The 115343-nt window shown below is 49.7% G+C and carries 106 protein-coding genes (2 of these 106 running past the window's edge); 78 read left to right on the forward strand and 28 right to left on the reverse strand.

The window, feature by feature from the left end:
- Positions 1-504, forward strand: the end of a protein-coding gene (locus FJQ58_RS21100) for an ABC transporter substrate-binding protein (RefSeq protein ID WP_139996791.1). Its footprint begins 522 nt before the window's first position; only the last 504 of its 1026 coding nucleotides appear in the window; the start codon falls outside the window, past its left edge; it ends in the stop codon at positions 502-504.
- Entirely contained in the window at positions 501-1316 is an 816-nt protein-coding gene (locus FJQ58_RS21105) for an alpha/beta hydrolase (RefSeq protein ID WP_139996792.1), read from the forward strand. Before FJQ58_RS21100 ends, FJQ58_RS21105 begins: the two co-directional genes overlap by 4 nt.
- A gap of 175 nt (positions 1317-1491) precedes the next feature.
- Here the strand turns inward: FJQ58_RS21105 and FJQ58_RS21110 are convergent, their stop codons facing one another.
- Genes FJQ58_RS21110 through FJQ58_RS21120 form a run of 3 tightly spaced genes read right to left on the reverse strand, consistent with a single transcriptional unit; the run spans position 1492 to position 3145 of the window.
- Positions 1492-2037 (reverse strand): chromate efflux transporter ChrA, encoded by a 546-nt coding sequence (locus tag FJQ58_RS21110; RefSeq protein ID WP_139996793.1) that lies wholly within the window; start codon positions 2035-2037, stop codon positions 1492-1494.
- Positions 2024-2659 (reverse strand): chromate efflux transporter ChrB, encoded by a 636-nt coding sequence (locus FJQ58_RS21115; protein WP_274382337.1) that lies wholly within the window; start codon positions 2657-2659, stop codon positions 2024-2026. Before FJQ58_RS21115 ends, FJQ58_RS21110 begins: the two co-directional genes overlap by 14 nt.
- A 3-nt stretch (positions 2660-2662) precedes the next feature.
- Positions 2663-3145, reverse strand: a complete 483-nt coding sequence (locus FJQ58_RS21120) for a chromate efflux transcriptional regulator ChrS (RefSeq protein WP_139996794.1) — start codon at positions 3143-3145, stop codon at positions 2663-2665.
- Positions 3146-3401: 256 nt separating this feature from the next.
- Here FJQ58_RS21120 and ggt point away from each other — a divergent pair, with 256 nt between their 5' ends.
- From ggt to FJQ58_RS21145, 5 genes are all read left to right on the forward strand, one after another.
- Positions 3402-4982, forward strand: a complete 1581-nt coding sequence (ggt, locus tag FJQ58_RS21125; RefSeq protein ID WP_238404225.1) for a gamma-glutamyltransferase — start codon at positions 3402-3404, stop codon at positions 4980-4982.
- 39 nt (positions 4983-5021) lie between these two features.
- Positions 5022-6221: an amidase gene (locus FJQ58_RS21130; protein ID WP_139996795.1), complete on the forward strand. Its 1200-nt coding sequence runs from the start codon at positions 5022-5024 to the stop codon at positions 6219-6221.
- 13 nt (positions 6222-6234) lie between these two features.
- On the forward strand, positions 6235-7119 hold the full coding sequence (locus FJQ58_RS21135; protein ID WP_139996796.1) for a fumarylacetoacetate hydrolase family protein: 885 nt from the start codon (positions 6235-6237) through the stop codon (positions 7117-7119).
- Positions 7120-7203: 84 nt separating this feature from the next.
- A complete protein-coding gene (locus FJQ58_RS21140; RefSeq protein ID WP_139996797.1) occupies positions 7204-7902 on the forward strand; it encodes a pirin family protein in 699 nt (232 codons plus the stop codon).
- Between the two features lie 87 nt (positions 7903-7989).
- The gene (locus tag FJQ58_RS21145) at positions 7990-8316 is read left to right on the forward strand and encodes a hypothetical protein (protein ID WP_139996798.1); all 327 of its coding nucleotides are present in this window, start codon (positions 7990-7992) and stop codon (positions 8314-8316) included.
- A 96-nt stretch (positions 8317-8412) separates the two neighbouring features.
- On the opposite strand, the gene FJQ58_RS21150 is transcribed toward FJQ58_RS21145, so the two are convergent.
- Positions 8413-9093, reverse strand: a complete 681-nt coding sequence (locus tag FJQ58_RS21150; protein WP_139996799.1) for a hypothetical protein — start codon at positions 9091-9093, stop codon at positions 8413-8415.
- Between the two features lie 189 nt (positions 9094-9282).
- Positions 9283-9414 carry a DUF4023 family protein gene (locus tag FJQ58_RS21155; RefSeq protein WP_139996800.1) on the reverse strand — a complete coding sequence of 44 codons (132 nt, stop codon included), beginning with the start codon at positions 9412-9414 and terminating at the stop codon, positions 9283-9285.
- A gap of 281 nt (positions 9415-9695) precedes the next feature.
- Between FJQ58_RS21155 and FJQ58_RS21160 the strand changes: the two genes are divergently transcribed.
- Both FJQ58_RS21160 and FJQ58_RS21165 read left to right on the forward strand, forming a co-directional pair.
- The gene (locus FJQ58_RS21160; RefSeq protein WP_139996801.1) at positions 9696-10370 is read left to right on the forward strand and encodes a hypothetical protein; all 675 of its coding nucleotides are present in this window, start codon (positions 9696-9698) and stop codon (positions 10368-10370) included.
- A gap of 151 nt (positions 10371-10521) precedes the next feature.
- Positions 10522-10752, forward strand: a complete 231-nt coding sequence (locus FJQ58_RS21165; RefSeq protein WP_139996802.1) for a cold-shock protein — start codon at positions 10522-10524, stop codon at positions 10750-10752.
- Positions 10753-10961: 209 nt separating this feature from the next.
- On the opposite strand, the gene FJQ58_RS21170 is transcribed toward FJQ58_RS21165, so the two are convergent.
- Both FJQ58_RS21170 and FJQ58_RS21175 read right to left on the reverse strand, forming a co-directional pair.
- Positions 10962-12584 (reverse strand): response regulator transcription factor, encoded by a 1623-nt coding sequence (locus FJQ58_RS21170; protein WP_139996803.1) that lies wholly within the window; start codon positions 12582-12584, stop codon positions 10962-10964.
- Positions 12581-14440, reverse strand: coding sequence for a cache domain-containing sensor histidine kinase (locus tag FJQ58_RS21175; RefSeq protein ID WP_139996804.1), 1860 nt, complete (start codon positions 14438-14440; stop codon positions 12581-12583). Before FJQ58_RS21175 ends, FJQ58_RS21170 begins: the two co-directional genes overlap by 4 nt.
- Before the next feature lie 183 nt (positions 14441-14623).
- Here FJQ58_RS21175 and FJQ58_RS21180 point away from each other — a divergent pair, with 183 nt between their 5' ends.
- The 5 genes from FJQ58_RS21180 (at position 14624) to FJQ58_RS21200 (ending at position 19466) form a co-directional block, all read left to right on the forward strand.
- Positions 14624-15511: a carbohydrate ABC transporter permease gene (locus FJQ58_RS21180; protein ID WP_139996805.1), complete on the forward strand. Its 888-nt coding sequence runs from the start codon at positions 14624-14626 to the stop codon at positions 15509-15511.
- A complete protein-coding gene (locus tag FJQ58_RS21185) occupies positions 15511-16344 on the forward strand; it encodes a carbohydrate ABC transporter permease (protein WP_139996806.1) in 834 nt (277 codons plus the stop codon). The genes FJQ58_RS21180 and FJQ58_RS21185 overlap by 1 nt, the downstream gene beginning before the upstream one ends.
- A gap of 246 nt (positions 16345-16590) precedes the next feature.
- Positions 16591-17904, forward strand: coding sequence for an ABC transporter substrate-binding protein (locus tag FJQ58_RS21190; protein ID WP_139996807.1), 1314 nt, complete (start codon positions 16591-16593; stop codon positions 17902-17904).
- Positions 17905-18113: 209 nt separating this feature from the next.
- The gene (locus FJQ58_RS21195; protein WP_139996808.1) at positions 18114-18992 is read left to right on the forward strand and encodes a PP2C family protein-serine/threonine phosphatase; all 879 of its coding nucleotides are present in this window, start codon (positions 18114-18116) and stop codon (positions 18990-18992) included.
- 99 nt (positions 18993-19091) lie between these two features.
- Positions 19092-19466 carry a hypothetical protein gene (locus tag FJQ58_RS21200; RefSeq protein ID WP_139996809.1) on the forward strand — a complete coding sequence of 125 codons (375 nt, stop codon included), beginning with the start codon at positions 19092-19094 and terminating at the stop codon, positions 19464-19466.
- A 57-nt stretch (positions 19467-19523) separates the two neighbouring features.
- Here FJQ58_RS21200 and FJQ58_RS21205 read toward each other — a convergent pair whose 3' ends face one another.
- Positions 19524-19841: a hypothetical protein gene (locus FJQ58_RS21205; protein ID WP_139996810.1), complete on the reverse strand. Its 318-nt coding sequence runs from the start codon at positions 19839-19841 to the stop codon at positions 19524-19526.
- Positions 19842-19944: 103 nt separating this feature from the next.
- On the opposite strand from FJQ58_RS21205, the gene FJQ58_RS21210 reads away from it, so the two are divergent.
- Positions 19945-22260 carry a helicase C-terminal domain-containing protein gene (locus FJQ58_RS21210; protein ID WP_139996811.1) on the forward strand — a complete coding sequence of 772 codons (2316 nt, stop codon included), beginning with the start codon at positions 19945-19947 and terminating at the stop codon, positions 22258-22260.
- A 7-nt stretch (positions 22261-22267) separates the two neighbouring features.
- Here the strand turns inward: FJQ58_RS21210 and FJQ58_RS21215 are convergent, their stop codons facing one another.
- Positions 22268-22726: an HPP family protein gene (locus tag FJQ58_RS21215; protein WP_139996812.1), complete on the reverse strand. Its 459-nt coding sequence runs from the start codon at positions 22724-22726 to the stop codon at positions 22268-22270.
- A gap of 183 nt (positions 22727-22909) precedes the next feature.
- On the opposite strand from FJQ58_RS21215, the gene FJQ58_RS21220 reads away from it, so the two are divergent.
- Positions 22910-23416 (forward strand): Crp/Fnr family transcriptional regulator, encoded by a 507-nt coding sequence (locus FJQ58_RS21220; RefSeq protein ID WP_139996813.1) that lies wholly within the window; start codon positions 22910-22912, stop codon positions 23414-23416.
- Positions 23417-23642: 226 nt separating this feature from the next.
- On the opposite strand, the gene hmpA is transcribed toward FJQ58_RS21220, so the two are convergent.
- Complete coding sequence (gene hmpA, locus FJQ58_RS21225; protein WP_139996814.1) at positions 23643-24884, reverse strand: NO-inducible flavohemoprotein; 1242 nt, start codon at positions 24882-24884, stop codon at positions 23643-23645.
- Positions 24885-25500: 616 nt separating this feature from the next.
- On the opposite strand from hmpA, the gene FJQ58_RS21230 reads away from it, so the two are divergent.
- Both FJQ58_RS21230 and FJQ58_RS21235 read left to right on the forward strand, forming a co-directional pair.
- Positions 25501-27246, forward strand: coding sequence for an ABC transporter ATP-binding protein (locus tag FJQ58_RS21230; protein ID WP_139996815.1), 1746 nt, complete (start codon positions 25501-25503; stop codon positions 27244-27246).
- 21 nt (positions 27247-27267) lie between these two features.
- A complete protein-coding gene (locus FJQ58_RS21235) occupies positions 27268-29289 on the forward strand; it encodes an ABC transporter ATP-binding protein (protein WP_139996816.1) in 2022 nt (673 codons plus the stop codon).
- A gap of 62 nt (positions 29290-29351) precedes the next feature.
- Here FJQ58_RS21235 and FJQ58_RS21240 read toward each other — a convergent pair whose 3' ends face one another.
- A complete protein-coding gene (locus FJQ58_RS21240) occupies positions 29352-31097 on the reverse strand; it encodes a methyl-accepting chemotaxis protein (RefSeq protein ID WP_139996817.1) in 1746 nt (581 codons plus the stop codon).
- A gap of 356 nt (positions 31098-31453) precedes the next feature.
- Here FJQ58_RS21240 and FJQ58_RS21245 point away from each other — a divergent pair, with 356 nt between their 5' ends.
- Complete coding sequence (locus FJQ58_RS21245) at positions 31454-32668, forward strand: hypothetical protein (protein WP_139996818.1); 1215 nt, start codon at positions 31454-31456, stop codon at positions 32666-32668.
- A gap of 94 nt (positions 32669-32762) precedes the next feature.
- On the opposite strand, the gene FJQ58_RS21250 is transcribed toward FJQ58_RS21245, so the two are convergent.
- Positions 32763-35417 (reverse strand): putative bifunctional diguanylate cyclase/phosphodiesterase, encoded by a 2655-nt coding sequence (locus FJQ58_RS21250; RefSeq protein WP_139996819.1) that lies wholly within the window; start codon positions 35415-35417, stop codon positions 32763-32765.
- Positions 35418-35736: 319 nt separating this feature from the next.
- On the opposite strand from FJQ58_RS21250, the gene FJQ58_RS21255 reads away from it, so the two are divergent.
- Positions 35737-36183: a MarR family transcriptional regulator gene (locus FJQ58_RS21255; RefSeq protein ID WP_238404228.1), complete on the forward strand. Its 447-nt coding sequence runs from the start codon at positions 35737-35739 to the stop codon at positions 36181-36183.
- A 28-nt stretch (positions 36184-36211) separates the two neighbouring features.
- Positions 36212-39427, forward strand: coding sequence for an MMPL family transporter (locus tag FJQ58_RS21260; protein WP_139996821.1), 3216 nt, complete (start codon positions 36212-36214; stop codon positions 39425-39427).
- Between the two features lie 86 nt (positions 39428-39513).
- Here the strand turns inward: FJQ58_RS21260 and FJQ58_RS21265 are convergent, their stop codons facing one another.
- Positions 39514-40092: a PadR family transcriptional regulator gene (locus FJQ58_RS21265; RefSeq protein ID WP_139996822.1), complete on the reverse strand. Its 579-nt coding sequence runs from the start codon at positions 40090-40092 to the stop codon at positions 39514-39516.
- Between the two features lie 221 nt (positions 40093-40313).
- Between FJQ58_RS21265 and FJQ58_RS21270 the strand changes: the two genes are divergently transcribed.
- From FJQ58_RS21270 to bcp, 7 genes are all read left to right on the forward strand, one after another.
- Positions 40314-40637: a hypothetical protein gene (locus FJQ58_RS21270; RefSeq protein WP_139996823.1), complete on the forward strand. Its 324-nt coding sequence runs from the start codon at positions 40314-40316 to the stop codon at positions 40635-40637.
- On the forward strand, positions 40638-41630 hold the full coding sequence (locus tag FJQ58_RS21275; protein WP_139996824.1) for an FAD:protein FMN transferase: 993 nt from the start codon (positions 40638-40640) through the stop codon (positions 41628-41630).
- A complete protein-coding gene (locus FJQ58_RS21280) occupies positions 41623-42177 on the forward strand; it encodes a ferric reductase-like transmembrane domain-containing protein (RefSeq protein ID WP_139996825.1) in 555 nt (184 codons plus the stop codon). Before FJQ58_RS21275 ends, FJQ58_RS21280 begins: the two co-directional genes overlap by 8 nt.
- A gap of 156 nt (positions 42178-42333) precedes the next feature.
- Positions 42334-43662, forward strand: a complete 1329-nt coding sequence (locus FJQ58_RS21285) for an ABC transporter substrate-binding protein (protein WP_162341659.1) — start codon at positions 42334-42336, stop codon at positions 43660-43662.
- A gap of 227 nt (positions 43663-43889) precedes the next feature.
- The gene (locus tag FJQ58_RS21290; RefSeq protein WP_162341661.1) at positions 43890-44948 is read left to right on the forward strand and encodes an asparaginase; all 1059 of its coding nucleotides are present in this window, start codon (positions 43890-43892) and stop codon (positions 44946-44948) included.
- Between the two features lies 1 nt (position 44949).
- Complete coding sequence (locus tag FJQ58_RS21295; protein WP_162341663.1) at positions 44950-45630, forward strand: VOC family protein; 681 nt, start codon at positions 44950-44952, stop codon at positions 45628-45630.
- A gap of 14 nt (positions 45631-45644) precedes the next feature.
- Positions 45645-46115, forward strand: coding sequence for a thioredoxin-dependent thiol peroxidase (gene bcp, locus FJQ58_RS21300; protein ID WP_139996829.1), 471 nt, complete (start codon positions 45645-45647; stop codon positions 46113-46115).
- Positions 46116-46237: 122 nt separating this feature from the next.
- Here the strand turns inward: bcp and FJQ58_RS21305 are convergent, their stop codons facing one another.
- The gene (locus tag FJQ58_RS21305; protein ID WP_139996830.1) at positions 46238-48100 is read right to left on the reverse strand and encodes an LTA synthase family protein; all 1863 of its coding nucleotides are present in this window, start codon (positions 48098-48100) and stop codon (positions 46238-46240) included.
- A gap of 341 nt (positions 48101-48441) precedes the next feature.
- Here FJQ58_RS21305 and FJQ58_RS21310 point away from each other — a divergent pair, with 341 nt between their 5' ends.
- A complete protein-coding gene (locus tag FJQ58_RS21310) occupies positions 48442-49338 on the forward strand; it encodes a M15 family metallopeptidase (RefSeq protein WP_238404230.1) in 897 nt (298 codons plus the stop codon).
- Between the two features lie 99 nt (positions 49339-49437).
- Here the strand turns inward: FJQ58_RS21310 and FJQ58_RS21315 are convergent, their stop codons facing one another.
- On the reverse strand, positions 49438-49593 hold the full coding sequence (locus FJQ58_RS21315; RefSeq protein WP_139996831.1) for a DUF1540 domain-containing protein: 156 nt from the start codon (positions 49591-49593) through the stop codon (positions 49438-49440).
- A 72-nt stretch (positions 49594-49665) separates the two neighbouring features.
- Here FJQ58_RS21315 and FJQ58_RS21320 point away from each other — a divergent pair, with 72 nt between their 5' ends.
- The gene (locus FJQ58_RS21320; protein ID WP_139996832.1) at positions 49666-50640 is read left to right on the forward strand and encodes a nucleoside hydrolase; all 975 of its coding nucleotides are present in this window, start codon (positions 49666-49668) and stop codon (positions 50638-50640) included.
- A gap of 92 nt (positions 50641-50732) precedes the next feature.
- Here FJQ58_RS21320 and FJQ58_RS21325 read toward each other — a convergent pair whose 3' ends face one another.
- Positions 50733-52049, reverse strand: coding sequence for a deoxyguanosinetriphosphate triphosphohydrolase family protein (locus FJQ58_RS21325; RefSeq protein WP_139996833.1), 1317 nt, complete (start codon positions 52047-52049; stop codon positions 50733-50735).
- A gap of 237 nt (positions 52050-52286) precedes the next feature.
- On the opposite strand from FJQ58_RS21325, the gene cls reads away from it, so the two are divergent.
- The 18 genes from cls (at position 52287) to FJQ58_RS21425 (ending at position 75305) form a co-directional block, all read left to right on the forward strand.
- Complete coding sequence (gene cls, locus FJQ58_RS21330; RefSeq protein ID WP_420799854.1) at positions 52287-53726, forward strand: cardiolipin synthase; 1440 nt, start codon at positions 52287-52289, stop codon at positions 53724-53726.
- Between the two features lie 727 nt (positions 53727-54453).
- Entirely contained in the window at positions 54454-54846 is a 393-nt protein-coding gene (locus tag FJQ58_RS21335) for a Fur family transcriptional regulator (protein WP_139996835.1), read from the forward strand.
- A complete protein-coding gene (locus FJQ58_RS21340) occupies positions 54825-55658 on the forward strand; it encodes a winged helix-turn-helix transcriptional regulator (protein ID WP_139996836.1) in 834 nt (277 codons plus the stop codon). The genes FJQ58_RS21335 and FJQ58_RS21340 overlap by 22 nt, the downstream gene beginning before the upstream one ends.
- Before the next feature lie 183 nt (positions 55659-55841).
- Complete coding sequence (locus FJQ58_RS21345; RefSeq protein ID WP_139996837.1) at positions 55842-57296, forward strand: catalase; 1455 nt, start codon at positions 55842-55844, stop codon at positions 57294-57296.
- Between the two features lie 856 nt (positions 57297-58152).
- The gene (locus FJQ58_RS21350) at positions 58153-58824 is read left to right on the forward strand and encodes a DUF559 domain-containing protein (protein ID WP_139996838.1); all 672 of its coding nucleotides are present in this window, start codon (positions 58153-58155) and stop codon (positions 58822-58824) included.
- A 1522-nt stretch (positions 58825-60346) separates the two neighbouring features.
- Positions 60347-61180, forward strand: a complete 834-nt coding sequence (locus FJQ58_RS21365) for a DUF427 domain-containing protein (RefSeq protein ID WP_139996839.1) — start codon at positions 60347-60349, stop codon at positions 61178-61180.
- 362 nt (positions 61181-61542) lie between these two features.
- Complete coding sequence (locus FJQ58_RS21370) at positions 61543-62679, forward strand: betaine/proline/choline family ABC transporter ATP-binding protein (RefSeq protein WP_139996840.1); 1137 nt, start codon at positions 61543-61545, stop codon at positions 62677-62679.
- Positions 62676-63326, forward strand: coding sequence for an ABC transporter permease (locus FJQ58_RS21375; RefSeq protein WP_139996841.1), 651 nt, complete (start codon positions 62676-62678; stop codon positions 63324-63326). The genes FJQ58_RS21370 and FJQ58_RS21375 overlap by 4 nt, the downstream gene beginning before the upstream one ends.
- A 26-nt stretch (positions 63327-63352) precedes the next feature.
- Entirely contained in the window at positions 63353-64294 is a 942-nt protein-coding gene (locus FJQ58_RS21380) for an ABC transporter substrate-binding protein (protein ID WP_139996842.1), read from the forward strand.
- A gap of 25 nt (positions 64295-64319) precedes the next feature.
- Complete coding sequence (locus FJQ58_RS21385; RefSeq protein ID WP_139996843.1) at positions 64320-65678, forward strand: LLM class flavin-dependent oxidoreductase; 1359 nt, start codon at positions 64320-64322, stop codon at positions 65676-65678.
- Positions 65679-65696: 18 nt separating this feature from the next.
- Positions 65697-66527 (forward strand): DUF427 domain-containing protein, encoded by an 831-nt coding sequence (locus tag FJQ58_RS21390; RefSeq protein WP_139996844.1) that lies wholly within the window; start codon positions 65697-65699, stop codon positions 66525-66527.
- Between the two features lie 28 nt (positions 66528-66555).
- On the forward strand, positions 66556-67470 hold the full coding sequence (locus FJQ58_RS21395; protein ID WP_139996845.1) for a DMT family transporter: 915 nt from the start codon (positions 66556-66558) through the stop codon (positions 67468-67470).
- A gap of 67 nt (positions 67471-67537) precedes the next feature.
- Entirely contained in the window at positions 67538-68911 is a 1374-nt protein-coding gene (locus FJQ58_RS21400) for a dihydroorotase (protein ID WP_139996846.1), read from the forward strand.
- Entirely contained in the window at positions 68908-70155 is a 1248-nt protein-coding gene (locus FJQ58_RS21405; RefSeq protein WP_139996847.1) for a Zn-dependent hydrolase, read from the forward strand. The genes FJQ58_RS21400 and FJQ58_RS21405 overlap by 4 nt, the downstream gene beginning before the upstream one ends.
- A gap of 28 nt (positions 70156-70183) precedes the next feature.
- Positions 70184-71827 (forward strand): urocanate hydratase, encoded by a 1644-nt coding sequence (locus FJQ58_RS21410; protein WP_238404232.1) that lies wholly within the window; start codon positions 70184-70186, stop codon positions 71825-71827.
- A gap of 26 nt (positions 71828-71853) precedes the next feature.
- Entirely contained in the window at positions 71854-72951 is a 1098-nt protein-coding gene (locus tag FJQ58_RS21415) for a DUF917 domain-containing protein (protein WP_139996848.1), read from the forward strand.
- Between the two features lie 4 nt (positions 72952-72955).
- Positions 72956-74494, forward strand: a complete 1539-nt coding sequence (locus tag FJQ58_RS21420) for an HAL/PAL/TAL family ammonia-lyase (RefSeq protein ID WP_139996849.1) — start codon at positions 72956-72958, stop codon at positions 74492-74494.
- Positions 74495-74567: 73 nt separating this feature from the next.
- On the forward strand, positions 74568-75305 hold the full coding sequence (locus FJQ58_RS21425) for an IclR family transcriptional regulator (protein WP_139996850.1): 738 nt from the start codon (positions 74568-74570) through the stop codon (positions 75303-75305).
- Between the two features lie 91 nt (positions 75306-75396).
- Here the strand turns inward: FJQ58_RS21425 and FJQ58_RS21430 are convergent, their stop codons facing one another.
- Genes FJQ58_RS21430 through FJQ58_RS21440 form a run of 3 tightly spaced genes read right to left on the reverse strand, consistent with a single transcriptional unit; the run spans position 75397 to position 78452 of the window.
- A complete protein-coding gene (locus FJQ58_RS21430; RefSeq protein WP_139996851.1) occupies positions 75397-76677 on the reverse strand; it encodes an ABC transporter substrate-binding protein in 1281 nt (426 codons plus the stop codon).
- A gap of 60 nt (positions 76678-76737) precedes the next feature.
- On the reverse strand, positions 76738-77571 hold the full coding sequence (locus FJQ58_RS21435; protein WP_139996852.1) for a carbohydrate ABC transporter permease: 834 nt from the start codon (positions 77569-77571) through the stop codon (positions 76738-76740).
- Positions 77571-78452, reverse strand: coding sequence for a carbohydrate ABC transporter permease (locus FJQ58_RS21440; protein WP_139996853.1), 882 nt, complete (start codon positions 78450-78452; stop codon positions 77571-77573). Before FJQ58_RS21440 ends, FJQ58_RS21435 begins: the two co-directional genes overlap by 1 nt.
- 133 nt (positions 78453-78585) lie before the next feature.
- Here FJQ58_RS21440 and FJQ58_RS21445 point away from each other — a divergent pair, with 133 nt between their 5' ends.
- Entirely contained in the window at positions 78586-80502 is a 1917-nt protein-coding gene (locus FJQ58_RS21445) for a cache domain-containing sensor histidine kinase (protein ID WP_139996854.1), read from the forward strand.
- The gene (locus FJQ58_RS21450; RefSeq protein ID WP_139996855.1) at positions 80480-82096 is read left to right on the forward strand and encodes a response regulator; all 1617 of its coding nucleotides are present in this window, start codon (positions 80480-80482) and stop codon (positions 82094-82096) included. The genes FJQ58_RS21445 and FJQ58_RS21450 overlap by 23 nt, the downstream gene beginning before the upstream one ends.
- A gap of 39 nt (positions 82097-82135) precedes the next feature.
- Here the strand turns inward: FJQ58_RS21450 and FJQ58_RS21455 are convergent, their stop codons facing one another.
- Entirely contained in the window at positions 82136-82672 is a 537-nt protein-coding gene (locus FJQ58_RS21455) for a hypothetical protein (protein ID WP_139996856.1), read from the reverse strand.
- Between the two features lie 164 nt (positions 82673-82836).
- Between FJQ58_RS21455 and FJQ58_RS21460 the strand changes: the two genes are divergently transcribed.
- The 3 genes from FJQ58_RS21460 to FJQ58_RS21470 all read left to right on the forward strand — a co-directional run bounded on the left by FJQ58_RS21460 (position 82837) and on the right by FJQ58_RS21470 (position 85818).
- Positions 82837-83319, forward strand: coding sequence for a CcdC family protein (locus tag FJQ58_RS21460; RefSeq protein ID WP_420799855.1), 483 nt, complete (start codon positions 82837-82839; stop codon positions 83317-83319).
- A gap of 19 nt (positions 83320-83338) precedes the next feature.
- Positions 83339-84685, forward strand: a complete 1347-nt coding sequence (locus tag FJQ58_RS21465) for a DUF2252 domain-containing protein (protein ID WP_139996858.1) — start codon at positions 83339-83341, stop codon at positions 84683-84685.
- Positions 84686-85272: 587 nt separating this feature from the next.
- Complete coding sequence (locus FJQ58_RS21470) at positions 85273-85818, forward strand: glutathione peroxidase (protein WP_139996859.1); 546 nt, start codon at positions 85273-85275, stop codon at positions 85816-85818.
- A gap of 1029 nt (positions 85819-86847) precedes the next feature.
- Here the strand turns inward: FJQ58_RS21470 and FJQ58_RS21475 are convergent.
- The 4 genes from FJQ58_RS21475 to FJQ58_RS21490 all read right to left on the reverse strand — a co-directional run bounded on the left by FJQ58_RS21475 (position 86848) and on the right by FJQ58_RS21490 (position 90951).
- On the reverse strand, positions 86848-87516 hold the full coding sequence (locus FJQ58_RS21475; RefSeq protein ID WP_139996860.1) for a response regulator transcription factor: 669 nt from the start codon (positions 87514-87516) through the stop codon (positions 86848-86850).
- On the reverse strand, positions 87500-89647 hold the full coding sequence (locus FJQ58_RS21480; protein ID WP_162341665.1) for a sensor histidine kinase: 2148 nt from the start codon (positions 89645-89647) through the stop codon (positions 87500-87502). Before FJQ58_RS21480 ends, FJQ58_RS21475 begins: the two co-directional genes overlap by 17 nt.
- 68 nt (positions 89648-89715) lie before the next feature.
- Positions 89716-89904 carry a hypothetical protein gene (locus FJQ58_RS21485; RefSeq protein ID WP_139996862.1) on the reverse strand — a complete coding sequence of 63 codons (189 nt, stop codon included), beginning with the start codon at positions 89902-89904 and terminating at the stop codon, positions 89716-89718.
- A gap of 96 nt (positions 89905-90000) precedes the next feature.
- Positions 90001-90951: a polyprenyl synthetase family protein gene (locus FJQ58_RS21490; RefSeq protein ID WP_139996863.1), complete on the reverse strand. Its 951-nt coding sequence runs from the start codon at positions 90949-90951 to the stop codon at positions 90001-90003.
- A gap of 194 nt (positions 90952-91145) precedes the next feature.
- Between FJQ58_RS21490 and FJQ58_RS21495 the strand changes: the two genes are divergently transcribed.
- The 11 genes from FJQ58_RS21495 (at position 91146) to FJQ58_RS21545 (ending at position 99279) form a co-directional block, all read left to right on the forward strand.
- The gene (locus FJQ58_RS21495) at positions 91146-92819 is read left to right on the forward strand and encodes a glutamine--tRNA ligase/YqeY domain fusion protein (protein WP_139996864.1); all 1674 of its coding nucleotides are present in this window, start codon (positions 91146-91148) and stop codon (positions 92817-92819) included.
- Between the two features lie 78 nt (positions 92820-92897).
- Positions 92898-93494: a molybdenum cofactor guanylyltransferase gene (mobA, locus tag FJQ58_RS21500; RefSeq protein WP_162341667.1), complete on the forward strand. Its 597-nt coding sequence runs from the start codon at positions 92898-92900 to the stop codon at positions 93492-93494.
- A 165-nt stretch (positions 93495-93659) separates the two neighbouring features.
- Positions 93660-94166, forward strand: coding sequence for a GNAT family N-acetyltransferase (locus FJQ58_RS21505; protein ID WP_139996866.1), 507 nt, complete (start codon positions 93660-93662; stop codon positions 94164-94166).
- The gene (locus tag FJQ58_RS21510; protein WP_139996867.1) at positions 94163-94876 is read left to right on the forward strand and encodes a metallophosphoesterase family protein; all 714 of its coding nucleotides are present in this window, start codon (positions 94163-94165) and stop codon (positions 94874-94876) included. Before FJQ58_RS21505 ends, FJQ58_RS21510 begins: the two co-directional genes overlap by 4 nt.
- A 3-nt stretch (positions 94877-94879) precedes the next feature.
- Positions 94880-95329 carry a VanZ family protein gene (locus FJQ58_RS21515; RefSeq protein ID WP_139996868.1) on the forward strand — a complete coding sequence of 150 codons (450 nt, stop codon included), beginning with the start codon at positions 94880-94882 and terminating at the stop codon, positions 95327-95329.
- A gap of 78 nt (positions 95330-95407) precedes the next feature.
- Positions 95408-96469 carry a histidinol-phosphate transaminase gene (gene hisC, locus FJQ58_RS21520; protein WP_139996869.1) on the forward strand — a complete coding sequence of 354 codons (1062 nt, stop codon included), beginning with the start codon at positions 95408-95410 and terminating at the stop codon, positions 96467-96469.
- Between the two features lies 1 nt (position 96470).
- Entirely contained in the window at positions 96471-96908 is a 438-nt protein-coding gene (locus tag FJQ58_RS21525) for a hypothetical protein (RefSeq protein ID WP_139996870.1), read from the forward strand.
- A gap of 192 nt (positions 96909-97100) precedes the next feature.
- Positions 97101-97706 carry a TetR/AcrR family transcriptional regulator gene (locus FJQ58_RS21530; RefSeq protein WP_139996871.1) on the forward strand — a complete coding sequence of 202 codons (606 nt, stop codon included), beginning with the start codon at positions 97101-97103 and terminating at the stop codon, positions 97704-97706.
- A gap of 6 nt (positions 97707-97712) precedes the next feature.
- Positions 97713-98144 (forward strand): DMT family transporter, encoded by a 432-nt coding sequence (locus FJQ58_RS21535; RefSeq protein ID WP_139996872.1) that lies wholly within the window; start codon positions 97713-97715, stop codon positions 98142-98144.
- Between the two features lies 1 nt (position 98145).
- On the forward strand, positions 98146-98469 hold the full coding sequence (locus FJQ58_RS21540; RefSeq protein WP_139996873.1) for a DMT family transporter: 324 nt from the start codon (positions 98146-98148) through the stop codon (positions 98467-98469).
- Positions 98470-98601: 132 nt separating this feature from the next.
- The gene (locus tag FJQ58_RS21545; protein WP_202915306.1) at positions 98602-99279 is read left to right on the forward strand and encodes a serine/threonine-protein kinase; all 678 of its coding nucleotides are present in this window, start codon (positions 98602-98604) and stop codon (positions 99277-99279) included.
- An 84-nt stretch (positions 99280-99363) separates the two neighbouring features.
- Here the strand turns inward: FJQ58_RS21545 and FJQ58_RS21550 are convergent, their stop codons facing one another.
- Positions 99364-99573 carry a hypothetical protein gene (locus FJQ58_RS21550; RefSeq protein WP_139996874.1) on the reverse strand — a complete coding sequence of 70 codons (210 nt, stop codon included), beginning with the start codon at positions 99571-99573 and terminating at the stop codon, positions 99364-99366.
- Between the two features lie 287 nt (positions 99574-99860).
- Between FJQ58_RS21550 and FJQ58_RS21555 the strand changes: the two genes are divergently transcribed.
- The 7 genes from FJQ58_RS21555 to FJQ58_RS21585 all read left to right on the forward strand — a co-directional run bounded on the left by FJQ58_RS21555 (position 99861) and on the right by FJQ58_RS21585 (position 106323).
- Positions 99861-100280, forward strand: a complete 420-nt coding sequence (locus FJQ58_RS21555; RefSeq protein WP_139996875.1) for an RrF2 family transcriptional regulator — start codon at positions 99861-99863, stop codon at positions 100278-100280.
- A 75-nt stretch (positions 100281-100355) separates the two neighbouring features.
- The gene (gene trxA, locus FJQ58_RS21560) at positions 100356-100667 is read left to right on the forward strand and encodes a thioredoxin (RefSeq protein WP_139996876.1); all 312 of its coding nucleotides are present in this window, start codon (positions 100356-100358) and stop codon (positions 100665-100667) included.
- A gap of 282 nt (positions 100668-100949) precedes the next feature.
- A complete protein-coding gene (locus FJQ58_RS21565; protein WP_139996877.1) occupies positions 100950-101720 on the forward strand; it encodes a glycosyltransferase family 2 protein in 771 nt (256 codons plus the stop codon).
- Positions 101721-101785: 65 nt separating this feature from the next.
- Positions 101786-102130: a DUF2304 domain-containing protein gene (locus tag FJQ58_RS21570; protein WP_139996878.1), complete on the forward strand. Its 345-nt coding sequence runs from the start codon at positions 101786-101788 to the stop codon at positions 102128-102130.
- Positions 102130-102474 carry an EamA family transporter gene (locus FJQ58_RS21575; RefSeq protein WP_139996879.1) on the forward strand — a complete coding sequence of 115 codons (345 nt, stop codon included), beginning with the start codon at positions 102130-102132 and terminating at the stop codon, positions 102472-102474. The genes FJQ58_RS21570 and FJQ58_RS21575 overlap by 1 nt, the downstream gene beginning before the upstream one ends.
- A 35-nt stretch (positions 102475-102509) precedes the next feature.
- Entirely contained in the window at positions 102510-103775 is a 1266-nt protein-coding gene (locus tag FJQ58_RS21580; protein ID WP_238404257.1) for a phospholipid carrier-dependent glycosyltransferase, read from the forward strand.
- Positions 103776-103947: 172 nt separating this feature from the next.
- Positions 103948-106323, forward strand: a complete 2376-nt coding sequence (locus tag FJQ58_RS21585) for an S-layer homology domain-containing protein (RefSeq protein WP_139996881.1) — start codon at positions 103948-103950, stop codon at positions 106321-106323.
- Positions 106324-106417: 94 nt separating this feature from the next.
- Here FJQ58_RS21585 and FJQ58_RS32610 read toward each other — a convergent pair whose 3' ends face one another.
- Positions 106418-106561: a hypothetical protein gene (locus tag FJQ58_RS32610; protein WP_202915307.1), complete on the reverse strand. Its 144-nt coding sequence runs from the start codon at positions 106559-106561 to the stop codon at positions 106418-106420.
- 197 nt (positions 106562-106758) lie between these two features.
- Between FJQ58_RS32610 and ychF the strand changes: the two genes are divergently transcribed.
- The 3 genes from ychF to prmC all read left to right on the forward strand — a co-directional run bounded on the left by ychF (position 106759) and on the right by prmC (position 110235).
- Positions 106759-107859 (forward strand): redox-regulated ATPase YchF, encoded by a 1101-nt coding sequence (ychF, locus tag FJQ58_RS21590; protein ID WP_139996882.1) that lies wholly within the window; start codon positions 106759-106761, stop codon positions 107857-107859.
- Between the two features lie 167 nt (positions 107860-108026).
- Complete coding sequence (gene prfA / locus FJQ58_RS21595; RefSeq protein ID WP_139996883.1) at positions 108027-109097, forward strand: peptide chain release factor 1; 1071 nt, start codon at positions 108027-108029, stop codon at positions 109095-109097.
- A 166-nt stretch (positions 109098-109263) separates the two neighbouring features.
- The gene (gene prmC, locus FJQ58_RS21600; RefSeq protein WP_139996884.1) at positions 109264-110235 is read left to right on the forward strand and encodes a peptide chain release factor N(5)-glutamine methyltransferase; all 972 of its coding nucleotides are present in this window, start codon (positions 109264-109266) and stop codon (positions 110233-110235) included.
- A 653-nt stretch (positions 110236-110888) separates the two neighbouring features.
- On the opposite strand, the gene FJQ58_RS21605 is transcribed toward prmC, so the two are convergent.
- The gene (locus tag FJQ58_RS21605; protein ID WP_139996885.1) at positions 110889-111326 is read right to left on the reverse strand and encodes a carboxymuconolactone decarboxylase family protein; all 438 of its coding nucleotides are present in this window, start codon (positions 111324-111326) and stop codon (positions 110889-110891) included.
- A 133-nt stretch (positions 111327-111459) separates the two neighbouring features.
- Complete coding sequence (locus FJQ58_RS21610; RefSeq protein WP_139996886.1) at positions 111460-112332, reverse strand: RNA polymerase sigma-70 factor; 873 nt, start codon at positions 112330-112332, stop codon at positions 111460-111462.
- 189 nt (positions 112333-112521) lie between these two features.
- Between FJQ58_RS21610 and spoIIR the strand changes: the two genes are divergently transcribed.
- The 4 genes from spoIIR to FJQ58_RS21630 all read left to right on the forward strand — a co-directional run.
- Positions 112522-113286 carry a stage II sporulation protein R gene (gene spoIIR / locus FJQ58_RS21615; protein ID WP_139996887.1) on the forward strand — a complete coding sequence of 255 codons (765 nt, stop codon included), beginning with the start codon at positions 112522-112524 and terminating at the stop codon, positions 113284-113286.
- 123 nt (positions 113287-113409) lie between these two features.
- Entirely contained in the window at positions 113410-114471 is a 1062-nt protein-coding gene (locus FJQ58_RS21620) for an L-threonylcarbamoyladenylate synthase (RefSeq protein WP_139996888.1), read from the forward strand.
- Between the two features lie 131 nt (positions 114472-114602).
- Entirely contained in the window at positions 114603-115163 is a 561-nt protein-coding gene (locus FJQ58_RS21625) for a manganese efflux pump MntP (RefSeq protein ID WP_420799856.1), read from the forward strand.
- A 33-nt stretch (positions 115164-115196) separates the two neighbouring features.
- Positions 115197-115343: the start of a low molecular weight protein arginine phosphatase gene (locus FJQ58_RS21630; RefSeq protein ID WP_338016159.1), read on the forward strand. 441 nt of this gene lie beyond the right edge of the window; the window shows 147 of its 588 coding nt (coding positions 1-147); the start codon lies at positions 115197-115199; its stop codon lies beyond the right edge, outside the window.

Below are 115343 nucleotides of genomic sequence, written 5' to 3' on the forward strand. Positions count from 1 at the left end.
GCTGCGGGCGACTTGCAGAGCTCGATAACCAAGCTCGGAGAGCTGCTAGGCAAAACAGACGAAGCCGAGCAGGCTCTGAGTGCTTATGATCAAAAGAAAGAAGAGGCCAAGGCCAAGCTTGCCCCTGTAATTGAAGGAAAAAAGGCAGCGCTCATTAACTTCAATGGGAAGGGCATGTACCTGATCGGCGGCAATTATTTTGGCGGATACGTACTCTCGCATGAGCTTGGCATCGGCAAGAGCAAGCTGGTTGAAACGGTAAATAGCGTGGATGCGTCACCGGAGATTTTGCCGGAGCTGGATGCTGATTTCATATTCACGATTAATTACAAAGGTACAGGTACCGCGAATATTAAGACGCTGACGGATAATGGCATTTGGAAAAGCATGCCTGCCGCTAAGAATGGTTATGTGTACGAAGTTAGCGACCAATATTGGACGGGTGGCGGTCTGATTGCTTATGGGAAAATCATTGATGATGTAGTCCGACTGCTCGCCCCATGACGAATGACCTCACATCGACCCGCACAGTAGCTGGAAGTCTGGTAAGGGTTCAGTATTCAAAGCATAGGCAGCTCGAATATCGGATTATGCTAGCGATCCCGAAAGAGGCTCCGCCCAAGGACGGTTATCCGATTATTTACGCTTTGGATGGGGATGCAGTATTTGATACCATAGCGGAGGCTGCGCGTTTGCAAACGCGCAAGCCGCATGGCTATGATCCTGTCATCGTGGTAGGCATTGGTTATCCATCGGGTGAACCCTTTGATATGACCCGTCGCTGTTATGATTTCACGATGCCTGCACATGCCGAAAATCTGCCTGCCCGTCCGAATGGGCTAGATTGGCCGGAGAGCGGAGGGGCCGATCGCTTTCTAGCGTTTATAGAATCGGAGCTGAAGCCGGAAATCGAGAAAGCATACCCGGTTGATCAGGGGCGGCAAGCGATTTTTGGGCATTCCTTGGGAGGATTGTTCGTCCTGCACGCCTTGTTCAGCCGTCCGCAGTCCTTTCAGCATTTTGTGGCAGGAAGCCCATCTATTTGGTGGAACAAACATGCGGTGCTGGAGGAGCAACAGGAGTTCGAAGCTTTCGTCCATCAAGGAGGCGAGCTGCCGCGACTGCTGATTACCATAGGGGCGGAGGAGCTGCCGGATATGGTTAAGGACTCCGAGCAGCTCGCGGAAAGCTTGAAGCCGCTTGGCGAAAAGGGGTTTCATTCCGCTATCGCGAAGTTCCCCGAAGAGGGCCACGTAAGCGTGCTTCCGGCAGCGATCAGCCGGTTATTGAAATTCGCATTGTCGAAAGGGTGCTAGCGCATTCGTAATCGCTAATGTTGTACATTTTTTTGAGCTCAGCAGATGAAAAAGGACCGCCTTCTAGCTAAGAAAAATTAGCGGAAGACCGGTCCTTTTATATTCCTCCGTCAAAGCTATTTCAACGTCTAAAGGACGCGGAAGGCTTCTTTCGCAGCTGCACCAAAAGCGCCGCTTAAAGCACATTCAAATGAGGAATGACGAGCCCGCCATAGGCAAAAGCGATGACAATCACAATCGCGGGGTGTATTTTGCGGAATTGCATCGCCCAGAATGCGACGGCCGCAATGATCAGCGACTGGATCATGCCGATCGATTCCATGGAGCTCTCCGCCATTTGCCAGGTGAGCAGCAGCATCATGATGGCAATGACCGGCTGCACCAGTAGGGTCATGCCTTTCACTACCGGCGATTGCCGATGCTTTTGCAGCACTTTGAGCAGCAGGATAAGCGCAACAGCCGAAGGCACGATTGTTGCGGCCAAGGCAGCAATGATGCCAACCCAGCCTCCGACGTCGTAGCCGACAAAAGCGGCGATTTTCGTTGCGATCGGACCAGGCAGCGCATTGCCCAAGGCTAAAATATTGGAGAACTCAACCGGCGTTGTCCATTCATGGTTCGTTACAATTTCCCGGTACATCAGTGGAATCGAGGCGGGGCCGCCGCCATAACCAAGCACATTGGCAATAAAAAAACCGATAATTAAATTAATCCAATCCACGAGTCACGCCCTCCTTCTGCTGTACGTCACGCAGCTTTTTTTTCTCTTTTCTTCGCTGAAGGGCAGCGACCGTCCGTAAATGAAAGGCACCATAACCGAGAAATAAAAGAATGACAATCGCGGGATGAAGCTTGATGCCCTGCAATAAACCGAAAGCAAGCGCGAAAAATCCGATGCCGATATATTTGCCAAGTCCTTTGACGGCTTTTTCGCCAAATTCATAGGCCATCATGCCGAGCATGACGGCAATAACGGGCGTCACGGCACCGATCATTCCTTGGATGAAAGCAGCGCTGCTCAAATATTGGACAAAGCTCAGCAGCAAAATCATCGCAAGGCCGGAAGGGACGATATGGGCAAGGACTGCTACGATGGCCCCGATTGTGCCTTTCTCTTTGTACCCCAGGTAAGCTGCCATCTTTGTGGCAATCGGACCTGGCAGGGCATTCGCTAGCGCTAATATTTCGCCAAACTCTTCGTCATCAATCCACTTGTAATTGGTGACAGCCTCGTAACGGATAAGAGGAATAACCGAAGGCCCGCCGCCATAGCCAATAATCCCCGTCTTGATCATGGCCCATGACAGCTGCATGTAGCGGTTGTTCATTCGTTTGCTCGCCATTTTTTACAGCCTCATTCCCATACGGCTCTTATACCGGTTGATCAGCACCTGGCAGTCGACGCTCATAATGCCAGGCAGCTTATAGAGCTTCTCCTTCAGAAAATGCTCCATCTCCTGATTGTTGCGGAACAATCCATGCATATGCAGCTTGCTTGGCCCGGTCATGTGATAAAGGCTGGTGACGAACGGCTCTGTTGACAGCTGATCGGCTACGTCGTGCAGATGCTTTGGCTCCACCTCTACGTTGAAAAAGGCGGATACGTTAATGCCGATGCGCTCGGGATTAATGACGGCTGTGAAGCGTTCAATGACGCCGCCATCCATCAGAGCATTGATCCGGGATTGAACCGCAACGCGCGATAATCCGATTTCTTTTGCTAAATCCGTGTAAGAAATTCTCCCATTAATATTGAGTTCGGCTATGATTTTACGATCAATATCATCGATTTCAATGGTTGTGGGCTCATCTATTGGTTTCGATTGCACCGTGTATCAGCTCCAATTCTGTTTCGCTTTATTTCAAGGTGTATTGTAATATGACATTTCAATTACCATATGTATAAATATATACACATTAACATACGTTTTCAATACAATAAATTAATTTTGATTACATTTTAGTTGCCTATCAACCGGGAAGATGGTATTTTAAATTCATATAAAATGTCAAGTTATCTAACACAACAAATGAACTTATATCGTATTTTAAGAGTAGTGAACTATTATTTGGGGAGTGGTAGTCGTGAATCAGTCTGTCATTGGTACAAAAGCAATGATTGTAAGTCCTCATTATTTGGCAACTGCGGCGGGAGCCCGGATGCTGGAGCAAGGCGGCAATGCATTCGATGCCGCTGTTGCTGTCAGCGCGTGTCTTGCTGTCGTATATCCGCATATGACGAGCCTTGGCGGAGATTCCTTCTGGCTCACCTATGAGCAGTCGGAGGGCAAGGTGCGTGGTTATAATGCAAGCGGACGGTCAGGTTATAACGCGAGCATAGGCTCCTACGCAGGAATGACGGCGATTCCGAACCGGGGCATCGGCAGCATTGTGACCGTACCTGGCATGGTGGACGGCTGGGACGCGGTTCACCGCGAATATGGCCGGCTGTCTTGGGCGCAGGTACTCGCTCCAGCCATCGATTATGCGGAAAATGGTTTTCCGATGTCGAAGGATCAATACCATAACACGGTACACAACGAAGCGGTGCTGGCGAGAACGCTGGAGACGGCGGACATTTATTTGCCTGGTGGGCAAATTGTGAAGCCTGGCGAGCGATTCAGGCAGCCAGCACTGGCTAAGACGCTGCGCCGCTTGGCTGAGTTTGGGCGCGATGAGTTTTATAAAGGGGGAACAGCTAAGGAAATGACAAGCTTTCTAGGCAAGCATAATGGGCTGTTAACGGAGGATGACCTTGCTGACCATCATGGCGATTGGGTAACGCCCATCGAGGGCACTTACCGTGGCTATACTCTTCATCAAATGCCTCCTAACTCGCAAGGCTTTTCTGCGATTATGGCGCTTCATATCCTCGAACAGTTCAAGCTTGGCGACATTGAGCATGGCTCGCATGATTATTATCAGCTGTGTGTAGAATCGCTTAAGCTTAGCTTCCGTGACCGGAACCGATATTTATCGGATCCCGCTTTTACAAACGTGCCGCTGGAGCGGCTGCTGGACAAAGGCTACGCGGCTAATCTGGCAGCATCGATTGAGCTGCACCGTGCCTCGACGGAACAATCGGAGGTGCTTGGCAGCGATACCGCTTATGCAGCCGTGGTTGATGAGGAGGGGAATTCCGTTTCGTTTATCCAGAGTCTTTATTTTGAATTTGGATCGGGCGTTGTCGCTGGCGGCACAGGCATACTTCTGCAAAACCGCGGCTCGTTCTTTTCACTGGACCCGAATCATGTCAACAGCTTGAAGCCGGCTAAGCGGACCTTTCATACGTTAATGCCGGCGATGGCTACCCGCGGAGGAAAGCCGGCAGTGCTTTACGGTACACAGGGCGGAGAAGGGCAGCCGCAAACGCAAACGGCTATCTTCACCCGCATGATCGACTACGGCTTGGACCCGCAGCAAGCGATTAATGAACCGCGGTGGGTCTGGGGCCGAACTTGGGGAGAGCCTACGCAGGAGCTGAAGGTAGAAGGCCGCGTGCCATCTGCGGTACTGGAATCTTTGGCGCAGGCAGGCCATGTCGTGAAGAGGGTCAAAGATTTTGACGGCATTATGGGGCACGCCCACGCGATCAAACGGGATGAACAAGGCTTTCTTCAGGGCGGATCGGATCCGCGATGCGACGGAGCGGCTATCGGTTGGTAGACAGCTAGGTAGAAAAAGAGATTCGGAGGCAGGATAGGGATGGATAAAAGCTGGAAGGCATATGCCAATGAAAAGGTCGTCTTTGAGCCGCTAGCAGAGGGAAGCCTAAGCGGCAAAACGTTTGCGGTTAAGGATGTTTTTGATATTGCCGGGCATACGCCGGGAGCTGGAAATCCGGATTGGCTGCGGACACACGAGCCGTCGGCCCGCCATGCTGATGTTATAAACAGGCTGCTCAGCAGCGGGGCGAGGCTTGCGGGAACGACGATCACAGATGAGATCATGTACAGCATTAATGGCGAGAATGCCCATTATGGAACGCCGATGAACCCGAAAGCGCCGGGGCGCATACCCGGAGGTTCTTCTAGCGGGTCTGCAGTGGCTGTATCTGCCGGACTCGCGGATTTTGCAATTGGTACCGATACCGGAGGCTCCGTACGCGTGCCATCCGCCTATTGCGGCATTTACGGCATCCGGCCTACACATGGGGCAGTGGCAGCGGGCGGGCTTATACCGCTTGCGCCAAGCTTTGACACGGTAGGCTGGATGGCGCAAGACGCAATAACGCTTTTGGACGTGGGGCGTGTGCTGCTGGAGCAGGATTCCGCCAACAGTGAAAAACCATTTTCGAAGCTGCTGCATGCTCAAGATCTATGGTCCTTGGTTGACGAACACTCGTCTGCTGCTGTGGTACCATATCTCCAAGCTATAAATGAGCTTTTTGAGCAGAAAGAGGATGTTTTGGTTTCTGCTGATGGCCTGCGGGACTGGATGAACGCCTTCCGCACTATCCAAGGCATCGAAATTTGGAATGAGCATCGGGATTGGATTACACGCGTGAAGCCTGCTTTTGGGCAAGGAATCGCCGAGCGATTTGCCTGGGCAAGTACACTGAAGAAGGAAGAGCATTCGGAGGCGTACCTATTACGGGAGTCGGTACGTGTAAAGATGGAAGAATGGCTAGGAGAGGATACGCTCCTTGTTGTGCCGACGGTACCTGCAATTGCTCCGCTTCTGAACATGACGGGCGCGGAGGTGGAGCGGCGGCGCGTGCAAACGCTCGAAATGAGCTGTGTGGCTGGGCTTGCCGGCTTGCCTCAGGTGACGGTTCCTATTAAGGGGGAGCTGGGGTGTCCGATTGGAATCTCTTTCATTGCGGGCCGCAATCAGGATATGCGTTTGCTGGAATGGGTTGCGAGTGGCGCAGTAACAAATATGAAGCAGCTTAACCTAGGATAAGGAGCGTACCGGGATGAGGATATCGACAGTTAAGGTGAATGGACGAGAGCAGGCGGCGCTATATAGCGCGCGAGGGCTTGTGCTCGTAGAGACGATCAACCACATGGAGCAGGCCAGCTGGAGTACGGAGCTGTTTGAGCTTATCTGCCTTGGCGAGCTTGAGCCATTGACCGAGTGGTATAACATAGGCGGTAAGGAAAAGCTGGGAAGGTTCGCAGCTATACCGTTAGAACAAGCGGAATATGCACCGCTGTACCGGCACCCGCGCAAAATATGGGGCATTGGCATGAATTACGTTAAGGAAACGTCGGAGCTGGCAGAAGTAAATCCTGAGGAAGAGCCGGTCAGCTTCATGAAGCCGGACACGGCGCTGATTGGACCGCTTGACGCGATTCGACTTCCGGCGGCTGCGGGGAAAATTATTGCGGAAGCGGAGCTTGGCATCGTTATAGGCAAGAGATGTAAAGACGTAGAGGAAGATGAAGCGACTGAGGCGATTGCGGGTTATACGACAACCATCGACGTGACGGCATCCGATATCCACGCTAGAAATCCCCGTTATTTAACGAGAGCCAAAAGCTTCGATACCTTTTTCAGCTTCGGGCCGCAGCTCGTTACGAAGGATGAAATACCAGATCCTTTGCAACTGGAAGTGAAGACGGTGTTGAATAGCGAGACGGCATTTCATAACCATGTATACAACATGAAGTTTCGGCCCTCGTTTCTGATTGCTTTCCATTCGAAAGTGATGACCCTGCTTCCGGGAGATGTCATTTTGACAGGTACGCCAGGGGCTGTCGTGATTCGCGACGGGGATTGGGTGGAGTGCCATATCGACGGATTCGAGCCGTTGCTTAACCCAGTTCGGGAAAAAGGTCAGCAGGCTCCTTCGGTTTAAAAGAATGATAAGCGGGGCTTGCCGGAAGGTTTGAAAACTGCTATAAATAAGTAAGTAAATAAATAGATGTTTGGAGGAGAGAAGATGATCGACGTATTCCCCGCTGCAACGCGGCATTCGGCGGATCTCGGCTGGCTGCGCAGCCAGCCAAGCTTCTCATTCGGTGCCTACTATGATCCGAATCGGACGGGCTTTAGTGTGATGCGTGTGTGTAATGACGATTATTTGGCTCCGGGCAAAGGGTTTGGCGCTCATCCCCATAGTGATATGGAAATTGTGTCGATTGTATTGAATGGCCTGATTAGGCATGAAGACAATCTTGGCAATTCCGTCGTATCCTCCTTTGGCGAAGTGCAGCGGATGTCTGCAGGCACAGGCGTTATTCATACCGAATTCAATGCTTCGGAGACGGAGGAGCTGCGCTTGCTTCAGTTATGGTTTATGCCGAGGGAGCGGGGCCAAGCGCCATCCTATGAAGCGAGCCGCTTCGATACAGCGAAGCTGCAAAACGCTTTGCTCCCCGTCGTCTCGGATCAAGGTTTAGAGCAGACGGCATCCATTGGTCAGGATATGACCATCTATCTCAGCAAGCTCGAGCAAGGAAAGCAGCTTGAATATGAAGGGAAGCCAGGGCGCAAGCAGTTCATTTATATGATTGAAGGACAGCTGCTCGTGCATGGCGAGACGCTGGCGACAGGCGATACGGCGCAGATTGAAGCGGCAGGCTTGCTAGCTTTTGAAGCGAAGGAAGCAGCCTTTTTTATGCTGGTTGATATGCCTTAACGGATAGAACAAGCTTACGAACGAAGTCTTATAGCCTTATTCATTCCATGTAAGTCTGGCTGCGCAAAGGTAAAAGGAGGGACTCGGATGAAAACGACGTTTCAAGTCAAGCATGCGGTTGGCGGCCGGATGTTTCTTGATACTAATAAAGAGGCAGTGCCGTACACGCTAACGCCGCAAGGAGAGGGCTGGTTGTTTACGGTGCATGTACCATGGAGCGAGAAAATAGCAGAGCTGCTGGCTCATAAACAGGAGCTTAATGTTTTTATTTTCAAGGAGTTTGAGGATCAGCCTACGCTGAAAACATGGTATTACATCAAGGACGGTCCGGTCGAGTACGATACAGACCAAGAGAGCCTGACCATAGCCGCGGATTCGCGGATTGAATATTATCCTCATGAATATTCGGTCTAATCGTTTCGGCATGCATGTATGGAGCTGTAAAATACCAAAAACCAGTCATAAGCCCTTATGGGTGCATGACTGGTTTTTTTGATGTGAGCCGCGACGCTATTGAATGTTAAAGCTAGCTTTAATTTTTTCAAGATCTTCATAATCCGCAGCTTTAAACCTGGTTTTATCGACGAAAAAGTTTAGCGTAATGTAATCTTGCCCGTATTTCACAATAATCAGCTTGCCGACAGTACCGGAGTTCTCATATGTGATTTCTTTTGCGCTTTGTTTGGCTAGTTGAATATCTGTCGTTTTAGTGGCCTTCAGACCAGAAGATTTTAGCACGTCCGTAACGTAAGAATCGAGAGATAGGGCATCCGCATTTTCAAAATAGAAATGAATGCCTTTGTAATAATTACTGTACAAAACCTCGTCGCTTGCCAGGATAGAGGGCTTCCAATTGCCGTTAATAATAAGCTGATAAAAACCTTCGCTCTCTGGCGAGGATACATTAACATATCGTTCGCCTCCGAGGACTAGCTTATTGTTTTTTGCATCGTATTCGATTTTGCTGTTCAGGGCAGCCATGGAGGCGATATTTCGGACAGGCAAATAAGTGGTCCCCTCGTAAACCAAAGCTTTCATGGGCTCCAGCAGTTCGCCATTAAGCTCTACGTTGATAGCGGGATTCAAGGATGCTTTAATTTCTTTGAATTTTGTGTTGGCAAGAGCCCCCGCGGCGCTTCCAAGCAGGAATACTAAGGATACTCCGGTGATAACCAAGCTTTTTTTTAGCATATGTAATGCCCCCTTCTACTATTTTCCACTTATGGTCATTCGACCGCGGGAAGCGTTATCCTTCTTTTAGGAGCCAGCAGATGAACGGCAGCACAAGGAAAAGACCCTTTCGCGCTTTGGACGCTAGAGGGTCTGAGCTTGTTTCAAGGAAATGTGTAAAAATTCGGGTAACAGCCAGCCATGCAGAACTTATTTATTGGTCCCATGCTGCTTGTTGGAAAGTCTTTCAGCCGGATTGCCATTGCCGCTGCGTCTTTTATTCAGCTCGGCGTTATGCTGTGTCGCCTTGACCTTTGCTACAAACTCTTTTGTGCTTTCCATCGTGTTGAACCTCCTTGGGGTGATATGGCTTACGTCATACATTCATTAGAGTATCCAACATTTCGAAAAAACTTTAGTTGAACTTATATAGCAGGTTCTAAATTGAATAAGGCGGGCATAAGTATAAGAAGAATGGCTTTTCGCAAAGCAGCTTTTCCTGTGCGTCTCGGCCGTTTGGGTTAGGTGTGACGACCATGCTGAATGCTTGGATAGACCGCTGGAATGGGGGTGTTGTAAAATAATCCTAATACAGCACCTAAACAAACGAAGCGAGGGACATCATGTTTCGAATGATTGCGCGAGCGCACATAATAGAAGGTATGGAGACGGAAGCGATTGAAGCGGCAAAGAGGGAGCAAGCCGTGCACGAGCTGATGGAGCAAGGGGAAATCATGACGGTGGGCTGCTTCAAGTGGGAAAGAAATGTTTTTGTTTATTGCGAGAGCGTGCTATCGCCGCTGGAGCCGGAGGCTCTGCTGCCGGGAATGGACGCGCACTTAGAGGCTTGGCCGGGACAAGCCGCGGCGCGGAAATGGATTCCGATGATCGATGTATTCCATTTCAACGAGCCGGCCAGCTATGAGCATTGGCTGCGCCAAGAACCCGTCGAGCGACGGGTAGGCCGAGTCGCGCACTTGAAGCCGGAAATGGCAGCCAGCTACATTTATTATCATTACCAGCTTCAGGAAGAGCAAGCGTTCCACGGGCCCAAGTATGAAATCATTGCGATGCATGAGAATCTGCTGTTTGGCTATCAGGAGTTTCCTGCTGTAGTGGAGGCGCCGGTGCTCTCCGGTAGGCTGAAAACGAAAGGAACGCCTGCCAACTGGAGCGATTCCAGAATGGACCTGCATTTCCAGCCATGGGAGGATGGGCATCTCTTCTTTAAGCCCGTAGAGCAGCTGTTTGCCTACTATAATGATGACTCAAAAAAAAGGCTCAAAAACAAGGACTGAAATTTGCCTTTATTGGACGAAATATGGTACAATAAAATCATTGCAAGTTTGAAGCAAATATTCAAAATACACTGCTGTTTATAAATGATAACTGCCCCTAACTCATCAGTTCGAGGCAGTTTTTCCTTTTTTAGCGCGAAGGGGGCTGACCATGTACAATCGTAAAAAACCGCTTGAAGAAATTCCGGAAGAAAACACGAAGGTATGGACATGTGAGACGGAAGGGTGCAACAGTTGGATGCGCGATAACTTTGCGTTTGATCACGTTCCTACATGCTTGATCTGCCATGCACCGATGGTCAGCGGCGAAAGAATGCTGCCCGCGCTCAATAACTCCAATAGTGACATGAAGACGTTGAAGAAGGGCACTCCGATTATGTAGTCGCCACTTTAACAAAAGTAGAAAGCCCAGCCTTGCGAGAGCGGTTCACGCCGATCGCGCAAGATGCTGGGTTTTTTTCAAATATAAGAATTTATAAGTTTGATAGCTTATAAAGGGCTTATATTTCACCGTCATAGCGCCTACAGCGTCCAAAGGGCGCTGTAGGTGTTTTTGCTTGTGCGATGCCCCGCAGCATGGCATAGACTATGCTATTCTTCACCGCCATAATGGTGCTTCCGATAATCATTTGGCGAGCAATTCGTGCGCTTCTTGAATACGCGGCTAAAATATTTCTCGTCCTGGAAGCCGACGAGCTCGGCCACCTGCGAAATTTTCAGCTGCCCGTTCGCAAGCAGCTCCTTCGCCCGTTTAATTCTAACCTCCGCGATAAAGTCGGATAGGTTTCCGCTCGTTTCCTGCTTGAATTTGCGCGAAATGTATTCCCGGCTTAGATAGAACCGCTCAGATATATCCTGAAGCGTAATCTCCTCGTGAGGATGCTGCTCGATATAGCTCGCTATCTCCTCGATCACGCTGCGCTCCTTGTCCTTCCCAGACAACTGCACAGAAATTTCGCATGCCTCTTCATATACCGATCGTTTCCACTGCTCATAATCGAAGCCACCGTTGCTAGTTACAGGCAGAAGGACCTGTTCATCAGCCGAACGGTGCTTGTCTTCTGTATGGTTACGCTCTTGTTTAAACTCCCAAATGGACTTGGCAAGCTCATATTGCTGTCTCCACATGACAAGCTGCTCAAGCGACAGATAGCCATCTTGGTCGAGAATATCGAACCAAGGCAGCAAAGCGCGGCGAATTTGTTCCTTATTGCCGCTTTGAACGGCAAACCGAATTCGTTCCTCATGCTCGCTGAAGAGAAGAGGCGTGTTTTTGTGAGTAGGGACGGCCGCGTCGAACAAATGGCAGTAAGAGTCATTTATGAGCAAGTTTCTACGCAGCAGCGCAAGCTTCGCCTGTTGGTAGGCGCTTGCTGCCGAAGCGGGAAAAAGCGCAGCTTGCCCAAGCCCAAAGTGGAACCTTGTTTTCAACGCCAAAAAAAGCGCATCGTTCATTTCGGCAATCAACGAAGGGGCCAGCTCGCCATCTCCCCAGAACAGCAGCAGCAGCTCATGCCCCTGCCCCCGGTGGCGGAGCGCGAAGCCAAGCTCCTTTTCTTTTAGAAACTCATTGCATATATTCGTAAGCGAGAATAAGAGCAAATCAAGCCCCGATGCAAATTTCTCTCTAATTTCTGGGGAAGTAAGCTCCAATCTGACCAAGCCCATCCGTGCCTGAACAATCGGCTTTGTTATTCCCAGCTCCTGACGCAGCGTTCCGGCAAAGCTTGCGTGCGCAGCGGGATTATGAATGAGCGATGAGAGATATTGCTCCAAATACATCGGCTTCAGTTGGTTAAGCTCCATATTCATTCGGCGCTTGCGCGCACGTTCCTGTTCCTCTGCAAGCCAGCAGTCGACCGCTTTTGTCAGCGCGCTGACAAGCTGCTCAGCATCGATCGGCTTCAGAATATAATCGACGCCGCCGTACTTTACCGCATGCCGCACGAAGCTGAAATCATCATGCCCGCTGATGACGATCATTTTGCTGGCCGGGGCATGCTCCGCGACCCATTGCAGAAGCTCTGTGCCGTCCATGTTCGGCATCATCATATCGGTAAAAATAATTTCCGGCCGCTCGGTACGGATTAATTCCGTAGCAGCTATACCGTCCTGTGCTTCAAGCAATGAATCGATGCCGAACTGATCCCATGGCACCAGCAGGCGAATCGCTTCCCTCACATGCTTCTCGTCGTCAATGATCAATGCCTTCATCGTTCATTCTCCTTTTCCAGCGGAATATGGATCGTAACGGAAAAGCCGTGCGGCTGCACATGGCGCAGCTCCATAGCGGCGCTTCCGTTAACATGCAGGCGCAGCCGTGAAAGCAAATTCAGCAGGCCGATACCGCTTTCATCCTGCTCGCCATGCTGCGCGGGCGCGTGCTGCGGCAGCTGCTCCAGCCGGAGCAGCACCTCCTGCAGCCGCTTCTCCGATACGCCGCTGCCATTGTCCTCGACGGTAATCGTGAGACGATGGTTCGCGACATCCAACTGGCTGATCAGAATCAGATCGGAGGGCTCCTTCGAAGATTGCGCAAAGCCGTGCTTGAAGAAATTTTCGAGCAGCGGCTGCAAAATCATCTTGGGAACGAGCACCTGCCTGGTCTGCTCCTCGATGCGAAGCTGGACATGGAGCGCCGTATCGAAGCGCTGCTTCTGAAGATCGAGGTAAGCCTGCACGTAATCGAGCTCTCGGCTAAGCTCTACCATCGCATCCATCGCATTCATTTGATAACGCATCATTTTACCGAGTGAGGTAATAAGCGAATAAGCTTTTGTATCCCCATGCTGAAGCGAGACGGTGCCGATCGATTGCAGCGCATTATATAGAAAATGAGGATTGACCTGCGCTTGCAGCGCCTTCAGCTCGTTGGTCTTGTTTGCAATTTCAAGCCGATATTCCGTCAAAATTAAATTGTTGATCGTCTGCATCATCGAGCGGAAGCGTCTGGCGAGCAGCCCGATTTCATCGTTGCTGTGAATGTCGATCGACACGTTCAAATTGCCGGTTTCGATCTTATTCACGTAGCCAATCAAGCGCAGCAGCGGCTTCGTAAACCGGATGGAGATGAACAGCGTGGCGAGCACCACGACAGCCAGGAAGGCAACGCCAACGGCCGTATTGATCCGGGCAATCCTGTCGGCAGCGCTAAAGAGATGCTTGTATGGCGTTTGTTTGATTAAATACCAGTCCATATACGGCGTTTTGATCCGGTCGTAAAAAATCATCCCGTCGAAGGCTTCCGCCTCCCAATCGAAATGCCCGTTATCTGAACCGGAGTCCAAAACCATGCTAAGCCAGCTGGGTTGAACGGCCGTCCCGATCTCGTCTGCGTTGGAGGATAAGACGATATTGCCTTCGGCATCCATGATATAGAAGCTTTCCGGGCCGCTGTCATAAAGCTGTCGGTTTAGGTCCTCAAGCACCTGCAGCTTAACGTCAATCGAAAGCTCGGCAAGAAGCTCGTCGCTCGGAGCGCGAAATATCGGTCGATGGAGGGTGAACACCTGTTCCTCGCTCGCGGACGATTTCAAATCGTCGAGACCGTAATTGTGGCTTTTGTGCGTGGGCTCGATATACGCCTTCTTGGCAGCTAATGGTACCGCATTCACATTTTGCCCGACCTTGATGTCGTCATTCCAGAGTAGATAGGTTGCGTTCTGGTTCACGACATACAGCCTTACTTTGTGGAACTCGCTCACGCTTTGATAGATGTTGTACAGGTGATCCTTGAGCAGGTTGCGATTGCGGATGACGTCGGTAATATCGTTTGGAAACACCTCATCCTCCATGCTGTGCTCCAAAATATAATATAAAGAGCGCGGGACGTTCATGGCATTGTAGACGGCCAGCGACTTTTGGTTAATGTTGTTCATGTAGTTCATAATGTTGGTTTTGCCGAGCGAGAGCAGCCGGTTGTTCTTGGCAATCGCTTCCTCTGTTATTGACTTCGTTGTCGCATTATAAGAGATAACCATGGAGGTGGCAATTGGCAAAATCGTGGCTGCGAGGAGCAGCAGCATAAGCTTTTTTCGAATCGTATTAAATGGCTTCACGGTGTTCATCATGGCATTCGCCCGCCTTCTCGTTCATCTCGCTCTTGCCTACACAGTAACCGATGATGCCTCGGATGGTCAATATAGTCCACCTACGTTATCATCATCCTCTGTGTTCCATCGGCTGGACCGGTTTTATACTGTGATTAGCAACAGATCTATTACGGCAGAGGGAAAGAGAAGGGGGACGTAACGATGTCCAAAAAAATGAAATGGTCCGAGTGGATGCAGCAAACGGTATTTGTCGGCCCGGGTCTTATAGCCTTTATACTGATTGTGTTAACGCCGTTCGTGATGGGCTTTTATTACACGTTTACGGAGTGGAATGGGCTTGATTTGGGCAATGCCAAATGGGTAGGAATGAAAAATATTATAAAGATTTTTACGGACGACGAGCGGTTTTGGAAAGCCTTTTGGTTCACAACAAAGTTTACGGCTGCTGCTGTCATCGTAACGAACGTAACGGCGTTTCTGCTGTCGCTGCTGCTGACGCGCAACTTAAAGAGCCGCAACATTTTACGGACGGTGTTTTTCCTGCCTAACGTGATCGGCGGCTTGCTGCTCGGCTACATCTGGTATTTTATTTTTGTGAGAGGCTTCCGGGCGATTGGAGAGGCTACGGGAATCGGATTTTTTAATCTGCAATGGCTGGGTACTCCGGATACAGCATTTTGGGGTATCGTGATTGTGTTCGTCTGGCAGACGGCCGGTTATATGATGATTATTTACATAGCCGCAATGATCAGCGTGCCCAAGGATTTGATCGAGGCTGCCAAAATTGACGGTGCAGGGTCCTGGCAAATGCTTCGCTCCGTTACCGTACCGCTGATCATGCCAGCGATTACGATTTGTTTGTTCCTCACCACGTCCAACTCGTTCCGCATGTTCGACTTGAACCTATCCTTGACGGCTGGTGGGCCGGGCAATGCGACTGAATCGATTGCGCTGAACGTGTACCGCGAAGGGTTGGTCAACAACCGATACGGCCTTGGCACGGCGAAAGCAATGATCTTCTTTATCGGCGTTGCCCTCATTACGGTGACGCAGGTATGGATTACCAAGAAGAAGGAGGTGGAGGCGTAATGGATAACAAACAGCGTTACACGCCGCTTGTCCTGCTGCTGGAGATCGTCGGAATCGCAGTCGCGCTCGTATTTCTGGCTCCGTTTTACTTCTTGATTGTCAACTCGTTCAAGGAGCTCAAATATATTCTGCTCAATGCGGCTTCCCTGCCGGAGAAGCTGGGCTTCGATAATTTTAAGCGTGCGTGGGTGGCGATTGATTTTCCAACCGTGTTTCTCAACTCGTTCATGATTACCTCCATTAGTGTACTGATGCTGGTCGTGGTCAGCTCCATGATGGCTTACCGGCTGGTTCGCCGCCCGACCGTCTTCAACAATTTGCTGCTTACGGTGCTTATTGCTGCTATGATTATTCCGTTCCAATCGGTCATGCTGCCGCTGATGCGCATAACGTCCCTGTTCGAACTGCGCGGGCATCTGTATGGCATCGTCATTTGTTATATGGGGTTTGGCATTTCGTTATCGATGTTTCTGTACCATGGCTTTATTAAATCGGTGCCTCTGGAAGTGGAGGAGGCTGCGGTGGTGGATGGCTGTTCGCCTTACGGAGTATTCTGGCGCATCGTATTTCCGCTCTTGAAGCCAATTACGGTAACGGTTATTATTTTGAACGTGCTGTGGATCTGGAACGATTATTTGCTGCCGGTGCTGGTGGTGAATGATAAGCTAACGACCATTCCGCTGGCGGTTCAGAAATTTTTCGGCCAGTACTTGCGCAAATGGGATCTAGCGATGGCAGCGCTCACCTTAAGTACGATTCCAATTATTTTGTTTTTCCTGTTTTTGCAAAAACACATTATTGAAGGCATTACGGCCGGTTCGGTAAAAGGATAAACATTTTGCTTGAAATATAGGAAAGGATATGATTTCGTCATCCTTTCTCTATATTTCTCGGAATGAAACATGCCGCGCCGGTAAAGGACGGCGACAGCCGCTTCACCTTGAATAAATGGAAGTTATCAACATTTTACACCTAGAAGTACAATATATTCGGTGTTGTGCCACAAGGTTGCACAATTATAATGACGTTGTAAGCGCTACAAAACATTAGGATAGATAAAATTTTCGGGAGGTCATAAGATGAAAAAAATTTCCTTACTGATGCTGGCTGCTATTATGCTCATCGTTCTGGCAAGCGGTTGCGGAAGCAGCAATAACGGCGGAAAGGCTACCAATGCACCGAAGAATACAAATGATACGGGTAAAACGGAAGCTACCGAAGCTCCTAAGAAGGACGTAACGATCAAGGTGTTTCAGTTTAAAGTAGAGATTGCCGATGCGCTGACCAAGATGGCTGCGGAGTATGAGAAAGAAACAGGAGTAAAGGTAGACATTGAGACGCATGGCGGCGGCGAGGATTACAGCGCGCTTCTGAAAGCAGAGCTGGCTGCGGGCGAAGAGCCGGAAATTTTCAACTCCAGCGGCTGGGCGGGCTTTGATCCTTACGTAGACCGTGCGGCCGATCTGACAGGCGAGGCATGGGCCAAGGATTTGGTAGAAGCATCGAAAGCGCAAATTACCCGTGACGGCAAGCTGCTCGGCATGCCGATGAACCTTGAGGCTTACGGCTTCACATACAACAAGGATTTGTTCGCTAAGGCCGGCATTTCAGAGCTTCCGCAAACGCTGGATGAGCTGGAGGCAGCAGCCAAAAAGCTGAAAGACGCAGGCATTATCCCATTCGCGCTGACTTCCGAGTGGTGGTCGATGGGTATCCATACGCTAAATATCGCATTTGCGAACCAAGCAGACCCGGCAGCATTTATCGAGGATGTGAAAGCAGGCACCGTGAAGCTGAAGGACGATCCGATCATGAAGCAGTGGATTCGCCTGGTGGACATTATGTTCGCCAACGGGCAAGACAACGCGCTGACCACGGATTACAATACGCAAGTAGCTGAATTCGCAGCAGGCAAATATGCGATGATTCAGCATGGCAACTGGATTCAAGGCATGATCGACGAAATCGACCCGGCGCTCAATCTGGGAATGATGGCGGTGCCGCTTCTCGACAAGCCAAACGTATTCACTGGCGTACCGAACAACTGGATCGTAAACAGCAAATCTGATCAAGTGGAGGAAGCAAAAGCGTTCCTGAACTGGATGGTTACCTCGGAAACAGGCAAAAAATACATTGCGACCGACTTCAAGTTCGTACCGGCGTTGTCCTCGATTGAGCCTAACCCCGAGGCAGTCGGCAAAATCGGCGGCGATTTCGCAACGTTTGCGAATGCTAACCCTGCTCAGGTGAAGGGCTGGAACTGGGATCGCTTCCCGGATGGCATCACTCAGCAATGGGGAGCTGCGATGCAGGAGTACCTCGGCAAACAAATCACCAGCGATCAACTGCTTGAGAAATTTGACAAAGCGGTACAGGATATCGTGAAAAAATAACAAGACGAAGCGAGGCTATCCCGAAGTAGTTGCAGACTACGGAGAGACAGCCTCGCTTTTCCTTTGGTTATTGCCTTTATAATAAAGGTTCGAGCGGATAGGCAGATCGCATAAGCCAAATTGGCTATTGAAGTATAATCGAAGAAACCCAGCCATAACTATACAGTTGAGAGACAGAAACTCAGCAGCGTAGATAAGGCGGGGATCGTATGGTGATGACGAGATGGTTAAGCAAAGGCGCGGCAAAGCTGAGGCGTCTGCTATTACAAGGCTGGCAGGCCATTTATCGTTTATTTATACAATCGAATCGATACATGGCGACGCATCAAATATTGACGGGCTATGCTCAGCATATCGGAGAGCGGGAGGAGCAGCAGGATGCGTATGGTTTTTCTTCTCTGGTGGATCAAAGATTGAGCAAGGGTCATGGTCTGCTAGCCGTGCTTGCTGATGGTATGGGCGGTTATGAAATGGGCAAGGAAGCCGGGCAGCTTGCGGTTGAGACGATGCTGAGCGTTTATGCTCATAAAGCGGAATGGAGCAGCGTGCCAGAGGCGTTGGAGCTGTCCATGCATTTTGCAGGCCAAGCGGTTTATGAGCTGGCGCTTGAACATAAGCTGGAGTGGCGTGTGGGTACGACGCTTGTGGCGACTGTGATTCGTGAGGGGCGCCTGCACTGGATATCTGTAGGCGACAGCCGCATATATTTGTATCGCAGCGGCGTGCTTGCTCCGTTGACGCGGGATCACATCTATGCCAATCGGCTGTATGAGCGGGTACTCGCTGGAAAGCTTACGCTGGAGGAAGCGGAGTCGCACCCGGACCGATACTTGCTGACCAGCTATTTGGGAATCCCGAGCGTGACTGAAATAGATGCTAGCCAAAGGCCGCTGCAGCTGCACGAAGGCGATTGGGTTCTGCTCTGCAGCGACGGCCTCTACGAGGATTTAACGGAAGAGCTGCTGGAGGAAGCGGTTAAACTCTCCCCGCAAAATGCAGCCGATTATATCCTTCATTATGTTTTAGAGAAGCAGAATCCATACCAGGATAATGCAACGCTATTGATTTTGGCCTATGTCCAAGCATAGCCTGCGGCTTTGTTAAATTTAAGGCATCTGATAAAAATTTGGTTAGAATGATGGGCCAAGTGGGTATTATAGGGTAGAACAACGGAGGAGGCAATCAAAATGATAAACGAGCATGATCAACATAAACAGAAACCAAATAGCTTGGCAACCGAAAAGGATATTGATCCAGCGTTTGGCTTATTTACGGAGGAAGTGCCAGAGGGTGCCGTATCAGAGGCATCGGAGCTTTTGCTAAAGCAATATCCGAAAGAGAATGGGCATGTGCATGAGCCCCATGTTCCTTATCCATTGGATGCCCGAAACGAAGTGGACACCCCCGAAGAGATTTCGGAGGAGCTGGCCGCGGTTCCGGATGCGGATCTCATTTCGAAGGACAGTCCCGTTGACCCTGCATCCCCGGGCGAGGAGTTCCATGGCACGGATTTGCTGAACGGAGTCGGCCGTCATCCCGAGGAAGAGACGGAAGATCTTTAATTGACTGAATAAACGTAAAGGGACGCCGCGGCGTCTCTTTTTTTTGCATCATATCACTTAAGGTGATGGAGAAGGCGGAGCATCATGCCCAATTACGATTTTCCATTTACCGTCATCCGTTAATCTCACTTGGAAATCTGAAGTTGTTGCACCCATAACTTTTGTAACCATTTCGGCAGTAATCCGGTATTCCGCTTTGTTTATTTTTTTTATCTCTATGATCTTTTTCAATTCAACATGATCGGTTTTAAGCAGCTGGACATATTCGGTCTTTCGAATATCATCATCTGTGAATCGAGCATCAAGTGAATACTTAATGATACTGCTTACATCTTGGTTACTGACCGCTGTAATAAGGTTTTTAAATGTATACATAGAGGTTATGCACAGCCAAGAGATTTACGTTTGCTTTGACGCATGTGGTACAATAAAAGGAACAAATGTTCTTTTTGGGAGCGGTAGACGAGACGTTATGCTAATGAATGATACGGTTACGATTTCAGTGAGACACTTGGTCGAATATGTATTTCTTAGCGGCAGCATCGATGTTCGGCTTAATACGATCGATACGATGCATGAGGGCACGAAGGCACATCAGAGAGTGCAGCGCACGTATAATGAGCAGGATCATAAGGAAGTTTATGTAAAAGCGGATATCCAGGTGGAGGATCTGCTATTTGTCGTGGATGGCCGCTGTGACGGGCTGCTGGGAACCGAGCCGCTCTTGACCATTGACGAGATTAAATCAACTGGCGGCGATCTCGACCGGATTACGGAGGATGGATATCCTGTGCACTGGGCGCAGGCGCTATTCTATGCCTATATGTATGCGAAAGAGCATGAGCTGCCGGCTATGCGCATTCAGCTTACCTATGTGCAGACGGAAACGGAGGAGGAACGGCGGTTTGTAAGGGAGGCCAGCTATGAGGAGCTGGAACAGTACGTTCATGAGGTTGCTGCGCGTTATGCGCCTTATGCCCAGCTGCGCCGAAGCCATGAACTTGCCCGCAACGAGAGCATAAGCGGGCTTGATTTCCCTTTCGATACGTATCGGGCAGGGCAGCGTAAGCTGGCTGGAGCGGTATATAAATCTATTGATGAGGGCGTGCGCTTGTTCGCCAAAGCGCCTACGGGCATCGGTAAGACGATCTCGACGACTTATCCGACGATCAAAGCGATCGGTTTGGGCATGCTGCAGCGCTTTTATTATTTGACGGCGCGAACGACGACGAGAGCAGCGGCCGAGGATGCTCTGCTATTCATGCGCGACAAGGGACTCCACCTGCACGCGGTCACCATTACAGCGAAGGATAAGATTTGCTTTCAGGAAGAAGTACGCTGCGAGAGGGAGCATTGCCCTTATGCGGATGGGTATTATGACCGAATCAATGGCGCGGTCCTTGATATATTGGAGCAGGAAACCATCATGACGAGGCCTGTCATAGAGGCTTATGCCCACAAGCACAAAGTATGTCCGTTTGAGTTTTCGCTGGATTTGGCTTATGCCGCGGATGCGGTCATCTGTGATTATAATTATATATTTGATCCTCGCATTTCATTTAAGCGCCAATATGCCGAGATGAAAAAGCGAACGGCTCTGCTCGTGGACGAGGCGCATAATCTGGTCGACCGGGCGCGCGAAATGTTCTCGGCCGAGCTGACCAAGGCTCCTTTTCTGGCGATGCAGCGTGAGTTGAAGGGAGTCCACGGCGAGGGTTACCGCACGGCGAAGGCGATAAATGATTATTTCATTGCGCTGCGCAAAAGCAGCGACGGGGCGCCGCATTTGGTCGAACGGCAGCTGCCGGAGCAGCTGGTTGCGCTCGCAGAGAGCTTTGCATCAGCAGCCGAGCAAGCGCTAGCCGCAGGATTGGGTGCAGGCGGACAGCTGCTTGATCTGTATTTTCATGCGCAAAACTTCATCCGCACGGCCAAGCTGTTCGATGAGCGTTACGTCGTTTACACGGAGCTATCCAAAAACGATGTCCGGCTTAAGCTGTTTTGCCTAGACCCGTCGCTGCTGCTGCAGCAAATGGGCAAGGGCTACCGCTCGCATATTTATTTCTCCGCTACGCTCTCGCCGGTCTCTTATTATATGGATATGCTTGGAGCGGGAGAGGAGGATTACACGCTGACGGTCCCTTCGCCATTCTCCAAGGATCAACTGGATGTAATCATCAAGCCGCTTTCGACCCGATACCATGACCGAGATGTGTCGAAGCAGCCTATTGCACAATTGATTTTGCAGCTTATGAAGGAGCGGCCGGGCAATTACTTTGTCTTCTTTCCATCGTATGCTTATATGAATGCGGTTTATGAGACGTATATGGAGCTGAAGGAATGGTCAATACCGGCTGGCTCTGCGTCCGACGCGGAGGTGCTGCTGCAAAGGCCCGATATGTCGGAAGAGGAACGAGACAGCTTCCTGAAGACGTTCGCGGGGGACAAGGAACAATCGCTGATTGGCTTTGCCGTCATGGGGGGCGTGTTCTCGGAGGGTGTGGACTTAGTGGGCGACCGCTTGATCGGTGTCATTGTGGTCGGCGTCGGGCTGCCTCAGCTTGGGGTGGAGCGGAATATGCTGAAGGATTATTTTAACGGACAGAACAAGAACGGTTATGATTATGCTTACGTCTATCCCGGAATGAACAAGGTGCTGCAGGCTGGCGGGCGATTAATCCGGTCAGAGAACGATCGCGGCACGCTTGTGCTTATTGACGACCGGTATTTGCAAGCCCAGTACCAGCGTTTGCTGCCTGAAGAGTGGAGACCGGATTTACATCGCGGAGTCTGAATCGGCGTTAACCGTTTTTTTTGGAAAGCAGCGATATAGCCCCGAATTTTCTCTCGGCAAAAGCAGCCATGGATAAGGTAAAGAGCAGACCGAGAAGCGATCCGCAAACGGACAGCGGAATGACCCATACCAGCGGAGGCTGCGTGAAAAAAGGAATGAGCGAAACGGCTAAAATCGGCGGCGCGTTCCATTTAAATTGATGGATCAAGAAGATCACGATTAATAAAGTGAACAGCAGCGATACTACGCCAGTGCTCCAGAATACGAACAATGAGCCGATTAGGGAGGACAACACGGCGCCAAAAGCGATTTTGCGTATTTCTTTTTTCTCGAACGGCCGTGATATAAAGAGCAGGCTGAAAGCGCCAAGCGTCGGGAAAAACAGGGATTGCATATACGGGACATGCAGGGAAATCCAATAGATTAAAATGATATACAAACAAATAGCATAAGTTCGGATGCGCATGCGGGCGTTCTCCTTCTCTCTTCATCAAATACCGGTCAATGTTGACTCAGCATGTAATATTCTACGCCTCCTGTTCTTGTACCGTCAATCACCTAGATCTGTCATTTCGTAATCGGCTTTCTGCGCGAAATCAAAAAAAATGCTCATCCCTGAGAGGATGAGCATGGGGAAAGGAACGGTTTGATGCTGCTGCATAAAGGGCAAACGTTGTTTCGACAAGGAGAGAACGGCTCGCTCTATCACTTAAAAAGCGGACTGCTCAAGATCGTTCGCGTCTATGAGGACGGAAGCCCGTTCCTCGTTAATATTATTGTGCCGGACGAGATCATTCCCCATCATTCGCTAATTACCCCTATGCCGTACCATGGAACGGCGGTCGCCCTCCTTGCCTGCGAGGTCGAAGCGGTCCCGCCGCAGCAATGGTACGGAGAGCTTGCGCAAAATCCGGAGAAAAACCGAGAGATCGCGCTGCTGCTCCAGGGCAAGCTGCGGATGATGCAGCAGCGGATTGACCAGCTTACCCAAGTCGCTCCAGCCGATAAGCTTAGCAAGCTGCAGCAATGGTTCGCGGCGTACATCGGACCGGCTGCAATCACAGACGTGCTCACACAGGATGAGATTGCTCAGCTTATCGGATTAAGGCGGGAGACGGTCAATCGGCTGCTTCGGGCATCAATGAAGCAAAAATAAACAATTTCATTTCTGGACTCAAACTCATGCCGCGAGCTTGCCTTACATAAGTTGAACTAAAGTTTTTTGTGGTGGCCGCTGCATGAGTAGATCATTCTTACGATCGCGGTTGTAACCAGATTCTTTGATTGGATTAGACATTTAAAGGTAAGAATCCGGCTACAAAGGCGAACACTTCGTTTCTCCAGAACGATCTTCTCACTTCGCTTAAACTTCGTTTTTTAGTTCAACTTATATAGCCCACTGCGGCTGGCTCTAGGCTAGCGGCTGGGCCAAAAAATTCAAAATGAATGTCTGCTTCGGGTACTCCCAATTGCCGCAGTGACTGGTTGATGGTCGCCATAAAGGGTGTTGGCCCGCAAAAATAAAAAGATCGGTCGGTGTCTGAAAGGACAGATCTTAGCCAAGGCAAGTCGATATAGCCCTTCTTATGGAAGCGCTGCTGTTCCTCATCTAGCTGTGTAGGGTTTGCATAGCAGTAATATACAGACAGCTGCGGATGCTTGCTTGCCAGCGCGTTGACCTCGTTTCTCAAGGCATGAACCTCGCCGTTTTGGGCGGCATGGATAAAGGTGACATGGCGTTCTGGATAGCGCTGCACGAGCGTGTGAAGCATGCTGAGCATTGGCGTCAGTCCAACTCCCCCGCTCAGGAGCACAACCGCTCGTTGGTCTGTCGTATCGAGTACAAAATCGCCGGCGGGTGCGGAAAGAGACAAGCTTGTTCCCGCATGGGCACATTGATGAAGGTAGGTGGAAACCGCACCTTCGGGACGATCACCATCGCCTGCCTCATGTTTAACAGAAATGCGGTAATGGCCTGCATTAGGCGCATCGGATAGGCTATATTGGCGAATCTGGGTATGCTCCGAGCCAGCCTGCTTGATCCTCACGCTTACGTATTGCCCGGGGTCAAAGCTAGCCAGGGGACCGCCATCCTCCGGAACCAAATAAAAGGACGTAATCACCTCGCTTTCCTTCACTGTACGCTCGATGCGAAAGGAGCGAAAGCCTTCCCAACCGCCAAGTTGGGTGCGCGCTTGCTCATACATGTCCTTCTCGATGCCGATAAAGGCATCCGCAATCATCCCATAGGCTTCTGCCCAAGCATTCAAAATGTCATCGGTAGCGGCATCTCCAAGCACCTCTTTGATGGCCATAAGCAAATAGTTGCCGACAATCGGATAATGCTCTGGCACTACGCCAAGGCTGCGATGCTTATGTCCAATTTGCTTCACGACCGGAAGAATTGCGCTCAGGTTGTCGATATGCAGCGCTGCCGCGTATACGGCATTCGCCAAGGCGGTTTGCTGCCGTCCTTGTTTCTGGTTAGCGTGATTGAAAAGATTCAGCAGTTCCGGGTGATTTGTGAACAGCAACTGGTAGAACCTCTTTGTAATCGTCACGCCGTGAACCTCCAAAACAGGCACAGTCGACTTAATAATGGCAATGGTTTTTTCGTTTAGCATGTGAACCCCTCCACCTCTCGTTTGTAACGGATAAGGCTAGTATAGTGGGAGAAGCGTATGGCTCTTGTGATTATAATCACAATAATTTGCAACAATTTGTGACAGGCGGACCGATTCATAGGCACAAAAAAGAATGCGTTTTCGGGTCTTGACAGTATTTTCAACCAATGGTAAAGTGACTAATATATTTTAACGAGAGGAGGATTACGTTCTATGGGTACAATCAATCATGTTAACTTTGTTGTTGCTGCTGTGAACGATCGTTTGAACTTGAATAACGTAATCCATCCGCGCGTCGAATCTCTTTAATGAAGGTATTCCGATCATTAGAGGCGCATGGTTACGTCACCGTAATCATGCGCCTTTTCTATGCTCGCGAGACACGACTGCAGTCTGGTTGATACTCGCACAGGGAAGAAGTGTGTCGTTACGGCGGCGCGCTTCTTTTTTTTGCAACTATAGGCACTTATTAGGCTTCTTATAGTGGGCCAGCCTATATTTCAAAGCGCAGCATTGCCTTGCCTCCAATCGGCAGGTTCGGCTGTTGCGTGGTATTCGGGAATTGATTAAAGGTTAACGAAGCTTGGATGGATAGCGGAAGGTGTGGTAGAAAAGCATGTTTAGCGTACTCAAAAAATTAAGCTGGTTTTTTAAATTGAATTGGAAACGGTATACCGTTGCGATTTCACTTCTTATTTTCACGGGATTTATTGATGTTATACCGCCTTGGCTAATTGGGTATACGATTGATGGCATCCATCAGGATCTGCTGGGGCAGGCTGATTTCAACCGCGTGCTGTACGGCTGGATTGCGCTGACGATTGTTGGTTATATCATTACGTACATATGGCATTATCAGCTGTTTGGCGGGGCCTTCGTGCTGGAGAAGCTATTAAGGTCACGTTTGATGGGCCATTTTCTGAGGATGACGCCGACCTTTTATGAGCGAAATCGCACGGGTGATCTCATGGCGCGCTCGACGAATGATCTTGGAGCCGTAGCGACGACAGCAGGCTTCGGCATCTTGACGCTGATCGACTCCACACTGTTCATGATTACGATATTGATCGTGATGGCTGGATTAATCAGCGTGAAGCTCACGCTGGCAGCGCTGCTTCCTTTGCCGTTGATGGCGCTGGCTATGAAGCATTATGGCAAAAAAATTCATGAGCGGTTCATGGATGCGCAGGATGCGTTCGGCGAGCTGAACGACCAGGTGCTGGAATCGGTATCCGGCGTTCGGGTAATCCGGGCGTTTGTGCAGGAAGAAGCAAGTGAAGCGCGTTTTGGCGCGAAGACAAATGAAGTGCTGAATAAAAATATCGCCGTTGCCCGCATTGACGCCCTATTTGAGCCGACGATGAAAATTTTGGTCGGAACGAGCTATTTGATCGGGCTGTGTTATGGCGGCTACTTAGTTTTCCACAATGAGATAACGCTTGGAGAATTGGTTTCCTTTAACGTATTTCTGGGGATGCTGATCTGGCCGATGTTCGCCATCGGCGAGCTGATCAACATTATGCAGCGCGGTAACGCTTCGCTCGACCGTGTCAGCGAGACGCTTGGCTATAAGCCGGATGTTGCCGATGCTAGCGCTCCGGTTCATGTCAACGAGCCTTCTTCGCTTTCGTTTGACAAGGTGACGTTCCGTTATCCGTCCTCAACGGTCGATAACTTGAGCCAGGTTTCCTTTACGCTGAATCAAGGCCAGACACTCGGCATTGTGGGCAGGACCGGAAGCGGGAAGACGACGCTTCTGAAGCAGCTGCTTCGCGAATACCCGCTTGGAAAGGGAAGCATCAGCATATCGGGAACGCCAGTGGGCAGCCTGAAGGTTGATGATTTGCTTGGTTGGATCGGTTATGTTCCGCAGCAGCCCGTTCTCTTCTCCAAGACGATTCGTGAAAATATTTTCTTCGGACTCAAGGAAGGTACCGAAGAGGATTTGCAGCGTGCGCTGGAGCGAGCATCGTTCGCGAAGGACATTAAATTTTTGCCGGATGGGCTGGCAACGATGGTTGGCGAGAGAGGCGTAGCATTGTCCGGTGGACAAAAGCAGCGCGTAAGCATTGCGCGCGCGCTCATCGCCGACCCGGAGATTCTGTTGATGGATGATGCGTTGTCAGCCGTTGACGGGAAGACGGAAGCCGAAATCATTGAAGGCATCCGCACCGAACGGGCAGGCAAAACGACACTCATCACGACGCATCGCTTATCAGCAGTGCAGCATGCCGACTGGATCATCGTGCTCGATGAGGGTAGGGTTGTCCAAGAAGGCACCCATGAGCAGCTGCTCGAGAGCGGCGGCTGGTATCGCGAGCAATATGATCGCCAGCAGCTGGAATCTATTATTGAAACGTAAGAAATTGGAGCGTGAAGAACAATGGGCAATACAGGAAAACGATTGTTTCAATACGCCATGCTTTATAAAAAACCGATCATGCTCGCGCTTCTGCTGCTTATCTTAGCGGTATGCGCCGAGCTTGCCGGGCCGCTAATCGCCAAACGGATGATTGACCAGAACATTCTCGGCATCGAGAAAAAGTGGCATGAGGTTGAGGGCAAGCAAGATTTTGCAGTCCTTTATAAAGATATATGGTATAAGCGTGAGGATCACTTTGCAGCTTCCGAGGCGAAGGGCAAAGAGGTTCGCGTGCTGCAGGTAGGACGCCAGTTTTATTGGCTGAATGATACGCTTGTATCCGATCAAGGCAAGCGCACGGTCGAGGGGAATACGTTGACCGTTACGGACAAGGACACGGGGGAGCAAAACGCTTATCCGGTAACAAAGCTTACGAATCCGGAGCTCTACTCGTTCTATAAACCGGAATTCCCTTCATTAATGAAGCTAGCCTTCATGTATTTTGGTTTCTTGCTGCTGGTCGCAGTCTTTACTTACGGACAGCGTCTTATGCTGCAAACGTCGGCGAACCGTATCGTTCGCAAGCTGCGTACCGATATTTTTGCGCATACGCAGCGGCTGCCCGTCAATTATTACGACAACTTATCGGCGGGCCAGGTTGTCTCTCGTGTCACTAACGATACCGAGGCGATACGCGAGCTGTATGTTTCGGTTCTGGCCAACTTCTTCACGGGTATTATTTATATGGCGGCAATTTATGGGGCGCTGTTCTTGCTGGATGTCCGGCTTGCGCTTATTGCGCTTCCGCTCATACCGATTCTGATCATCTGGATTATCGTCTACCGCAAATTTGCGGCCAAGTACAATCGGATTATTCGCTCGAAGCTTAGCGAAATAAACGGTATGATCAACGAATCCATTCAAGGGATGACGATCATTCAAGCCTTCCGCCGCCAGAAGGAGACAACGAAGGAATTTGATGAAATGAACGAGCATTATTACAAGTACCAGAATAAACTGCTCAGCCTCAATTCCATCACGTCGCATAATCTTGTTAACGTCGTTCGGAATGTTTTGTTCCTAATCGTACTCTGGATGTTCTGGGGCGATTCCCTCCGGGGCGCGGTATCGGTTGGCGTGCTGTATGCGTTCGTTGATTACATGAACAGGATGTTTGCGCCAATCGTGGGCATCGTTAATCAGCTGTCGAATCTTGAAACGGCCCGCGTTTCCGCTGAGCGCGTATTTAAGCTGATGGACGAGGAAGGCATCGATATCGTGCCTGGCAAGATGGAGCGCTACAAAGGCGAAGTGAAATTCGAGGATGTTTCGTTTGCCTACAAGAAGGATGAATATGTGCTCAAACATATTTCCTTCCATGCCCGCCAAGGCCAGACAGTCGCATTGGTTGGTCATACCGGCTCCGGCAAAAGCTCGATTCTAAACCTGCTGTTTCGCTTCTATGATTCGAATGAGGGGAAGATCATCGTCGATGGCACGGACGTGCGCGATATTCCGAAGCAGCTGCTTCGCCAGCATATGGGCATTGTACTGCAGGACCCGTTCCTCTTTACGGGTACGATCGCTTCCAATATTAGCTTGGATAACCCTGAGATCAGCCGTGAGAAGATTGAACAGTCGCTCCGCGATGTTGGAGCGTATGAAATGTTCAACCAACTGACAGGTGGCATAGATGCTCCGGTTATCGAGAAAGGCAGCACGCTATCGGCCGGTCAGCGGCAGCTCATTTCTTTCGCGAGAGCGCTGGCCTACGATCCGGCGATTCTGATTTTGGATGAAGCGACAGCCAGCATTGATACAGAAACGGAAGCAATCATTCAAAAGGCGCTTGATGTACTCAAAAAAGGACGGACAACGTTTGTTATTGCGCATCGCCTGTCTACGATCCGCAACGCGGATCAAATTCTGGTGCTGGATCGCGGCGTGATCGTAGAGCGCGGCAACCACGACGAGCTGATGGAGCAGCGCGGCAAATATTTCGCGATGTACCAGCTGCAGCTTGGAGCGGCGCTTCCTGCATAAAGGCAACGAAAAAGAAGGCAAACGGGATCATTCCCGTTTGCCTTCTTTTGTGTTTTAAGTGCTTAGGTCTTGAAGCGGCCGATAGCTTCATTAAGGGTAGAAGCCAAGTTGCGCAGTTGCTCGGACGAGCTGGCGACCTCCTGCATGGAAGCAAGCTGCTCCTCCGATGCAGCAGCCACGCGCTGCGAGTTGCCAGCAGCGCTGGCTGTGATCGTCTCCAGTTCATCGAGCGATGCGGCGATCTGCTCGCTGCCGGCCGACATTTGCTCGGACGCTGCGGACACTTCCTGCACCTGGCTGGAAACATCACGAATGGATGTGACGATGGTGCGGAACGACTCGCCGGCTTGGCTGGATACGGCCGAACCAACGCGAGCAGCTTCTACGGATTGCTCCATCGAAGAAACGGCTGTTGAGGTGTAGCTGCCAATGCTGTGCAGAATGGTCCCGATTTGTTCGGACGACTCTTTCGACCGTTCAGCAAGCTTGCGGATTTCATGGGCTACGACAGCAAAGCCCTTGCCGTGCTCTCCGGCACGCGCTGCTTCAATGGAAGCATTCAGCGCAAGCAGGTTCGTCTGATTCGCGACATCGCCGATTAAGCCAAGAATGCTGCCAATTTTATCGCTTTGCTCTTTCAGCTCATGCAACGTTTCTACCGTCGAGACGACATTGCTCTCAATCGTTTGCATTTGCTGGAGCGTCTGCTCAATGACGGTTTCGCCTTCCGAAGCAAGCGCGGTCGTCTCGGCTGCGAGGTCAGATACGGAGGAGGAGGATTCAGCGATGCGCTGAATGCCAATCGTCATTTCCGTCATCGCCCGCTGGCACTCTTGGAAGCTTTGCAGCTGCGTTTCCGAGCCGGAAGCGACTTCTTGAATGGCTTCCGTTACTTCCTCGGTTGCCCGCGATGTTTGCTCCGCGCTTTGCTGCATATTGAAGGCTGATCCTGCCACTTCGTCTGAAGTCGTGCGAATATTGCTGGTTAGCTCGCGCAGGCTGGCGATCATTTCGTTAAATGCCATGGATACCTGGCCGATTTCATTGTTCCCTTTCACGGCAACGGCAAGCGTCAAATCCCCTTTGGCTGCCAGCGATGAAACTTCGGCAAGCCTTTTAAGAGGCTTCAGCACCATACGGATGAGAGCGATAATAATGCCGATGGCGATGGCGGACAAGAGCACGGCAATGCCGATGCTTTGCCAAAGCATTGCGGACATCGCATCGTTTATTTTTTTATAGTCAATGTCGATACCGAATATACCGATGAATCTGCCGTTGGGTGTTTCAACTTTGGAGAGATAGGTTACCCACTCTCCAAAAGCGTCCTCAACAGGAGCGGTCACGACAGACCCGTTTTTCAATGCCTTGTGTACGTCCTCTTCGAAGGCTGGCGTCATTTCATAGTCCTGGCCGGGCCCGAGGCCTGCGGCATTCAGCTCCTCGTTGCTTTGCATCATTTTCAGATAGGATTTTCCGTCTTTCTCAATGATGTCGGGCATGTAGACGTAAGCATTGGATACGATATCATTTTTGATCATCACGTCAAGCTGCAGCTTGAGAAGCTTAAAGTTGTCGTTGTCCGTGGCATTTCCTGCCGTGATTTCTTTATGGCCGAAAGCAAGCAGATCATGGGAAGCTTCCATTTGGTAACTAAGTGTTTCGCCTATTCGCTCGATTTCAGACAGATAGTTTTGCTTCTGTGTGTTATAGGACAAATATTCCGTGACACCAATAACCATAACTAATAGAAGGGCTAATACGATAGAGCTGGTAACGACTAAGCTTTTGTCTTTCAAACGTAACATGGGACCACACCTCTTAATTATTAGTTAGTTATGATAATATATCGTCGAAGAATGTCGAAAAATGTAGATGCAAACTGATTTCCAATTTTCGACAGTGCCTGATGTCAAATCTGTTCTCACAATATCAAATTAATATTAGATAAGTGCAGGGCTTAATGTTAGAAAAGTGTTCAATTATAGAAGAACGAGATAAATAAATCGTGATATTTCGATTAGCGTTGTCGATAATTAGCAAATCGTGCAAAAGAATTTGGTCTATTCAGCCAACTTTCAGCGGGTTTTAAAGAAGACTTAAGTATTGCTGGCTATGCTAGGTCTTGTAACAACAAATCGAAAGTGAGAGGTGGAGTTAAATGATGAATAAAGCGAAAGCAATTACGGCAGGTGCCATTGCACTAACTTTGGCACTTGGAGGCGGAAGCCTATGGGCAGGCCAGCTTGTTCATGCGGCGGCTGCAAGCAACGGCAAACCGGCAGTGCAAAGCACACAGTCAGACAATGGCGCAGCTAAGAAGGATCGTGCAGATAAACGTGGCGGCTTCGGACGCGGCTTTGAACAAATACATGAGCAATTGACCGCTTACTTAGGATTGGATGAAGCAGCGCTCCAGACGAAGCTGGAAACCTTGACCCTCTCGGAGATCGCGGTGGAGCAAGGCAAAACACGCGCTGAGCTGAAGGAGAAGCTGGTAGAATGGCTGGAAGCTGCGGAAGCCGAGGCACCTGCGAAGACGGAAGCCGGTACGACTGCGGATGCAGATCAACAAACGGATGCCGGGAAACAGCTGGCGAAGCCGGATGCTGCTGCTATCGCAGATAAATTGCTTGATTCCAAAGGCTTTGGCTTTGGCAAGCAGGGCGGGGGAGGCGGCAAAGGCGGCTTCGGTCAAAATCTTACAGCAGCGGCTGCTGCGCTCGGCCTAACTGCGGATGAACTGAAGGCAGAACAGGCAGCGGGCAAGACGCTCGCAACTGTTGCAACGGAAAAGGGCATTGAGGTGCAAACGGTCATTGATGCGCTTGTGAGCGACCAGAAAACGAAGCTGGATGCTGAGCTGGCAGCGGGTTCCCTTACGCAGGACCAATACGATTCAAAATTTGAAAAGGCGGTTGAGCATGCAACGCAGCATGTTAATGGCTTGCTGCCGCAGCGTGGTGAAGGCGGAAGGGGCGGCTTTGGAGGCGGCCTGGATGTTTTTGCTACAGCGCTAGGCTTAACGGAGGACGAACTGAAGGCGGAGCTTGAGTCTGGCAAGACGCTTGCGGCTATTGCAGCAGAGAAGGGCATTGCTGTCCAAACGCTGATTGATGTGATCCTAAAGGACAAGCAAGCCAAGCTGGCTGAGCAGCTGGCAGCGGGTACGATTACGCAAGAGCAATATGATACGAAGCTTACAGAAGCAACAGAGCGTGCGACTAAACAAGTCAATGGCGAGCTCCCTGCGCGTGGCGAGAATGGTGGCAAAGGCGGCCATGGCGGCAAAGGGCCGCGCGGAGAACGTCCGGATGAATCTGCTCCGCAGGCGACAACAGGCACGGATGCAGCGGCGGCGGATTCTTCGAGCGCATAGGTTAGCGCTGGAGTTTAACATGGGTTAGCTATCTCAGGCATAGGAAGAAAAGGAGCTGTCTCTTCAGGTCATCGACCGGGAGACGGCTCCTTTTCTAATGCTGTACGGGTATTTCAACATGCGTGCCGAGCAGAAGCGCGAGCTCTTGCGGGGGAAGCGGCCTGCTGAAAAGGTAACCTTGCAGCTCATCGCATTTCAGCTCCTTGCAGAACCTCGATTCGTCGTCGGTCTCTACGCCCTCAGCGACTACTTTCATATTCATGCTATGGATCAATTGGATAATCGCTTTGACAATCGAAGATTTCTTCTCGTCGCTCGTAATGCCTTGAATGAATGAGCGATCCAGCTTTACGTCCGAGATCGGCAGCCGTTGAAGCTGATTCAGGGAGGAATAGCCGGTGCCGAAATCATCAATGGAAATTTGAATTCCCAGTGCGCGAAGATATTGAATGGTCTCAATGACCTGTTCCATATTTTGCATAAAAACGCCTTCTGTAATTTCTAGACTGACATATTGCGGCTCAAGCCCGGTATCCTTCAATGCCTTCTCGATCATTTCGGATAACTGCCCTTGGTAGAAGTGCCTCGCCGAAATGTTCACGGATACGCATATCCGCTGCAAGCCTGCATCCTGCCAAGCTTTATTTTGACGGCATGCCTCGCGGAAGACCCAACTGTCGATTTCCAATATAAATCCTGATTGTTCTGCAAGTGGAATGAACTTATCCGGCGGAATCATGCCAAGCGTCGGATGCCGCCAACGGATGAGCGCTTCAATCCCGCATAGCTCGCCGGTAGCCGCATTCATTTTGGGCTGATAATGCAGAGAGAACTGGTTTTGTTGAAGCGCAGGATACAATTCATTTTCCAGCTGCATCTTCTCGGTCATCGTGGAGACCAGCTGTGGCGTAAACAGGCGGTAGCAGCCATCTCCCATCTCCTTGGCGCTGTACATAGCAATATCGGCATTGCTAATGATCGTATCCATGTTGTCGCCATCCTGCGGATAATGGCTGATGCCTACACTAACCGTTAGAAAGAGCTGTGCGTCCGCCAAGACAAAAGGCTCGTTAAAGGAATCCACGACCGCTTGCCCTTTATCGCGGATAGCGGCTTCATCCTCATAACGCCCCACGAATACAAATTCATCTCCGCCCAATCGGAAAACCTTGCAATCCTGCAGCGCTGCGGCTTCAAAGCGCTCTGCCGCCTTCTTCAGCAATTGATCGCCAACCGCATGGCCAAGTGTATCGTTAATTTGCTTGAATCGGTTGATATCAGCGAACATGACTGCTATCGGTTGTTCGGATACGGCATAGCTATCAATCATTTCTTGTACATATAAGGTGAATTGCAAGCGGTTAGGCAATCCTGTCAGCATATCGTAATAAGCAAGCTGGTGGAGCCTCTCTTCTGATTGCTGCAGCATGATGGCCTGGGCTTCTAGCCTTTCATTGCTATTTCGGGCCTCTTGAAACAAATGAATGAGATTGTTCGACATCTGCTTGAAGTTAATAATTAACGATTGAATTTCTACGAAGCCGCTGGCAGGCCATACAACGGTATCCGATTTTTCGAGAGTGAGCGGAAGATCGGTAGTTACCGCAGCTAAATGCTGCAAGCTTTGGGAAAGCCAGCGGTTAATTAAATAAGCAAGAATAGCCGCAAAGATGGCAAGGCCGATTAAATAGTAGAAATGCGTTAAGTACTTAGAAAATAAATAGTTCTGATAATGTTTGATCGGCAGCTCAATATAGATTTGAAAACCACTGGCTGAAACGTTGTCTTTGTACACAAAATGTCCGTCATGCCAGGTTTGCAGCTCCAGTGTATACCTTTTTTCTGGAGGCATGGTTAGCAGCAATTGCGGGTTGACGGCAGTTGTCCGTTTATCGGCTTCGTAATGAAGGAGATGGCCGATTAGGCTGGTATGGCTCGATGCTATAACGGTATAAGCAGAATTGGTAAAGCTAATAACAAGATCGCTAGGCGAGCTTTGCAGCAGGCTTTGGAGGAAGCGAGCTTGTTCTTGAACGGTTACGCCGCCGTTCATAGGCTGCCACTCATTCCAAATGTCCAGGATGCGATTCGCTTCACTTGAGGAAAGGCGCTGTGCATACATACACGCTTCTTTGAATGAGCTGATGCTGTTTACATAGATATTGAGCAAGAAGGATAGGAATACGATGCCAAGGGAGAAATGAAATAGAACCCTGCTGAATGAGCGGGGACGGCGGTTGTCGAAGGCAAAGCCGCTCCATTTGCGCAGAGGAAAGTATTGTTGAATCATTTCGGCGAACAGGGCATTGAACATGCCGTTCATAGCGATAATACAGGTAATCAAGATCAAATCTTTCGAGGCAAGCGTAGAATTGACAGCATGAAGACTATAGGCGGTTGGCATGCCGATCAGAAGCCAGAATACAGCATCAAGCCGGAACAAACGGTTTTTGAATCTGCCGAGGAAGATGCCGATTACGGCGGCTTCGGCCAATAATAGAAGATGATAAGCAGGCTGGTCAAAAAGGAAGATTCCGATGCACGGAACAAACACTGCCATAAGCATTCCTGGTACGAAACCGAATATGCGTAAGCCAAGCAGCACAAACAGGCTGGTTAAGGAGAATGTGATCCCGTACAAAAATTGGAAGTGCATGGATTCGGATGCTAGTGCAAGCAGCAGTAATAGTGTAAATGCGAAAGCAATCGTACGGGGGTTATGCTGCTGTTGAAGAAAAGGGTTGCTCACCTGCTGCGGCCTCCTGAATGTGTGACAAGATAGGTATGCGTTAAAAAGATATCCTGAGCGCCCATGAACAGGACGAGTGAGAGTGCTTTTGAATATTTTTCCTATTATTCGACATTATTTTTGGAAATCCTGCTTGTTAAAAAGGATAAGCCGTAGGAAATGAACCGTTTGTCAAACGATGCATATTCCATTATTGTTCACGATACGTTCAAAACTATGGCGTTGCGTTCAATATATTCATTTGATATAGTTCTATTGTAGAACTATTCTATAATAGAATTATATTTGTGGTTTGGATTCATCGGCCACTAAGGAGGACATGAGTGTGGATCGAGCGTTACTGAAACAAATGATCGATCGCTACGAGGCGGCCAACTTCCTCGTTAACCGTCGGTTAAACGCGATGATCCGCGAGCTGATGCCGGATGATCTGACGGTTGACCAGTTCTCAACGCTTCGCTACTTACGTTCAAGGGAGAAGTGCACATCATCTGAGCTTGCGGACATTTTCTGCGTAGGCAAAAGTTCCATAACCGCCATTATTACAAGACTGTTTGACAAGAATCTCATTGAGCGAATGCCGGATGAGAAGGACCGCCGCGTGATCTATTTGGCGCTAACCGAGGAAGGCCAGCAGATTTGCGACAGGATGGAGGAAAAGATTCACGTGCTTCTTGCTAAGTATATTAATCGTTTTGAAGAGCAAGAAGCCATATTTTTTATAGAAACCTTCGAAAGGCTTGCGGGGGAATTAATGAAACCTTAGTTAGATTTGACATGGAGGGAGAACAACGATGAGAACTGTACTGAAATTTAGGTGGCTGGTGCTGGGACTGTGGCTGGTAGCTGCTATTGGGCTTATGCTTTCCGCACCAGGCATGGAGGAGCTTGTTCGCACGAAGGGGCAGATTAACGTGCCGGATGGCTATTCCTCAACGATAGCACGGGATTTGGAGAAAGCCGTTGGCACAAGCGAGGGAGCCAGCGCGAGCAGCGGAATGGCGACCGTGCTTGTGTTCCATAAGGACGGCGGTTTGTCAGATACGGATATCGCAGAGGTGAAAAGCGGTGTCGACAAGCTGAAGAGCGATGGGGAATCCATCGGTGTCCTATCCGTTACGACTCACTTTGATACCAAAGAGTTAGAAGAGCAAATGGTATCCCAGGATGGCAGCACCATTCTTGCGCTCGTGAATGTAGAAGCAGGCGACCGTGAGCTGGCGGAGCTGCGAGATGGTCTATACGAGGCCATTTCAGATGTGAAGGTGGAGCATTATTACACGGGTAACTGGCTAATTTCTGAGGACGTTGTCCAAAGCTCGCAGGAAGGTCTTAAGAAAACGGAATTTATTACGTTAGGCTTCATCCTCATTATCTTGTTTGTGGTTTTCCGTTCAGCGGTTGCGCCGCTCGTGCCGCTTGTAGCGGTCGGTTTTACGTACTTGATTTCGCAATCGATCATAGCGTTCCTGGTTGAATATTTCGATTTTCCGCTGTCCAACTTCACACAAATTTTCTTGGTCGCGGTATTGTTCGGGATCGGGACGGATTACTGCATCCTGCTCATCAGCCGCTTTAAGGAAGAGCTTACGCATAGTGGCGGCGATAAGACGGAGGCCATTGTCAATACGTATCGCACAGCAGGCAAGACCGTCTTGTTTTCCGGCTTAGCCGTGCTGGTCGGCTTCTCGGCGATTGGTTTCTCCACCTTTATGCTTTACCGCTCGGCGGTTGCCGTAGCGGTCGGCGTTGCCATTTTGCTAATAGCGTTGTTTACGATCGTGCCGTTCTTTATGGCTGTACTTGGCACAAAGCTGTTTTGGCCGGCGAAGGGATCTCTGGAGCATAAGCCAAGCAAGCTCTGGGGATCGGTCGGCAAATTTTCGCTCAAACGCCCTTTATGGGCGCTCATTATATTGGCCGTTATTATCGTTCCATTTCTGACAGCCTATAAAGGGACAATATCCTTTAACTCGTTAGACGAGATTGGGGATAAATACGATTCCGTTAAAGCATTTAATCTCATCTCAGACAGCTTTGGGCCTGGAGATTCGCTTCCGACCACGGTTATCGTCAAAACGGATAAACCATTGGATACGCCTGAAGGGCTTGCAGTGTTGGAGCAAGTCAGCCGCGAGCTGGCGAATACGGAGGGCGTTAAAGCAGTACGCAGCGCCACTCGTCCAACTGGTGAAGTGATGGAGCAATTCCTTGTTTCGGACCAAGTGGTTACTCTCGAGGATGGCCTTGGCCAAAGCGGCGAAGGTTTAGGGAAGATCGGAGATGGGCTTTCCGATGCTAGCAGCGCGCTGAGCGAGAATGCGCCGAAGCTGAATGAAGCCGTTGATGGTGCCGGACAGCTCGTTGAGGGCACGAATAAGCTCAAGGACGGGGTCATACAGCTGGGGGATGGTTTGAAACGCATCCAACAGGGCTTGCAGGATGGCTCCGCTGGCGCAGGTGAGCTTAGCGAAGGGCTGAAGCAAGCACAGGCTAGCGCGGAACAATTAGCAGGCGCAAGCCGCCAATTACAGGCCAGTTACGAGCAGCTAGGCGGAGGCCTAGGGCAGCTGACGGGTGCTTATAAGGCAATCGCTGCCGAGCAATCGAAGCTTGCAGATGGCTTATCTGGCGTAGAGCAAGGGCTGTCGGGCCTTCAGGAGACCTATCCTGAGCTGCAGAATGATGAGAATTTTAAGCAAGCGTTAAGCACATTAACGCAGCTGCAAGCGGGAGCAAGCGGAATTAGCGGGCAGCTGTCTCAGCTGAACGAACAGCTTTCCGGCATTTCTTCGGGGATGACGCAGGCAAATGCTGGCTTCTTGCAGGCAGCAGAAGGACAATCGGCGCTCGCTGCGGGTCTTGGGAAGTTAGCAAATGGCCTATCGGAGCTGCAAAAAGGGATTGCGCAAGCGGCCGCAGGCCAAGGGCAAATCGTCTCGAAGCTGCCAAGCGTAACGCAAGGCTTTAATGAGCTAACCGATGGTCAAAAAGAGCTTCAGGCCGGATTTGCTTCACTAAACGATCAGCTTGGCGAGCTTACTAACGGGCTTGATCAAAGCGTGGACGGCTTAACTCAAGTAACGGATGGACTGAATTCGGCAGGCGGCTACCTGAATGGGCTCGCGGGTTCGCCGAATAAGCAGATGACAGGCTGGTACATTCCGGAAGAAGCAATTGCGAACGCGGAGTTCCAAACGGCGCTTAATGTGTATATGTCAGAGGATCGCCAAACGGCGAAATTCGAAGTCATTTTCGGCAGCAATCCTTATTCGCAGGAAACGATGGCGCAAATCGATGGGCTTGAAGCAGCTGTAAACCGCGCGATTCAGAGCACGGGCTATAGCGGAGCACAGGTGGCAATCGGTGGCGTAACGAGCATGAACAACGACTTAAGCAATATATCGAAAGCCGATTACTCGCGTACCGTTGTGCTGATGCTGATCGGGATTTCAATTATATTGATCATTTTGTTCCGTTCAATTGTTATGCCGCTTTATATGATTGCATCGCTGCTGCTTACGTATTATTCCTCATTGGCGATTGCGGAGGTCATATTCGTAAGGCTGCTTGGACAGTCAGGCATTAGCTGGGCGGTTCCGTTCTTCGGCTTCGTCATGCTGGTGGCGCTTGGCATCGACTATAGTATTTTCTTGATGGATCGGTTCAAGGAATACCGCCACCTCTCGCCGCAGGCAGCCATTCTTGAAGCGATGAAAAATATGGGGACGGTCATCATGTCGGCTGCCGTCATCCTAGGCGGGACATTTGCTGCGATGCTGCCTTCGGGCGTGATGTCGCTCCTACAAATCGCAACGATTGTACTTTGTGGATTGTTTATGTACGCCTTGCTTATGCTGCCGCTATTCATACCGGTCATGGTCCGTACGTTCGGTCCGGCCAACTGGTGGCCTTTCATGGGTCGCAAACCGGAGGCGGAGCAGGAAAAACGCATGCATGGGGGACAACCGCTGAAAGGGCAGCATGTCTCGCATGATTCAACCCACTAATAAATGAAAATTAGGATTACCCAAGGTCTTGGCATTAGCGACCTTAAGGTAATCCTTTTTTTATTTTCCGTTGTTCCATTCTTGGCTCAATGCTGCATAACATGATGCTCAAGCTCATGTCCTGTTAGAAATTCATTGATTTGCAGCTGCTGCTCGTAAAGCAGAAGCTGAAGCTGCTCTGCTCGTTCCTTGCAAGCAGAGGCTTCCTGCTCAGCTCGGGTAACTAGCCGGAGCAAATCATAGGATTCACTCGATAAACCGAGCTTTAACCGTACTTTTTCGATTCGAAAAGCTTCAGCATTTGGCGCGCTGCTGCAGTCCTCCGCTTTACCGCGTTTTGTATTCTCCGGTAACATCAATAAACCGGAGCGCCCCTGCTCCGTAATGCTATATATTTTTTTCCCCGATTCCTCGAGACGAAAGGTAATGAATCCGCGTGCTTCGAGCATTTGAAGCGTAGGATAAATCGAACCTGCGCTTGGCGAATAAAGCCCGCCTGATTGCTCTTCTAATATTTTCATCATCTGGTAGCCGTGCATAGATTCATTCTCAAGCAGCTTCAGCAGTGCAAATTTGACGCCTCCGCGTCCAAAATAACGTTTGCCGCCGCGGCTATGCCGATGACCATCCGCTGCTTCGGAACGAGCAATTTGTGATTTTATCATAAAGAGTCACCTCAATCTTTTATCAAATGGCATTCGGTTAAGTGAAGAAGTCTTCTTCTACAGCATTGACAATGATTATTATTATTATTTACAAACGAAAAAATATTATTGAATTTTGAAGTTGCCTTCACCCTGCTTTAACCTGATTTTCAGAATGCGGGTTTATACTTTTCCTTAATTCAAGTGTTATGTCAGTTACAAAAGGGACGGTGAAGCTGGAGATGAATTCATCTAAGCTAATGAAATGGCAGTTAGGGGCTTGTGGAGCTTTTGCCGTTTTTCTCGTGTTCGGATCGGTGCAGAACAGTGCGGCTTTTCAACAGGCGCACGTGCTGAAGGCAGGCGATAGCTCCAGCCCGTCATTAAGTCAGCAGCTCGAGGAGGAGGATGCGATCGTGGAGGATTGGGTAAAGCGGCAGCCGGCGGGCAGAAACCAGCACTACAGTGAAAGCGGGGGCAATGGCAGCTGGTCTACGGAACCGGAGGCAGATTCGGGTGAGAGCTCAGGCGGCAGCGGCATGCGGTCTCAGACGGGGCGTTCCTAGATGGATAATCGGACTACTATTCACTTTCGGGCCATGAATACGGACGTTGAAGCCATTCTCATTCATAACTCAGATGCTCGGTCACCGGGCAATGCAGAGGACAATTCCGAGGCAGGCGAGTACGCAGCCTTGGTTAAGCAGTGGTTTCTGGATATGGAGAACAGGCTTAGCCGATTTCGAGCGGATAGCGAGCTGAGCCAGCTCAATCGCTCTGGCGGCAATTGGCAGCTTGTCTCACCTCTCCTATTTCAAATCCTATCTGAAGCCAATAAATATCGAATGCTCACGGGAGGTTTGTTCAACGTTCATATGTTAAAGGCGCTTGAAGCAGCTGGATACAGCCAATCTTTCGAACATATCGGCCATATTCAAGGCTTTCCCATCCACAGCATCGGTCCGGCGACAAGCGACACGCTGCTGGAAATGGACGCAGGGATGAAGGCAGTAAGGCTTCAGCGAGGCGCAGAGGTCGATTTGGGCGGCATCGCAAAGAGCTGGTCTGCCCGAAAGCTAGCTGACTGGCTGCGTCGCAAACGAGGCGTTCAGGCTGGGATGATCAATGCAGGCGGCGATGCGGCAATCTGGGATTTGCGAAGCGCCAGCGCGCCGGCTGAGCTGCGAATCCAAAATCCATGGAAGCCCGATTGCGCCGAAGCGGTCATTTTACTCCGCAATGGGGGCATCGCTACCTCCAGTACGCTGGGACGAAGCTGGAATTTGCAGGACGGAACTTTCTGCCACCATATTCTTGATCCACGCACAATGAAGCCAAGCCGCAGCGATGTTGTACAGTGTACCATTACAGGGCCTGACGTTACGGCGTGCGAGGTGTGGGCGAAGGCGGTATGTATTGCCGGCTTCGAGGAAGGTACAGCGCTGCTGGCGACGTACGCTCCTGAATATGCGGGTTATATGTACACCGCAGACCGTACGCTGCGCAAGCACGAAGCTTCCAGTGATCGTAAAGGGAAGGAAGGGATCGGGGATGACTGATTGGTTGATCGAATTGCCTACCTGGCAGCTTACGCGTATATTTGCGATTGCGGCTTACTTGCTGCTGTTTGGCGGGATGGCTATGGGCATGCTTTACGGCTACCCGTTCATGAAGGGAAAGAGGAAGGCAACCCTCTATAAGGCCCATATGCAATTAACGAATAGCGGCACGCTGTTAGCCTTGCTCCACATGGCAGTTTTGGTTATCGATACCTATACGCCATTCAAATGGACAGAGCTGTTGATTCCGTTTATGGCCCATGAACATCCTCTCCTGTACGGGCTGGGTACGCTGTCGTTATACGGGATGCTGCTGCTGCTGCTCACGTCAGATTTTCGCCAGAAGTTCTCACGCCGTATTTGGCTAACGATTCATTTGCTTTCCTATCCGATCTTCATCATGGCGCTTGCACACGGATTTTTCTCAGGTACGGATACCGAACTTCCCTTAATCAAAGGGATGTATGTGGCAACATTGGTGATAACGCTGCTGCTTGCAAGCGGGAGGATGCTAGTGAAGAAACCAGCCCGCCGCGCTGCTGCTTGAATGAATGGTTGTTACCGTTTTAATAACGGGCGGTTGGCTGAACTTTTTTTGAAAAAAATAGCGTAAAACGGTATTGCTTGAAGAGCAGGAAGCCGATAAATAAAGTAGAGATGGAAGAACCTTTATTGGATCGGAGGAAATGCAATGAGGCTCCGTATGATGAACAAAGCTCTGTATCTGCTCTCGTGGATGATCATGATATCAATTTTAAGCAGCTGCGCGAACAACGGAGATAAACAAAGCATAGGCACGCAGACGCCTGCTCCTGATTCCGAGAAAGTGACTTTAAAGGTCGTCCAAAGCCTGATGACCCCACAGCGGACGGCAGAACTCAAGAAGCTAATCGGGCAGTTCGAACTCCAGAATGCCAATATCCGCATCCAGTTAATTACGCCGACAGAAGATAACGCGGACGATGCCATTTTAACGATGCTGGAGGATAACCAAGACATAGATATCGTAGAGGTACGTGACATAACGGCGCATACCTATGCCTCTCGCGGACTGCTGGTCAGTCTGGAGCGCTACTTGCCGGAGTGGAGCAACTATTCGCTCATTAGCGAGGATGCCAGATTGATGGCTAGGGATATTGGGGACATTACCTATTATATTCCAAATAGTCTTTACCAGGTCCAGCTCTATTACCGAAAGGATTGGTTCGACGCTAAAGCGCTTCAAGCGCCGGAGACATGGGAACAGCTTTACTTTGTCGGTAAGCAGTTGACGAAACCAGAGTTGGGCCGTTACGGCTTTGCTTTTCGCGGTGGGCCGGGTGCCGCCAATACGCTCACCAGCATGATCCAAGATTACAACGGAGATGGCGTTAGCAGCAGCGATTCCATGTTTGAGTTGGACGGGACAACGATCTTTGCCGGAGAACGAGCAGCCGAGGCGCTTGAGCTTTACCGTAAGCTTTACGTTGAGACTTCACATCCCAAATCCATAGATTGGGGATTCAACGACCAAGTGAATGCATTCGCAAATGGCGAAGCTGCCATGCTTATTCAAGATTCGGACATCATCCCACAAATTAGGGAAAAGCTGAAAAATAACGAGTGGGCGACGGCTCCTCTGCCAACGGGGCCCCAGGGCATATCCCACTATAACGTTGGCGCTGCCGGCTGGGGCATTGCCTTGCAGTCTAAGCATAGGGACGAGGCTTGGGCCTTCATTACGTATTTGTCCTCGGCCGAAAGCAATAGAGCTTTTGCTGATGCCGCAGGGCTCAGATCCATCTATAGCGGTGCTATCGACGATGAGAAATATGCAACGAGCCCGTATGCCCCTTATATTTTGATGGCCAATGATCCTATTCATTACAGAGGAGTCAAACGGCCGAGCCATTACACAAATTTCAGTGAGTATTACCGGATGGGAACGGAACTCGGACGGCAATATTTGCAAGGCACTCTTGCTACAGAAGACTTGCTGAAGACATTCGACGAATTCTGGCAAAATCAAAAAAAGCTGGCTAACGGCCAATAGAAAAAAGGAGGCTCCGCGAGTATAGTCGGCGGAGCCTCCTTTTTGCGAAGGATGATGCAGCAGGTTGTTCTGGCCGGGGATGTCTCGTATGAAGCAGGAGACAGTGGGTAACCTGTTAAGAGCAGGTATGCAGCTTGACCAAGACCCTGTGACGCATATACGATAGATATCCATTAACCTTTATGAATGAAAGCGCAGGATTAGCGAGACGGCAAGGAGGACCAAACATGAAACCTATTTTAGTAGTATTTACCGGTGGAACCATCGGAAGCAAAAGGCAAGGGGCGGGTATCGACGTTGATCAGTCAGGCGCTTATACGCTCATTGATGTCTATCGCAATAGTTCTCATCAACGGGAAGATATTGTGCTTCAAGCTGTACAGCCTCTAAATTTATTAAGCGAAAATTTGACAACGGATGATTGGATAGCGCTGGCCACCGCACTCTATGGGCTGGACTCAGCCCTGTACGAGGGAATAATCATAACGCATGGCTCCGATACGCTGGCATATAGTGCGTCGATGATGGCGTATTTGTTTGCTTCTACGAAAATCCCGATCGTTTTGACGGCCAGCAATTATCCGCTGGCGGATGAGAGGAGCAACGGGCTTCGCAATTTCGCTAATGCAATTCATTTTGTGGCTGACAGTGGGCTGCCAGGCGTATTTGCGGTTTATGAGGATGACCAGGGCATCCCGCAGGTGTATCTCGGAACTCGAATGACCCAAGCCATCTCATTTACAGACCAATTCGGCAGCCCTTACGGCCTTACATACGGAACTATGGTGGACAAAGCCTTCCACTGGCGGGACCATCCGCGCAATCCAAAACCGGAAGCACTTCTAACACGGACCAAATCATCGCTGGACTGGGACCCGGAAACCCTGCGCCTCGATTCGGGTATCGTCTACATCCGGCCCTACCCGGGCTTGAATTATTCGTTTTATGATTTTTCGGTGAATCGGCCAAAAGCGGTGCTCCATGATTTGCATCATTCAGGTACGGCATGTGGGATTGAGGAAGGGCCTTACTCGCTCCCTCATTTTATAACACGCTGTACTGCACTTGGCATCGATGTTTACATATGTCCGATTAAGGACCGTTCAGATGCGCTCTATTCCTCCTCTCTCCGCTTAATTGAAGCAGGTGCCATTGTCATCGAGAAGCTGTCTATCGAAGCAGCCTTAACGAAGCTCATGCTGGCGTACGGTCAATATAACGATCATGCGTTGGCAAAAGCATTCGCTACGGATAGTGCTTTGTATTACGAACACAACGAGGTGTAAAATGATTATTGAGAAGCTTGTCATCGCAACAGCTGACGCTGCAAGCCTTCAACCGTTTTATACGGATAGGCTTGGCTTGACGCTTGTTCATTCGGAGAGGGGCAGCTTTACGGTACGGGCAGGCTGGAGCGAGCTTACCTTCCAAGAGCCTGCATCTGGCGATTATCAAGGCGAGTATTACCACTTTGCCTTTACGATCCCCGAGAACAAGCTACCGGAAGCGAAGCAGTGGATCGAATCGATGGTGCCGATCGGTACTGAAGCTGGAACTGATATTTCCTTCAGCGAGTCGTGGAATTCGCATTCGGTTTATTTTGAGGACCCGGCGGGTAATATTTTGGAGCTGATCGCGAGGCACACGATGAGTAATGGAGTAGACCGACCCTTCGATGCGAAGCAAGACATCCTGTGCATCAGCGAGATTGGCGTGCCTACCCTTGGTGTTCCTGCAGCAGTAAACCGGTTTGCCGAACTCGGCATTCTCACCTATAAGACGCGCAGCAGCGATTTCAACCCGATTGGCGACGACAATGGGTTGCTGATGGTCGTGGAGACGGGCCGCAGATGGCATTTTACGAACAAAACGGCTGAAAGCTTCCCGGTCCGCTTGAAGATTCAAGAGCTTGGCGAGTTGTATTTGAAGGAAGAAGAAAGCGGCTTGACGATTGAAATGACAAAGTAGAGGAGAATGGACCAATGGGAGAACAATTAAAGGTTGGCGACCAAGTTCCGAATTTTAAGTTATTGGCATCTAACGGCGAGCAGGTGGAGCTCTCCGATTATGCAGGCAAGAAGCTTGTGATCTATTTCTATCCGCGCGATATGACACCTGGCTGCACAACCGAATCTTGCGACTTCCGTGATTTTAACGGACAATTTGGGCAAAATAATGCGGAGGTCATTGGCATAAGCCCAGACGATCTGGCTTCGCATGAGCAATTCGTTGGCAAGCATGAGCTGCCTTTCCTGCTGCTGTCGGATACCGAGCATACGGTTTCGGAGCTATTCGGCGTATGGAAGCTGCGGAGCTGGAATGGCGAGGAGTTTATGGGCATTGAGCGTTCTACTTTCTTGATTGACGAGCAGGGTAAGCTAGCTAAGGAATGGCGCAGCGTAAGCGTAGACGGACATGTTCAAGAAGTGCTTGAAGCGGTGAAAAACAGCTAGTTCAGATCAGCAGGGCAATAAGCTCTCCTTTTGAATAGGAATAAGGCTCACCTAGAAGCAGCTTGCTGTGCTTCAGAGTGAGCCTTATTTGCATGCTATAAATTGAATTTTAATCTAAAACATTATTTTTTCTTCCAGCTAGGCAGCTGGCTTACATAGCTGTCGGATAGATTCAGCAGCTCCAGCGCGCGCTGGTACTCATCTTCCGTAGCTTCCTGTTCCTTAAGGCCATCACCGGCTAACGAATAATGCTTGCCGTCTTCATAGCCGCTGCCTGACATGAATAGCTCTTTGCTGCTTAAGAACGAGCCAGTCGGGAGATAATAACGCTGAGGAAGCACGTTATACGACTGGTTGAACAAGTCTTGCCCAAAATGGATATGATCGTCCAAGGAAATGCCAAGCATGTTCGCGATCGTTGGCAAAATATCCACCTGGCCGCCAAGCTGATCGAATACTTTGCCTTCCGTTACGCCTGTAGAGGCAACGACGAGCGGAATGTTGATCATATCGGTATAGCTGTATTCATGTCCGTAAATTTCAGCCATGAGCGCTTTATCGTCGCGATCTAGCGAGTAGATAGGAAGCCCGAGATGGTCACCGTACAACAGAATCAAGCTGTTGTCCCAAATGCCGCGTTCCTTCAGGTCTTCAATAAAGCCGCCAAGCGCGTAATCCGCATAGTTTTGAGCACGGATGTAATCACCAACAAAGGTATTTTCATAGCGCTCAGGAAGCGTCATTTTGTATTTGTCCGCTGGAATCGTGAACGGGTGATGCGATGTCATCGAAATGACGTGCGAGTAGAACGGTTTGCCGTTTTGGCTCATGCGATCCATCTCTGCCGCTGTTTTCTTGTAAAGCTGTTCATCGGAAGCGCCGAAGAATACAGTGTCCTCATCGCCAAAAAACTTCTGGTCGTAATAACGGTCGAAACCAAGCGCTTTGTAGAGCTCGCCTCGGTTCCAGAATTCAACGACATTCGTATGGAACGTAGTCGTGTCGTAGCCGTTCGCTTTAAGCAGCTTAGGCAAGCTCGGAAGCTCCTTGTCAGCATAAATCATCGTTGCAGCGCCACGGGGCGGGATATAGAACGATGTGTTGACGACAAATTCAGCGTCTGAGGTATTTCCTTGGCCAACCTGCTGGTAGAAGTGCTTGAAATAATAGTTCTCGTTGACGAGCTTATTTATATTCGGTGTAATTTCTTTGCCATCGATTTTCAGATTGACGAGGAAGTTTTGGAACGACTCCATCTGAATGATAATGACGTTTTTGCCGGAAGCCGTCTTCCACAGCTGTGGAGCAGCGGGCTGCTCGATTTTTTTCACTTCATCGATCTTGGTTTGCGTAATATGGTTTGGATCTACAAAATCAATGTCTTTATTAGAAAAAATCATGTAAGCCTCGTAATTCAGAATGCCCATTTGCTCCGCTTTGACAATTTCGTTCATGCTCGCACGGTTTGGCAAAATGTTGAACAAGCAAAGCGCGATTGAAATGGTAAACAAGGCTACCACGAGACGTTTGCTCTCCTTGCGGGAGCTTTCTTTCTTCCAGTTCAATGCCTTCTTGCGGCGAAAGAGCAAGAAAGCCATAATGATAATATCGGTGAAGATGAGCAAGTAGTAGGGATCCATCAGCGAGAATACGCTGTTCTTGACCGCAGTAACCTGGTTTACCTGCTCAAGCGCCAGATAGGTAACGATGACGCCATAATATTTGTAATACATAATGACTGCGAACAAAATGAGTGTCATGACTAAATTCGCGATTAAATAGTAGACCAGCTTGCGTTTGGATGAGAAGTATTCTATGAAACAATACACAATAAGCACAAACGGTATTTCTTTTAAAATCGTAGTCCAGGAGAATCCATCTTCGAAAATAACCATCCACGCCAAATAGCTTTTCAAAAGCATGATGAACGAGAAAAAAAGGATGGGACGAGTGCTTAGCAGTCGTTTGGGAGTTAAAAATGACATATAACCGCCTACCTTTCACAGCAAAAACAGGCCGTCTCTCCGAGGCAGCCAGCCCGCTAATATTAATATATATGCGCTCTGTAAATTCTTATCCCATTATGCTCCTAATGACAGGTGAATGTCAAAAGGCAAAAGGCTCCTCCATGCCCAAGCATAAAATTGGTTAATCATTAATTAATACACGTATTTGCTCTATTTCTATCACGTTACATGATTTCCAAGTTATTAGATTGAAACATTATAAAGCTTTTAGTAGTCTATAAAATAGGTGCGATGGACAAACCATAAAAACAAGTGTAATAACATGAAAAATATGTAAAAAAATATTACGGAGGCTAATCATGAAAAAAAGAAAAAGCAGGCTGCTTTTGTTCGTTATGGTATGCGCAGCAATGGTGATTGGTTACTCTCTATATAAGACGGGAGATTTTGCAATCTTTCCGGGCAAGCAAGCGTCTGCCAATGGTGGTGCGGCAGGGAACGGCGGCCAGGTGTCGGGCGGCGTGGATGCCAAGCCGGGGACTAAACCAGAAGACAAGCCAACGGGAGAGCCGCCTGCAGCAACCGATAAGCCAACTGCTGGTCAAGGAAACAGCGGTAGCGGCAATGGAACTGCAGAAAATGAACAAACCGAGGATGGAATGGCCGTCATTGCGAAGCCAGCGGATGTAGCGGTGCTTGTAAACAAGCAGAACAAGCTGCCCGAAGAATATAATCCTTCGGATTTAGTCTATCCTGACGTTCGTTTTATTTTTTCGGATAAGGTGGACAAGCGCAAGATGAGACAGGAAGCGGCTGCGGCGCTCGAAAAGCTGTTCACCGGAGCAGAGAATGATGGTGTATTGCTGGCTGGCGTTTCGGCTTATCGCTCCCACAGCACGCAAAAGACGCTCTTTGAGCGCTATGTCAAACGTGATGGGCTGGAGAAAGCCAGAACCTATAGCGCCTTTCCCGGGACGAGCGAGCATGAGACGGGTCTCGCCATAGACGTTACCGGAAGCGATGGCAAATGCGCGGCGGCCGATTGCTTCGCAGGTACGAAGGAAGCGGTATGGCTGGAGAAGCACGCCCATGAATATGGGTTTATTATCCGATATCTAAAGGGAAAGGAAGAGATTACGGGTTATCAGTACGAGCCTTGGCATCTTCGCTACGTAGGCGAGGACCTTGCTGCCGAGCTAGCCGAGAGCGGCGAGACGCTTGAGGAGCATTTTGATGCGGTTCCGGTTACAAAATAAAATGAGGAGCAGCGCAAGCGGACTTTCATTCGAGCCCGATTAAGAAGAGGGCATTGGAATCAAGTCGCTTGCGCTGCTTATTAATGGTAAAGTCTTTCGTTAGATCTTTGCTTCAAACGTTTTACAATCGGTTTCCTCGGAGTGGCTGGCTTGCTTGCCGCGGTTGCTGACAACATAAATGGACGAAGCGCCGCAGTGGTTTCCCGCTGCCCAGAACTTGCATGAGTTCACTTCACATAGTACATCCTTAGCCATTGACAATTCACCCCCTTGTTTATAGGATGGACAAACGATATATCGTTTTATACTCGGAAAGGACGGATATATATGGCAAACACTAAACTTTATTTTAATCATGATGCTGGCGTTGATGATCTGGTCTCCCTATTTCTATTGCTGCAAATGGAGGATGTTGATCTGATCGGCGTGTCGGTTATTCCGGCAGACGGCTATTTGGAGCCAGGCGAGAAGGCTAGCCGCAAAATTATTGACCGCTTCGGCAAACCAGAGAAAACGGCGTCTACGGAGGTTGCGCGCTCAAACTCCCGAGGCGTGAACCCATTCCCGGCTGAGTGGCGCATGCATACGTTTTTTGTCGATGCGCTGCCAATTTTGAATGAAGCAGGAACGATTCGTACGAAAGTCGCTGAGCTGCCAGCGCATCTGCATATGATTGAGCAGCTTCGCCGTTCCGAGGAGAAGGTTACGCTGCTGTTTACGGGTCCGCTTACGGATTTGGCCAGAGCGCTGGACGAAGCTCCAGACATTGAGGAGAAAATCGAGAAGCTCGTCTGGATGGGTGGCACATTTAATGAACGGGGCAATGTTCAGGAGCCTGAGCATGACGGTACGGCAGAATGGAATGCTTTCTGGGATCCGGAAGCAGTTCACCGCGTGTGGGCAAGCAGCATTCCGATCCTGCTTGTTGCTCTGGAGAGCACGAACAAGGTGCCGCTTACGATGGAAGTTCGCAATCGCTGGGCTTCGCTGCGCAAGCATGAAGGGCTGGATTTTGTCGGTCAATGTTATGCCGCATGTCCTCCGCTTGTTTATATGGAGACCAATTCGACCTACTACTTATGGGATGTGCTGACGACAGCCGTTGTCGGAAACCCGGATTTAGTGCAAATCAAGACAGTGCCAAGCGGCGTGATCAAGGATGGCGCGAGCCAAGGCCGTACGGTGGAACGCGCGGATGGCCGACCGGTTAGCTTGGTTTATGATGTCGATCCGGTCCGTTTCTTCGATTACATTACGGAGCTTTCGGCAAGCGCGGTAAGCACGGTTGTTGGCAGAGACTAAAGTGAAGATAAAGGCGAATCATCAGGAGAAGCCTTGCAAAAGAAGAAGCACAGCTGGAAGTGGGTTTCACTCCATGCTGTGCTTCTTTTTAGTTAATCCAGCTCATAAATAGAGCCTGATTTGCTGGCATAGAGCTCTGCGTAGACCTTTTCTGCATAAGCATCGGTCATGCCGGAAATGTAGTCGGCAACAAATCGCGGCCAGCTCCACTTGCTCTTATGCTGTTCGTAATTTTCGATCCAATCCGGCGGGATAATAAGGCGCCCTTGCTCTTGCACCTTAAAGCTATCCCACAGCCTTCGAATCATAATTTCACTGCGCATTTGCAGGCGCTGAACGCGGAAATCCTTAATCAGCGTGACCCAAGCAAGCTTCTTCAAGATTTCCATCGTCCGCAGCAGCTCGATATCCTGCTGTCCGTTATGGACGAAAGTAACCTTCTTCCAGCCGCGCTGCGCGTCATCGATAATGCCGACCTTGCCTGCGAACAAGCTGACCCATCGCGCTTTCATCTCACGCCTGGTGCGCGAGGATTCCCTCTCGCAGCTAACATATAGAGCTTCCCATTGCTCTAAATACGAGATAAGCACACGCTTCACCATGGCAGGAATGTCGACTTCGCCCCAGCCGATGCCCGTATTGCCCTTATCCTCTACAATTTCCTGTACCACATGATCGATAAGCCGGCTATCTTCGAAAAAAGTACGATTCATCTGGATTTTGCCTGCACGAATGCCGTCCTCGATGTCATGGGTGGAATAAGCAATGTCATCGCATAGATCCATCAGCTGTGCCTCAAGCGTCGAACAGCCAATCGGAATTTGCCATGAACGACGGAGCTGTTCGATTTCTGCCCATTCGGTGGTGTATAAGCCTTTGAGCCGCCCAGGCTCACCGAGGCTAAAGGGATATTTGTTGATAGCAAGCAATACGGCGGCAGTCAAATCGAGGCCGCTGCCGCTGCCGGCGCGCTTCTCCAAGAACATGAGAATGCGGAAGTTTTGCGCGTTCCCCTCGTAAGGCATGCCGTATTCTTCCATGAGCAAATGATTGAGCACTTCCTCGCCTTTATGTCCGAAAGGAGGATGGCCGAGGTCATGGGCAAGCGCTGCAATCTCCACCACGGCGGGGTCCAGTACGAGGCCCGGATGCTCTTGGCGAGCTAGAAAATCATATTGTTTGCCAAGCCTTCTAGCTACCTCACGGGCAATTTGCGATACTTCTAGGGAATGGGTCAGCCTTGTCCGGTAGTAATCGCCCGTACCCGCGCCGAATACCTGCGATTTGCCCTGCAGCCGGCGGAAGGCAGGCGATTGAATGAGTCTTGCGTAATCGCGTTCATATTCATCCCGTTCTTCACTAAAGGTGCCGAGCGTTTTCTCGTCCAGCCTGAATTTGCGTATATCCATCGTTGTTCCTCCAGTGCCACTGCTGCGGGTTCTGTCCAAGTGAAAGTGGTTCTTGATCCCGCCTTGTTAACAGGCGTATATTTTGATGCATTTTAATCGGAAAGGGGTATTAATGAAGCAATCGTTTCTTCTGCTTGAATTGTAGCATATAATCAGGCTTGAACATACACCGTGCTTGGAGTATGATCTCATTAGCTTTTACATCAGACTGAGGTGTTTATGATAAGAATCGCAATAATGCAAAACGCATACGCAATCATTATGCTGCTTAACATTTTTTTGGCGATAACCGTCATCTTTTTGGAACGGCGCAATGCCAGCACGACGTGGGCTTGGCTGATGGTCCTCTTTTTTATCCCGGTCATCGGGTTTGTCATGTATTTAATATTGGGGCAAAAGGTTCGCAAGAGAAAGCTGTATAAGCTGCTTGGTGACAGCCAGCGCATTATCGAGCATACGATTGAGCGGCAAATGCGACAGCTGCGCGATGGTGAGCTGCTGCACAAGGATACGGAAATGCAGAGCTACCAGGATATGATCTACATGAACCTGAAAACAAGCTACGCTTTGTACACAAGCAATAACGCGGTTGATATCTTTACCGAGGGCAACCAGAAATTCGACGCGTTGCTGATGGATATTGCAGAGGCCAAACATCATATTCATCTCGTCTACTATATCGTTCGCGACGATGAGCTTGGCAGGCGGCTCGTGAAGGCGCTCGCTGCGAAGGCGGCGGAGGGTGTCGAGGTTAAGTTTCTATATGATCACATTGGAAGCTCTGGCTTGCCAAGGCGTTATTTTCACGAATTACTGGCGGCCGGCGGGGAGGAGGCAGCATTTTTTCCGTCTCGCATTCCGTATTTGAATCTAAAAATTAACTACCGCAATCATCGCAAGCTTGTTATTATTGACGGTCAAGTCGGCTATATTGGCGGCTTTAACATCGGTGATGAATATTTGGGCCTGAATGAGCATTTCGGAGAGTGGCGAGACACCCATCTTAGAGTGCGGGGCAACGCGGTGCTGCAAATGCAAGCGCAGTTTCTAATGGACTGGAACCTTGCCGCTTCGGGCAAAATATCGTTAAATGAGCTGTATTTCCCGATTATGAGCGAGGACACGGGCACGATTGGCATGCAGCTGGTGGCCAGCGGTCCGGATACGGAATACCAGCAAATTAAAGATGCTTATATCAAAATGATCTATGCGGCGAAAAAAACGATCTGCCTGCAAACTCCTTATTTTGTACCGGACGAGAGCTTAATGACGGCGCTGAAGATCGCAGCTTTGTCAGGGGTTGATGTTCGTATTATGCTGCCGAGCAAGCCGGATCACTTCTTCGTCTACTGGGCAACGCATTCGTATTTGGGCGAGCTTCTTGCCAATGGTGTGTCTTGCTATATGTTCGAGAAGGGCTTTCTTCATGCGAAGACGCTGGTCATAGACGGCAAGGTCGCTTCTGTGGGCACAGCAAACCTCGATATCCGCAGCTTTAAGCTGAACTTCGAGATGAATGCGTTTATCTATGATACGCAGACGGCAGCCAAGCTGCAACGCATTTTCGAGATGGATATGCAAAATAGTACGCAGCTGACCACGGAAATTTACGGCGAGCGTCCGCTGATGAATCGGTTCAAGGAATCGATCTCTCGGCTACTCAGTCCAATCCTATAGACACACATAAGAAGGGCTTCTGCTTATCAATGGATAACCAGAAGCCCTTCACCTGCTTGGTAGAGAACTATTCAATTTATTCAAACGCTCCAATCCGATTCTTTCCTATTCTTCCTCGTCCTTTCGAATTTGTTACAAACCCTATCGACTTCGATCCTAGCTTTACTGACCTCGATCAACTTCCTTTCGATTTGTTTCAAATTCTGTTCCTTCCGTAAGTACCTGACCTTTCACTCATCGACTTTTCCTAATCGCCGTTGTCCCCGCATGTCCTGTATTCCCTTCGGTGCTCCTTCCCGAGTTAATGAGACATGCTTCGCTAACCTACTTCAATGGACTATCCCCTCTCGTTTAAGATAGGCTTAGTATACCTCATTATTAGAATTTTGTAAATATTCAGTTTATTTATTTCGACAAAAAAATTAAAACGGTTTCAGAGTATAAGCAAAATGGACATATTGTGCGAAACAATTTGAAGGAAGGGTGATCTTGATGCAGGGTGAGAGCTGAATAGTGGAGTAGACAGGATTCTTTCTCCATTTCAATGACCAGGCGGGAGCGGTAGTTATCGCATCATAAAAAAGCGATTACGAATGGTTTCACCGGCATTTGATCGAAAAACCATCATCAGCCACATGGCCTAGCAGAGGGTGCAGCTGCCAGTTGACCATATAAGGCTATGAATTTATACTTAGTCTAAAGTCATTTATAAAGGAATGATGTTTCTATGAACAAAATCAACTTAACGATACAGCGGAAATCGATATTGGAAGTAATACAGGCTGCTCATGATCATCCTACAGCGGCAGACGTGATAGAACGGTTGCGGGGCAGAGGCTTTAATTTTGCATATGGTACAGTGTACAACTCGCTTCGTTATTTAACCGATGCAGGCCTTATTCGGGAGTTGAAGTTGGGTGAAGCAGTTAGCCGATATGATGCGCGTACGGACGAGCACCAGCATATTGTATGTACCGAATGCGGTCGCGTCGACGAGGTGCTTACCGATTTGCCAGAAGAGTGGCTGCAGAAGGTCGCTTTGGAGACAAAGTATAAAATCGAGCATGCCCAAGTCGTCATCGAGGGGGTCTGCGAATTATGCGCGACGAAGGAAGCCTAAACCCTGCCGCTTCAAATGAAGCAGATCCGCTGCACTCGGCGGATGAAACCATGAGCTACACGGAGGAAGAGCTGCTGCATAATGGCATGATCTGCTCGATTACGCAGCGGGTCATGATTATCAGTCCGTTTCCCGAACGAGTCAAAAGCCTGCTCGTTGCTTTGTCTTCGGAATGCTTTGACGTATTTTCGCTGCATGATTTTAATAAGAGCATGCTGCAGACTCTTCAGCCGGAGCTGCTCGTCTACGATGCTATTCCTGTCCTTCATGCAGCTGCGGAAAATACGTTACAGGCAGGAGCGGAGCTTCTTGAATCCGCGGATTTACACGCCGTTCCGGTCTTGATTTTGCTGGATCAGAAATCGTATGACACGCGCGGCACTTTTGCGCTTGGGGCGGCTGAGCTTCTAGTATGGCCGGCTAAGCCTGAGCAGGCGGTCAAACAAATCAACCGAATGCTTCTAGGGCGACCAGCTTTGGTAAACAATGCTGCGGCTATAAGCGACATTCGCTCCTTTAAAGATATTTCTGTGGATCTTAAAAAAATGACGGTTGACCGGGCCGGGCAGCGCGTCGAGCTGACAAAGACGGAATATGATCTTCTTTTGCATTTCATGTCCTCGGATGGTTCCGTACTTACTCGGGAATCGCTCCTGGACACGGTATGGGGACTGCATTTCTATGGCGGCAGCAACTTGGTCGACGCCCATATCAAGAGCTTGCGCAAAAAACTGAAAGACAGCGCCGTTGCGCCTAAATATATCGTGACTGTTCGCGGAGTAGGCTACCGGCTTGCGGATCTACGCGACTGAGGGTAAGCGGCTTCTCTTGAAGGTAACTCCAGCCGACACAATGTGACACTGCGAAGTGACCTCTTCATGAAACATTCATCGTTCATTCATAGTCCATTCATGACAGCCCTTGGGCTATCCGCTATGATTGGTTTAGAGATTTAGATCAAGTCTAAATATATAAACCGATGAAGAGGTGCTACGATGGAAAACTACCTAACCACTAATTTAGGAACGCCTGTTGGCGATAATCAGAACTCACGTACAGCAGGGCAGCGCGGACCCGCTTTAATAGAGGATTATCATTTGCTTGAGAAGCTGGCCCATTTCGACCGGGAGCGGATTCCGGAGCGAGTTGTTCATGCCCGCGGCGCTGGGGCACATGGCGTATTCCGGACCGAGGTAAGCATGACGAGCCATACGAGGGCTCATTTTATGCAGGAAGCAGGCACGGAGACACCAGTTTTTGTAAGGTTCTCTACCGTTATCAACGGGACGGGCTCACCGGAGACGGCTCGCGATCCGCGCGGTTTTGCGGTTAAATTTTATACGCAAGAAGGCAACTACGATATTGTAGGGAATCACCTTCCCGTGTTTTTCATTCGTGATGCGATGAAGTTTCCGGACATGGTTCATTCCCTGAAGCCAGCGCCCCATACGAATCTTCAAGATCCGGCTCGCTATTGGGATTTCATGACGCTGTCGCCGGAATCGACGCACATGCTGACTTGGTTGTTTTCGGATGACGGGACACCAGCCACATACCGCGAGATGGACGGCTTCGGTGTACACGCTTTTAAGTGGATCAATGCTGCTGGAAAGCCAACATACGTGAAATACCATTGGAAGTCCAAACAAGGGGTGTGTAATTTTACGGCTACGGAAGCAAGTGATATGCAAGGCAAAGACTTTAATCACGCAACCCGTGATTTGCATGATGCGATCGAGCTAGGCAACTATCCGGAGTGGGAGCTGCACGTTCAGTTGATGCCGACAGAGCACGTGGACAGGTACGCATTTGATCCGCTTGACCCGACGAAGGTTTGGCCTGAGGATATGTACCCGCTGCAAAAGGTAGGCACAATGATCTTGAACCGCAATCCGGTCAATTATTTTGCCGAGGTGGAGCAGTCGGCTTTCTCGCCAAGCTCTTTGGTGCCGGGCATTGAGCCATCTGAGGACAAGCTGCTGCAGGGAAGGCTCTTCTCGTACCCAGATACGCAGCGTTACCGCCTGGGAGCAAACTATTTGCATATCCCGGTTAATTGTCCTTATGCGCCTGTTCGCAATCATCAACGGGATGGTGCGATGACTATGCAAGCTAATCCGTCTACGGTCAATTATGAGCCGAACAGCTTATCGGAAAGCCCAAGAGAATCAGAGTCCTATCCAGACTCCTATGTTCCGCTCCAAGGGACGGCTGGCCGCCAAAAGATTGATAAAACCGACGATTTCACGCAAGCCGGCGAGCGATACCGTTCGTTACCCGAAGAGCAGCAAGCCAACTTGGTCGCTAACTTGATTGGCGAGCTTAAGCAAACCAATGACGATATCCGGCTGCGCGCGATCTGCAATTTCTTCCGTGCCGACCGTACGCTCGGGATGAAGCTTTCCCAGGCGCTCGAGGTGGATATCCGCAAGTATATGCCTCAGGGATAGATGATTTACTAAGCCCTCTAACTTCGACTAAACGTCGCAGTTGGAGGGCTTTATTTGTTTTATATTGCTTAGCTACTATTGAATATCCACTCGCAGTAACAAGTACATATCATCGGTGTGTCGATGATACACTATTTGTTTTATATACCTTAGATAATATTGAATATTTACTTGTAATACCTAGCACATCTCCTCAGTGTATCAACGATACATCAATTGTTTTATAGCTCTTAGAAACTTTTAAATATCCACTCGCAGTACCAAGAACATCTCATCCGTGTGTCGACGATACATCAATTAATTTTGAGAGAAATTAATCGTATAAAGTCACTTAACAGGAAAAACTACCGTTAATATCACCCTTTTAACTCTGTCAGCCCACTTAGATGGAAAACTTCCTGTTAATTTGTCAGTTAGAGCTGAAGTTGGCGGTTTTTGCGGGAATTAACGGGAGAAAATCCTGTTAAATTGTCCAATCGGGCGATGTGGAAGTTTTAGCAGGAGAAATTCCATCTAATCAGAGGTAGAGAAGTGACTCCTACTAAAGTAAGGAAGGCGTATCATAATTGTTAAGATCATCCGTACAGAAAACGTTTCCTCGGCTATGTAAACATTATAGTGAACAGTATGGTGACCCATGTTGAATTCAACATAGGGTAATTTCTACTGGGTTGGTACAGGGATGAAGCGTCTCTTCTCGCCCCGTGACTGAAAAAGAATAGGGTGATTTATATGAAGGGGCTGTTCATCTTCCCAAGGTTGTCCTATAATCAAAACTAAGAGACGAAGAACGTCCCGTTAGTACTCCAATGCGAGTAATGACGGGGCGTTTTCTATTTTCCAGGAGGGTGATGAAATGGGTTTTGACGAGATACAGCGCGTGTTTATTGATCAGCATATGGAGAAAAGGAAAGGAGAACGCCGAGGTAGATTGGAACGGGGGCATGGGCATGCAGAATCGTTATTTTTGCGCAATGTGTGGTGGCCGGTTCGGGGGAACTTTCAGCATTTGCATCCGGAGTACGAGGTGATGGATTGGAGAGGGAGATCCTATTTTGCGGATTTTGCTTGGCTGCCGGGAAATGTAAGGTTGATTTTTGAGATTAAAGGGTTCGCCACACATGTCCGCGACATGGACCGCCAAAAATATAGTCAGGAACTGAACCGTGAAACCTTCCTATATGCGATGGGCTACCATGTAATTTCATTTGCTTACGACGACGTAGAAAGGAATCCTGAGCTTTGCCAAACGATGCTTAGAATGGTGCTTAGTAAATTCGAATCAAAACCTGGATTAGACTTCCGTGCCCATCAAGCGGAGCGTGAGATGATTCGATTTGCTGTTCAGCAAGCTGAACCTATAAGGCCCATAGATGCAGTCGAGCATTTTGGAATGGACCATAAAACAGCAGTCAATATTCTGCAAAAGCTATGCTCAACAGGACAGATGCTGCCTCTATATCGGGGCAAAGGGAAACGAATCGTACGTTATGAGCTTGCCCGCAATTTTTTGGAATATATTGATTAAGCCTAACGCGTTAGTAGCCTCAACTCGAAAGAACAGCTGATACCCAGACACTGCATTTTATTCGAATGGTCTATTTTCCTAACTAGCCTAAACTCAAAAAGAACAGCAGATACCCCCGACGTTGCATTTTATTCGAAGGAGTTTATTTTACTAACTAGTTCTCTTTGCTAATGAACGCACCCTATGCTAATTTAACTGGATTTTCTCCCTATAAATTGAAGGATATATAGTGGTTTTGGAATTTAAATGGATTTTCTCCTTCTAATTCAGCGGAATTAGCCGAAGATCAACCAAAAGGGTTAAATTAACGGGATAAATTCCGTCTATTCCATTTGCCCAGCAAATAACGCTATTTTAGCGGGAGAAATTCCATCTATGTGAATGAAAGCAGAGTTTTTGGGGATGGTGGGCGTAGTAAGAATAGATCATTCATCGGGGGCGATGTTGCTGGCAGATTCTTTTATTGATAAGTGTCTGACTAAGAAGGCGAGCTCGGTGCTGCTGTTACGCCTTCGCAAATTCAATCGATGAAAATCAAATGAATGCTCAAGGAACGCAAAATACGATGAAACTTTCACTTTAAAGACTTTCAGCTTGCTTGGCTTCATTTCCATTTTAGCTTATTACGGATATAACTTCTGAATAACGAGATGAAGCCCGCAGAATGCAGCAAAAGGACTACCATAGCATCCCTAAACAGTAGTCAGAAGGGACTCAAACAGTACTCAAACAGTACTCAAACAACACTCATATAGCATCCAACCAATACTCAACAACACCCAAACAACACCCAAACAACACCCAAACAACACCCAAACAACACCCAAACAACACCCAAACAACACCCAAACAACACCCAAACAACACCCAAACAACACCCAAACAACACCCAAACAACACCCAAACAACACCCAAACAACACCCAAACAACACCCAAACAACACCCAAACAACACCCAAACAACACCCAAACAACACCCAAACAACACCCAAACAACACCCAAACAACACCCAAACAACACCCAAACAACACCCAAACAACACCCAAACAACACCCAAACAACACCCAAACAACACCCAAACAACACCCAAACAACACCCAAACAACACCCAAACAACACCCAAACAACACCCAAACAACACCCAAACAACACCCAAACAACACCCAAACAACACCCAAACAACACCCAAACAACACCCAAACAACACCCAAACAACACCCAAACAACACCCAAACAACACCCAAACAACACCCAAACAACACCCAAACAACACCCAAACAACACCCAAACAACACCCAAACAACACCCAAACAACACCCAAACAACACCCAAACAACACCCAAACAACACCCAAACAACACCCAAACAACACCCAAACAACACCCAAACAACACCCAAACCTATATACTTTAATCCCTATTGGTTTTATTGGAATAACTATTGTGCAACGAAAAAGTCGATGCTAATATATATTTGTGATAATCAATTATCTATTATTGATAAAAACGAGGAGGAATACACATGAGTCTTCATCAAACGGAGCAGGAAACTTGCCAGGTAGCGGATACGTCGAAAAAGAATTTGAAAGCCGAGCTTAACCCACGCTGGGTGCGCGTTCAGGTGGATGGCGTGACAATCGCGGACAGTAAGTCCGTCATTACGCTTCATGAGCGGGGGCATTTGCCCGTCTATTATTTTCCGGTGGCGGACGTCCTTAAGGATTTGCTTGTACCGACCGCGCATCAAACCCACTGCCCTTTGAAGGGAGACGCCTCCTACTGGAGTATCCAGGTAGGCGAACGCCTGATTGAAAATGCGGTGTGGGGCTACGAGAACCCGATTCCGCAGAGCGAGGCGCTTCGCGGGCATGTAGCTTTTTACTGGAACAAGGTCGATAAGTGGCTGGAGGAGGAAGAAGAAATATTTGTTCATCCCCGTGATCCTTACAAGCGTGTCGATGCCATTAACAGCTCGCGCCATATCCAGGTTGTGCTGAATGGGGTGACGGTAGCGGACAGCAAGCGGCCAGTGATCGTGTTTGAAACGGGCGTGCCCGTTCGCTATTATTTGCCCATCGAGGATATTCGCCAGGAATATTTCTCAGGATCAAGCTTGCAAACCAGCTGCCCATATAAAGGGACGGCTACCTACCTTACTGCAACTATAAACGGCGAAACGTATGAAAATGTGCTTTGGAGCTATCCAGATCCGATCCCGGAAATACCGAAAATCGCAAAGCTGCATTCGTTCTACAATGAGCGGGTGGATGCGATTTTTGTAGCCGGGGTGAAGGAAGCGGAGCCAAGCTGGTACCGGTCGGCCCTTGATTTCTTTAATGCCAGCGATATTAAGTAATTACCCACACGAACCGCATAATATTGACGTGGCTGACCTGTTGACAGGAGGTCTTTTTTTATACCTTCGATTAAGTTGTTAATTCCGATAGGTTTAGTATAAATAATCGTTGACATTCCACTACATACATAATATTATTGTAATACAGTTAGTTGTTATCACATGTTAATAATAATTTGAGGTCAACCTTGCGATAGGAGGTCTCATTTTCCCTTAAGGGAAAGTGGGGCCTTTTCTGTTTCTATAGGGTCTTGGGAGGCATGGCACCCCAAAAGCTCTTGTCGGTCGTCAAGAAATGCTTACACAGTCTGTTTGGGCGGCTTGAGCCGTTAGCACATGTTTTATAGAAGGGATGGATGGGGATGAGCGAGGCCGCCGTTGAATTCAAGCAGGTAAGCAAAAATTATGGCGCGGGATTCGTGCTGGAAAACTTTAATCTGACTGTGCCCAAGGAACGGATTGTAACGATTATAGGTCCTTCCGGCTGCGGAAAAACGACCATTCTGAAAATGATCAATCGCCTAATCGAGCCTGAGGCTGGTCAAATCCTTCTCGAAGGCAGCAACATTGGAGAGCTGAATCCCGTGGAACTCAGGCGAAATATCGGATATGTCATTCAGCAAATCGGATTATTCCCGCATATGACCATCGAGGAGAATATTTCGGTCGTCCCGCGCCTGAAAGGGGAGCCGAAGCAGCAGCTGAAGGAGCGTACCGAGGAGCTGCTGTCGCTTGTTGGGCTGGAGCCCGAAGCTTATCGAAAGCGGTACCCGCACGAATTAAGCGGGGGGCAGCAGCAGCGAATCGGCGTAGCCAGGGCGCTGGCCGCGAATCCATCGATCGTGCTTATGGATGAGCCGTTCAGTGCGCTGGACCCCATCAGCCGCATTCAGCTTCAGAAGGAACTTATCAAGCTGAATGAGCATGTGAAAAAAACGATCGTTTTCGTCACGCATGATATTGATGAAGCGCTGAAAATTGCCGATTTGATCGTCCTGCTGAAGGATGGCAAAGTCGTTCAATCCGGCACGCCGGAGGAGCTTCTGAATGAGCCCGCGAACGATTTCGTTCGGGAATTCATCGGACAGGAACGGTTTAAGCCGCTTGTTCCGCAGCACACGGTAGCCAATATGCTGGCTCATCATTTATCGATCTACTCCCACTTCAAAGTAGCCGATGCGCTGCAGTATGTGGAGCAGCATGAACTGGATGCGCTGGCTGTAACCTGTGAGCAAAACAAATATTTAGGCATCATCGGGCGGGAACAGCTGCAAGGCGAGCAGGCGAGCAGCAGCGAGAGGCCCATCAATGAAGTGATGAAGACCGATGCCCCTTACGTTAGAGGCGATGCGCCGGTCTCGCAGCTCTTCGAGCTGCTGAAGAAAAACCGTATTGTGCCGGTAGTGGATGCCTCTCATCAACTGCTGGGGGCGGTTACGCAGTCCAGCTTCATTGAGGCAATCGGGAAGCAGTTTAACAGGGAGGAGGTGCTGGCATGAATCAATTTTGGAACACGGTGAAAGCGGATTGGGAGCATATTTTGCAAAAAACAGTGGAGCATGTGGAGCTGTCCCTGGTCTCGGTCATTATCGCGTGCCTGATTGCGATTCCGATCGGCATTTACCTTACGACGCATAAGCGGCTGGCGAACGGGATTATTACGGTCGTTTCGGTTATTCAGACCATTCCGAGCCTTGCCTTGTTCGGGTTCATGATTCCGCTGGTCGGGATTGGCACCAAGCCGGCAATCATCGCACTCACACTCTACGCACTGCTTCCGATATTGCAAAATACGTACGTGGGCGTATCCGGCGTAAATCCTGCCTTAATCGAAGCCGGTACGGGCATGGGAATGACGCGCTGGCAAATTCTCCGAATGGTCCAGCTTCCGATCGCGCGCAGCTTCATCATGGCTGGCGTTCGGGTAGTAGCCGTGCAAACGATCAGCTTGGCGACGATTGCGACGTATATTGCCGCAGGGGGACTTGGGGATATCATCACGCGTGGGATTTCGATGATCAATACCAATGTTATTTTGATGGGCGCGATTCCAGTTTCCTTGTTAGTTATTGTCGTTAATCTGCTTCTGCTATTGCTCAACCGGCGCATGACGCCTAAAGGGCTGCGGGAGCAATCCAAAATATAAGCGAGTACCAGAGAGGGGAAAAAGAAATGAAAAAGTGGAATTTCACAGCAAGCAGCAGGGGGAAACGACCGGTCCGGAAAACGATTGCTTTGGGGGCTGCAGCCATATTAATAGCTGTCATGAGCGGGTGCTCCGCCTCGGGTTCAGGCAAATCGGAGACCATTAATATCGCGACGAAAGGCTTCGCCGAATCGGATATTTTGGCAAATGCGTTCAAGCTGCTCATTGAAAATGATACGAAGCTAAAAGCCAATGTAGAGACGCTTGATAACTCATTGCTTTGGAACGCATTAAAGGAAAATAAAGTGGACGTTTATGCGGAGTATACTGGTACGGCACTCATCAATATTCTTAAAGCGGAGCCGGAATTCGACCCGCAAACAGCCTATGACAAGGTGAAAAAGGATTTAAAGGAGCAAAATCAGCTAACGGTGCTGGACCCGATTGGCTTCAACAATACCTATGCCTTCGGCCTGCATAAGGACCAAGCGGAGAAATATGGCATTAAGACGACCAGCCAGCTCGCTGAAAAGTCGGGAGAGCTTATCTTTGGCGCTAGCGAGGAATTTATTAACCGTCCAGACGCTTGGCCTCCAATTCTTGAGAAATACAATCCAAAGTTTAAGGAAATCAAAACGATTCAGAATCCTGGGCTTGCGTATCAGGCGATTGATCAAAAACTCATCGATTCTATGATTCTCTATACGACGGACAGCCAGATCACCGTGAAGCCGATTGTCGTGCTTGAAGATGACAAACACGTATTCCTGCCTTATTACGCTGTGCCGATCGTACGTGACGAGGTATTGAAGAAGCATCCAGAGCTGGAAAAAGCGCTGAATAAGCTTGCAGGCAAAATCACCGATGCTCAAATGCAAACCTTGAATAGCGAAGTGGAATTGAAGCAGCGCCCGGCGCTCGATGTGGCGAAGGAATGGCTGACGGCAAATGGATTGATTTCTAAATAATCGAATGAAGGAGTCGTGATGCAAAATGAGTACGCCAAAAAAACAAATGGCGCTTGGCGCCATGATGTATTTCCCCGCCGGGGAGCACATCTCAAGCTGGAGACACCCGGAAGCGGAAGCGGAGGGGCTGCTCGATTTCAATTATTACAAGCGAATTGTCCAAACCGCCGAGCGCGGGAAGTTCGATATGTTTTTTTACGCAGATGAGCTGTATGTGTGGGATCGATTCGAATCCGGCATCAGCCACTCCAACAGCATTAGGCCGGAGCCATTTACGCTTCTCTCGGCACTCTCCGTTGTGACGGAGCATATCGGGCTGGCAGCAACAATCTCCACAACCTACAACGAGCCGTACCATATCGCTCGCAAGCTAGGTACGCTGGATCATTTCAGCGGAGGGAGATCGGCATGGAATATCGTCACCTCGCAGACCGATGAGGAAGCGCGAAATTTTGGCAAAGAAAAGCATCTCCAGCATGCGCTCCGATACGAGCGGGCAGGCGAGTTCGTTGAAGCCACGCAGGGGCTATGGGACAGCTGGGAGGATGACGCGCTGCTCTTTAATAAAGAGAGCGGATATTTCGCCGACAAAGACAAGCTTCACAACTTGGATCATAAAGGCAAGGATTTTAACGTGCGGGGTCCGCTCAACGTTTCTAGGCCGCCTCAAGGGCATCCGGTGCTTATCCAAGCGGGTGCTTCCGAGGCCGGCAAGGAGCTGGCGGCTGCCAAGGCAGAGGTCGTTTTTGCACCGGGATCGACGTTTGCGCCCGGCGGCCTGCTGGAGGACGGCCAGCGCTTGTATCAGGATATCAAAGGCAGAATGGCGAAATACAACCGGCATCCGGATGAGCTGAAAATATTGCCGGGCATCATGCCGATCATCGGACGCACGGAGGCGGAAGCGCAGGAGCGCCTTGCCATTATCGAGGAGCTGACGCCGGAGAAGCTTGGTTTGGATTTGCTGTCGCATTATTTGGGCCATGATATCTCAGGCTACCCTCTCGACGAGCCGTTGCCGTTTATTCCGGAGCTTGATGGCTTTAATCAAAGCAAAAGCGGCCTGGAGCGCATCAGGGAGCTGGTTCAGCAAGAACCGCTGACGCTGCGACAGCTATATCAACGCATAACGAAAAAACGCGGATTTGCAGGCACGCCCGTGCAGATTGCCGACCATTTGGAAGAGTGGTTCGTCAATGGAGCCGCAGACGGCTTCAATATTGCTTTTCCATATTTGCCGGGAAGCTTGGATGATTTTGTTGATTTGGTTATACCCGAGCTTCAGCGCCGGGGGTTGTTCCGTACGGAATATACCGGACGCACGCTGCGCGAGCATTTGAATCTGCAGCGGCCAGTCAATCGGCATACGTCGGTTCGCGTTTAATCGATAAAGGAGAGATGGATGATGGCGCATATTGATCCGCAGTGGTCTTTGAGGGACGGAGAGCACGAGGGCTGGCAAATCCGGGCGGAGCGAAGCCCGAAATGGATACGCGTTGTGTTTGGCGGAGTTACGATAGCCGATAGCAAGCAAGTGCTTGTCGTGACGGAAACGGGGAAATTGCCGGTCTATTATTTCCCTCAGGAGGATGTGAAGAGCGAGCATATCACTTGGTCCGAGCAGCGCGTGGACCATGGGCATAAAGGAGAAGCCGTATACGGCAATATTTCGGTAGGCGGACTTGTGTTTGAGCGAGCCGCGTGGCAGTATCCGAGTTCGGCAGGAGAGGGCACTATTATTGCAGGATATATCTCCTTTGTCTGGAAGCTAGCGGATGCCTGGTACGAGGAGGAGGAGCAGGTCTTCGTTCATGCGAGGGACCCCTATTCCCGCATTGATGCGATTCCAAGCTCGCGCCACGTACAGGTTTATATCGGCGGCAAGCTTGTTGCGGACAGCCATCGCCCGGTTATTTTGTACGAGACGGGCTTGACGCCGCGCTACTATTTGCCCAAGGAAGATATCCGGCTGGATTTGCTAGCGCCATCCGCAACCTCAACGCAATGCCCATACAAAGGCACGGCTTCCTATTGGTCTGCTATTTTGGAGGATGGGAAGACGGCCAAGGATATCGTATGGAGCTATGCGGAAGCTCTGCCGGAAGTGCACGAGATTGCGGGAAGACTGAGCTTTTACAATGAAGAGGTGGATGCCCTCTATGTTGATGGCGTGCAGTGGAAGCTGCAGGAAGAGGATCGGCTTCCGTACAAAAATACCGCTCCGCATGCCTGATGGATAGTCAAAGGGGGATGGGGATGCGATGCCTTTGACAGCGTCAGCGCAAAAAATGGCGTATATTGGGTTATTTGCCGTTACGATTCTTTGGGGAATCAGCTATGTGCTTAGCGCATATTTGCTAAGAGGCTTCTCTCCCGTGCTTCTATCCTTTCTTCGGATTGCGGTAACGGGCTTGCTGCTGCTGGCCATCAGCAGGACGCAGCCCCTACAGCGGCCCACAAGGACCGAGTGGCTGCTGCTGCTCGCGTCCTCCTTTTTTTTCACGCTCATTCAGCAGCCATTTTATTTTCTGGGGCTTCAGCATTCTTCCGCCGCCAACGGCTCGCTTATTTATGCGGTGGCGCCGCTCGTCACGCTTCTTTTGGAAGCCGTGTTCTTCCGGGTGAGGCTGCAGGGCAAAAAGATCGGAGGAGCGCTGCTTGGTTTTGCCGGCGTTTTGATTATCGTCCTTGCAGGACAATCAACGCTAGGTGTATCTATTGGCGACCTGTATTTGCTTATAGCGATGCTAGGCTTCTCGGTAAGCCTGCTGTTTATCCCCAGGTTATCACGTCGATTATCGACCTTCTCCATGAATTTATATTCAACTTTTATCGGTATGACGCTTATGCTTCCGCTTACGTTTAGCGAACGTGCGCTTGGCAAGCTGGAAGTGAGCGGCGAGGCATGGATGTGGCTGCTGCTTATTGCTGCGGGACTCATGAATGTATTCGCAGGATGGTGGTGGACCCGCGGGGTAGCGGTCGTCGGTGCGGGCACGGCTTCGTTATTCAATAACTTACCGCCTTTTATTGCCTTGCTTGCCGGTTATGTATGGCTCGGGGACCCTATTAAGGCGACCCAGCTTCTTGGCGGCATGATTATTTTGGCCGGCGTTTTTATATCGAATTATTCCGGGTCGCGCAAGCAGGCAATCGAAGCAGGAAGCTCCGGATAATTGGCCAGCGTCAAGCGGACGAGAGCCAAAACCGTTCCATCTACTCCACAAGGAAAGAGGTTATGGCATGTTCTATGATTTAATTGTGCGGGGCCATCTCGTACTGGAAGACGGCGTCATCTTTGGAGAAGTCGGAGTTAAAAATGAAACCATTCATCATATTGCCCCCGTGAGTTCGTTGCTTGGGGCGCGAACGCTTGATTTTGGCGAGTGTTATGTTTTTCCCGGCATGATTGACGCGCATGTGCATTGCTTCAGCAATCCGCTAGAGGGATTTGTCACAACCTCCTCCTCAGCGGCAGCGGGCGGAATTACGACTATGCTGGATATGCCCTATGACCTGCCTGCCCCGATCAATACTGCTGCGCTTCTGGAGCAGAAGATCGAGCGATTGAATCGGGAAGCGCTGATCGACATTGGCCTTTGGGCTACCATTGCCAAAACGGGAGGCACCGATGAGATTATTCCGCTGGCGAAGGCAGGAGCGATTGCGTTTAAAATGTCTACCTTCGAGACCGATCCCCACCGCTTCCCGGAAATACCGGACAGCGAAATTATGAGAGCAATGGCGCTGATTCGGGAAACCGGTCTCCGGGCTGCTTTTCACGCGGAAAATAATGAATTGATTAAAAGCTTGACCAAGGAATATAGGGATGCCGGACGGCTCTACGCGAGAGCGCATATGGAGACAAGGCCTCCGGTAACCGAGACGAGCGCCGTGCTGAAGGTACTGGAATTCGCCTATTGGACGGGAGTCAAGGTGCATGTCGTCCATGTGAGCCACCCGCGAACGATTGAATTGATAAAACGGTACAAGGACGAACAGGTAGATGTCTCCTGCGAGACCTGCTATCCCTACCTGCTGATGGATGTCTCCGCGCTGGAGAGGTTTGGGCCCGCTGCCAAAAACAATCCTCCGCTTCGCCTCGCACAAGATGCGGCAAAGCTGTGGCAGCAGCAGCAGAGCGGCAGCATCGACATCATTACTTCCGATCATGCCCCTTGGGGAGCGGATCGCAAAGAAGCGGGCAAGGACAATATTTTCCTTGCCGCTTCGGGCATGCCCGGCGTGGAAATTATGGTTCCGCTGCTGTTCGACCGCGCCGTTATTCAGGAAGGCGTCCCGCCTGAGGAGTTCGCCAAATGGATGGCGCAATCTCCCGCGGAGGTATTCGGCATACCGGGCAAAGGGAAAATCGAGCTGGGCTTCGATGCCGACTTTACGGTCATTGATCCGCAGCAAAGCTGGAGGATTGACCAGACTAAGCTTCTCTCCCATTCCAAGCTTTCCCCATTTCATCAGCATAAGGTACAGGGCAAAATCAGGCATACCATCGTAAGAGGGAAAAGTGTTTACGACGGTGAGCGGATTGTGGCCCAGCCGGGCAGCGGCCAGTTTATTGCAGGCGCAGCCTATAAAAGGGAGGTTGTCAGCTCATGAGCATAACCCGAATACCCATTGATAGCGAACGGATACGGCAGCAAGTCGATGCGCTTGCCGTTTATATAGATACAAGCAAGCCGGGCTGGACGAGAAGGCCCTTCACGTCCTGGTACGAACAAGGAAGAGAGTGGCTTCGTGAGCGCATGCGGGAGAATGGCTTGTCGGTGCGGCAGGATGCGGCGTCCAACTTGATTGGCGAATTGCCAGGCAGCGAGCCAGGCTTGAAGCCGATTATGGTTGGCTCCCATACCGATACCGTTACGGGAGGAGGCCGGTTTGACGGCATTATTGGCGTCATTGCCGGACTCGAGCTTGCGCGGGTACTGAAGGAAAACGGCATTACGCTGCGGCATCCGCTTGAAATTGCGGACTTCACTGCGGAGGAGCCAAGCGAATTCGGCATCTCGACGATTGGAAGCCGTGGCATGGTGGGTCAATTGTCGGCGGAAATGCTGCAGCGCAAGGATCCAAACGGATTAATTCTTCGGGATGCCATCCAACGGGCTGGCGGTTCGCCGGAGGATATCGCCGCGCAGGCTAGACGTTCAGGAGATGTAGCTTTTTATTTGGAGCTTCACATTGAGCAGGGGCCCGTGCTGGAGCAAACCGGGAACACGCTTGGCGTCGTTACCGGCATCGTGGGCATCCACCGATTTTCCGTTACGGTAGAAGGCGCGCCGAACCATGCTGGAACGACGCCGATGGGGCTGCGTGCCGATGCGCTGGCCGGCGCGTCCGAGCTGGTGCTTGCGGTCGAAGAAATCGCAAGCCAGAAGTACGCTGAGCCCGTAGTGGGAACGGTAGGCCGGCTGTTCGTAGAGCCAAATGCGGCAAATGTTATTCCGGGACGAGTCGTTTTCGAGCTGGAGCTCCGTTCCCTAAATACTAAGATTGTGGAGCAGGCTGCGGCGGCGCTTCGGGTGAGAGCTACTCAAATCGCAGAGCGCAGGGGGCTTAGCATACGATTGGAGCCCTTATCGCAATCGGAGCCGATTAGGGTAAGCGGTGAGGTGCAATCGATTATTCGGGAAGCCTGCAGCGCTGTCGCACCGACGATAGAGCTACCAAGCGGCGCTGGGCATGATGCGAACCAACTGGCGCGCATCGCGCCAATCGGCATGATCTTCGTGCCTAGCGAAGGCGGGCGCAGCCACTGTCCGGAGGAGTGGACCCCGTATGCTCAGGTTGCTACCGGAATTGAAGCGGTTATTCAAGCCGTGCTTTTATTTGACCAACGATGAGATGCGTTGGAGAGAGAGGATGATTCCAATGGAAAGGATAGCAGCGGCTAGAGGCACCGAGCTTCGCTGCAAGGGCTGGCGGCAGGAGGCCTTGCTCCGAATGCTGGAGAACGTGCTGGAGAACGGCGAGAACCAGAAGGAACTGATCGTCTATGCGGCGCTTGCTAAGGCGGCGCGTGATTGGCCCTCCTACCATGCGATTGTTCGTACGCTGAAAGAGCTGGAAGAGGACGAGACATTGGTCATTCAATCGGGCAAGCCAATCGGCATCTTCAAGACGCACCGCTTTGCGCCGCTGGTCGTCATGGCCAACTGCAATTTGGTCGGCCGCTGGGCGACGAGTGAAAATTTCTACAAGCTGCAGGAGAAGGGCTTGCTGATTTGGGGCGGCTTAACGGCAGCAGCTTGGCAATATATCGGCTCCCAGGGCGTTATTCAAGGGACGTATGAAATTTTCCAAAGCATCGCGAGGCAATATTTTGGCGGACAATTGCAAGGGCGGTTTATTCTGACGGCAGGTCTAGGCGGCATGGGCGGTGCGCAGCCGCTTGCCGGCACGTTGTCCGGCGCTGCAATTCTTTGCGTCGAGGTTTCGGAGGAGCGGGTAGAACGGCGGATTCAATCGGGCTATCTTCAGCGCAGGACCCATCAGCTGGATGAAGCGCTGGAATGGATAACAGAGGCGGTTAGCACCAAAACAGCGTTATCCGTCGGTCTTGTCGGCAACGCAGCTGATATTTATCCCGAGATTGTGAGGCGGGGATTGGTACCCGATATCGTGACCGATCAAACTTCCGCCCATGATTTGCTTTACGGCTATGTCCCATCCGAATATGGTACGGCCGAGCTCCAGCAGCTTAGGGAAACGGACCCCGACCGCCTGCAGCAGGCTGCAGGGTCATCAATCGCGCGTGAGGTGCGGGCGATGCTGGCATTTAAGGAGAAGGGCTCAATCGTATTCGATAATGGGAACAATATTCGCTCACAAGCGCAGCTATTCGGCGTAGAGCAGGCGTTTGAGATCGATATTTTTACAGAAGCCTTTCTGCGTCCTTTGTTTGCTAGGGCGATTGGCCCTTTTCGTTGGGTTGCCCTGAGCGGCGACGTCGGCGATATACAGAAAATCGATGCTTATATCCTTGAAGCCTTTGCGGAAAACGAAATTATCGTGAACTGGATCCGTTTGGCGCAGGAGCATGTTCCCGTCGAGGGCTTGCCTGCGCGCATCGGCTGGTTTGGCCATGGCGATCGGACGAAGCTGGCTTTGGCGGTTAATCAAATGGTCAAGGAAGGCGCCTTAAGCGGACCGATTGCCTTCTCGCGTGATCATTTGGACGCGGCCTCCATGACCCATCCGAATATTATGACCGAGAAAATGAAGGACGGCAGCGATGCGATTGCCGATTGGCCGCTCTTGAACGCTATGCTGAACTGCTCATCGATGGCGGATCTCGTTACGATTCATTCTGGCGGCGGCGGTTATTCCGGCTATATGACTAGTGCCGGCGTGACGCTTGTGGCAGATGGTACGGCCGAGAGCGGCATTCGTTTGGAGACGACGCTGAATAACGACACGAGCCTCGGTGTGCTTCGCTATGCGGATGCCGGCTATGAGGAAGCGCTGGACGAGGCTGAGCGGAAGGGAATTAGGAGAATTAACACCAACCTATAATCATCATGGAAACGGGAGGAAACGAGATGCGAATTTTGACTGAAGAGGACGTATGGGCAGCCGTAAGAGGAGGCTCAGTATTTGCAAGTGGGGGAGGCGGCTGGGTCGACCATGGGCTCCAGATTGGCGGAGCGGCAGTGGCGATCGGCCAGCCGCAGCTGGTTTCCGTCGATGAGCTGCCGGATGACGCCATTGTCATTACGGCGACGGCCATAGGCGCTCCAGCGGGTACCGATTGGCAAATGCTAGGCACCGATTATATTAAAGCGGTGCAGCTGCTGCAGGAAAACTACGAAGGCAAGATCGTAGGCATCATGACTCCCCAAAACGGCATGTCGAGCACGATTAATGGCTGGCTTCCAGCCGCCCTGCTTAATCTGGTCGTGGTGGATGCCACCGGCGACATTCGCGCCCATCCGACCGGCAAAATGGGCTCGATGGGACTCGCAGCCCTGCAGGATTACGAAACGATTCAGGTCGTCGTCGGCGGGAAGCGCGATAACGGCTCGTATATCGAGCTGGTCGTCAAGGGCTCGCCTGCGCGAACGTCGAATATTTTGCGAACGGCCGCAGATCAGGCAGGCGGCTTCATCGCTTCCGCACGCCACCCGCTGCCAGCTTCCTATATTAAGGAGCATGCCGCTATCGGCGGCATCTCCATTGCCATTGCGCTTGGAAAAGCCATTATTGCCGCGCAGCCGCAGGGCGGCGACGCAGTAATTGATACGATTGTAACGCAAACGAGAGGCACGATCTTGGGACAAGGAACGGTCATTCGCCGGGAGGTTCATTATTCCGGGGCCTTCGATATCGGCACGATCGATGTCGAAACTGAGGCAGGCGTCCTTACGCTTCATGTCATGAACGAATATATGGCGGTAGATGATAGCAGCGGCAAGCGGCTGACTACCTACCCCGATGTCATTACGACGCTGTCTTCGGAGACGGGGCTACCAGTCAGCGTAGGGCATGTTGCGCTTGGAAGCAAGCTGGCTGTATTGTCTATTCATAAAAGCGAGGTTCCGCTGAGCTCAAGCGTGAAGGACCCGTCGGTTTATCCCGAAGTGGAGAAGGCGCTTGGCATTTCGCTGGCTTCCTATGCGCTGGAAGGCTTGCAGGGGTAGCCGGATGACAAACGGGCAAAATTGGCGGACGCTTGTGCTTGACGGCAGTTCTTTGACCATAGAGGATGTCGTGGCGGTTGCGGGCGGGCTTGTCCGCGTCGAAATAGCGGAGGATGCTTGGCAGCGGCTGGTGCGTTCTCGTCAATTCGTCCTTAGACAGACGGAGAGTGATACGCCGATCTATGGATTCAACCGTGGAGTGGGCTTAAATAAGGACCGGGTTGTCGAGGAGCAGGCTTTCGAGAGCTATAACCGCAGCCTGTTGTATGCCCATTCTGCCGGGGTCGAGCCTTATGCCAGCGAACGCCAGGTTAGAGCGACTTTGCTTGCCAGGCTGAACACGCTGCTCGTCGGCACAACCGGAGCTTCTCCTGAATTAGTCAAGCAGTATGCCGAGTTTTTAAATGCCGGCATTCATCCTCTGCTGCCAAGCAGAGGGTCTGTCGGCGCTGGGGACATCACGTTGCTGTCCCATCTCGGGCTTGCCTTTATCGGCGAGGGGGACGTGATCTACAAAGGGACGAGAATGGCGGCGGAGGAAGCTCTTCGGCAGGCCGGATTACAGCCAATCCGGCTCGGAGCCAAGGACGGCCTTGCGATCGTGTCCTCCAATGCGGCAGCCGCTGGTCATGGCGCCTTGGTGCTGCAGGAGGGCGAGAGGCTGCTTGAGGTGGCCGACCTGCTCTATGCTCTTTCGCTGGAAGCGCTGCAAGGGCAGCTGTCACCGCTGGATAAGAGTGTTCACCGCAGCCGCCCTTACGAAGGCCATGGCAGCAGCAGCTCGCGGATTCGCAGCTACCTAAAGGGCAGCAGCTTATGGAGCCGTAGCACGGGAGCCTTGCAGGACCCGCTCAGCTTCCGCAGCGCGTCGCCTGTTCACGGCGCAGCCTTAGAAGCGCTTGGTTACGCCAAAGGTTCGCTGCAGCTTCATTTGAACTCATCGGAGGATAATCCTTGCGTGCTTGAGGAAGAGGGGCGCATTTTGCCAAGCGCCAGCTTTGAACCGCTGAACTGGGTGCTGGGCTTTGAAATGCTTGGCATCGCGCTTAGCCATGTCTCTAAAATTGCGTGTTACCGAACGATTAAGCTAAGCACGCCATCATTCACGGGGCTGCCGCGTTTCTTGGCTCCGGAAGCTCATATTCTCGCCTTCAGCACCATTCAGAAAACGTTCACTGCACTCGATGCGGAGATCCGGCATCTCTCGAACCCTGTTTCGGCCGATTATTATTCTTTGGCCGGCGATATGGAGGATCATTCGACAAATGCGCCGCTAGCGATCCATAAAACAGGTGAAATCATAGACCGGCTTACCTATATTTTGGCGATAGAGGCCATACATGCAGCCCAAGCCATTGATCTGAGGAATGGGATCAAGCTGGGAGAAGGCACGTTGACCGCGTATAATAGAATCAGAGAGGTGGTTCCCTTCTTGGATCGGGACCGCAGCTTAAGCGGAGACATAAAAGCAGCCTATACGTTATTGAAAACAGGAGGGCTTGGCGATCAGCGGGGGAGAAGCTTAGGCAGCCCATGCTATTAACCAGAGAAGGTATTCCAAGCCGATAGCCGAATATATAGGGGTGACTATGAGTACAAACGTAGAGGTGCGACCCATGAATGGAACACAGACCTTAAGCCGGGCTTTGGATATTCTCTTTGCGCTGGCCGAAGCGGACGGCGCTTTATCCGTAAGCGACATTGCGCAGAAGGTATCGATACCGGAGAGCTCGACCTACCGTTTTTTGCAAACGCTTGAGCAGAACGGAATCGTCGAGCGCAGGGGCAAAGGACAGATTGGCCTCGGCATGCGGATTTTGGATTTGGCAAGAAGCCTCAGCCAGCAGGTTCATCGGGAGTTGGTCCCGCTCGCGCTGCCGGTTATGGAGGAGCTGACGAAGGAGACGAATGAGACGTCGCTGCTGTTTATTCGCTCCGGCACGAATGCGATCAGCATCCAGACCATTAGGAGCAAGGCGCTCATTCAATATTCGGCCGAGAATGGAAGAATACTGCCCTTGTACTTGGGCGCGTCCAGCAAAGTGATCTTGGCCTACGAAAGCGAAAAAATAATTCAAAACGTCTTAGACAAGTGGGCGCCAGAGCTATCCGAGGAAAAGCTGCTGCAGGAGCTGAGCGGAATACGGGAGCAGGGCTACGCGCTTACGCAGGGAGAGATCGATCCCGACGTATTCGCTGTCGGCGCTCCGGTATTTGATTCCCGAGGCATACTCGTGGCCAGCCTCTCGATCGCAGGCCCCAAATACCGTTTTGACGAAAAGCTCGAAAGGTTATCCATTGAAGCGGTTCTGCATGCTGCAGAGCAGGTGTCACGCAAGCTGGGGAAAGAATAAGCTGCATTCCACATAAAAACAGCCGCACAACCTCCATTCGGACGGTTGTGCGGCTGTTTTTTTGAAAATGAGGACTTCATGGTGCTAAACCTTATTTCTTCAGTTTATCCCAAGCGCCCTGCATGCCGGTTTCCCAAGCAGATGCATCGATTTTGCCTGCGATATATTGCTGAATTACGCTAGCGAATTCTTGCGTTACGCCATCTGGGTATTTGGAGGACTGGAGCCCAAGCACTTTGTCGGCTTGAACATAGTTGTAAACCTCAGTACCGATGTCGCCCATATCCTCAGGCGTAGCCGTAATCGTTGATAGAGCCGGAATGAACTTGAATTTCTTAACGATGTACTCTTTACCGATATCGGAAGTAACAAGCCAGTTCAGGAACGTTTTTGCTTCTTCTTTCACATCGGATTCTTTGTTAATCACAAGGTTAGCCGGAATGCCGACATTCAGCTTATCGTTAGCCTCTGCATCCTCGCCAAGCGGCATAGGCAGCACGCCGATGTTCAGGTCAGGGTTAATGCTGTCGATTTGAACCTGCGCCCAGTTTCCTTCTTGCATCATCGCCGCTTCGCCGCTTGCAAATAGCGATACTTGCGTGTTGTAGTCGGTGGTAAGCGGGTTTTTGTTGCCGTAGTCCATCGTAAGCTTCATCAGCTTCGCCCAGTCGGCGAACTTCTCATTGCCCGGAATTTTGACCGAGCCATCATTCAAGCCCGCAATAAAAGCATTGACGTCCGGCTGCTGTGCAAACGCAGGGTTAATTCCTTGGTTGCCGATCAACCACCATTCTTGATAAGCATTTGCGAAAGGCGTGACGCCTGCGGCTTTTAGCGTTTTTGCAGCCGCTTCAAGCTGGGAGTACGTTTTTGGAAGCTCGGTAATGCCTGCTTTTGCAAAAATATCTTTGTTGTAGATATAGCCGAAGCCTTCAAGGTTCATAGCCATGCCGTATACCTTGCCGTCCTTCGTCATCGGTTCCGCAGCCAAAGGCACAAGATCCTTCACCCATGCTTGATCGGAGAGATCCTCAAGCTTGTCCAGCCACATTTCCATTTCCGCGTAACCGCCATTGGAGAAAATGTCAGGAGCGTCGCCAGCGGCGAATTTCGTCTTCAGGGAAGCGCCGTAGTCGGCACCGCCACCAACGGTTTGGATATCGAGCTTGATGTTCGGGTATTCTTTATTGAATTCAACGGCCAATTCGTTCAGGCCTTCCACGATTTCGGTCTTAAATTGGAAAATGGTTACCGTTTTGACGTCACCTTTAGCCGTGCCGCCGCTTTCGTTGCTGCTGCCGCCACATGCGGATAGCACGATGCTCATAGCAAGCACAAGGCTTAACGAAAGCATAGTCATCTTTTTATTCATGATGCAAATCCCCCTTGATTAATGGTTTATTATATGGAATCGACCGTCCGATTACAAGCGTTAGCCTTTAACCGAACCAGCCGCTACTCCCTCGACGATGTAACGCTGCAGCAGAAGGAAGAAAGCTACGATTGGAGCAATGCCGAGCACGAGCGCCGGAAGCGCAAGATCCCATTGCTTCGTATATTGCCCGAAGAACGCGAAGGTCGCGAGCGGAATGGTCCGCATGTCGGGCTTCTGCAAAATAAGCGAAGGAAGCAAGTAGTCATTCCACACCCACAAGCAGTTCAAAATAATAACGGTCATGAGCATAGGCTTCAGCAGCGGAAGCACGATTCTGAAAAATACCGTAATCGGATTGCAGCCGTCAACGGTTGCCGCTTCCTCGATTTCAAGAGGAATCGCCTTAATGAACCCATGGAACAGGAACAGCGAGAGCGGAGCGCCAAGCCCCAGATAACACATGATCAAACCGACCATACTATTGTTGACGCCAAGCATGTTCACGACTTTAAGAAGCGGAATCATGATCGATTGGAACGGAATAACCATAGCCGCTACAAAAAGCATAAATAATATCCGGTTAAAACGCGTGTTGGCACGCACCATCCGGTAGGCGCCCATTGCGCTAATCAATGCAGTCAGCACAACGGTGACTACGGTGATGATCATAGAATTGGTAAAGGCTTCCGGAAATCTTGTCAGCTCCCAGGCACGGGAGTAGTTCTCCCATTTGAACACCTGAGGCCAGCTGGCCGAATTCGACATAATTTCACCGAACGGCTTCACGGAGTTGACGAGCAGGAAATAGAACGGCGCAAGGAACAGCAGGCCGACGATGACCATCACCGCTTCGGTAATAAAGAGCTTTCCGGTATATTTTTTGGTATCCATTAAGCTTCAACCTCCTTGCTCTTGGTTACGCGAACCTGGATAAGAGTAATGACGGCCACGACGATAAAGAAGATCAATGATTTCGCTGTACCGAGTCCGTAACGGTTGTTTTGGAAGGCCTCAGCGTAAATGTTCAGAGCAACCGATTCTGTCGATTTGAACGGTCCGCCTTTGGTGAGCGACAAGTTTAGATCGAACATTTTGAACGACCATGAGATGGCCAGGAACAAACATACGGTAATGGCTGGCATGATGAGCGGCAAAATAATGCCACGCAGCACTTGGAAGCGGGTAGCGCCATCAATTTCGGCTGCTTCTAGCACTTCCTTCGATACGTTCGTCAGTGAAGCAATATAGACGACCATCAGGTAGCCGGCCGATTGCCAGACGAAGACCATCGTAATGCCCCAGAATCCGGTCGTTTCATCGCCAAGCCACGGAAGGTTGAAGAAGGACCAGCCAGTCATGTCACCAACGGTGGAGAAGCCTTTTACGAATATGAACTGCCAGATAAAGCCGAGCAGCAGTCCGCCGATCACGTTCGGCATAAAGAAGATCGTCCGCAGCACGTTGCGGGATTTTAGCTTTTTCGTTAATAAATAAGCAAGGAAGAAGCCAACCACATTGGTTAAGAGAACGCCCACCACCGTGAAGCGGATCGTAAACCAGAAGGAAGACCAGAAATCGGAATCGTTCGTAAAAATTTGCTTGAAGTTGTCGAAGCCAACCCAATTAACCGTACCTGCAACGCCGTTCCAATCGGTAAACGAGTAGTACATGCCAAGCAGAAACGGGATGATCATAATTAATAGGAAAAAGATGGTTACTGGGCCTACGAACACGAGCTGCGGCCACCATCCGGACATTCTCTTGCTGCCCATCTTGGAAACTCCCCTTTCTTTTTACCAGAAAACTATTGTATGTTTAATTATGCAAGTCCAAGAGAGCGATAAACACCGACGGATGTGACCGGTCAGGTGCAATATATTGATCGGGAGCGGAGGTCGTGCAGCTTTGAACTGGAATAGCATTCGAACCAAATTAATCGTATTTATGCTGCTGGCAACGATTGTGCCGATCGTGACGACCATGGTGGTCACTTACAGCTATACCTCAAAATCAATGAAGGATCGAGCGCTGGAGGATACGCAAAATCTCCTTTATCAAGGCCAGCGGAACGTAACCGCGGTGCTGGACGAGCTTAGCCGTGCTTCGCTCAACGTTTACTCGGATGCAGAGCTATATCGGCAGCTGCAAACGGGCTTGGCCGATTTTCAGACGGACAGCCGCGTATTTGCAGCGCTGAGTTATATGAAATCAGCTGTTCCTGACGTTCATCAGGTTTACCTATATGCAAGCCTTGGCCAGCGGGCCACAATCGTAACGAATGTGGCGGGAGCGAAGCGGGCGAACGATACTGCTGCCTTTCCTGATCTGGATACTTATGTAGGCACAGGCGAGAGCACGTCGCTTCAGCCTACCCATATGAGCCACACCTACGGCTTTGCTTCCCTGCAGCCGCAGCAGCCAAGCGAGCGCGTATTCACTCTTCATCGGCGAATCGAGCGGGTACCCTCCAATGAGAAGCTCGGATATGTATCGATTGATGTGAAGCTAGCGCTTCTGACGGATATCGTGAGCCAGCTTTATGACCGTAAAGAAGAAGATTTATACGTTGTCGACAACAATGGCTTTGTCGTATTTGCAGACGACGAGCAGCTGTTAGGCAAGCCGCTCAAGAAAGCTTGGTACAACGGTGCATGGGCACAAGAAGATGCGAGTGGCGGCCATTTTGAGCAAAACGGTGCGCTGTTTGTTTATGAACGGGTACAAAGCAAAGCAGCCCATTGGACGCTTGTTAAGCGGATTCCCACCTCTTATCTCATCCGGGAAGCAAACAATGCGGCTGCGATTAACCTGCTATTGCTTGCTTTGTCGCTTGCGGTTATCGTTACGGCTACCGTGATTGTCTCTCTGCGGATAACCGCGCCAGTGAAGCAGCTCGTGCGCTATATGAACCAGGTAGAGGCGGGCAATTTGAATGTTCCGATTCAGCCGACGGGGAACGACGAGATTGGCTTGGTCGTGGTTCGGTTTCGCAGCATGATGGATACCATCAACAACTTGATTTTGCGTGAATACAAATTGGAGTTGGCAAACAAAACCAATCAGCTGCGGGCGCTGCAAGCGCAGATTAACCCTCATTTCTTGAACAATACGATTCAAATTATCGGCACATTGGCTCTAGAGCTGGGCGTGCCGCGCATCTACGCGCTGTTGTCCGCGCTTGCTCGAATGATGCGCTACAGTATGGACAATGAGGCAAGCATGATTACTTTGCGTGATGAGCTTGCGCATCTGAAGGCTTACGTGGAGTTGCAGAAGGAGCGCTACGAGAATCGTTTTACCTTCCATGTCGATGTGGATGAGGAACTGCTGGATGCGGAAATGCCGAAGATGATTTTACAGCCCGTAATTGAAAACTACTTCAAGCATGGCATGGACAAGGCTGCGGATAATGGAGAGCTCGCTTTGAAGGCTGCTCTACGGGAAGGCGGCCTGCTGGAGATCACGGTTGAGAATAACGGCTCAATGATTTCGCCGGAGCGGCTTGCTGCGCTGCAAAAGGAGCTTGTGAGCGTACGATACGCAGATAAAACGCAGGATTACGAGGGGCAAGCAGCAGGAGGGAGCAGTCGAGAAGCGGAAGGGCCAATCGAGGGAGTTTATAGTTCGCTCCAGCTGGCGCAGGCCGGAGCTGAACCTAAGATCGGCTTGCTCAACGTGCTTGCGCGGCTGCGAATGGTATATGGGGACGATGCTCGGTTGAATATACAAAATAGGGAATCTGGCGGCGTACGCATCATGCTCGTGCTGGGAATGGCAGCGCTGAAAGGAGGTAAAACGGATGAAGGTGTTGATCGTAGATGATGAGGCGCGCGTGCGCAAAGCGGTACGGCTGCTCGTAGATTGGGACGCGCATGGGGTTGACGAAATTGAAGAAGCTACCGGAGGCTATGAAGCGATCCAGCGAATGAGGGACGATAAACCGGCCATTGTTATTATGGATATGATGATGCCGGAGGGCAGCGGCGTGGACTTGATGGCAGCGTTGAATGAATTTGCGGGAACGGTAAAGTTTATCGTTGTGAGCGGGCGCGGTGATTTTGATTTCGTCCGTGAAGCGGTTCGCAACGGCGGCATCGATTATTTGCTGAAGCCGATCGAACCCGAGGCGATTAATGCGGCTGTTGCCAAAGCATCCGCCCAGTGGCGAGTGGAGCAGCAGGAGCGAAACGAGCGGCAAAAGCAAAGCATAAAGCTTAATGAATTCAAGCCAGTATATGGAGAGAAGCTGCTTACGGGCCTAATTGATGATCCGGCTACCGCGCAGACTTCGCTGCGCAAGCTGCGGGAGGAACGCTTGATCCCGGAGACTGCGAATACGGCAAGGCTTGGATTGCTGCAGGTCGACGCGAGTGATACGCAGCTGCAGGAACGGTTTGCCTTCGATAGCGATTTGCTTCATTTTGCGATCATTAATATTTGCAATGAGTTCCTACTCCCGTCTCAGCGGGGAGTGGCTTTCCGGCATTGGGGAGCGCCTACGGAAATCGTCATCATCGTATGGGTGGCAATCGAGCAGCTGCCTGTTGTATTGCAGGACATTAATGAAGGCTTATTTATGACGCTCCAGCGGCGTATGCATATGGGCCTCAGCAGCGCGGGTGCTTTTCCCAGCGCGATGCCTGTTCAGCATGATGAGGCGTTGGAAGCGCTGCGGCGCCGCAATGCACTGGATTCAAACGGTTATGTTCATCAGTTAGCGGATCATTCGTCCGGTAAGCGGGTAAGTTTCTCGGATTGTGAAGAGGAGTGGAAGGTCGCCGTATTAAGCGGCGACGCGGATCAGCTTCATGCGGCTTCCGGCCGCTGGCTAGAGGCTGTGCGGGTGTCGGGCCATATTACGCCAACGATGCTCGAAGAATACAAGACAGATTCTCTGCTTTTCTGCGCGAGGCAGCTTCGTGAAGCGCCCGGCAGACAGGCAGGGGATGAAGCTGGGCTGCTATCTGTGGAGGAGCTGGAGCAAAAATCGCCCTATGTGAGTGCCAGCAACTTTTCATTGCAGGCTTGGCGAGAATGGTCGTACCTGCTTCTTCGGGAGCTGTCCCAGGCCATTGGGCAGCGCCAAGCCCAGGAGAAAACGAAGATGAGCGATATCGCTGGCTTTATTGAGCAGCATTACCAGAGCGAGCTGTCGCTTCAGGATATCGCCAAGCGTTTCTTCGTCAGCCGTGAGTATGTATCGCGCAAGTTTAAGCAGGAGTACGGCATTAACATCACCGATTATATCTCAGGCGTTCGCATCGACAAAGCGAAGCTGCTCATGGTCAATCCGAACTTGCGCATTTCCAAAATTGCCGAAATGGTCGGTTTCCACGACGAGAAATATTTCAGCAAGGTGTTCAAGAAACAGGAAGGCGTCTCACCGAAGACCTACCGTCTTGCGGAGCCGGAGTAAGAGCCTGCGGTACGGCTAGATGAGCTGGTCATGTATGAATTACTTCCTTATTTTGTCGACCCAGCTCACAATCGTTTCGTACCATTGCTGCAATTTTATGACCAGCTTGTCCAGTTTCTTGCCTTCGTTCACAAGATGGAGCAGCCAGTCCCAATCGGTTAGAAACTGCAGGATCGTTATGACAAGCATAATGATGACAAAAGAAAAAATGACGACAAACGCGGCTTGCAGCTTGAAATAAAGGGTCAGCCGCTTAGCCAGCAGCTTTACGGCATGCTCATCGTTTGGATTGGCCTGCAGCTTCTTTGCCGCGCTTGCCATCACGAGCAGTATAATCGTAATGACGAGCTCAAGGAAGCCGGCAATCGTCCCCCAGCCAAAATTAACAAAGCCGATAAAGGTTTGAAACAATCCGAAACAAAGAGTGAAAGCCGCGGTTATTCTCATCCAGAAAGCGAGCTTTTGCCATACCTTCTGAAGCTCCAGCTGCATCCCTTCGCCTGTTTCAGGCGACGCAGGAACGGCTGAAGGAGCGGGCCATGGCTGGCCCAGCCCTGTCTGTGCATTTGTCTCCAATCCCCTACGCTCCTCTCTCTATTTTTTACCAATTATAAAGCTATACGCACGTCAAAGTCGATGAGTTTCTTGACGCCAAACCAGCGGTTTGCAGTGTTTCCGGTTTTGCAGTACGATGAAAGAAATAATATTTCCATTACACTACCTACTCAGGGGAGGACGCAGTGTTGCTCTCTACATATTTCATTCAAGTCAGCTCGATCATCGTATCGGCTCTCGCGGGGCTGGCGCTTATCATTGTAAGAATCCGTGCCGGAAAGCAGCCCACCTCTATGCGAAAAATCATTATACCGCCGCTTGGCATGGCCACGGGTTTTGTGATGTTTGTTTTCTCGGTCACTCATATTCCTTGGGTTTGGGGATTATCTGCTTTTTTGACAGGCCTGCTGATCTTTTCTTTCCCGCTTATTGTCACGACAAGATTGGAGCGCGTGGAATCCGAAATTTATGTCCGGCGCTCCAAGGCCTTTATTTTTATTATGCTGACGCTATTTATGATCAGGCTTGCGCTGCATAGCGTGGTTGAGCAATATATGTCGATACCGCAAACGGGTGCTATTTTTTACCTGCTGGCGTTCGGGATGATTATACCATGGCGAATCGCGATGATCAGTGATTTTGTGAGGCTTCAAAAAGTAGAAACGTAGCTCGATTGGGGGAGAGAGCATGGATCCGAAGCTAACAGAACGGGTAAAGCTAACGCAAAACAAGCTTAGAAAACGTACGATATCGGCAATATTGCAGGAATTCGACCAGAAAATGATGAAGCTTGAGCGCAGCAAACGCGAGGAAAAGTATGCCAAAATGTCGGAAACGCCATTTTCGTTTTTTCGCGGCAGCGCTTATTTGTTTTATTTTGACGTCTCGCGGGAATGGTTTCCTTACCACACGCCTGGCAATCGTCCAACCTGGATTCAAGGAGATTTGCATTTCGAAAATTTCGGGGCATTTCGCAATGAACGGGGGACGCTGGTCTATGATGTGAATGATTTTGATGAAGGGTACTTGGGCTCGTATTTATATGATTTGCTGAGAATGTCAGTCAGTGCGATACTTGTGGCTCGTTCGAAAGGGCTGTCTCATAACAGCCAAATCCAAACCGTAGAATCGTATTTGCAAGCGTATTCCAAGCAGATGCGCCGGTTTGTGAAAGCGAAGGATGATCCTGGCACTTATTCCGTCGATATCGAGCAAGCGGAAGGCCTGATCAAGAAGCTGCTCAAAAAGCTGCAAAAACGCAAGGAACAGCATTTCTTGGAAAAGGTAACCGCGCTCGTGCAGGAGCATCGGCAATTTGCGACAAACGAGGAAATCGTGTCTCCTACCGAGGAGGAACGCCATGCTCTACTAGAGGCCTGGCCGGAATATTTGTCTACGGTGGCCGCAAGCGGGGAAGAGCAGCTGCGCCATTTTCAGGTGAAGGATGTTGCGGTAAAGCATGGCTCGGGCACAGCCTCGATCGGGCTTGACCGTTTTTATGTGCTTATTGAGGCAGGTGAAGGGGAGCAAGGAGAGGACGATATTGTGCTGGAAGCCAAAGAAGTCCGTGTGCCGATTCCTGCCTATTATATGCCTTATGATGAAAACTTCTGGTCGATGTTCGAGCATCAGGGCAAGCGGGTAACGATGACACAAAAGGCGATGCATCATGAGGCTGATCCTTATCTCGGCTGGTTTTCTATTGGGGAGAGGCAGTTCTACGTGCGGGAGCGCTCGCCCTATAAGAAACGGCTGAAGCTGGAAGCGATTGAAACAACCGGAGATCTTCTGGCAATCACGGCTACGATGGGAAGGCTGACAGCGAAGCTTCATGCACGCGCGGATGCCGATGTAGCGCAAGGCATCTTGGCTTACCACAGCGAGGTTGAAATTGTAAAGGCCATGGGCGACGATGAGGAGGCATTTTGCACATTTATTGCACAGTGGGCTATGGCTTATGCCGATAGCGTCGAACAGGATTATGGCTTATTCGTGGAATGGTTGGTTGGAAGAAAGAAGCCTTCTGTAACGTAATCATACGGATTCATCTGCTCCCGAGCGGCTATTCTAATGGCTGATCGGGAGTATTTTTGTTTTAAGTTAAAATAATCGGTTGCAGCAAAAAAGGCGCTCGTTCTTACATGGAAGCTTAGACGCTGCGGAGTGGTACGTTTTCTGCTGATTTTCGTTGGAGAGATGAGGCATGGATGCGGATTCTCTTCACTGGCAGTTAATTTAACGGGAAAAAGTACCCCTAATTGAAGAGCTGAGCTACTAGTTATAGAATTAAAGGGAATGACTCCCGTTAATGCAAGGGATTTTAGGTTCGGATGCTAATTTCTCTGCTTTTAACGGTAGAAATTCCCGTTAAGTAGAGAAGTAGAAGCAATAGGGGGAATTAGCAGGAGAAATTCCTGTTATTCGGCTCGATAAGAGTTAGCTCATAAGAGTAGGTGGGGGAATGCTGATTTGGAGCAGAGCAGCCGCGATGTTGCTGTTAGTATCTACAGGACAGGGGTGAATTGACAAGCATAATACCTCCATGCTATTATTTTAATTAATTAAGTTGTATACAATTTAATTAATTAAAACTTACATGCGATAAGAGGAGGCAATCATTCATGAGTGTTTATGCGTATGATTTGGAAACCATCAGAGGCGAGCAGCAAAGTATGGAGCAGTACAAAGGGAAAGTATTGATTGTCGTTAACACGGCTAGCAAATGCGGCTTTACCCCGCAGTATACGGATTTGCAAAAGCTGTATGAACAATATAAAGAGCAGGGCCTTGAAATTCTCGGATTTCCGAGCAATCAGTTCGGCGAGCAAGAACCGGGCGCCAACTCGGACGTGCAAAGCTTTTGCCAATTGAATTACGGCGTTACCTTCCCCCTCTTTGCGAAAACCGACGTGCGGGACGAAACGGCTCATCCTCTATTTAAGCATTTAACGGAGACCGCTCCATTCAACGGCTTCAACACCGACAGCCCTAGCGGTAAAATGCTCAATGCGTTTCTTTCGGAAAAACTGCCTCACTACTTGGAAGGCAACTCGGTCAAATGGAATTTCACTAAATTTCTAATAGACCGGGAAGGAAACATCGTCAAACGGTTCGAATCGACGGAGGAACCACTCGATATGAAGGCCGATATTGAGCAGCTGCTTTAATGCTCCCTCAGTTTAAAATGAAATAGATGCGGCTTCCCGGCGAAAAAAAGCCCATTTTATGGCTATTTTAGTCGATTTGGGGATGAGATTGACGTTTTCTGCAGAAATGCCCTCTTTTTTTAGACAAGCTTCGAGTTGCAAGTAGGGTTACTTGGGCCGTGAGCAATAGAGTTAGAAGAGAGACAGGTGAGGCAGCTTAGTTGGAGCTATGGCCTTGCCTTTCTTTATAATGAGGGCAGTGGATACATCAGGCACTAGAACGATGTCCTGCGATGCAACACTTAATGGCCCTATTTAGCAGCCATCGACATGGCTTCATGTTTAAATGGGAAAGTCAGCCCGATCATGATCGGGCTATCCTCTACTTCCTTCAAAAGCTATGCTTGTTATAAGGCTTCGTACCTCTTCAGCAGTCCCTTGCACAGGGGGGCATTCTGCCGCTCTGTATTCCCTTCAACTATGGGAATTGCCTCAACATCACTAATTAAATAAAAGGTTGTAAATGGACAGAAACGGGAATCCGATTTTGTCCATTTTTTTATGCGTTGGATGCTTGATGAAGTGGAGGCGACGGAGTTGAAATATAAGGTATAAAAAGTTGTTTTCATGAAAAAATAAAGAAAAATATTAATCTAGAAATGCTCGTATATCTATAATTTATAAGATGAATTCAATATTTATGAGTGGGAGATTTATGTTTAAAATATGCAAAAACAATCTAATAATTAATGCTGATTTTCAGTTCGGGGAAGAGATGCATGGTTTTTAGATCGAAGGTTGCAAAAGGATAAAAACCAAGAGATCCCTTTTGCGGATTTTAGATCGGCAATTAGTGCATGACCAGCGGTCGAACCTTCCATTCCAAAGCGCAGCCGCGCCTTCAAGTGGCGGGTCCACATTGCAATGAGCAGCTTTGGTCCTGCTGCAGCCCTTGCGATCTGAACCCGGCAGCAGCCGCTTCTATTCCGGTCTCACATGAATGACTGTGAAGGATGGAATGGTGAGTTGGCGGAAGAACGTCCGGCTAATTTATTCGATCGGCTTGGCATCAAAGATACGCTGAAAGCGGTCATCATTTGTTATTTTTACCAATGCTTCCGTCTTAGATTTCACGCCTAGTTTTCCGTAAATCTTTTTTAAATAATTTTCGACGGAGCTCTCGCTGACGTGAATGATGCCAGCAATTTTACTGTTTGTGAATTTGTCGGCAACCATGGACAAAATTTTGAGCTCAGTCGAGGTTAGATCAGCTTCCCAATAATGCTTGCTATAGTCGGGCCGCTGAAGCTGAACCTGTCTGAAAATGGACAGCGGCAATATCGTGTTCCCGCGCATGACGGAATGGATCATATCGACAATTTCTTGCGGTGATGCACTTTTGTTTAATATGCCGCTCACGCCGCTTTCAATGAGGCGATTAAAGTAAGGAGTGTAGTCATACCCGGTATGTATGATGATATGAATGGACGGATGCCGCTCTTTAATAGCTGCGGCAATATGAACCCCCGTATCGTCAGGGAGGTTTAAATCTAGAATGATAACGGAGGGAAGAAGCTTCTCCGTCATCTCGATTCCTTCTCTGCCAGTGGAGGCAATGCCCAGCACCTCAATGCGCCCGTCCTGCTCCAGCAGATATTTAATCCCGAGCGCCATTGCCGGATGATCGTCGATAATGACCATTTTAATTTCTGTGTTCAACAGGGTCGGTCCCTTCTGTAGGTAATGTGAGGACCAGCTTTAATCCTTCGTTGGGGGCTGTGTCATAGTGTAATTGCCCTTCCAAGCTATTCATTCGATGTTTGATGCCGTGCCAGCCTATCCCGGTGCTTTGCAGCTGATCATCAAATCCGATCCCATCGTCTTGGTATTCCATTATGAAGCCTTGTCTGGACAAATGAAGGTGAAAATCGATCTGATTAGCCATGGCGTGTTTTTTGGCATTAGAGAGAAGCTCTTGCATAATCCGGAACAGATGGTGATGGACTTCCGTATCGAGCGCATCCCATTCAGCCTTATGTTCAATACGCAAATGCAGTTGAAACGGAACCTTCATCCGTTCGGATTCAATTAGGTTGGACACCGTTACGGCAAATCCAACCTCCTTAAGGAGGTGCGGGTACAGTTGGAATCCGGTTTCTCGTACATTCAAATTAATAATATCGAGATATTCCATCAGCTCTTTGAGCTCGTCCTCCAAATGGGAGGACTGGGATGCGTTATCGCGAATGGCGGCAACCCTCTGTTTGGCGAAATAAATATCTTGCATAATCGTATCATGAAGGTCCGAAGCGACCCGCTGACGCTCCTTCTCTTGCATTTCATAGAGCGATTTTCTAAACCACAAATAAGAATGAGGAGACTTGTCGCCAGCTGCCGCAGGTTCGGTTAACAGTTCATTAATTTTAAGGGACAACAAATCGGATAAATATATATTCTCGATCATAATTGAAAGCTGAGTAATGATTGCAGAGATCCATCGCTGCTGCTCCGCATGGAAGGCTTGTCCATGTTCTTTCTTTGCCAGGATGATATGGCTTGAAAATTCTTCTCCGGGATAGATGCCGTAGACGACATGGGTTGCCGAATTCCGTTCCTCACGTTGCATAAGCTGTTCGATTTCATCTGCATCAATTTTTCCATGTACTGCGAGTTTTACCTGGTTGTTATTTTGAAGCCGAATGGCAGCGCCTGTTAGATTAAGCGCCTGGCACAGATTCGGGAGCAGATGGTGGGAGGCATCCTCAAGCTGCTTGACCTGCCCTTGCTCCTCCAGCAAGCGGTAAAAGGCATCGCGCTGCTTGGGATGCAATGGCCAGCCAAACCGTGGGGTTTGCTTCAGTTTATTTTTGCCCGCGTAATAGATGCAGGTCGCCGGGAATAAAATGATAAACCAAACGCTGCTAGCGTAGTCTAATATGGGCTTGCCGAATAGGTCGGGCAAGACCGACAAAAGCAGAAAGGGTAAAAAGGAAATACCGAAAGCTGTGAATACCACTCGGATAATGCCAGCGGAGAATGAGTATTCATGGCGTTTCTTTCGATAGATGACGAATAATAGGGAAATCGCAAACAGGCAGCCCAGCGCAAAACACAGCAGGCTTATAAATCGGTCCAACACAAAATAAGAATGAAGAGGCGCGCTAAAGAAATAAGACAGCCGCATCACCGCAAGGATGGAGAGGAGTATGAATCCATACTTAAACCAGCGGTAAGAAAAGAGCTTATATCCTTTCTCTTTCAAAAAGTGATAAACAAACTGCGCGAACAAAAACGGGATGAACGACATGGCATTCAGCACTATAAATTTCGCCAGGCTATCTGAGCGTGCGGAGGCTTCTGCGCCAATAAACGCCAGACCCATCAGGATGAGCACAGCTAATAAATAATAAACGGAACGAGAATGTTTGACTTTGAAATAGACTACCACTGAAATGGCAAATAGGACCAATTCGCCTATAATTCCTATTATATACCGGGCTGAGATTTCATTTGCTGAATTTTTTATATCGAAGCTATGATGAACCCGGTCGCGTATAATTTCGATGGAATGGGCTTGCTCGATATCATGGTATTTGCTGACTGTGAAATGCTGGCCGGTCGGTCGTTTGTCAATCAAGGCGACCGTATCGTTAAGGGCCAATCCTAATTTCTCTGCGGCACTGTCTTTGTAGATATCGGAGATGACCCATGTGCCTGAGTTCGTAGCTGTTACGCCAATACCAACGTAAGGAAAATGAAAGGAAATGTAACTGAACCAAGAATGGATCAAGAGTAAACCTGCACCTACGAAAATAAAGAAGAAACGTTTGAATGGAATTGAATTATTCATAGCCATGATCCTTTCAGAATGAATAATAAAAAAGCCTGACTCATTCGCCAGGCTCTTCATTATTTACATTAAGCCCAATAATCAGCTGAAGAGGTACCGTTGCTTAGCGCAGCAGCCGAGGATGCGTAAGACAGTGTTAATGCCTTTTTCTGATCAATAGAGATTGTCGCTTCGGCCAAAACAGAAGATAGCTTCTCTTTGGAGTTTTTGCTAGCCGCAAGCTGTATAGCTGTTTCTTTAAGCGTTGGTGTCCACATGATAGAATTCCCCCTTTTATTGGTCTTTTCGACAAAATAATTATATCAAATTATGGTAAGCTTCAACCCCAACTTTTGCTAGGGAATGCCATAGAATTAATTAAGGAAAGCATCGATAGTGATGGACCTTAGCCTAAGCTTCCAGGGCTGTAAAGCAGTTATCTCTGTTAAAATGCGGTCAGCCTGCTGGAGGTAAAGAAATTGAACAGCCGTGCTGTATTCGAATACGCCCGAAGTAGTGATGAATTCGGTCAACTGCTGCTCTCCGGCGAGCAGTTCTCTGAATGTAACATTCCCCTCGTAATAGTTTCTCAGGAAGGGGTCCAATCGGGAGGACTGATCCAGCAAATAGAGGGTGGCAAGCGTTTTTTTTCGCTGCACGATATCATTATGCTCTCGAAAGTCCGTCAGGCCTTTTAAATCATTGCGGAGCTGGGCTGCTATGCCAACGTTCCGAGCGAATTCAGCAAGTATGCTAGCGGTCAACGGGCTCGCTTCATCTACGAGTTGATAGGCGGATTGAATGGACAGATTGAGAAGAGAGGCTGATTTCTCAGCGATTAGTTGCAGGTACTCCTCCTCTGATTCAATGAGGTTCTGGATGTCCTTGTGTTGGCCATTATGGGCCGTGCTGAGCAATGTTAAGGCGGTTGTGTCCATAGGCTTGCCTCGACTGCCTGCAATGGCGGCAATCAATAAGCCCGATGCGCAGTTCATGGCGATCGCGGGTTCGATTTGCATCCACGGAGGGAGCGGGTTGTCCTGGTCCTGAAGATCATCGAGGATGTCCAAGCTAAGGATGATCAACTCCGTCTGAGCGGCTGCATGATAGATATAGGGAGAATTGCCGCCTAGCATATAATGCGTATAAAGCGTTAGCTGAGGCCAAAGAAGAGTTTCCGAATTTTTATAACGGACATAGCCCTTTGCCATTTGGTTTAAGCTGTCTTCGTGGAAATGGCTATCAATGATATGAAATAGTTCAACGGAAACCTTACTGAGCATCAAGTCCAATTCGGCGGCTCTCACTAACGCATTTTCGTTCATCTCGTCATGTCCCTTCCATATATTACAATTGTAATTATATTCGTTCCACAGTCCTGGGTATAGCTATAAAAATAAGACTTTAGTAGGTGGAGTAGAGCGTTCATTCATTGCGGACGGTACGGAGTATTATAATTTCACGGAAATTTGTGTATTATAGTAGGATAAATATTTTCCGTGGGAAAGGTTGGTCGCAAATGGAGAGTACAGCAGAGAACAAGTCCTCATCCTCTAATTTCATTAAAAATATCGTTATCGAAGATTTGAAGAGCGGCCATGTGAAGGAAATTGTGACTCGTTTTCCGCCGGAGCCAAACGGCTATTTGCATATCGGACATGCGAAGTCGATCTGCTTGAACTTTGAGCTGGCCGATGAGTTCAAAGGAAGAACGAATTTGCGCTTTGACGATACGAACCCGCTCAAGGAAGATACGGAGTACGTGGAATCGATTCAAGAGGATGTGCGCTGGCTTGGCTTTGAGTGGGACGAGCTGCGCTTTGCTTCCGATTATTTCGAAGAGCTTTACAACCGTGCGGTATTGCTTATACGCAAGGGTAAAGCGTATGTATGTGACCTAACAGCTGAGCAAATGCGCGAATATCGCGGCACGTTGACTGAGCCAGGAAAGGCAAGCCCTTATCGTGATCGAAGCGTAGAAGAGAACCTGGACCTGTTCGCCCGCATGCGTGCCGGAGAATTCAAGGATGGGGAAAGAGTGCTTCGTGCCAAGATCGATATGGCTTCCCCGAATATTACTCTGCGTGATCCCGTTCTATACCGCATTGCGCATACGCATCATCACCGTACAGGAGACGCGTGGTGCATTTATCCGATGTACGATTACGCTCATCCGCTTAGCGATGCCATTGAAGGCATTACGCATTCTATTTGTACATTGGAATTTGAGGATCACCGTCCGCTTTATGATTGGACGGTTGCAGAATGCGAAATGGATGCGGCACCGCGCCAATATGAATTTGCCCGTCTAAACGTGACGAATACGGTGATGAGCAAGCGTAAGCTAAAGCAACTGGTGGATGAAGCGGTAGTAGATGGCTGGGACGATCCGCGCATGCCAACAATCAGCGGCTTGCGCCGCAAAGGCTATACGCCGGAAGCGATGCGAGCGTTCTGCCGCGAGATCGGCGTATCGAAGAGCAACAGCCTGGTTGACGAACGCAACCTTGAGCATTTCATTAGAGAAGATTTGAAGCTGAAGGCACTTCGGACGATGGCAGTGCTGCGCCCTCTTAAAGTGGTAATCACGAACTATCCAGAAGGGCAAACGGAGCTGCTGGATGCGGAGAACAATGCGGAGAACGAAGCGATGGGCACGCGCCAAATTCCTTTCTCCCGTGAAATTTATATCGAACAGGACGATTTTATGGAAAATCCTCCGAATAAATATTTCCGTCTTTTCCCGGGCAATGAAGTGCGGCTCAAGCATGCTTATTTCATTACTTGTCAAGACGTGATCAAGGATGCGGACGGCAATGTAATCGAGCTGCACTGCACCTATGATCCGAAGACGAAAAGCGGCTCGGGCTTTAACGAGCGCAAAGTGAAAGGCACGATTCACTGGGTGGAAGCCTCACAGGCGGTCGCGGCGGATTTCCGTTTGTTCGAGCCGCTTATTACGAGCGAGGCTGAGGAGGAAGGCAAGCCGTTTCTGGAATGCATCAATCCGAATTCGCTAGAAGTGCTGAAGGGCTTTGTAGAGCCGAATATGAAGGAAGCGGTTGGCGGGGATAAATTCCAATTTTTCCGCCATGGGTATTTCAATGTGGATCCGAAGGATACGTCGGCAGAAAAGCTGGCGTTCAACCGTATCGTATCGCTGAAAAGCTCGTTTGACCCGTCCAAAGCTTAATTTAAACTATGTTAAGAAGCCTGTCGGACATCCTTTGCCCGGCAGGCTTTTTTCAAATATAAGCCGAGGAGGATGGAAATGGGCAAATATCCGATCGGCAGCCTAATACTCGCCGGTGGGCACAGCTCAAGGATGGGAACGGACAAAGCGCTGCTGCCTATCGGCGGCAAACCGCTGCTGTACCGGCTTATCCAGCAGCTATCGAAGCTCACACGGGAAGTGACGGTATCTGTTGGAACATCGCAGCGTGAGGCCATTTATCGCGACTGCCTTGGCGGGCTGGGAGCGAAGGTTGGTTATGCGGTTGACCGCTATCCTGAAAGCGGGCCTTTATCCGGTCTGCACGCAGGCTTGAGCAGCCAGCTTGAAGGTTATTTATTCGTTATGGCCTGCGACATGCCGAACGTGTCGGAAGAGCTGCTTGAGAAGCTGATGTCCCACAAAAATAGCGGCGCGGATGTTATTCATGTGACGGGCCAGCCCTTCCATGCTCTTTACCATACGAGAGCATTGCGGCCAATCGAAGCTGCGCTTCAACAAGGGGATTACCGTTTGCTTGGCCTGCTTCGGTCAATGGATTCCTTCGAGGTGGCATTGCCGGAGAATAGCCCTTCTGGATTATTCGCGAATCTGAATACGCCGGTTGATTATGAAGCGTATTCCGCAGAGGGATAGATCCTGCATGTTCCATAAGGTCATTGCCCGTCCGCTGAGCGGTATGCTCGGCGGCTTTTTTTTGCATGCTTAAACAATCGGTGGTGTGATATAATTTGACAAAGTTAGGAGAGTTCAATTTGCAAAAATAATATATTTATTTCTCAAGGGTAAGGGGTGGCAAGCATGTCCAGGCAGCTTAATTATGAAATTACCGATGCGCAGCTAAGCGATCTGGAGCGCATTGTCGACATTTATAACTCTACGATTGCAAGCCGGACGGTAACGGCGGACTTGGAGCCGGCAACCGTGCAGAGCAAGAGGGCATGGTTTGATGAGCACTCAGCCCATTCCCGGCCATTGTGGGTACTTCGTATCGATGGGGAAATAGCGGCGTGGTTTAGCTTCCAATCGTTCTATGGCCGACCAGCCTATCAAGCGACAGCTGAAATCAGTATTTATATAGCAGAGCCATATCGCAATCTAGGCCTTGGCTCCGTTCTGATGCGACGAGCACTGGAGGAAAGCCCGCGATTGGGACTTACCACCTTGCTTGGCTTCGTATTCGGGCATAACGAGCCGAGTTTGGCGCTGCTGCGCAAGTTCGAATTTGAGACCTGGGGGCATCTGCCCAAAGTGGCCGTACTTGATGGCGTAGAGAGAGATCTAGTGATCTCGGGGAGACGCGTATGAAGAGGACACTAGTGATCAGCGACATTCATGGCTGCTACACGCCGTTTAATGATCTCCTTTCCCAAATGAACTATTGCCCAGGAGAGGATCAACTGATGCTGCTCGGTGATTTTGTGGATCGTGGGCCCCGCAGCCGTGAAGTGGTGGAGCAGGTTTACGGTTTGGTTCAAAAGGATGGAGCGATCGCCATTCAAGGCAATCATGATGAACGCCTTGTCGATGTGATGCTGGAGCGCAGCGAGCAGTCGCTGCTGAAGTTTTCCGGACATGGCGGCAGACAGACTGCGGAGAGTTACTCTGGCATTAAGCAAGGCTCAATCGAGTATGTGATTGAACAGGCCAAGCTGGCTGTACAGGAGCATTATTCGCATCATATGGCTTTTCTGGATCAACTGCCCTATTATCACGAGGACGAGCATTTTATATATGTTCACGCGGGTCTTAATCCCAACTACTTGAATTGGAAGGATCAACCTGCCAGAGATTTTTTATATATTAAACAGCCGTTTCTCAGTCGGCCTACGAATGTGGACAAAACGGTTATATTCGGCCATACCAAAACCATTGATATCCACGGCAAGCCCGACATCTGGTTCGGGCCCGGGAAGATTGGCGTGGACGGGGGCTGTGCAACGGGCCATCAGCTTAACGGTTTAGCAATTACGGGAGCTGATGAATTTCAAGTGTTTTCCGTTCCTTGGAGGCTTTAGGCGATGCGTCTGTACCCGAATGCCTATTTCAAGAGCTTGTCCTTGAATTTATTGTTGACCGTGTTTGCCTTGGGTTATGCGCTTATTATGGGGTGGCTGCTGTTTTACCGCAATCGTTACTTTGGCGAAGGCTATAGCTATAATTTGGTACCTTTGTATACGATAAAAAAATATATCATTCACTATGACCATTTTAACTTTGACATTTGGTTTAAAAATTTATTCGGCAATATTGTCCTTTTTGTCCCGATTGGTTTTTTTCTGCCATTGCTGAACAAGAAACGCCTTAGCCACTGGAGGCTCATTGCCTCGTCCATCGCATTGATTACCTTGGTGGAGGCGGTTCAACTGGTAACAAAGCTCGGGAGTTTCGATGTCGACGACATTATCCTAAATACGTTTGGCGCTTGGATCGGCTTGTTGATGATGAAGCTTCTGGTTCGATCTAAATAAAGAACGTCCTGGCATTCATGTTAAAATGAAGCTACGATTTGAGATTTGAAATGTGACAGAGGAAAGGAAGATTAACCCATGAGTAAGTTTTGGAGTCCGCTGACTGCATCGCTAGTTCCGTACGTGCCTGGAGAACAGCCAAAGGATAAAACCTATATTAAATTGAATACAAACGAAAATCCCTATCCGCCATCTCCAAGGGTAATCGAGGCGATTGCGGGGGCGAACAACGCGGATTTGCGCCTTTATCCCGATCCTACCTGTGAGAGCCTTGTTCAAGCCACTGCCAACTATTATGGTTTGCCAGCGGCACAGGTATTCGTTGGCAACGGGTCGGACGAAATACTGGCGTTTGCGTTTGCGGCATTTTTTGACCCGGCCAAAAAAATTCTGTTCCCTGACATTACCTATAGCTTCTATAAGGTGTATGCGAAGCTTTACGGCCTAAGCGCTGAGCTGATTCCGCTTGACGAGCAGTTTAACGTGCCTGTCGATGCGTTTCATCCGGATAACGGGGGAGTGATCATCCCGAATCCTAATGCACCAACAGCTCAACTTCTATCCATTGAGCAGATTCGTACGCTGCTTAAGGGGCAGCCGAACCAAGTGGTTATTATCGATGAAGCGTATATTGATTTTGGCGGCCAATCAGCGATTGAATTGATTCAGGACTTCCCGAATTTGCTGGTTGTCCAGACGCTTTCCAAATCCCGTTCCTTGGCGGGCCTCCGCGTGGGGTTTGCTTTTGGCAGCGAAGAGCTGATCGAGGGATTAAACCGGATCAAGAATTCATTTAATTCCTATACGATTGACCGGCTTGCACTGGCTGGTGCCGTCGCGGCGCTCGAGGACGACGCGTATTTCCGTGACACGGCAGCGAGGGTTATCGAGACGCGCGAGCGCGTAACGAAGCAGCTGCTGGAGCTGGGCTTCATAGTGACCGATTCCAAAGCGAATTTCGTCTTCATTTCGCATACACAAATAGCGGCGAAAGTGCTCTTCCAGCAGCTGCGTGAGAAGGGCGTGCTTGTTCGTTACTTTGATCAGGCCCGTATCGATCAATATTTACGCGTGAGCATTGGCACCGATGAAGAGATGGACGCTTTTGTAGCAGCGCTTCAAGAAATTATAGGCACCTAAAATGGAAGAGATCCCAAAGGAGCAGGTGCTGTTCAAGCGGTCAATGCGCTCCGTGCTGGTACTGAGCGTCATTTATGCGGTGGCATGCAACGTGTTTTTGTATGCTGCTTACTTTAACAGTGGCATCATTAAGCTAAGCTATCTGATCTGCGTCATCATGATCCTTGCTTTTGCTGCGCCGATTGTAAAGCTATTCAGAAATCGCCATTGGTACTTCCCGGCTTTTATTTTCCTGTTCTGGATTCCGCTTAGCGTTATTCTTGCTTTTGTCCTCAGCCAAGTGCTGCCGCTATCGGATAACCAAACGGATTTTGGGCTGCTGCTCGTCTATTTTCTGATTTTAAACGTTCTCGTTATGGTCCTTGGCCTCTCACTTGGCATGCTTGTGAATGCTTGCTGGTTGTTGTGGGACAAATCGAAGCAAAACCAAAAGCGATAAGCGATTGCCATGCATGTTCTCCTTTGTTGGAAAAGGGGACTTGCATGGCTTTTTTATTCCGAAGAAAGGCCTAAGAACAGCGAAGATTATTCGTGCAAGGCATCTTGACTTTTTACTGCTTTCGCCTTACAATTTGTTGAAACTAACGTTCGTTAGGCAAGGGAACGGACGAAATGGCAGGAGCGATGAAGAATGGATACGGAGCCTTCGACGTCAGAGAAAATTAAACTGGCAGCGCTAATGATGTTTACGGAGTCGGGATATGAAGGAGCATCCATGTCAGAAATTGCTAAAGCCGTCGGCATCAAGGCGCCTTCCATATATGCGCATTATAAATCCAAGGAGCAGCTGTTCCTGCAGCTCATTTATCAAGTGATTGCGGAAGAACGGAAGCAATTCATGGAGCTGCTTCAAAGCATGGAGCAAGAATCGATCAAGCAGCAGGTGCGCCGATTGTTTGGTTTTTTCACTGACTTAGGCCATATGACTACCGGTCAGGCTTTTCTGAAGCGGACTATTCTTGTTCCTCCAAGGCATCTGCGTGACCAACTGAGACAGGATTTTCTGCGGTACGAACATGAACTAACGGAGGGCATTGTTGCTGTGCTGCGCAAGGGGGCCTCGGCCGGAATGTTTAACCCCTTGGACGAAGAACGATTGATTGCTGCCTTTTATGTATGCGTAGACGGCATGCTGGTCGAAAACCAATTATATGAAGAAGAGCTGTTCGAGAAAAGGAAGCAAATGGTGTGGGAATCATTATGGCAGCTTTGGACGATGACAGCGAGAGAGGATTGAACGGCTATGCAGTGGGTATTTTTGTTATTGGCAGGTTTTCTGGAGGTAGGCTGGACGTTTGGTTTGAAATATTCAGAAGGGTTTACACAGCTTATTCCGAGCATGATTACCGTTGTATTGCTTGCTGCAAGCTTTATGCTGTTTGCTCGCGCGATGCGTACGATTGAAATTGGCGTCGCTTATGCCATGTTTACGGGGATCGGGACGGTAGGTACCGTCATCGCCGGCATACTCGTGCTGAACGAGCCTGCGGATTTCTGGCGCTTGTTTTTTATCGCGCTGTTGGTCGGCGGTATTGTTGGGCTCAAGCTCGTTTCCAAAGAGAAACCTTTACCGGAGAAAGGCAACCCGACAGCAGAGGCGAATCAGGATCAGGAGCCGTCCTTTATGAATGCAGTAAACTCTGACAACAAAGAACGTGAAAAGGTAGGTATTTGATATGGCTTGGGTATTCTTAATTATTTCCGGCTTGGGCGAGGTCGGTGGCGTGACGTTCATGAAGCTCTCCGACGGTTTTAAGCGTTGGAAGGGCACGGTTGGCGCTATTGCAGCAGGTTTTGTTAGCTTCTTCTTCTTATCTAAAGCACTTCAGACCATCCCAATCAGCACGGCTTACGGAATTTGGACGGGCATCGGCTCGATTGGCAGCGTAATCCTCGGCATGTTCATTTTCGGAGAATCCAGGGATTGGCGCAAAATGCTGTTCTTGTCTATGATTATTGCCGGAGTTATAGGACTGAAGGTCGTAAGTGGAGGCCACTAACATTATGTTTTTTATAGACCATGATTAAGAGCAGTTATTGCTTTTGATCATGGTCTTTATTTTTATAGCTCATGGTCTTACAATGGAGGAGATTATCGGTATAGGATAGGCAAGGAAGAGGAGCTGTACAGGATGGAAGATAAACAGCTGGAGACGTATATTGTGCTGATGGAACAGACGCTGCTCTTGGATCTTGAGCTTAACAGCGTGGACCCGACGAACCCCATACGCGTCGATGTGGTGCCGCGAGGCTGGAAACTGCTCGGAGCGGGCAATTATGCAGGGGTGTTTATGCATAGCGATTATCCGGAGATTGCCGTAAAAGTATATGCGCCTGGACGGGAAGGCTGGGAAAGCGAATGCGAAGTGTACCGCCGAATCGGTGATCACCCGGCATACTCCAGGTGTTACCATGCAGGAGAGCATAACGGCCATTATTATTTGATTTTAAAAAGATTACAAGGCAAGACGCTATATCAATGCATTATCGATGGCGTGGCCATCCCGAAGAAAGCGATTGAGGATATTGATCAAGCGCTGGATTATGCTCGCGCAAGGGGGCTGCATCCCCATGATGTGCACGGGAAAAATGTGATGGTAAAGGACGGGCGCGGGATCGTGCTCGACATCTCTGATTTTCTGAAGGAAGAGCCCTGCCAAATGTGGGATGATTTGAAAAAGGCGTACAATCGCTTTTATATGCCGTTTTTATCCAAAAGGCCCAAGCCGGTTCCCGAATGGGTGCTCAATGGCGTTCGCAAGGGTTATCGCTGGATGAGAAACTCTTCGGTAACAGGACGCTCGTCCTAATTCATGAAGCTTTGCAGCGGCTGCCTTAAGAGCAGCCGCTGCCTGGCACAACGTAGCTTCGCAGCATGCTGTACCGCCATCCGTTTAATGCTCCTCGTCAAAGGCTTCAAGAAGCCCCTTGGCAAGGTCGGCGTCCTTTTTAAGCACATGAATCCGTCTCAAGGAATTGCCTTCAATGGTAATTTTGGATTTCAAGCCATTTGCTTTGAAGTGGGCCTGCAATCGGTCAATCAGCTCCGATCTTGATCCCCCCTCCGTACGAACGGGTATCCAACGATTCCAAAATAATGCCATTATGCGTCACCTCCTTAAAGTTTTACAAAGTAAAACTAGTTTAGGAAGCATGTGCTCCGCGGTTAGGATGAAAAACCGAATGAAGATGCACAATTCATATTTATTCAAGGAAAGCAATCAATCATGCCAACCTGTGAAAAAAAACTTTGCGAGCAGCATCCAAAATCTGATAGAGAATATCTCTATATGCACTGTCGTATGCTAATGAAGGAAACAGGCGGCCTGGCTATTGACAAACGTAACTGTAACTGATAAAATTACAGTACAAAGCAAGGAGGCCCGTAACAGTGAACAGCGAATTTACGATTGCCGTACACAGTCTCGTTTACTTGGCTTATTTGCCGGAGAGAATGGCGAGCAGCGATATGATTGCCGAAAATGTGGGTACACATTCTGCACGCGTTCGGAAGGTAATGAGTGGTTTGCGCCGCAGTGGCTATGTGGATACGCGCGAAGGCTCAGGAGGCGGCTATAGGCTGACGATTGATCCAAGCGTCGTTACTTTAGCGGATATTTATCGCGTCATGGCACAAGGCTCGCTCATTCCGAGCTGGTGCTCAGGCAATCCAGAGATGGATTGCGTCGTTGGATCGAATATGAACGAAGTGATGTTCGGTATTTTTTGTACGGCGGAGAAGCAGCTGGAAAGCCATTTTAGCGCGATAACGATTCAGGATGTGCTGAAGAAAATCCATGCCTGTGGTTAGCAGATGATGTTTCAATAAACGGTGAGACGGGTATTCCCTTAATCATACACACATTGTTTGGAGAGGATGATTGACATGGCAGTAGCATTGACAAAAGAGAACTTTACCGAGAGCATTCAAAGCGGCGTTTCCCTTGTAGATTTCTGGGCACCATGGTGCGGACCTTGCAAAATGCAGCTTCCGATCGTTGAGGAGCTTTCCACTGAATTGGAAGGCCAAGCTGTAATCGCAAAAATCAACGTGGATGAGCAGCCTGAGCTTGCTTCCCAATTCGGCGTAATGAGTATCCCAACGCTTATTTTGTTCAAAGACGGTCAACCCGTTGACAAAATGGTTGGCGTACAAAGCAAAGATGCGTTGAAAGCAAAAATCTCTGGTCAAATGTAAGCAACTTTTCGAAGCAAGCCTTCGTCTAAATATCGTCTGGTATCAGTTAGATCTGATCGCCAGGCGGTATTTTTTTTCATGTTATCCACTCATTTTCTATTATTTTTTTGCTATATTAGTAAACAACTGGTTATTCTGTTCACGGATTTTCTACAGTTTTTACACAAATTCACAATCGTTTCTGTTGCTTTCTAATAGAGTTATCTAGTAGAATTGATATAATTGTGCGCATCGGCGTGCCCAAACTATGATTGATGGAGTGATGGTGGAGTGAACGCAGTCATGACGAAAAAGGACAGCAAGATAACCGGAGAGTCTCTGCGACAAGGTTTGACGTCTTCCAAAATATTGATTATTATCCCGGCTTATAACGAAGAGCACAGCATAAGCCATGTGATCAATGATGTGAAGACGCATTGCCCGTCCGCTCACATATTGGTCATTAATGACGGCTCGAAGGACCGTACCCGAGAAGTGGCTGAAGCAAATGGCGCTGCCGTTGTTACGCTTCCAACTAACTTGGGTATTGGCGGCGCTATGCAGACCGGATATCGCTATGCTTTTCGCTACGGCTATGACGTTGCTGTTCAAGTCGACGGCGATGGCCAGCATAAAGCAGAGCAGCTTCATCTTATTCTTGAACCTGTCCTTAGCGGCCAAGCTGATTTGGCGATCGGCTCACGCTTCATTGAACAAACGGGGTTTCTTTCTTCGGCCTCCCGCAGAGCAGGAATTAAAATTTTGTCCACCATCGTCAGCGCAATGACGCGCAAGCGTGTCCTGGATGTAACATCGGGCTTCCGTGCGGCCAACAAGCGTGCGATTGCCGTATTCCAAAGCGACTATGCCACTGACTATCCAGAGGTGGATTCTATTGTGCTTATCCATCGCAGCGGATTGCGCACGAGCGAGGTTGCTGTCGTTATGGACGCCCGTACCGGCGGCAAATCGTCAATAAATGCCATGCGTTCGGTGTATTATATGATTAAAGTAACGTTGGCGCTGTTTATCCGAAGCTTGAAGACAACGAAGCCAGTCGAAGTTCAGTCATAACCGTTAGCGGATGCTTACGAAGAGGGTTTTGCTTTAGAACAGCAAAGCTACAAGGAGGATACACCATGCAAGCCTTGTGGATTATCACAAGTATAGGTTTTTTATTTGTGCTGATTATGTTAATTAACAGAAGATTGCTGCGCGAGCAGTATTCGATGCTTTGGCTGTTATTTGGTGTTGTTATGTTGATTCTATCCGTGCGCGTTCAAATTATTGATACGCTTGCTCACGCGATTGGAATCAATTACGCGCCGGCATTATTATTTTTGGTCGGTATTTTATTTTGTATTGCACTGATCTTGCACCTTACGGTCATCGTCTCCAAGCTGTCGGAGAAGGTCATTCGTCTTACTCAGGAGCTGGGCATTTTGCATCACGAATTACATGAACGTAAAAGGTCGGATTCCTAATGGCTTATATTGTATTGTTCTTTAATATCTTGCTGCTTGTATCGGGACAATTGCTCTGGAAAACAGGAATGAACAAGCTTGATACATCCAAGGGCGATTCTTGGATGACATTGTTATGGTCGCCGCATATTTGGTCTGGCCTTGTGCTGTATGGGATTGCAACGGTTTTGTGGCTTTATGTGCTTAAGAAGCTGCCGCTTAGCCTAGCGTATCCGCTGCAAAGCCTCGCCTATGTAATTGCATTGGTAGCAGCCGTATTTATTTTCCATGAATCGGTTCCGTTTCAACGGTGGGTTGGAGTTGCCATCATCTTAGTTGGCGTTATCGTTTTGGCATGGAAATGATCGGATGCTAGGAATGAGGGGGATTTTCAAAAGTGATGGAATGGCTTAGAAAAAACAAAGCCTGGACGATAACGATCGTCCTTATTTTTGTGATAGCCGCATGGCTAAGGGCAGATTTTCTGACTTCAGTTACACATACAGTCTCGCATGATACCAAATATTATGACGAGATGGTCCACCGATTGCTTGACAAAGGGATTTATGCTTATAAAGAAGAGGTTCCTAACGCTAGGGTAACGCCAGGTTATCCATTATTTATGACTGCGATGTATTTGGTAGCTGATCAGATCAACGTTGAGCCTTTTCCTCTTATCAGGTGGGTGCAGGTACTTGTCAGCTTGGCTACTTTGGTTCTGATTTATTTGATTGCTTTCCAATCGACAAGAAACAAATGGGTAGCTATTATCGCGCTGTTTATCTCAGCGATTTATCATCCTTTTATTTGGGCTAACGGAGCTGTGCTCACCGAAACGCTTGCGTTATTTTTCCTAATGGGATACTTATCCATGCAACTACATGCCTTCCGCACGCAGCGAAAGCGGGATGCTGCCATGGCAGGCTTATTGTTAGGGGTTACGGTGCTCGTAAGAGCCGAATTCCTTCCGCTGTTTGTTCCGCTTTATGGAGTGTTTCTGCTTCAGCAATGGTTCAGCAAACCGAAAGAAGGCTTGATGGTGTCACGGCCTTCCAAGCTTGCTGTCTTCAAGAAAGTAGCGCTTCTTGGCATTATTACAGGCTTGTGCTTATCGGCAACGATGCTGCCTTGGTGGATTCGCAATGTTGTGTCATTGAATGAATTTGTTCTGACGGCTTCACAGTCCAACCCGTTCAAGGCTGGTACATACCCGAATAAGGATTATACCGACAAAATCGTTGAGCAAAACGGCATGTCTCAGGATGAATATGCGTGGGCGCGCATTAAGGCCGGTTTTACGCAGCAAACCTGGAAGTACGTGAAATGGTATACAGTAGGAAAGCTTAAATATACCTATACTCACATGTTCTTTGGTTCGGGGCATTCACCGATTTACCATGCGTACCCTAATGTTGCGTACTTACATGTTTTTATCATATACAGCACGATTATTCCTTTACTGGCGCTTGTGTGGAGATGGCGACATCCGGCTGCCATGCTGGCTGTAGTCATTATTATCATGACGATGATCCGACTCGTCTTCGTACCGGAATATCGATATAACTTCACGGTTATGCCGCTGTTCATAATTTTGTCTACATGGCTTGGGGTTTATATATTACAAAAGATCGGGACGTTCATTGCACAAAGAAAAACGGCGCCATAGTCCTATTCACTGTTAAGAGACTGATTTCCTGAATAATAGGAGTCAGTCTTTTTTTGCTTTCTTACTGTTCTGCGAAAAACGGCTTCGTCGTCCTCCACTTGCATTGCAACCTTTCCTCTGTATTCTCCGTCTAATTTATGAATTATATGGAAAAGCATTGGAGGGGTTATTAATGAGAAAGAACAACCGACAAAAGCTTGCAGTCATATTATCAACGGTAATGCTGATGAGCGTGTTGCCAGCTTCGGCATTTGCCGAAAGCGTTAACAAGCCGGCGGCCGCGGATGCAGCAAGAGCAGCAGGATCTGCTGCAGAAGGAGGGAAAATGGAAGAAGCATTGGATACTCCGGTAAACGTAGCAATTAATAAGGAAAAGGCGGAAGAAATGGCAAGGAAGTACGCGGCTATTCCGAAGGAATACATTCTGCAAGGCGCCAACCTGTCAATGGAATTGCTGGCAAGCGGCAAACGTAATTCGTGGGGGCTCGACTTTGTAAAGAAGGTTAATGGGAAGCATTTGGGCAGTATTTATGTCCGTATTCATGCAGACAGCGGGCAGTTGCTCGAATTTAGCTCGTACACCGATAACCCATCGGCGAAACCAACCTATCCGTTAAAGGTGGAGCGTGAAGCGGCACAACAAATTGCTCTTCAATTCATTCAATCCATCGCAGCCGATTATAAAGAACAAATTCAATATAATCCGGACTATGGGGTGCAACTGCAGCCGCCATTGTCAGGCGAGGTTGTCCATTCGATTCGTTATGACCGCTTGGTACACAATATCCCCTACGTAGACAACTACATTGAAATCGAAGTCGACAGTGAGGGCCATATTCGGAGATATTCCTTACAGTGGGACGATACCATCATCTTTCCGAAAGTGGATGCCATACTGACGGCGGATGAAGCAAATGCAAAACTCCGTGCGGCCGCATCTCCAGATCTTACTTACGTGGTTCCTTACAATATGCAGGGAGTCAAGAAGCCGATGCTTAGCTATACGCTTCAGCCTATATCTATTGATGCTGTTACGGGTGAGCTTAAGGATCAATCAGACGGTATTTATTATAGAGCAGGCAAAGTTTCTGATGAGCCGTTGTCAGAGAAGCCTCTGGGCGAGAAGCCTAATTCGAGTAACATAACGGAGCAGCAGGCGGAGAGCGCTGTAAAGGCTGCCTTCAAGCTGCCCGCGGATGCGGTACTGAGCGGTTCGAATTATAGCGAAAGCCACAATGATAACACAGGGACAACCGATACGTATTGGTCGTTAAATTGGACGGTTAAGAAGGAAGGCAAGGAGATTGGTTCCGCGTCGGCTTCTGTAGATGGCCGAACAGGGGCAGTTCGCAGTTTTTATGCGTATACGTATAATGAACAGGCGGAGTCCGGTAGCAAGGCTCTGACGTTGGAGCAGGCCATGGCTGCAGCGACGGCTGCCGTGAAGAAACAACTGCCATGGCTGACGCATGAGCTGTATTTGGTGAAGCCGGACCCTAAGCAGTATGAAGACATGAGCGGCAGTCGCCAGTACTATTTCAGCTTTGTACACAAAATTCACGGAGCAGCTGTGGAATATGACAATATTAATGTAGGTGTCCATGCTCGTACGGGTGACATCGTCAATTATGACGCCTACCTTTCAAACTTTGCTTATCCGGCAAAAGCTCCCGTACTGATTAAAAAGGAGCAGGCCGTGGAGAGCTGGCTTTCTTTCTACCGTACGCAGCTGACCTATCGCCTAGTGCAGCAGTTCGTATGGAACGGGCAGCCGATTCCGATTGAAAAATACAAGACGCTGCTAGCTGCGGGAGAGCTGAAAGGCGATGATGTGTTAACGACGACGGAAGCGGAGCTTGTCTACCGTCTGGTGCCAAAATTGATGGATGAATCTGTATTTCTTGATGCGGAGACGGGCGGCTGGCGCAACCGGGAAACGGGCGAAGCTACGCAGCTTGAAAAACCGAAGGCGAATGATATCGAGGGACACTGGGCTCAGCGGCAGTTGGAGCTGATGGTCGCATACAAAGCGCTCGATGTCATTGATGGCAAAGTAAGACCAAACGAGCTGGTTACCCGCGGAGAACTCATTAAAATGCTGGTGCTGGCGAGAAGCAGCGGACGCAATCCGGGCGTGTTCGGCGCTGCAGAAAGCGCCGCAAAAGCTTCCTTTGACGACGTAGCGACCGATTCTAGATACTTTGTGTATGTAGAAAGCGCGCTGCAGCAAAATTTGATTGACGTTGGCGACGGCTCGTTTAATCCAAGCGGAAATGTGTCGCGCGATGAAATGGCAGAGCTCATTGTAAGGGCACTAGGCTATAACGCTCTTGCAAATTATGATCATATCTTTAAGACGACCTATAAGGATTCCGTACAGATTGAACACAAGGGGCAGGCTGCAATCGTAGTAGGCTTGAAAATCATGAGTTTGTCGGACGGCAAATTTTTGCCTAAAAAGCAGGTGACACGAGGCGAGGCTTCCGTTGCGTTCTTCCGTTACTTACAAGCACGGGCGGAGCTGCAGGAGGCACCGCTTCGAATGTAAGTTTTCTTGGCAGTTAGATAGAAAAGGCGCGGATATAGCCGGCAGAATGCCGGCTGTATCCGCGCCTTTCTTTCCTTTGGATCATAGACGATAGCTAATCGGTTTTTTTCTTTTTGGATGAAAAGTTCGTTACGGATTTGGCGTCCTCGGCAGTATCATTGACGAACGCCATGTCCTGATTTTTTGCTTTCATGTTCGTGGTCCCTTTGTAATTGCCTTTGTGCGACTGATTTTCCATGCGATTGCCTCCCATTCGTATTGTGCGGAAAAGCTTGCTTCCGGACATGATCCGGTAAGCCTTCGCATCCGTAGTATTTCCGTGCCAGCCGTTATCATTCGCGGGGCTCTTGAACCGTTAGTACTTTCAATGTAGGTGCCGCTGGGGTATAATAGCTGGAGTTGTTTACTTTCGGGAAAATAGGGGTGTCTTATCGCATGGCATTGAAAGCTGGTATCGTAGGTTTGCCTAACGTCGGCAAATCAACATTGTTTAACGCAATCACTCAAGCAGGGGCAGAATCTGCCAACTATCCTTTTTGTACCATAGATCCTAACGTTGGCGTTGTTGAAGTACCGGACGAGCGTCTCGATAAGCTGGTTGAGCTGGTTGTTCCTAAGAGCATCGTGCCAACAGCGTTTGAATTCGTTGATATTGCGGGTCTAGTGGCTGGAGCAAGCAAGGGCGAAGGACTAGGCAACAAGTTTTTGGCGCATATTCGTGAGGTAGATGCGATCGTTCACGTGGTTCGCTGCTTCCAAGATGAGAATATTACGCATGTATCCGGAAAAGTAGATCCGATCAGCGATATCCAAACGATCAATTTGGAGCTTATTTTGGCGGATATTGATTCGGTGGACAAAAAAATTGAGCGCTCGCGCAAAAACCTTAAAGGCGGCGACAAAAAGGTTGCTCAAGAGATTGAAGTGCTGGAGCGCGTCAAAGAAGCGTTGTACAACGATATGCCGGCGCGCAGCGTTGAGCTGAGCGACGACGAGAAGCTGCTTATCCGCGATTTGCACTTGCTGACGATGAAGACGGTATTGTATGCCGCTAACGTAAGCGAGGAAGAGGTTTCCAATTCGGACGGCAACGAATACGTGCAAAAGGTACGTGAGTTCGCTGCTGCCGAAGGCGCAGACGTTGTACCGATCAGTGCGAAGGTAGAAGCGGAAATCGCAGAGCTTGAGGGCGAAGACAAAGACATGTTCCTTGAGGAGCTTGGCATGAACGAGTCGGGCCTTAACCGCCTGATCAGCTCGGCTTACAAGCTGCTTGGCCTGTACACGTACTTTACAGCAGGAGTGCAAGAGGTTCGTGCATGGACGATTCGCAGCGGGACGAAAGCGCCGCAAGCGGCAGGCGTTATCCATACCGATTTCGAACGCGGCTTTATTCGTGCCGAAGTGGTATCGTTTACCGATCTTGCAGCAGCGGGCTCCATGGTAGCTGCGCGCGAGAAGGGGCAAGTTCGCCTCGAAGGCAAGGAATATGTCGTGCGCGACGGCGATGTCATCCACTTCCGTTTTAACGTATAGGAAAAATGGGAATAATATGGCCCTGTAAGTGCAAATATGCGCTTGCGGGGCTTTATTGCAAATTTGGGCACCGTGACTGGCTGTAAATCGAAACCAGCAGTCGATACTCCTTCGCTGATATGGTATAATGAACATTATCCTAATGGAATAAACAGAGGTGAATGATCGTGTTTGACCGTTTACAAGCACTCGCAGACCGGTATGAGAAGCTGAGTGAGCTATTGTGTGATCCGGATGTATCCAGTGATCCCAAGCGGCTTAGAGAGCTTTCCAAGGAGCAGTCGGATTTACAAGAGGCGTATGATGCCTTTACGGAATATAAACAAGTGACCGAGCAGCTCAATGATGCCAAGCTGATGCAGGCAGAGAAGCTCGACGACGAAATGCGTGAAATGGTGAAGATGGAGATCGACGAATTAAGCAAGCGCCAAGCTGAGCTTGATGAGAAGATCCGGATCGTCTTGCTGCCGAAGGACCCGAATGACGACAAGAACGTAATCGTTGAAATTCGCGGCGCGGCCGGTGGCGACGAAGCAGCATTGTTTGCGTATGAGCTATACCGCATGTATACGAAGTTTGCAGATGCACAGGGCTGGCGCGTAGAGCTGATGGATTTCAGCGAAAATGACGTTGGCGGCTTTAAAGAGGTAATCTTTATGATTACCGGCAAAGGCGCGTACAGCAAAATGAAGTTCGAGAGCGGCGCTCACCGCGTGCAGCGTATTCCTGTAACGGAATCGGGCGGCCGTATTCATACATCCACGTCGACGGTAGCAGTTATGCCGGAGGTTGAAGATGTCGAGATTGAAATTTTCGATAAGGATATTCGTGTGGACACTTTCTGCTCTAGCGGAGCAGGCGGCCAATCCGTTAATACGACAAAATCCGCTGTTCGCGTACTGCATGTGCCTACAGGCATTATGGCGACTTGTCAGGATGGCAAATCGCAAAATGAAAATAAGGCGAAGGCGCTTGCCGTGCTTCGTGCACGTATTTCCGATGTTCGCCGCCAAGAAGAAGAAGCGAAATATGCTGGCGAACGCAAGAGCAAGGTCGGGACGGGAGACCGCAGCGAACGGATTCGTACGTACAACTTCCCGCAAAGCCGCGTAACAGACCACCGGATCGGACTCACGCTGCATAAGCTGGATTCGGTCATGAACGGAGATCTGACTGAGGTTATTTCGTCTCTGACGATTGCAGAGCAAGCAGATCTAATGGAACGTGAAATGGCTTAACACAATGGCGCTGGATCGCTGGATGCTTACGACAAGCAAACAGCGGCCCGGCGTTTTATTTTGGCTGGGGATGCGAAAATATGAATTATAGCCACTGCAATGGTAAAAGGATAAATTCGATTTGCATAGTGCTAAGATAGAGGATAGGGAAAGAGGAGGTAGGGCAATGAATCATAAGTCGGGCGGTTCCTGGTTTACGCTGCCGTTAACCATTCGCGAAGCTAGCATGCGGGCCGTGTCGCTCTTGAAGGAGCAAGCGGTCGAAGAGCCGCGCAACAACGCCGAGCTGCTGCTCATGCATTTGCTTAAGATCGACCGGGCTGCGCTGCTGCGTGATGGGGAAGATCCCTTTCCAGCGGATAAGCTATCCGAGTGGGAGGAGCTTGTGCGCCGGAAGGCGATGGGGGAGCCGGTGCAATACATGATCGGCGAGCAATGGTTCTACAGCCGCCCCTTTGCGGTATCGCCGGCGGTGCTGATTCCGCGTCCCGAGACGGAACTGCTTGTGGAGGCGGTGCTTAATGCAGCGGACCAGCTTTGGCCGTCCGCTGAGGTCGGGCATGCGCACGCGCACGCAAGCGGGCCGCCGACGGTCGCCGACGTCGGCACAGGCAGCGGCGCCATCGCCGTAACGCTAGCTGCGCAGCGTCCCGCGTGGCGCGTGAGCGCGTCCGACCTGTCGCCGGACGCGCTGGCAGTCGCCCGCGCGAACGCGGCCCGCCATGGAGCGGCGGACCGGATGGCGTTCGCGCAGGGCGACCTGCTCATGCCCTTCATACCTGGGCATGAGCAGTGCAAGCTGCCGCACGACTTGCTGCGCATCGACGTGCTTGTATCCAATCCGCCTTACATACCGGCGGCGGATATGGAAGGGCTGCAGCGCGAAGTCCGCGACTTTGAGCCGCATCTCGCGCTGGAGGGCGGAGCGGACGGGCTGGTCCCGTACCGCCGCATGCTCGAGCAGCTGCCGCTTCTCGCGCAAATGCCGCGCATCGTCGCTTTCGAGCTTGGCATCCACCAGCCCCGGATCGTAGCTGACATGCTGCGCCAAATGGGCCACTGGGATGAGATTCGCATCATTAGCGATTACGCAGGCATTGAACGGCATGTGATCGCGGTGCAGTCCCAGCGGCATTGATGATTCTGTAAAGTCACTGCATTGAATGCATTGCAGTCACAGCAGCAATGATGATGCTGTAAAGTAGTTCCATTAGATGCAGTGCAGTCACAGCAGTATCGAGGACGAAGTAGCTCTTTAGTACAGAGGCTTCACTTGAGCAGCGTACTCAGCCAAAAACAAACTCGACCCATTCATTTCATACACTTAACAGGATTTTCTCCCGTTATTTCGGCATAAATCGATGCTTTATTGAAGTTAACGGGAATCCCTCCTGCTAATATGGCTCTTACCACCCGTATACGGCAGATTACTCCATATTAGCAGGAAAAATTCCATCTAAAAGGTAGGTTAGTCTGAACGAAGACGAATTAACTGGACAAACTCCCGTTATTTTTCACAGTCACTCGTTTAAGGAGCTAGCCTTATGCGCTTACAGCAAAATAACAGCAAACGCACGGTTTCTATCACAAAAAAGGATGCCCCCGACAGAATTTCGAACGGCGGACCACAAGAGGTACACTATTCAGCAAAGTGTAATCTTGTTGGCCTACGTTCAATTCCTATCCGGGGGCATCTTTTTTTTCTAGGCATTAGTTGACTTTAAGTAGACGAATAACAACAACAGCAAACTCGATTTGCTTTTAAACTTTGGTTAATGCTACGAGCTGAAGTTATTCCGGCATCATGTTCGTACTGATCGCAATACGGTTCCAAGCATTGATCGTAACGATGGCCATGATGATCTCGCCAACCTGCTTGCTGTCGAAATGGCGGGCAGCCTCATCATATATTGCATCCGGCACATGCTCCTTCGTGATGAGCGTCATTGATTCCGTCAAGGCAAGGGCCGCGCGCTCTGCCGGCGTGAAGAAATTCGTATCGCGCCATGCGCTCAAAGCGTAAATCCGCTGCTCTGTTTCGCCAAGTGCCCGTGCGTCCTTGGCATGCATATTGATGCAGAAGGCACAGCCATTGATTTGGGAAGCCCGAATTTTAATGAGCTCCTTCAGCGATTTATCGAGGCTGGTCGTACCTAAATATTTTTCTAATCCCATCATGGCTTGGTATGCATTAGGCAACTCTTTGGCAATTACCGTTCTTGTAGTCATGTTCTGCATTCTCCTCAATGATTCGATTTGTATAGCTCTGCAGGCTTTCGCCTGCGTTCAATAGTTAAGACAAAGTGGGGGCAGCAGTTGTGACACACAATTTAAAATATTTCAAAAAAAAGATCGTGCTCATTTAATCGAGTTTAACGTAGGTTAGCTTATCCGGGTTTAATACGACGAAAATCCGTTCGATCTTTTGTTCCGATTCATCCAGCTGAAAGCTGAGTACGCTATGGATTTTTCCGTCCAGCCTGATGATAATGCCGGCTTGTCCATTAATTTCCGCGTATTGGTGGCCATCGCCCAAGAAGTTGCGTTTGATGACGCCTTCCAAGAAGGCCAGCACGCGTGCTTTGCTAATAATTGCAAAGATCGCAGCACGCACTTTGCCTCCGCCATCGGAGACGAGAATCGCTTCTTCTGTCAACAGAGTGAGCAATTGATCGAAATTCCCTGATGCCGTGGCACTCATGAAAGCCGTGACAAGCGGCTCGGCTTTTGCCGTGTTGACAGGCAAACTGTTCCGTTCCGAATGCAGCTTTTCCTTAGCCCGGCTAAAAATTTTTCGGCAATTCGCTTCTTTTAATTGCAGGCACGCTGCAATTTCGGCGTAGTCGTACTGCAGGGATTCCCTGAGAATGAATACCGCCCTCTCGATAGCGGATAGCTTCTCCAGCATGACAAGCAGCGCATAGGAAACCGATTCATGCTCGATATAGAGTTCAGCGGGGTCCAGCTCGGCAGAACCCATGACAGGCTCGGGAAGCCACTCTCCGACATATACCTCTTTTCGTTTGCGCGCGGATTGGCTGACGTTAAGGGCACGGTTGGTCACCATTCGAACCAGATAGGCTTTTTCATTCTGAATGTTACCCGATTCCAGAAGGCTGTAGTCGGCAAATACATCCTGAACGAGATCTTCGGCCTCGCTTAACGAGCCGAGCATGCGATAAGCGATGGAATGAAGCAGAGGCCTGTAAGTGGTATAGGTTTGTTCAAAATGCATGGGGCATCATCCGTCCTTTATAGGCAAATTGAAAATGGAATAGATTGCAGCTATTATACATCAGTCTCGTTTAGAAAAAAGGTAGATTGCTAGGTTTATATATTCGGGATGCTGGACATAATGACGGATAGATACGTTCCGGAACGCAAGCAGACGCACTGACGGGTGCGACGAGAGGGGCTTGTGTGTATGTCCAGCAATCATTCATTTCATTCCTATTCTAATCTTTCAAAAACGTCTTCTTCCCATTCGTCTCGCACAAATCGGTTTGTATACCGTAGATCATATGGTTTTATTGTTTTTGCCCTTATTTTGTTGATTATGAGCTGGGAAGCCCAGCAAATGGACGCAGCGGTGGCTGGCGGACAAATTCCTACCGAAGCGATCCGCCTTCGTATTTTAGCCAATTCCGACAATCCCGTTGATCAGGTAGTTAAGCGCTTGGTCCGCGATGAGATCGTGAAAGCGATGGATAGCTGGGTGACCGGCCCTCAGACGATTGAGGAAGCCCGCCAGACGATCCTAGCCAATATGCCGGAAATTGAACGCATTACAGCAAGGGTGCTGGAGAGCCGTGGTTTTGCCTATGGTTCTAAAGCTGAGCTCGGCATGGTACCCTTCCCGACGAAAATGTATGGCGACCAGGTTTACCCTGCTGGTGACTATGAAGCGCTTCTTATTACGCTTGGCGAGGGCGGCGGCCAAAATTGGTGGTGCGTGCTGTTCCCGCCGCTTTGCTTCATTGACGCAGGCAGCGGAGAGGCATCGGCAGCCGCATCGGACGGTTCGGTACAAACGGCAGCAGTGAAAGCTGAACCGGAAGTGGAGAAGGCGTCTGCGCAGCAAGCAGAGCCTGCAGCCGCAGCCCAGGATGGCGAAGTGCCGGAAGCGAAGTTTTTCCTCTGGGAAATGATCAAGTCATTTATAGATTGGATTAAATCGTTATTTTCATAAAAAACGGCGGCCCTGGCTTCATTTTATGAAGAGTTGGCCGCCGTTTCTGCTCGTTTTCGGAAGCTTGTGCTATAATAGCGGATGAATGAAAGATTTCATATACAAGCAAGGATTGAAGCATAGATGACAATAACAAAAATATGGGAAGTAAAGCAGTCAGGTGAAAAGCAGCTTCAAATGGAGCTCTCCGAAGCTGCTCTCGCGCTTAGGAAAGGCGGCTTGATCGCTTTTCCTACGGAGACGGTATATGGCCTAGGTGCTGATGCACGAAGTACGGCAGCTGTCGAGCGGATCTTTGCGGCCAAGGGGCGTCCGTCAGACAATCCGCTCATCGTGCACATAGCAAGCAGAGCGCAGCTGGATGAGCTGGTTAGGCCTTATCCGAAGCTGGCGGAGGAGCTAATGGATCGTTTCTGGCCCGGGCCGCTGACGATCGTGCTGCCTGTCCGCCCAGAGGCGCTCTCGCCACTCGTAACCGCAGGCTTAGCTACCGTCGGGATTCGCATGCCTGATCATCGCACAGCGCTTGCACTGCTGGCCCAAGCGGAATGTCCGGTTGCGGCGCCAAGCGCGAACCGCTCGGGCAGGCCAAGCCCAACGCTGGCACAGCATGTGTTGGAGGACTTGGAAGGGCTCATTGATGGCGTGGTGGATGACGGCCCAACCGGCGTTGGTTTGGAGTCGACGGTCGTCGAGCTTGTCGATGATCATACGGTACGCATTTTGCGGCCCGGGGGGATTACGCTCGAAGCGCTGCAGCAGGCCGTGCCTGCTGCGCACATCGATAACGTTGGACTTGCCGAGCCTGAGCTCGCTCCGCGTTCTCCAGGCATGAAATATACCCACTACGCGCCAAAAGGCGAGCTGGAGCTTATATGTGGCGACCCTGAGGCAGTAGCGGCGTATATACAAGAAGGAGTTGCAGCTGCATGGCAGCGCGGCGAGCGGACAGGCGTGCTCGCTTTTGAAGAGCGCGTTGCACGCTATAAGGCCGATTCTGTTTTGTCTTTGGGTAGCGAAGGCGAGCTTGAGGCTGCGGCGCATCGATTATACGCGGCTTTGCGTGATTTTGACGGAGCGGGAGCGCAGCGGATATGGGCAGAAGGCTGCCAGGAGCATGGCATAGGCGCAGCCCTAATGAATAGGCTGGCCAAAGCGGCTGGCAACCGAATCATTCGAGTGTAGGTGAAAACCGCGAACCAAGTGCAACGAATAGGTTCATGTTAACTAAATAGCTTGTATCATCAGTAGTATGTTTGTCCTTATGCCCGCATATGTTGGATATAGACTATGCGCGGACATGGGGGAGATCGACTGTGGTAGAAGCACATATGCAGGCCGGGCAATTTTTGACGCTGTTCATTATAGCAGTGGCACTTGGGCTTGATGCTTTTTCATTGGGGCTTGGCATTGGGCTGAAGGGCATACGGCTGCGGGATATTTTAAAGCTGGGCGTCGTGATTGCGTTGTTTCATGTACTAATGCCGCTTGCCGGGATCTATACCGGTCAGTATGTGGGCGGCTTGCTTGGCGACGTAGCCACGACCGCTGCTGGAATTCTGCTGGTCCTGCTCGGCGGCCACATGATTTATAGCTCACTGCGTGGCGAGGCTGTCCAATCGTTCGACCATAAATCGTTATGGGGCCTGCTCGTACTATCGCTGAGCGTTAGTATTGACTCGTTTTCAGTTGGCATTACGCTTGGCATGTTTTCGGCTAACTTATGGATGACCATTTTGCTGTTCGGTATTTTAGGCGGTCTGATGTCGGTAAGCGGCTTGCTGCTGGGGCGCAAGGTAAGCGGGAACCTTGGTGAATATGGCGAGGCCATAGGCGGAGGAATCTTGTTCGTGTTTGGCATTTTGTTTATTTTTTGATAAGTAGGCAGCATTGACTAGGGTGGAAAAGGAGTGGGCAGTTTGAAGCGTATTTTATTTGTTTGTACCGGCAATACATGCCGCTCGCCAATGGCGGAAGCTATGCTCCGCCGGATGGCTGCTCTGAGAGGCATGACTGTGGCAGTTCGCTCGGCGGGCATCTCGACGATTGACGGCTTG

The sequence above is a fragment of the Paenibacillus paridis genome, assembly GCF_006345825.1.
GTDB classification, from domain to species: Bacteria; Bacillota; Bacilli; order Paenibacillales; family Paenibacillaceae; genus Pristimantibacillus; species Pristimantibacillus paridis.

Excerpts from the sequence above, each read along its gene's own strand:
- FJQ58_RS21490 (WP_139996863.1), bottom strand. The coding sequence starts at position 90,951 with ATGAACGAAAATGCGTTAGTGAGAGCCGCCGAATTGGACTTGATGCTC.
- FJQ58_RS21365 (WP_139996839.1), top strand. The coding sequence starts at position 60,347 with ATGAGTCTTCATCAAACGGAGCAGGAAACTTGCCAGGTAGCGGATACG.
- FJQ58_RS21260 (WP_139996821.1), top strand. The coding sequence starts at position 36,212 with ATGAGAACTGTACTGAAATTTAGGTGGCTGGTGCTGGGACTGTGGCTG.
- FJQ58_RS21390 (WP_139996844.1), top strand. The coding sequence starts at position 65,697 with ATGATGGCGCATATTGATCCGCAGTGGTCTTTGAGGGACGGAGAGCAC.
- FJQ58_RS21185 (WP_139996806.1), top strand. The coding sequence starts at position 15,511 with ATGGATAACAAACAGCGTTACACGCCGCTTGTCCTGCTGCTGGAGATC.
- FJQ58_RS21320 (WP_139996832.1), top strand. The coding sequence starts at position 49,666 with ATGGCAAACACTAAACTTTATTTTAATCATGATGCTGGCGTTGATGAT.
- prmC (WP_139996884.1), top strand. The coding sequence starts at position 109,264 with ATGAATCATAAGTCGGGCGGTTCCTGGTTTACGCTGCCGTTAACCATT.
- FJQ58_RS21610 (WP_139996886.1), bottom strand. The coding sequence starts at position 112,332 with ATGCATTTTGAACAAACCTATACCACTTACAGGCCTCTGCTTCATTCC.
- FJQ58_RS21405 (WP_139996847.1), top strand. The coding sequence starts at position 68,908 with ATGAGCATAACCCGAATACCCATTGATAGCGAACGGATACGGCAGCAA.
- FJQ58_RS21540 (WP_139996873.1), top strand. The coding sequence starts at position 98,146 with ATGGCTTGGGTATTCTTAATTATTTCCGGCTTGGGCGAGGTCGGTGGC.
- FJQ58_RS21485 (WP_139996862.1), bottom strand. The coding sequence starts at position 89,904 with ATGTGGACACCAACGCTTAAAGAAACAGCTATACAGCTTGCGGCTAGC.
- FJQ58_RS21280 (WP_139996825.1), top strand. The coding sequence starts at position 41,623 with ATGACTGATTGGTTGATCGAATTGCCTACCTGGCAGCTTACGCGTATA.
- FJQ58_RS21495 (WP_139996864.1), top strand. The coding sequence starts at position 91,146 with ATGGAGAGTACAGCAGAGAACAAGTCCTCATCCTCTAATTTCATTAAA.
- FJQ58_RS21465 (WP_139996858.1), top strand. The coding sequence starts at position 83,339 with ATGGATCCGAAGCTAACAGAACGGGTAAAGCTAACGCAAAACAAGCTT.
- FJQ58_RS21190 (WP_139996807.1), top strand. The coding sequence starts at position 16,591 with ATGAAAAAAATTTCCTTACTGATGCTGGCTGCTATTATGCTCATCGTT.
- FJQ58_RS32610 (WP_202915307.1), bottom strand. The coding sequence starts at position 106,561 with ATGGAAAATCAGTCGCACAAAGGCAATTACAAAGGGACCACGAACATG.
- FJQ58_RS21325 (WP_139996833.1), bottom strand. The coding sequence starts at position 52,049 with ATGGATATACGCAAATTCAGGCTGGACGAGAAAACGCTCGGCACCTTT.
- cls (WP_420799854.1), top strand. The coding sequence starts at position 52,287 with ATGCAAAACGCATACGCAATCATTATGCTGCTTAACATTTTTTTGGCG.
- FJQ58_RS21345 (WP_139996837.1), top strand. The coding sequence starts at position 55,842 with ATGGAAAACTACCTAACCACTAATTTAGGAACGCCTGTTGGCGATAAT.
- FJQ58_RS21315 (WP_139996831.1), bottom strand. The coding sequence starts at position 49,593 with ATGGCTAAGGATGTACTATGTGAAGTGAACTCATGCAAGTTCTGGGCA.
- FJQ58_RS21215 (WP_139996812.1), bottom strand. The coding sequence starts at position 22,726 with ATGCGCATCCGAACTTATGCTATTTGTTTGTATATCATTTTAATCTAT.
- trxA (WP_139996876.1), top strand. The coding sequence starts at position 100,356 with ATGGCAGTAGCATTGACAAAAGAGAACTTTACCGAGAGCATTCAAAGC.
- FJQ58_RS21580 (WP_238404257.1), top strand. The coding sequence starts at position 102,510 with ATGGAATGGCTTAGAAAAAACAAAGCCTGGACGATAACGATCGTCCTT.
- FJQ58_RS21535 (WP_139996872.1), top strand. The coding sequence starts at position 97,713 with ATGCAGTGGGTATTTTTGTTATTGGCAGGTTTTCTGGAGGTAGGCTGG.
- FJQ58_RS21140 (WP_139996797.1), top strand. The coding sequence starts at position 7,204 with ATGATCGACGTATTCCCCGCTGCAACGCGGCATTCGGCGGATCTCGGC.
- spoIIR (WP_139996887.1), top strand. The coding sequence starts at position 112,522 with ATGTCCAGCAATCATTCATTTCATTCCTATTCTAATCTTTCAAAAACG.
- FJQ58_RS21505 (WP_139996866.1), top strand. The coding sequence starts at position 93,660 with ATGTCCAGGCAGCTTAATTATGAAATTACCGATGCGCAGCTAAGCGAT.
- FJQ58_RS21450 (WP_139996855.1), top strand. The coding sequence starts at position 80,480 with ATGAAGGTGTTGATCGTAGATGATGAGGCGCGCGTGCGCAAAGCGGTA.
- FJQ58_RS21550 (WP_139996874.1), bottom strand. The coding sequence starts at position 99,573 with ATGGCATTATTTTGGAATCGTTGGATACCCGTTCGTACGGAGGGGGGA.
- ychF (WP_139996882.1), top strand. The coding sequence starts at position 106,759 with ATGGCATTGAAAGCTGGTATCGTAGGTTTGCCTAACGTCGGCAAATCA.
- FJQ58_RS21620 (WP_139996888.1), top strand. The coding sequence starts at position 113,410 with ATGACAATAACAAAAATATGGGAAGTAAAGCAGTCAGGTGAAAAGCAG.
- FJQ58_RS21205 (WP_139996810.1), bottom strand. The coding sequence starts at position 19,841 with ATGTATACATTTAAAAACCTTATTACAGCGGTCAGTAACCAAGATGTA.
- FJQ58_RS21570 (WP_139996878.1), top strand. The coding sequence starts at position 101,786 with ATGCAAGCCTTGTGGATTATCACAAGTATAGGTTTTTTATTTGTGCTG.
- FJQ58_RS21220 (WP_139996813.1), top strand. The coding sequence starts at position 22,910 with ATGCTGCTGCATAAAGGGCAAACGTTGTTTCGACAAGGAGAGAACGGC.
- FJQ58_RS21395 (WP_139996845.1), top strand. The coding sequence starts at position 66,556 with ATGCCTTTGACAGCGTCAGCGCAAAAAATGGCGTATATTGGGTTATTT.
- FJQ58_RS21155 (WP_139996800.1), bottom strand. The coding sequence starts at position 9,414 with ATGGAAAGCACAAAAGAGTTTGTAGCAAAGGTCAAGGCGACACAGCAT.
- FJQ58_RS21195 (WP_139996808.1), top strand. The coding sequence starts at position 18,114 with ATGGTGATGACGAGATGGTTAAGCAAAGGCGCGGCAAAGCTGAGGCGT.
- FJQ58_RS21275 (WP_139996824.1), top strand. The coding sequence starts at position 40,638 with ATGGATAATCGGACTACTATTCACTTTCGGGCCATGAATACGGACGTT.
- FJQ58_RS21335 (WP_139996835.1), top strand. The coding sequence starts at position 54,454 with ATGAACAAAATCAACTTAACGATACAGCGGAAATCGATATTGGAAGTA.
- FJQ58_RS21435 (WP_139996852.1), bottom strand. The coding sequence starts at position 77,571 with ATGGATACCAAAAAATATACCGGAAAGCTCTTTATTACCGAAGCGGTG.
- FJQ58_RS21270 (WP_139996823.1), top strand. The coding sequence starts at position 40,314 with ATGAATTCATCTAAGCTAATGAAATGGCAGTTAGGGGCTTGTGGAGCT.
- FJQ58_RS21230 (WP_139996815.1), top strand. The coding sequence starts at position 25,501 with ATGTTTAGCGTACTCAAAAAATTAAGCTGGTTTTTTAAATTGAATTGG.
- FJQ58_RS21245 (WP_139996818.1), top strand. The coding sequence starts at position 31,454 with ATGAATAAAGCGAAAGCAATTACGGCAGGTGCCATTGCACTAACTTTG.
- FJQ58_RS21470 (WP_139996859.1), top strand. The coding sequence starts at position 85,273 with ATGAGTGTTTATGCGTATGATTTGGAAACCATCAGAGGCGAGCAGCAA.
- FJQ58_RS21310 (WP_238404230.1), top strand. The coding sequence starts at position 48,442 with ATGAAAAAAAGAAAAAGCAGGCTGCTTTTGTTCGTTATGGTATGCGCA.
- FJQ58_RS21385 (WP_139996843.1), top strand. The coding sequence starts at position 64,320 with ATGAGTACGCCAAAAAAACAAATGGCGCTTGGCGCCATGATGTATTTC.
- FJQ58_RS21375 (WP_139996841.1), top strand. The coding sequence starts at position 62,676 with ATGAATCAATTTTGGAACACGGTGAAAGCGGATTGGGAGCATATTTTG.
- FJQ58_RS21175 (WP_139996804.1), bottom strand. The coding sequence starts at position 14,440 with ATGATGAACACCGTGAAGCCATTTAATACGATTCGAAAAAAGCTTATG.
- FJQ58_RS21425 (WP_139996850.1), top strand. The coding sequence starts at position 74,568 with ATGAATGGAACACAGACCTTAAGCCGGGCTTTGGATATTCTCTTTGCG.
- FJQ58_RS21295 (WP_162341663.1), top strand. The coding sequence starts at position 44,950 with ATGATTATTGAGAAGCTTGTCATCGCAACAGCTGACGCTGCAAGCCTT.
- FJQ58_RS21350 (WP_139996838.1), top strand. The coding sequence starts at position 58,153 with ATGGGTTTTGACGAGATACAGCGCGTGTTTATTGATCAGCATATGGAG.
- FJQ58_RS21255 (WP_238404228.1), top strand. The coding sequence starts at position 35,737 with ATGAGTGTGGATCGAGCGTTACTGAAACAAATGATCGATCGCTACGAG.
- FJQ58_RS21265 (WP_139996822.1), bottom strand. The coding sequence starts at position 40,092 with ATGATAAAATCACAAATTGCTCGTTCCGAAGCAGCGGATGGTCATCGG.
- FJQ58_RS21235 (WP_139996816.1), top strand. The coding sequence starts at position 27,268 with ATGGGCAATACAGGAAAACGATTGTTTCAATACGCCATGCTTTATAAA.
- FJQ58_RS21525 (WP_139996870.1), top strand. The coding sequence starts at position 96,471 with ATGGAAGAGATCCCAAAGGAGCAGGTGCTGTTCAAGCGGTCAATGCGC.
- hmpA (WP_139996814.1), bottom strand. The coding sequence starts at position 24,884 with ATGCTAAACGAAAAAACCATTGCCATTATTAAGTCGACTGTGCCTGTT.
- FJQ58_RS21200 (WP_139996809.1), top strand. The coding sequence starts at position 19,092 with ATGATAAACGAGCATGATCAACATAAACAGAAACCAAATAGCTTGGCA.
- FJQ58_RS21410 (WP_238404232.1), top strand. The coding sequence starts at position 70,184 with ATGGAAAGGATAGCAGCGGCTAGAGGCACCGAGCTTCGCTGCAAGGGC.
- FJQ58_RS21605 (WP_139996885.1), bottom strand. The coding sequence starts at position 111,326 with ATGACTACAAGAACGGTAATTGCCAAAGAGTTGCCTAATGCATACCAA.
- FJQ58_RS21105 (WP_139996792.1), top strand. The coding sequence starts at position 501 with ATGACGAATGACCTCACATCGACCCGCACAGTAGCTGGAAGTCTGGTA.
- FJQ58_RS21510 (WP_139996867.1), top strand. The coding sequence starts at position 94,163 with ATGAAGAGGACACTAGTGATCAGCGACATTCATGGCTGCTACACGCCG.
- FJQ58_RS21530 (WP_139996871.1), top strand. The coding sequence starts at position 97,101 with ATGGATACGGAGCCTTCGACGTCAGAGAAAATTAAACTGGCAGCGCTA.
- FJQ58_RS21285 (WP_162341659.1), top strand. The coding sequence starts at position 42,334 with ATGATGAACAAAGCTCTGTATCTGCTCTCGTGGATGATCATGATATCA.
- FJQ58_RS21145 (WP_139996798.1), top strand. The coding sequence starts at position 7,990 with ATGAAAACGACGTTTCAAGTCAAGCATGCGGTTGGCGGCCGGATGTTT.
- FJQ58_RS21135 (WP_139996796.1), top strand. The coding sequence starts at position 6,235 with ATGAGGATATCGACAGTTAAGGTGAATGGACGAGAGCAGGCGGCGCTA.
- FJQ58_RS21170 (WP_139996803.1), bottom strand. The coding sequence starts at position 12,584 with ATGAAGGCATTGATCATTGACGACGAGAAGCATGTGAGGGAAGCGATT.
- FJQ58_RS21565 (WP_139996877.1), top strand. The coding sequence starts at position 100,950 with ATGACGAAAAAGGACAGCAAGATAACCGGAGAGTCTCTGCGACAAGGT.
- FJQ58_RS21130 (WP_139996795.1), top strand. The coding sequence starts at position 5,022 with ATGGATAAAAGCTGGAAGGCATATGCCAATGAAAAGGTCGTCTTTGAG.
- FJQ58_RS21480 (WP_162341665.1), bottom strand. The coding sequence starts at position 89,647 with ATGAATAATTCAATTCCATTCAAACGTTTCTTCTTTATTTTCGTAGGT.
- FJQ58_RS21115 (WP_274382337.1), bottom strand. The coding sequence starts at position 2,659 with ATGGCGAGCAAACGAATGAACAACCGCTACATGCAGCTGTCATGGGCC.
- FJQ58_RS21585 (WP_139996881.1), top strand. The coding sequence starts at position 103,948 with ATGAGAAAGAACAACCGACAAAAGCTTGCAGTCATATTATCAACGGTA.
- FJQ58_RS21440 (WP_139996853.1), bottom strand. The coding sequence starts at position 78,452 with ATGGGCAGCAAGAGAATGTCCGGATGGTGGCCGCAGCTCGTGTTCGTA.
- FJQ58_RS21400 (WP_139996846.1), top strand. The coding sequence starts at position 67,538 with ATGTTCTATGATTTAATTGTGCGGGGCCATCTCGTACTGGAAGACGGC.
- FJQ58_RS21290 (WP_162341661.1), top strand. The coding sequence starts at position 43,890 with ATGAAACCTATTTTAGTAGTATTTACCGGTGGAACCATCGGAAGCAAA.
- FJQ58_RS21210 (WP_139996811.1), top strand. The coding sequence starts at position 19,945 with ATGAATGATACGGTTACGATTTCAGTGAGACACTTGGTCGAATATGTA.
- FJQ58_RS21380 (WP_139996842.1), top strand. The coding sequence starts at position 63,353 with ATGAAAAAGTGGAATTTCACAGCAAGCAGCAGGGGGAAACGACCGGTC.
- FJQ58_RS21545 (WP_202915306.1), top strand. The coding sequence starts at position 98,602 with ATGGAAGATAAACAGCTGGAGACGTATATTGTGCTGATGGAACAGACG.
- bcp (WP_139996829.1), top strand. The coding sequence starts at position 45,645 with ATGGGAGAACAATTAAAGGTTGGCGACCAAGTTCCGAATTTTAAGTTA.
- FJQ58_RS21340 (WP_139996836.1), top strand. The coding sequence starts at position 54,825 with ATGCGCGACGAAGGAAGCCTAAACCCTGCCGCTTCAAATGAAGCAGAT.
- FJQ58_RS21150 (WP_139996799.1), bottom strand. The coding sequence starts at position 9,093 with ATGCTAAAAAAAAGCTTGGTTATCACCGGAGTATCCTTAGTATTCCTG.
- FJQ58_RS21305 (WP_139996830.1), bottom strand. The coding sequence starts at position 48,100 with ATGTCATTTTTAACTCCCAAACGACTGCTAAGCACTCGTCCCATCCTT.
- FJQ58_RS21575 (WP_139996879.1), top strand. The coding sequence starts at position 102,130 with ATGGCTTATATTGTATTGTTCTTTAATATCTTGCTGCTTGTATCGGGA.
- FJQ58_RS21430 (WP_139996851.1), bottom strand. The coding sequence starts at position 76,677 with ATGAATAAAAAGATGACTATGCTTTCGTTAAGCCTTGTGCTTGCTATG.
- FJQ58_RS21515 (WP_139996868.1), top strand. The coding sequence starts at position 94,880 with ATGCGTCTGTACCCGAATGCCTATTTCAAGAGCTTGTCCTTGAATTTA.
- FJQ58_RS21370 (WP_139996840.1), top strand. The coding sequence starts at position 61,543 with ATGAGCGAGGCCGCCGTTGAATTCAAGCAGGTAAGCAAAAATTATGGC.
- FJQ58_RS21240 (WP_139996817.1), bottom strand. The coding sequence starts at position 31,097 with ATGTTACGTTTGAAAGACAAAAGCTTAGTCGTTACCAGCTCTATCGTA.
- FJQ58_RS21180 (WP_139996805.1), top strand. The coding sequence starts at position 14,624 with ATGTCCAAAAAAATGAAATGGTCCGAGTGGATGCAGCAAACGGTATTT.
- FJQ58_RS21165 (WP_139996802.1), top strand. The coding sequence starts at position 10,522 with ATGTACAATCGTAAAAAACCGCTTGAAGAAATTCCGGAAGAAAACACG.
- FJQ58_RS21160 (WP_139996801.1), top strand. The coding sequence starts at position 9,696 with ATGTTTCGAATGATTGCGCGAGCGCACATAATAGAAGGTATGGAGACG.
- FJQ58_RS21420 (WP_139996849.1), top strand. The coding sequence starts at position 72,956 with ATGACAAACGGGCAAAATTGGCGGACGCTTGTGCTTGACGGCAGTTCT.
- FJQ58_RS21415 (WP_139996848.1), top strand. The coding sequence starts at position 71,854 with ATGCGAATTTTGACTGAAGAGGACGTATGGGCAGCCGTAAGAGGAGGC.
- mobA (WP_162341667.1), top strand. The coding sequence starts at position 92,898 with ATGGGCAAATATCCGATCGGCAGCCTAATACTCGCCGGTGGGCACAGC.
- hisC (WP_139996869.1), top strand. The coding sequence starts at position 95,408 with ATGAGTAAGTTTTGGAGTCCGCTGACTGCATCGCTAGTTCCGTACGTG.